This window comes from Sphingomonas hankyongi (assembly GCF_023516575.1).
GTDB classification, from domain to species: Bacteria; Pseudomonadota; Alphaproteobacteria; order Sphingomonadales; family Sphingomonadaceae; genus Sphingomicrobium; species Sphingomicrobium hankyongi.
Map to the genome: position 1 here is coordinate 56,925 of NZ_JAMGBE010000001.1, position 109,443 is coordinate 166,367.

120 protein-coding genes and 1 pseudogene (2 of these 121 running past the window's edge) are annotated in these 109,443 nt (G+C 63.6%); 57 read left to right on the top strand and 64 right to left on the bottom strand.

Annotated features, from left to right (window positions below; translation table 11 throughout):
- Positions 1-861, top strand: the 3' portion of a protein-coding gene (gene hemW / locus LZ538_RS00270) for a radical SAM family heme chaperone HemW (RefSeq protein WP_249830000.1). The gene continues 363 nt to the left of window position 1, outside the view; only the last 861 of its 1,224 coding nucleotides appear in the window; the start codon falls outside the window, past its left edge; the stop codon is at positions 859-861.
- On the opposite strand, the gene LZ538_RS00275 is transcribed toward hemW, so the two are convergent.
- Positions 779-1,204, bottom strand: coding sequence for a hypothetical protein (locus LZ538_RS00275; protein ID WP_249830001.1), 426 nt, complete (start codon positions 1,202-1,204; stop codon positions 779-781). The two genes, hemW and LZ538_RS00275, sit on opposite strands and share 83 nt — an antisense overlap.
- A 38-nt stretch (positions 1,205-1,242) precedes the next feature.
- Here LZ538_RS00275 and rsmI point away from each other — a divergent pair, with 38 nt between their 5' ends.
- The 4 genes from rsmI to LZ538_RS00295 are packed head-to-tail and all read left to right on the top strand — an operon-like array spanning position 1,243 to position 4,033.
- The gene (gene rsmI / locus LZ538_RS00280) at positions 1,243-2,082 is read left to right on the top strand and encodes a 16S rRNA (cytidine(1402)-2'-O)-methyltransferase (protein WP_249830002.1); all 840 of its coding nucleotides are present in this window, start codon (positions 1,243-1,245) and stop codon (positions 2,080-2,082) included.
- Complete coding sequence (locus tag LZ538_RS00285; protein WP_249830003.1) at positions 2,079-2,429, top strand: YraN family protein; 351 nt, start codon at positions 2,079-2,081, stop codon at positions 2,427-2,429. Before rsmI ends, LZ538_RS00285 begins: the two co-directional genes overlap by 4 nt.
- Positions 2,430-2,462: 33 nt before the next feature.
- Positions 2,463-3,422 (top strand): glutathione synthase, encoded by a 960-nt coding sequence (gene gshB / locus LZ538_RS00290; protein WP_249830004.1) that lies wholly within the window; start codon positions 2,463-2,465, stop codon positions 3,420-3,422.
- 5 nt (positions 3,423-3,427) lie between these two features.
- Positions 3,428-4,033, top strand: coding sequence for a DedA family protein (locus tag LZ538_RS00295; RefSeq protein WP_249830005.1), 606 nt, complete (start codon positions 3,428-3,430; stop codon positions 4,031-4,033).
- 172 nt (positions 4,034-4,205) lie between these two features.
- Here the strand turns inward: LZ538_RS00295 and LZ538_RS00300 are convergent, their stop codons facing one another.
- The 4 genes from LZ538_RS00300 to fsa form a co-directional block, all read right to left on the bottom strand.
- Positions 4,206-5,135, bottom strand: a complete 930-nt coding sequence (locus LZ538_RS00300; protein ID WP_249830006.1) for a tyrosine recombinase XerC — start codon at positions 5,133-5,135, stop codon at positions 4,206-4,208.
- Entirely contained in the window at positions 5,111-5,647 is a 537-nt protein-coding gene (locus tag LZ538_RS00305; protein WP_249830007.1) for a DUF484 domain-containing protein, read from the bottom strand. The genes LZ538_RS00300 and LZ538_RS00305 overlap by 25 nt, the downstream gene beginning before the upstream one ends.
- A 150-nt stretch (positions 5,648-5,797) precedes the next feature.
- Positions 5,798-5,956, bottom strand: a complete 159-nt coding sequence (locus LZ538_RS00310; protein ID WP_249830008.1) for a Flp family type IVb pilin — start codon at positions 5,954-5,956, stop codon at positions 5,798-5,800.
- A gap of 135 nt (positions 5,957-6,091) precedes the next feature.
- Positions 6,092-6,745, bottom strand: coding sequence for a fructose-6-phosphate aldolase (gene fsa / locus LZ538_RS00315; RefSeq protein ID WP_249830009.1), 654 nt, complete (start codon positions 6,743-6,745; stop codon positions 6,092-6,094).
- A 73-nt stretch (positions 6,746-6,818) separates the two neighbouring features.
- Here fsa and LZ538_RS00320 point away from each other — a divergent pair, with 73 nt between their 5' ends.
- Complete coding sequence (locus tag LZ538_RS00320) at positions 6,819-7,580, top strand: enoyl-CoA hydratase (RefSeq protein WP_249830010.1); 762 nt, start codon at positions 6,819-6,821, stop codon at positions 7,578-7,580.
- Here LZ538_RS00320 and LZ538_RS00325 read toward each other — a convergent pair.
- From LZ538_RS00325 to LZ538_RS00335, 3 genes are read right to left on the bottom strand one after another with little or no spacing between them, the layout of a single operon-like run.
- Entirely contained in the window at positions 7,577-7,975 is a 399-nt protein-coding gene (locus tag LZ538_RS00325; RefSeq protein ID WP_249830011.1) for a TadE/TadG family type IV pilus assembly protein, read from the bottom strand. The two genes, LZ538_RS00320 and LZ538_RS00325, sit on opposite strands and share 4 nt — an antisense overlap.
- The gene (locus LZ538_RS00330) at positions 7,972-8,454 is read right to left on the bottom strand and encodes a TadE/TadG family type IV pilus assembly protein (protein WP_249830012.1); all 483 of its coding nucleotides are present in this window, start codon (positions 8,452-8,454) and stop codon (positions 7,972-7,974) included. Before LZ538_RS00330 ends, LZ538_RS00325 begins: the two co-directional genes overlap by 4 nt.
- Positions 8,451-9,767 carry a pilus assembly protein TadG-related protein gene (locus tag LZ538_RS00335; RefSeq protein WP_249830013.1) on the bottom strand — a complete coding sequence of 439 codons (1,317 nt, stop codon included), beginning with the start codon at positions 9,765-9,767 and terminating at the stop codon, positions 8,451-8,453. The genes LZ538_RS00330 and LZ538_RS00335 overlap by 4 nt, the downstream gene beginning before the upstream one ends.
- Positions 9,768-9,952: 185 nt before the next feature.
- On the opposite strand from LZ538_RS00335, the gene LZ538_RS00340 reads away from it, so the two are divergent.
- The 6 genes from LZ538_RS00340 (at position 9,953) to LZ538_RS00365 (ending at position 15,906) form a co-directional block, all read left to right on the top strand.
- Complete coding sequence (locus tag LZ538_RS00340; protein WP_249830014.1) at positions 9,953-11,173, top strand: toxic anion resistance protein; 1,221 nt, start codon at positions 9,953-9,955, stop codon at positions 11,171-11,173.
- Positions 11,170-11,901: a hypothetical protein gene (locus LZ538_RS00345; RefSeq protein WP_249830015.1), complete on the top strand. Its 732-nt coding sequence runs from the start codon at positions 11,170-11,172 to the stop codon at positions 11,899-11,901. The genes LZ538_RS00340 and LZ538_RS00345 overlap by 4 nt, the downstream gene beginning before the upstream one ends.
- 83 nt (positions 11,902-11,984) lie before the next feature.
- Positions 11,985-13,904: a PDZ domain-containing protein gene (locus tag LZ538_RS00350; protein WP_249830016.1), complete on the top strand. Its 1,920-nt coding sequence runs from the start codon at positions 11,985-11,987 to the stop codon at positions 13,902-13,904.
- 86 nt (positions 13,905-13,990) lie between these two features.
- Complete coding sequence (locus LZ538_RS00355; RefSeq protein ID WP_249830017.1) at positions 13,991-14,509, top strand: hypothetical protein; 519 nt, start codon at positions 13,991-13,993, stop codon at positions 14,507-14,509.
- A gap of 2 nt (positions 14,510-14,511) precedes the next feature.
- Positions 14,512-15,216 (top strand): COG3904 family protein, encoded by a 705-nt coding sequence (locus LZ538_RS00360; RefSeq protein ID WP_249830018.1) that lies wholly within the window; start codon positions 14,512-14,514, stop codon positions 15,214-15,216.
- A 9-nt stretch (positions 15,217-15,225) separates the two neighbouring features.
- Complete coding sequence (locus tag LZ538_RS00365) at positions 15,226-15,906, top strand: hypothetical protein (RefSeq protein ID WP_249830019.1); 681 nt, start codon at positions 15,226-15,228, stop codon at positions 15,904-15,906.
- Here LZ538_RS00365 and LZ538_RS00370 read toward each other — a convergent pair whose 3' ends face one another.
- Genes LZ538_RS00370 through pgi form a run of 5 tightly spaced genes read right to left on the bottom strand, consistent with a single transcriptional unit; the run spans position 15,907 to position 22,352 of the window.
- A complete protein-coding gene (locus LZ538_RS00370; protein WP_249830020.1) occupies positions 15,907-17,103 on the bottom strand; it encodes a CaiB/BaiF CoA transferase family protein in 1,197 nt (398 codons plus the stop codon).
- Complete coding sequence (locus LZ538_RS00375) at positions 17,100-18,683, bottom strand: phytoene desaturase family protein (protein ID WP_249830021.1); 1,584 nt, start codon at positions 18,681-18,683, stop codon at positions 17,100-17,102. Before LZ538_RS00375 ends, LZ538_RS00370 begins: the two co-directional genes overlap by 4 nt.
- Positions 18,684-18,699: 16 nt before the next feature.
- On the bottom strand, positions 18,700-20,040 hold the full coding sequence (gene gorA / locus LZ538_RS00380; protein WP_249830022.1) for a glutathione-disulfide reductase: 1,341 nt from the start codon (positions 20,038-20,040) through the stop codon (positions 18,700-18,702).
- A complete protein-coding gene (locus LZ538_RS00385) occupies positions 20,041-20,868 on the bottom strand; it encodes an aspartyl protease family protein (RefSeq protein WP_249830023.1) in 828 nt (275 codons plus the stop codon).
- Complete coding sequence (gene pgi, locus LZ538_RS00390) at positions 20,865-22,352, bottom strand: glucose-6-phosphate isomerase (protein ID WP_249830024.1); 1,488 nt, start codon at positions 22,350-22,352, stop codon at positions 20,865-20,867. The genes LZ538_RS00385 and pgi overlap by 4 nt, the downstream gene beginning before the upstream one ends.
- 79 nt (positions 22,353-22,431) lie before the next feature.
- On the opposite strand from pgi, the gene lepB reads away from it, so the two are divergent.
- The 3 genes from lepB to era are packed head-to-tail and all read left to right on the top strand — an operon-like array spanning position 22,432 to position 24,835.
- Positions 22,432-23,283 carry a signal peptidase I gene (gene lepB / locus LZ538_RS00395; RefSeq protein ID WP_249830025.1) on the top strand — a complete coding sequence of 284 codons (852 nt, stop codon included), beginning with the start codon at positions 22,432-22,434 and terminating at the stop codon, positions 23,281-23,283.
- On the top strand, positions 23,280-23,945 hold the full coding sequence (gene rnc / locus LZ538_RS00400) for a ribonuclease III (RefSeq protein ID WP_249830026.1): 666 nt from the start codon (positions 23,280-23,282) through the stop codon (positions 23,943-23,945). Before lepB ends, rnc begins: the two co-directional genes overlap by 4 nt.
- Complete coding sequence (gene era / locus LZ538_RS00405; protein ID WP_249830027.1) at positions 23,942-24,835, top strand: GTPase Era; 894 nt, start codon at positions 23,942-23,944, stop codon at positions 24,833-24,835. Before rnc ends, era begins: the two co-directional genes overlap by 4 nt.
- Here the strand turns inward: era and cobB are convergent.
- Positions 24,802-25,548, bottom strand: coding sequence for a Sir2 family NAD+-dependent deacetylase (cobB, locus tag LZ538_RS00410; RefSeq protein ID WP_430741932.1), 747 nt, complete (start codon positions 25,546-25,548; stop codon positions 24,802-24,804). The two genes, era and cobB, sit on opposite strands and share 34 nt — an antisense overlap.
- Positions 25,549-25,627: 79 nt before the next feature.
- Here cobB and LZ538_RS00415 point away from each other — a divergent pair, with 79 nt between their 5' ends.
- From LZ538_RS00415 to nth, 5 genes are all read left to right on the top strand, one after another.
- Entirely contained in the window at positions 25,628-26,635 is a 1,008-nt protein-coding gene (locus LZ538_RS00415; RefSeq protein WP_249830028.1) for a sensor histidine kinase, read from the top strand.
- Positions 26,636-26,711: 76 nt separating this feature from the next.
- Complete coding sequence (locus LZ538_RS00420) at positions 26,712-27,224, top strand: YybH family protein (protein WP_249830029.1); 513 nt, start codon at positions 26,712-26,714, stop codon at positions 27,222-27,224.
- Between the two features lie 24 nt (positions 27,225-27,248).
- The gene (locus LZ538_RS00425; RefSeq protein WP_249830030.1) at positions 27,249-27,995 is read left to right on the top strand and encodes a DUF72 domain-containing protein; all 747 of its coding nucleotides are present in this window, start codon (positions 27,249-27,251) and stop codon (positions 27,993-27,995) included.
- Between the two features lie 9 nt (positions 27,996-28,004).
- Positions 28,005-28,658 (top strand): 4-hydroxy-tetrahydrodipicolinate reductase, encoded by a 654-nt coding sequence (locus tag LZ538_RS00430; protein ID WP_249830031.1) that lies wholly within the window; start codon positions 28,005-28,007, stop codon positions 28,656-28,658.
- Positions 28,655-29,422 carry an endonuclease III gene (gene nth, locus LZ538_RS00435; RefSeq protein ID WP_249830032.1) on the top strand — a complete coding sequence of 256 codons (768 nt, stop codon included), beginning with the start codon at positions 28,655-28,657 and terminating at the stop codon, positions 29,420-29,422. Before LZ538_RS00430 ends, nth begins: the two co-directional genes overlap by 4 nt.
- Here the strand turns inward: nth and alr are convergent.
- From alr to LZ538_RS00450, 3 genes and pseudogenes are all read right to left on the bottom strand, one after another.
- A pseudogene (gene alr / locus LZ538_RS00440) lies at positions 29,307-30,329 on the bottom strand (alanine racemase); the annotation flags it as partial. The gene nth and the pseudogene alr overlap by 116 nt on opposite strands.
- A 31-nt stretch (positions 30,330-30,360) precedes the next feature.
- The gene (locus tag LZ538_RS00445) at positions 30,361-31,074 is read right to left on the bottom strand and encodes a haloacid dehalogenase type II (protein WP_249830033.1); all 714 of its coding nucleotides are present in this window, start codon (positions 31,072-31,074) and stop codon (positions 30,361-30,363) included.
- Between the two features lie 70 nt (positions 31,075-31,144).
- Complete coding sequence (locus LZ538_RS00450; RefSeq protein ID WP_249830034.1) at positions 31,145-31,486, bottom strand: UrcA family protein; 342 nt, start codon at positions 31,484-31,486, stop codon at positions 31,145-31,147.
- A gap of 133 nt (positions 31,487-31,619) precedes the next feature.
- Here LZ538_RS00450 and LZ538_RS00455 point away from each other — a divergent pair, with 133 nt between their 5' ends.
- Positions 31,620-32,534 (top strand): LysR family transcriptional regulator, encoded by a 915-nt coding sequence (locus tag LZ538_RS00455; RefSeq protein WP_249830035.1) that lies wholly within the window; start codon positions 31,620-31,622, stop codon positions 32,532-32,534.
- On the opposite strand, the gene LZ538_RS00460 is transcribed toward LZ538_RS00455, so the two are convergent.
- Positions 32,535-33,299, bottom strand: a complete 765-nt coding sequence (locus LZ538_RS00460) for a competence/damage-inducible protein A (protein WP_249830036.1) — start codon at positions 33,297-33,299, stop codon at positions 32,535-32,537.
- A gap of 50 nt (positions 33,300-33,349) precedes the next feature.
- Between LZ538_RS00460 and map the strand changes: the two genes are divergently transcribed.
- Together map and LZ538_RS00470 are read left to right on the top strand one after the other, a co-directional pair.
- On the top strand, positions 33,350-34,177 hold the full coding sequence (gene map / locus LZ538_RS00465) for a type I methionyl aminopeptidase (protein WP_249830037.1): 828 nt from the start codon (positions 33,350-33,352) through the stop codon (positions 34,175-34,177).
- 70 nt (positions 34,178-34,247) lie between these two features.
- On the top strand, positions 34,248-34,637 hold the full coding sequence (locus LZ538_RS00470; RefSeq protein ID WP_249830038.1) for an acyl-CoA thioesterase: 390 nt from the start codon (positions 34,248-34,250) through the stop codon (positions 34,635-34,637).
- On the opposite strand, the gene LZ538_RS00475 is transcribed toward LZ538_RS00470, so the two are convergent.
- Positions 34,629-35,282, bottom strand: a complete 654-nt coding sequence (locus tag LZ538_RS00475; RefSeq protein ID WP_249830039.1) for an alpha/beta hydrolase family protein — start codon at positions 35,280-35,282, stop codon at positions 34,629-34,631. The two genes, LZ538_RS00470 and LZ538_RS00475, sit on opposite strands and share 9 nt — an antisense overlap.
- A gap of 468 nt (positions 35,283-35,750) precedes the next feature.
- On the opposite strand from LZ538_RS00475, the gene LZ538_RS00480 reads away from it, so the two are divergent.
- A complete protein-coding gene (locus LZ538_RS00480; RefSeq protein WP_249830040.1) occupies positions 35,751-36,074 on the top strand; it encodes a hypothetical protein in 324 nt (107 codons plus the stop codon).
- An 86-nt stretch (positions 36,075-36,160) separates the two neighbouring features.
- Here the strand turns inward: LZ538_RS00480 and LZ538_RS00485 are convergent, their stop codons facing one another.
- A complete protein-coding gene (locus tag LZ538_RS00485; RefSeq protein ID WP_249830041.1) occupies positions 36,161-36,328 on the bottom strand; it encodes a hypothetical protein in 168 nt (55 codons plus the stop codon).
- A 136-nt stretch (positions 36,329-36,464) separates the two neighbouring features.
- Here LZ538_RS00485 and LZ538_RS00490 point away from each other — a divergent pair, with 136 nt between their 5' ends.
- A complete protein-coding gene (locus LZ538_RS00490; protein WP_249830042.1) occupies positions 36,465-37,220 on the top strand; it encodes a hypothetical protein in 756 nt (251 codons plus the stop codon).
- Positions 37,221-37,347: 127 nt separating this feature from the next.
- On the opposite strand, the gene LZ538_RS00495 is transcribed toward LZ538_RS00490, so the two are convergent.
- Together LZ538_RS00495 and LZ538_RS00500 are read right to left on the bottom strand one after the other, a co-directional pair.
- Positions 37,348-38,046, bottom strand: coding sequence for a GH25 family lysozyme (locus tag LZ538_RS00495; protein ID WP_249830043.1), 699 nt, complete (start codon positions 38,044-38,046; stop codon positions 37,348-37,350).
- Positions 38,043-38,279 carry a hypothetical protein gene (locus tag LZ538_RS00500; protein ID WP_249830044.1) on the bottom strand — a complete coding sequence of 79 codons (237 nt, stop codon included), beginning with the start codon at positions 38,277-38,279 and terminating at the stop codon, positions 38,043-38,045. The genes LZ538_RS00495 and LZ538_RS00500 overlap by 4 nt, the downstream gene beginning before the upstream one ends.
- 247 nt (positions 38,280-38,526) lie before the next feature.
- Between LZ538_RS00500 and LZ538_RS00505 the strand changes: the two genes are divergently transcribed.
- Positions 38,527-40,290: a TIR domain-containing protein gene (locus LZ538_RS00505; protein WP_249830045.1), complete on the top strand. Its 1,764-nt coding sequence runs from the start codon at positions 38,527-38,529 to the stop codon at positions 40,288-40,290.
- Between the two features lie 54 nt (positions 40,291-40,344).
- Here the strand turns inward: LZ538_RS00505 and LZ538_RS00510 are convergent, their stop codons facing one another.
- Positions 40,345-41,097: a phosphocholine cytidylyltransferase family protein gene (locus tag LZ538_RS00510; protein WP_249830046.1), complete on the bottom strand. Its 753-nt coding sequence runs from the start codon at positions 41,095-41,097 to the stop codon at positions 40,345-40,347.
- Between the two features lie 74 nt (positions 41,098-41,171).
- Here LZ538_RS00510 and LZ538_RS00515 point away from each other — a divergent pair, with 74 nt between their 5' ends.
- From LZ538_RS00515 to LZ538_RS00530, 4 genes are read left to right on the top strand one after another with little or no spacing between them, the layout of a single operon-like run.
- Positions 41,172-41,510 carry a P-II family nitrogen regulator gene (locus LZ538_RS00515; RefSeq protein ID WP_249830047.1) on the top strand — a complete coding sequence of 113 codons (339 nt, stop codon included), beginning with the start codon at positions 41,172-41,174 and terminating at the stop codon, positions 41,508-41,510.
- 5 nt (positions 41,511-41,515) lie between these two features.
- Entirely contained in the window at positions 41,516-41,725 is a 210-nt protein-coding gene (locus LZ538_RS00520) for a helix-turn-helix domain-containing protein (RefSeq protein WP_249830048.1), read from the top strand.
- Between the two features lie 7 nt (positions 41,726-41,732).
- Positions 41,733-42,575 (top strand): oxygen-dependent coproporphyrinogen oxidase, encoded by an 843-nt coding sequence (hemF, locus tag LZ538_RS00525; RefSeq protein ID WP_249830049.1) that lies wholly within the window; start codon positions 41,733-41,735, stop codon positions 42,573-42,575.
- Positions 42,572-43,183 carry a GNAT family N-acetyltransferase gene (locus LZ538_RS00530; protein WP_249830050.1) on the top strand — a complete coding sequence of 204 codons (612 nt, stop codon included), beginning with the start codon at positions 42,572-42,574 and terminating at the stop codon, positions 43,181-43,183. The genes hemF and LZ538_RS00530 overlap by 4 nt, the downstream gene beginning before the upstream one ends.
- Here the strand turns inward: LZ538_RS00530 and LZ538_RS00535 are convergent.
- A complete protein-coding gene (locus tag LZ538_RS00535; RefSeq protein WP_249830051.1) occupies positions 43,129-43,953 on the bottom strand; it encodes a DUF7847 domain-containing protein in 825 nt (274 codons plus the stop codon). The two genes, LZ538_RS00530 and LZ538_RS00535, sit on opposite strands and share 55 nt — an antisense overlap.
- A 96-nt stretch (positions 43,954-44,049) precedes the next feature.
- Between LZ538_RS00535 and lipB the strand changes: the two genes are divergently transcribed.
- The 3 genes from lipB (at position 44,050) to LZ538_RS00550 (ending at position 45,515) form a co-directional block, all read left to right on the top strand.
- The gene (lipB, locus tag LZ538_RS00540; protein WP_249830052.1) at positions 44,050-44,715 is read left to right on the top strand and encodes a lipoyl(octanoyl) transferase LipB; all 666 of its coding nucleotides are present in this window, start codon (positions 44,050-44,052) and stop codon (positions 44,713-44,715) included.
- A gap of 84 nt (positions 44,716-44,799) precedes the next feature.
- Positions 44,800-45,057 (top strand): hypothetical protein, encoded by a 258-nt coding sequence (locus LZ538_RS00545; protein WP_249830053.1) that lies wholly within the window; start codon positions 44,800-44,802, stop codon positions 45,055-45,057.
- A gap of 98 nt (positions 45,058-45,155) precedes the next feature.
- A complete protein-coding gene (locus tag LZ538_RS00550; protein WP_249830054.1) occupies positions 45,156-45,515 on the top strand; it encodes a hypothetical protein in 360 nt (119 codons plus the stop codon).
- On the opposite strand, the gene queE is transcribed toward LZ538_RS00550, so the two are convergent.
- The 11 genes from queE to LZ538_RS00605 all read right to left on the bottom strand — a co-directional run bounded on the left by queE (position 45,516) and on the right by LZ538_RS00605 (position 53,135).
- Positions 45,516-46,148 carry a 7-carboxy-7-deazaguanine synthase gene (gene queE / locus LZ538_RS00555; protein WP_249830055.1) on the bottom strand — a complete coding sequence of 211 codons (633 nt, stop codon included), beginning with the start codon at positions 46,146-46,148 and terminating at the stop codon, positions 45,516-45,518. It lies immediately after the preceding gene.
- Positions 46,145-46,813, bottom strand: a complete 669-nt coding sequence (gene queC / locus LZ538_RS00560; RefSeq protein ID WP_347402728.1) for a 7-cyano-7-deazaguanine synthase QueC — start codon at positions 46,811-46,813, stop codon at positions 46,145-46,147. Before queC ends, queE begins: the two co-directional genes overlap by 4 nt.
- Positions 46,810-47,160, bottom strand: a complete 351-nt coding sequence (locus tag LZ538_RS00565; RefSeq protein WP_249830056.1) for a DUF3147 family protein — start codon at positions 47,158-47,160, stop codon at positions 46,810-46,812. The genes queC and LZ538_RS00565 overlap by 4 nt, the downstream gene beginning before the upstream one ends.
- 151 nt (positions 47,161-47,311) lie before the next feature.
- Positions 47,312-47,731, bottom strand: coding sequence for a DUF3617 domain-containing protein (locus LZ538_RS00570; RefSeq protein ID WP_249830057.1), 420 nt, complete (start codon positions 47,729-47,731; stop codon positions 47,312-47,314).
- A gap of 51 nt (positions 47,732-47,782) precedes the next feature.
- Positions 47,783-48,685 carry an Hsp33 family molecular chaperone HslO gene (gene hslO, locus LZ538_RS00575; RefSeq protein WP_249830058.1) on the bottom strand — a complete coding sequence of 301 codons (903 nt, stop codon included), beginning with the start codon at positions 48,683-48,685 and terminating at the stop codon, positions 47,783-47,785.
- Positions 48,686-48,728: 43 nt separating this feature from the next.
- Entirely contained in the window at positions 48,729-49,919 is a 1,191-nt protein-coding gene (locus LZ538_RS00580; protein WP_249830059.1) for an aspartate aminotransferase family protein, read from the bottom strand.
- 132 nt (positions 49,920-50,051) lie between these two features.
- The gene (locus LZ538_RS00585; RefSeq protein WP_249830060.1) at positions 50,052-50,441 is read right to left on the bottom strand and encodes a hypothetical protein; all 390 of its coding nucleotides are present in this window, start codon (positions 50,439-50,441) and stop codon (positions 50,052-50,054) included.
- 162 nt (positions 50,442-50,603) lie between these two features.
- A complete protein-coding gene (locus tag LZ538_RS00590) occupies positions 50,604-51,143 on the bottom strand; it encodes a hypothetical protein (RefSeq protein ID WP_249830061.1) in 540 nt (179 codons plus the stop codon).
- A gap of 119 nt (positions 51,144-51,262) precedes the next feature.
- On the bottom strand, positions 51,263-51,745 hold the full coding sequence (locus tag LZ538_RS00595) for a hypothetical protein (protein ID WP_249830062.1): 483 nt from the start codon (positions 51,743-51,745) through the stop codon (positions 51,263-51,265).
- 93 nt (positions 51,746-51,838) lie between these two features.
- On the bottom strand, positions 51,839-52,180 hold the full coding sequence (locus tag LZ538_RS00600; protein ID WP_249830063.1) for a UrcA family protein: 342 nt from the start codon (positions 52,178-52,180) through the stop codon (positions 51,839-51,841).
- A 151-nt stretch (positions 52,181-52,331) separates the two neighbouring features.
- Positions 52,332-53,135 carry an ABC transporter permease gene (locus LZ538_RS00605; protein WP_249830808.1) on the bottom strand — a complete coding sequence of 268 codons (804 nt, stop codon included), beginning with the start codon at positions 53,133-53,135 and terminating at the stop codon, positions 52,332-52,334.
- 88 nt (positions 53,136-53,223) lie between these two features.
- On the opposite strand from LZ538_RS00605, the gene LZ538_RS00610 reads away from it, so the two are divergent.
- Entirely contained in the window at positions 53,224-53,856 is a 633-nt protein-coding gene (locus LZ538_RS00610; RefSeq protein ID WP_249830064.1) for a GcrA family cell cycle regulator, read from the top strand.
- Between the two features lie 127 nt (positions 53,857-53,983).
- Here LZ538_RS00610 and LZ538_RS00615 read toward each other — a convergent pair whose 3' ends face one another.
- Entirely contained in the window at positions 53,984-56,680 is a 2,697-nt protein-coding gene (locus LZ538_RS00615; RefSeq protein WP_249830065.1) for an alpha/beta fold hydrolase, read from the bottom strand.
- Between the two features lie 305 nt (positions 56,681-56,985).
- On the opposite strand from LZ538_RS00615, the gene LZ538_RS00620 reads away from it, so the two are divergent.
- From LZ538_RS00620 to LZ538_RS00635, 4 genes are all read left to right on the top strand, one after another.
- Entirely contained in the window at positions 56,986-57,891 is a 906-nt protein-coding gene (locus LZ538_RS00620; protein WP_249830066.1) for a diiron oxygenase, read from the top strand.
- A gap of 28 nt (positions 57,892-57,919) precedes the next feature.
- Positions 57,920-58,483, top strand: a complete 564-nt coding sequence (locus LZ538_RS00625) for an OsmC family protein (protein WP_249830067.1) — start codon at positions 57,920-57,922, stop codon at positions 58,481-58,483.
- A 72-nt stretch (positions 58,484-58,555) separates the two neighbouring features.
- On the top strand, positions 58,556-59,389 hold the full coding sequence (locus LZ538_RS00630; protein WP_249830068.1) for a class I SAM-dependent methyltransferase: 834 nt from the start codon (positions 58,556-58,558) through the stop codon (positions 59,387-59,389).
- Positions 59,390-59,427: 38 nt separating this feature from the next.
- Positions 59,428-59,619: a hypothetical protein gene (locus tag LZ538_RS00635; protein ID WP_249830069.1), complete on the top strand. Its 192-nt coding sequence runs from the start codon at positions 59,428-59,430 to the stop codon at positions 59,617-59,619.
- An 83-nt stretch (positions 59,620-59,702) separates the two neighbouring features.
- Here LZ538_RS00635 and LZ538_RS00640 read toward each other — a convergent pair whose 3' ends face one another.
- Positions 59,703-60,173, bottom strand: coding sequence for an Hsp20 family protein (locus LZ538_RS00640; protein ID WP_249830070.1), 471 nt, complete (start codon positions 60,171-60,173; stop codon positions 59,703-59,705).
- A 191-nt stretch (positions 60,174-60,364) separates the two neighbouring features.
- On the opposite strand from LZ538_RS00640, the gene parE reads away from it, so the two are divergent.
- From parE to LZ538_RS00655, 3 genes are all read left to right on the top strand, one after another.
- Positions 60,365-62,359: a DNA topoisomerase IV subunit B gene (parE, locus tag LZ538_RS00645; RefSeq protein WP_249830071.1), complete on the top strand. Its 1,995-nt coding sequence runs from the start codon at positions 60,365-60,367 to the stop codon at positions 62,357-62,359.
- 107 nt (positions 62,360-62,466) lie between these two features.
- Positions 62,467-64,191, top strand: a complete 1,725-nt coding sequence (locus tag LZ538_RS00650) for a sensor histidine kinase (protein ID WP_249830072.1) — start codon at positions 62,467-62,469, stop codon at positions 64,189-64,191.
- Between the two features lie 675 nt (positions 64,192-64,866).
- The gene (locus LZ538_RS00655; RefSeq protein WP_249830073.1) at positions 64,867-65,781 is read left to right on the top strand and encodes a hypothetical protein; all 915 of its coding nucleotides are present in this window, start codon (positions 64,867-64,869) and stop codon (positions 65,779-65,781) included.
- Here LZ538_RS00655 and LZ538_RS00660 read toward each other — a convergent pair.
- Both LZ538_RS00660 and LZ538_RS00665 read right to left on the bottom strand, forming a co-directional pair.
- A complete protein-coding gene (locus tag LZ538_RS00660; RefSeq protein ID WP_249830074.1) occupies positions 65,692-66,252 on the bottom strand; it encodes a hypothetical protein in 561 nt (186 codons plus the stop codon). The genes LZ538_RS00655 and LZ538_RS00660 overlap by 90 nt on opposite strands.
- Positions 66,249-66,443, bottom strand: coding sequence for a DUF378 domain-containing protein (locus LZ538_RS00665; RefSeq protein WP_249830075.1), 195 nt, complete (start codon positions 66,441-66,443; stop codon positions 66,249-66,251). Before LZ538_RS00665 ends, LZ538_RS00660 begins: the two co-directional genes overlap by 4 nt.
- Positions 66,444-66,626: 183 nt before the next feature.
- Here LZ538_RS00665 and LZ538_RS00670 point away from each other — a divergent pair, with 183 nt between their 5' ends.
- The gene (locus LZ538_RS00670) at positions 66,627-68,375 is read left to right on the top strand and encodes a TIR domain-containing protein (RefSeq protein WP_249830076.1); all 1,749 of its coding nucleotides are present in this window, start codon (positions 66,627-66,629) and stop codon (positions 68,373-68,375) included.
- 15 nt (positions 68,376-68,390) lie between these two features.
- Here LZ538_RS00670 and LZ538_RS00675 read toward each other — a convergent pair whose 3' ends face one another.
- The 3 genes from LZ538_RS00675 to LZ538_RS00685 all read right to left on the bottom strand — a co-directional run bounded on the left by LZ538_RS00675 (position 68,391) and on the right by LZ538_RS00685 (position 70,729).
- Positions 68,391-68,630 carry a hypothetical protein gene (locus LZ538_RS00675; RefSeq protein WP_249830077.1) on the bottom strand — a complete coding sequence of 80 codons (240 nt, stop codon included), beginning with the start codon at positions 68,628-68,630 and terminating at the stop codon, positions 68,391-68,393.
- Positions 68,631-68,675: 45 nt separating this feature from the next.
- A complete protein-coding gene (locus LZ538_RS00680) occupies positions 68,676-69,650 on the bottom strand; it encodes a L,D-transpeptidase family protein (RefSeq protein ID WP_249830078.1) in 975 nt (324 codons plus the stop codon).
- Positions 69,651-69,718: 68 nt separating this feature from the next.
- Complete coding sequence (locus LZ538_RS00685) at positions 69,719-70,729, bottom strand: ion channel (protein WP_249830079.1); 1,011 nt, start codon at positions 70,727-70,729, stop codon at positions 69,719-69,721.
- A 56-nt stretch (positions 70,730-70,785) separates the two neighbouring features.
- Between LZ538_RS00685 and LZ538_RS00690 the strand changes: the two genes are divergently transcribed.
- Positions 70,786-72,078 (top strand): MFS transporter, encoded by a 1,293-nt coding sequence (locus LZ538_RS00690; RefSeq protein ID WP_249830080.1) that lies wholly within the window; start codon positions 70,786-70,788, stop codon positions 72,076-72,078.
- Here the strand turns inward: LZ538_RS00690 and LZ538_RS00695 are convergent.
- Together LZ538_RS00695 and LZ538_RS00700 are read right to left on the bottom strand one after the other, a co-directional pair.
- The gene (locus LZ538_RS00695; protein WP_249830081.1) at positions 72,044-73,318 is read right to left on the bottom strand and encodes a sugar transferase; all 1,275 of its coding nucleotides are present in this window, start codon (positions 73,316-73,318) and stop codon (positions 72,044-72,046) included. The genes LZ538_RS00690 and LZ538_RS00695 overlap by 35 nt on opposite strands.
- 90 nt (positions 73,319-73,408) lie before the next feature.
- The gene (locus LZ538_RS00700) at positions 73,409-74,725 is read right to left on the bottom strand and encodes a UDP-glucose dehydrogenase family protein (RefSeq protein ID WP_249830082.1); all 1,317 of its coding nucleotides are present in this window, start codon (positions 74,723-74,725) and stop codon (positions 73,409-73,411) included.
- A 121-nt stretch (positions 74,726-74,846) separates the two neighbouring features.
- Here LZ538_RS00700 and rimO point away from each other — a divergent pair, with 121 nt between their 5' ends.
- The gene (gene rimO, locus LZ538_RS00705; RefSeq protein WP_249830083.1) at positions 74,847-76,265 is read left to right on the top strand and encodes a 30S ribosomal protein S12 methylthiotransferase RimO; all 1,419 of its coding nucleotides are present in this window, start codon (positions 74,847-74,849) and stop codon (positions 76,263-76,265) included.
- Here the strand turns inward: rimO and LZ538_RS00710 are convergent.
- Positions 76,262-76,615, bottom strand: coding sequence for a hypothetical protein (locus LZ538_RS00710; protein ID WP_249830084.1), 354 nt, complete (start codon positions 76,613-76,615; stop codon positions 76,262-76,264). The two genes, rimO and LZ538_RS00710, sit on opposite strands and share 4 nt — an antisense overlap.
- Before the next feature lie 479 nt (positions 76,616-77,094).
- Here LZ538_RS00710 and LZ538_RS00715 point away from each other — a divergent pair, with 479 nt between their 5' ends.
- Positions 77,095-77,667: a CHRD domain-containing protein gene (locus LZ538_RS00715; RefSeq protein ID WP_249830085.1), complete on the top strand. Its 573-nt coding sequence runs from the start codon at positions 77,095-77,097 to the stop codon at positions 77,665-77,667.
- Positions 77,668-77,683: 16 nt separating this feature from the next.
- Here LZ538_RS00715 and LZ538_RS00720 read toward each other — a convergent pair whose 3' ends face one another.
- The 4 genes from LZ538_RS00720 to LZ538_RS00735 form a co-directional block, all read right to left on the bottom strand.
- Positions 77,684-78,607 carry a cytochrome c1 gene (locus LZ538_RS00720; RefSeq protein WP_249830086.1) on the bottom strand — a complete coding sequence of 308 codons (924 nt, stop codon included), beginning with the start codon at positions 78,605-78,607 and terminating at the stop codon, positions 77,684-77,686.
- A 16-nt stretch (positions 78,608-78,623) separates the two neighbouring features.
- Positions 78,624-79,940 carry a cytochrome b gene (locus tag LZ538_RS00725; RefSeq protein ID WP_249830087.1) on the bottom strand — a complete coding sequence of 439 codons (1,317 nt, stop codon included), beginning with the start codon at positions 79,938-79,940 and terminating at the stop codon, positions 78,624-78,626.
- Complete coding sequence (petA, locus tag LZ538_RS00730) at positions 79,937-80,524, bottom strand: ubiquinol-cytochrome c reductase iron-sulfur subunit (protein WP_249830088.1); 588 nt, start codon at positions 80,522-80,524, stop codon at positions 79,937-79,939. Before petA ends, LZ538_RS00725 begins: the two co-directional genes overlap by 4 nt.
- 167 nt (positions 80,525-80,691) lie before the next feature.
- Positions 80,692-81,261: a hypothetical protein gene (locus LZ538_RS00735; protein WP_249830089.1), complete on the bottom strand. Its 570-nt coding sequence runs from the start codon at positions 81,259-81,261 to the stop codon at positions 80,692-80,694.
- Between the two features lie 146 nt (positions 81,262-81,407).
- Between LZ538_RS00735 and LZ538_RS00740 the strand changes: the two genes are divergently transcribed.
- Positions 81,408-81,671, top strand: coding sequence for a hypothetical protein (locus LZ538_RS00740; RefSeq protein WP_249830090.1), 264 nt, complete (start codon positions 81,408-81,410; stop codon positions 81,669-81,671).
- Positions 81,672-81,677: 6 nt separating this feature from the next.
- Here LZ538_RS00740 and LZ538_RS00745 read toward each other — a convergent pair whose 3' ends face one another.
- Positions 81,678-82,568 carry a TSUP family transporter gene (locus tag LZ538_RS00745; RefSeq protein ID WP_249830091.1) on the bottom strand — a complete coding sequence of 297 codons (891 nt, stop codon included), beginning with the start codon at positions 82,566-82,568 and terminating at the stop codon, positions 81,678-81,680.
- Between the two features lie 219 nt (positions 82,569-82,787).
- Between LZ538_RS00745 and glnA the strand changes: the two genes are divergently transcribed.
- Together glnA and LZ538_RS00755 are read left to right on the top strand one after the other, a co-directional pair.
- Positions 82,788-84,200, top strand: coding sequence for a type I glutamate--ammonia ligase (glnA, locus tag LZ538_RS00750; protein ID WP_249830092.1), 1,413 nt, complete (start codon positions 82,788-82,790; stop codon positions 84,198-84,200).
- Positions 84,201-84,288: 88 nt separating this feature from the next.
- Positions 84,289-85,191 (top strand): PilZ domain-containing protein, encoded by a 903-nt coding sequence (locus LZ538_RS00755; protein WP_249830093.1) that lies wholly within the window; start codon positions 84,289-84,291, stop codon positions 85,189-85,191.
- Here the strand turns inward: LZ538_RS00755 and LZ538_RS00760 are convergent.
- From LZ538_RS00760 to LZ538_RS00785, 6 genes are all read right to left on the bottom strand, one after another.
- Entirely contained in the window at positions 85,188-86,579 is a 1,392-nt protein-coding gene (locus tag LZ538_RS00760) for a hypothetical protein (protein WP_249830094.1), read from the bottom strand. The genes LZ538_RS00755 and LZ538_RS00760 overlap by 4 nt on opposite strands.
- Positions 86,579-87,868, bottom strand: coding sequence for an MFS transporter (locus LZ538_RS00765; protein WP_249830095.1), 1,290 nt, complete (start codon positions 87,866-87,868; stop codon positions 86,579-86,581). The genes LZ538_RS00760 and LZ538_RS00765 overlap by 1 nt, the downstream gene beginning before the upstream one ends.
- The gene (locus LZ538_RS00770) at positions 87,861-89,282 is read right to left on the bottom strand and encodes an amino acid permease (protein ID WP_430741933.1); all 1,422 of its coding nucleotides are present in this window, start codon (positions 89,280-89,282) and stop codon (positions 87,861-87,863) included. Before LZ538_RS00770 ends, LZ538_RS00765 begins: the two co-directional genes overlap by 8 nt.
- Before the next feature lie 43 nt (positions 89,283-89,325).
- Positions 89,326-93,492: a translocation/assembly module TamB domain-containing protein gene (locus tag LZ538_RS00775; protein ID WP_249830096.1), complete on the bottom strand. Its 4,167-nt coding sequence runs from the start codon at positions 93,490-93,492 to the stop codon at positions 89,326-89,328.
- A gap of 2 nt (positions 93,493-93,494) precedes the next feature.
- Positions 93,495-95,462 carry an autotransporter assembly complex protein TamA gene (locus LZ538_RS00780; protein ID WP_249830097.1) on the bottom strand — a complete coding sequence of 656 codons (1,968 nt, stop codon included), beginning with the start codon at positions 95,460-95,462 and terminating at the stop codon, positions 93,495-93,497.
- A gap of 139 nt (positions 95,463-95,601) precedes the next feature.
- The gene (locus LZ538_RS00785; protein WP_249830098.1) at positions 95,602-95,811 is read right to left on the bottom strand and encodes a hypothetical protein; all 210 of its coding nucleotides are present in this window, start codon (positions 95,809-95,811) and stop codon (positions 95,602-95,604) included.
- On the opposite strand from LZ538_RS00785, the gene LZ538_RS00790 reads away from it, so the two are divergent.
- Positions 95,795-96,094: a hypothetical protein gene (locus tag LZ538_RS00790; protein WP_249830099.1), complete on the top strand. Its 300-nt coding sequence runs from the start codon at positions 95,795-95,797 to the stop codon at positions 96,092-96,094. The two genes, LZ538_RS00785 and LZ538_RS00790, sit on opposite strands and share 17 nt — an antisense overlap.
- Here LZ538_RS00790 and LZ538_RS00795 read toward each other — a convergent pair.
- The 4 genes from LZ538_RS00795 to LZ538_RS00805 form a co-directional block, all read right to left on the bottom strand.
- Positions 96,091-96,741, bottom strand: coding sequence for a S24 family peptidase (locus LZ538_RS00795; RefSeq protein ID WP_249830100.1), 651 nt, complete (start codon positions 96,739-96,741; stop codon positions 96,091-96,093). The two genes, LZ538_RS00790 and LZ538_RS00795, sit on opposite strands and share 4 nt — an antisense overlap.
- A gap of 1,082 nt (positions 96,742-97,823) precedes the next feature.
- Positions 97,824-98,249 (bottom strand): type II toxin-antitoxin system HicB family antitoxin, encoded by a 426-nt coding sequence (locus LZ538_RS00800; RefSeq protein WP_249830101.1) that lies wholly within the window; start codon positions 98,247-98,249, stop codon positions 97,824-97,826.
- Complete coding sequence (locus LZ538_RS13395; protein ID WP_430741934.1) at positions 98,246-98,500, bottom strand: type II toxin-antitoxin system HicA family toxin; 255 nt, start codon at positions 98,498-98,500, stop codon at positions 98,246-98,248. Before LZ538_RS13395 ends, LZ538_RS00800 begins: the two co-directional genes overlap by 4 nt.
- A 55-nt stretch (positions 98,501-98,555) precedes the next feature.
- Positions 98,556-99,437 carry an IS1595 family transposase gene (locus LZ538_RS00805; RefSeq protein WP_249830102.1) on the bottom strand — a complete coding sequence of 294 codons (882 nt, stop codon included), beginning with the start codon at positions 99,435-99,437 and terminating at the stop codon, positions 98,556-98,558.
- A gap of 198 nt (positions 99,438-99,635) precedes the next feature.
- Between LZ538_RS00805 and LZ538_RS00815 the strand changes: the two genes are divergently transcribed.
- Positions 99,636-99,962: a hypothetical protein gene (locus LZ538_RS00815; protein WP_249830104.1), complete on the top strand. Its 327-nt coding sequence runs from the start codon at positions 99,636-99,638 to the stop codon at positions 99,960-99,962.
- Here the strand turns inward: LZ538_RS00815 and LZ538_RS00820 are convergent, their stop codons facing one another.
- Together LZ538_RS00820 and LZ538_RS00825 are read right to left on the bottom strand one after the other, a co-directional pair.
- Positions 99,963-100,484: a hypothetical protein gene (locus tag LZ538_RS00820; RefSeq protein WP_249830105.1), complete on the bottom strand. Its 522-nt coding sequence runs from the start codon at positions 100,482-100,484 to the stop codon at positions 99,963-99,965.
- A gap of 51 nt (positions 100,485-100,535) precedes the next feature.
- On the bottom strand, positions 100,536-101,096 hold the full coding sequence (locus LZ538_RS00825; protein ID WP_249830106.1) for a DJ-1/PfpI/YhbO family deglycase/protease: 561 nt from the start codon (positions 101,094-101,096) through the stop codon (positions 100,536-100,538).
- Between the two features lie 83 nt (positions 101,097-101,179).
- Between LZ538_RS00825 and LZ538_RS00830 the strand changes: the two genes are divergently transcribed.
- Genes LZ538_RS00830 through LZ538_RS00860 form a run of 7 tightly spaced genes read left to right on the top strand, consistent with a single transcriptional unit; the run spans position 101,180 to position 107,243 of the window.
- A complete protein-coding gene (locus LZ538_RS00830; RefSeq protein WP_249830107.1) occupies positions 101,180-102,202 on the top strand; it encodes a DNA topoisomerase IB in 1,023 nt (340 codons plus the stop codon).
- A gap of 34 nt (positions 102,203-102,236) precedes the next feature.
- Positions 102,237-103,298 (top strand): mechanosensitive ion channel family protein, encoded by a 1,062-nt coding sequence (locus tag LZ538_RS00835; RefSeq protein ID WP_249830108.1) that lies wholly within the window; start codon positions 102,237-102,239, stop codon positions 103,296-103,298.
- A gap of 34 nt (positions 103,299-103,332) precedes the next feature.
- Complete coding sequence (locus LZ538_RS00840) at positions 103,333-103,788, top strand: MaoC family dehydratase (protein ID WP_249830109.1); 456 nt, start codon at positions 103,333-103,335, stop codon at positions 103,786-103,788.
- 10 nt (positions 103,789-103,798) lie between these two features.
- Positions 103,799-104,977, top strand: a complete 1,179-nt coding sequence (locus tag LZ538_RS00845; RefSeq protein ID WP_249830110.1) for an acetyl-CoA C-acyltransferase — start codon at positions 103,799-103,801, stop codon at positions 104,975-104,977.
- A 3-nt stretch (positions 104,978-104,980) separates the two neighbouring features.
- Positions 104,981-105,580, top strand: coding sequence for a DUF4126 domain-containing protein (locus LZ538_RS00850; RefSeq protein ID WP_249830111.1), 600 nt, complete (start codon positions 104,981-104,983; stop codon positions 105,578-105,580).
- Between the two features lie 23 nt (positions 105,581-105,603).
- A complete protein-coding gene (locus LZ538_RS00855; RefSeq protein WP_249830112.1) occupies positions 105,604-105,852 on the top strand; it encodes a hypothetical protein in 249 nt (82 codons plus the stop codon).
- On the top strand, positions 105,849-107,243 hold the full coding sequence (locus LZ538_RS00860; protein WP_249830113.1) for a DHA2 family efflux MFS transporter permease subunit: 1,395 nt from the start codon (positions 105,849-105,851) through the stop codon (positions 107,241-107,243). The genes LZ538_RS00855 and LZ538_RS00860 overlap by 4 nt, the downstream gene beginning before the upstream one ends.
- Here LZ538_RS00860 and LZ538_RS00865 read toward each other — a convergent pair.
- Both LZ538_RS00865 and LZ538_RS00870 read right to left on the bottom strand, forming a co-directional pair.
- A complete protein-coding gene (locus LZ538_RS00865) occupies positions 107,240-109,084 on the bottom strand; it encodes a DUF885 domain-containing protein (protein WP_249830114.1) in 1,845 nt (614 codons plus the stop codon). The two genes, LZ538_RS00860 and LZ538_RS00865, sit on opposite strands and share 4 nt — an antisense overlap.
- Before the next feature lie 76 nt (positions 109,085-109,160).
- Positions 109,161-109,443: the 3' end of a polyhydroxyalkanoate depolymerase gene (locus LZ538_RS00870; protein WP_249830115.1), read on the bottom strand. 947 nt of this gene lie beyond the right edge of the window; 283 of the gene's 1,230 nt are visible here — the last part of the coding sequence; its start codon lies beyond the right edge, outside the window — the gene reads right to left on this strand; it ends in the stop codon at positions 109,161-109,163.

The window sequence follows — 109,443 nt, forward strand, 5'->3', positions numbered from 1 at the left end:
GGGCTTCAGAGCTTCGATGATAAAGCCCTGGCGTTCCTCGGCCGCGCGCATTCTGCAAAGGAAGGCTGGAGGGCGCTCGAAACGGCGCAAGAGAACTTCCGCCGAGTGAGCTTTGACCTCATCTACGCGCTGCCGGAAGAGACGGAGGACTGCTGGGCAGCAACGCTCGCCCAAGCGCTCTCGCTCGGCACTACGCATTTGTCGCTGTACCAGCTGACGATCGAGCCCGGCACGCGTTTCGCGTCGATGGTGGCGAAGCGCGCCTTTAAACCCCTGGATCCCGATTTGGCCGCTGGCTTGTACGAATTGACCGGCGCCATGACGTCTGCGGCCGGGCTTCCCGCCTACGAGATCAGCAATCATTCGCGGCCCGGCCACGAGAGCCGCCACAACCTCTCCTACTGGCGCTACAACGATTATGCCGGCGTCGGCCCGGGCGCGCACGGTCGCCGGCTCGGCATGCGCACGACGCGCCACCGCAAGCCCGAAAACTTCCTCTCGGCCGTCCGCCGCAACGGCAACGGCATTGTCGAAGAGGCACGCCTCACGCCTACTGAGGCCGCCGATGAAGCGCTGGTCATGGGATTGCGCCTGTCTGAAGGGATCGACCTCGACAAGATTGCCCAACGCTTTGAATTAAGATCGATCGTGGACTGGCGTCGCGTCGACCGGCTCGTCGCTTCAGGTCACCTGTCGCGCGATGGTGGACGCGTCGCGGTGACCGCGGCGGGCCGCCTTTTACTCGACACTATTTTGGCCGAAATCGCCGACCCCGAGCCTATTGCTTTGGCGGCTGAGGCGCCGATGCCTGCGTCGCGGGCGGAGGCGGTATCGCTGCTGACTTCGGCGTATTCATGCTAGCCATGAATTGATACTTGTCCACGGACGTCGCGACATAATCGTCCACGGTCATTTCCGCGTCGTCGCCGGCAGCCTTGCGTGCCATTCCATTCTTCATGCGAAACGCGACGACGGCGGTCTTGAGCGAGCTCATCTGCGCGCTGCAGGCATTGCGCGCATAGGCTTCATAAGCGTCGCCGGCGACTTTCTCGGTGTTCGCCTTGGTGGCAGCTTCCCTAAGGCACGAACGAAACGCGTCCGTGGGCGCATTGATCGACGCCTGAAGCCCGGCCAAGATAATCGCCGAGGCACTTAACAATGCAATCATCGCACCTCTCCCCAGGCACACGATGAACATCGACACGATGACTCTTTTTCGATTGGATTGGAAGCGTTTAATCCATGGCTGACGAGGGAAGGCTTGACCCCGGACTCTATATCGTCGCGACCCCGATCGGGAATCTCGGCGACCTCAGCCATCGCGCGGTGGAGACTTTGAAATGCGCGGATCATGTCCTCGCCGAGGATACGCGCGTCACAGGCAAGCTCCTCAAGCACATCGGCGCGAGGACGCCGATGCTCCGCTACGACGATCATTCCAGCGAGGCGGAGCGGGATCGCATCGTCGACCGGCTCGCTACAAGCGCCGTCGCGCTGGTCAGCGATGCGGGCACGCCGCTCATCTCGGATCCCGGCTACAAGCTCGTGCGGGCGGCTCGCGCCGCCGGTCACCAGGTGACGACTATCCCCGGGCCGAGCGCGGCCATCGCCGCGCTGACACTCGCCGGACTGCCGACAGACCGCTTCCTTTTCGCCGGATTCCTCCCGGCAAAGGCCAAGGCGCGGAAGGACTCAATCGCGGAACTGGCGGCCGTTCGCGCAACCTTGGTCTTCTACGAAAGCGGCCCCCGCCTCGACGATACTCTGAGCGCCCTCGCCGAAGGACTCGGCTCTCGCGACGCGGCGGTCGCTCGTGAAATCACCAAGCTGCACGAGGAATGCGTAACCGGCACGTTGAATCAGCTGGCGGATCGCTATGCGTCAGCAACCCCGAAAGGTGAGATCGTGATCGTCGTCGGTCCGGGCGAAGAGGCGCAGGACGCAAGCGACGAGGACGTGGACAGGGCGATCGACGAGGCTTTGACTCGCCTGTCCGCCTCCCGAGCGGCCGCGGAGGTTGCCGAACGGCTCGGCATCCCGCGCAAGCGCGCCTACGCCCGTGCACTCGAACGGTCGAAATGAACCGAGAAGCTGCCGAGCGGCGCGGGCGAGGAGCCGAAACGCTCGCCTGCTGGTATTTGCGACTAAAGGGCTGGCGAATCCTTGCGCGTCGCGCTCGCGTGGCCGGCGGCGAAGTGGACATCGTTGCTCGGCGGGGGCGCACCTTGGCTTTCGTCGAAGTCAAGGCGAGAGCGACCGAAGATGCTGCCGCCTTTGCGCTCGACGAATGGCGGTTGCGGCGGGTTGCCGTCGCCGCAGAGCGGCTCGCGCCCCGTTATCTGCGTGCCGGGGACGATCTTAGGATCGATGCTCTCTTTGTTGTCCCCAAGCGCTGGCCCAGGCATCTTCCGAACGTCTGGCAAGGGTGACAAAGCCAGGCTGACCTCTTACCCGCTGGCGCCATGTCGCTTCGCGTTGCAGTGCAGATGGACCCGCTGGAGAATATCAACATCTCCGGCGATTCCACTTTTGCCATCATGCTCGGTGCGCAAGCGCGTGGACATAAGCTCTACCATTATCTCGCCGAGGACCTGACCTATCAGGAGGGTCGGCTTTATGCCGGCGCCCACGAAGTCACCGTTCAGCCCGTGGCGGGCGATCACTTCCGGCTCGCCGATTTCGCGATCCTCGATCTCGGCAAGGACGTGGACGTGGTGCTGATGCGGCAGGACCCGCCTTTCGACCTCGGCTACATCACCGCGACCCACCTGCTCGAGCGCATCCAACGGGAGACCTTGGTCGTCAACGATCCTGCCGGGGTCCGCGATGCTCCTGAGAAAGTCTGGGTCCTCGATTTCGCCAAATTCATGCCGCCCACAATGGTGACGCGCTCGCTCGGCGCGGCACGGCATTTCCTGGCCGAACAAGGCGAGATCGTCGTGAAGCCACTTCACGGCAACGCGGGCAAGGCAGTCTTCAAGGTCGGTCGTGACGGCACCAACCTCTCGGCGCTCATGGAGCTGTTCAACGCCAGTTACCGTGAGCCCCATGTGCTGCAGACTTTTCTTCCCGAGGTCACGGAAGGGGACAAAAGGATCGTCCTTGTCGACGGCGAGTTCACCGGAGCAATCAACCGCCGCCCGGCTGCTGGCGACATACGGTCCAACCTTGCCGCCGGCGGAACCGCCGAAGCGAGCGACCTGACGGACAGAGAGCGCGAGATTTGCGCCGAGCTCGGCCCCGAGTTGAAACGCCGAGGCCTGCTGTTCGTCGGTATCGATGTGATCGGCGGCCGCTGGCTCACTGAGATCAACGTCACGTCGCCCACCGGCATCGTCGCCATCGACAAGTTCAATGGGACGGACACTCCGGGCCTGATCTGGGATGCCATCGATCGGAAGCTGGCCGAGCGAAAGAGCTGAGCGCGATGGGAGACTGGATCATTCGCCTGATCGACCAATCGGGCTACCTCGGGGTTGGCTTCCTGATGTTCCTGGAAACGGTGTTTCCGCCAATTCCCTCGGAGCTGATCATGCCGCTCGGAGGCGTCGCGGCCGCACAAGGCCGTATGAGCCTGACGCTGGCGATCGCGGCCGGAACAGCCGGGGCGATGCTCGGCAATATCGTCTGGTATCTGGCTGCCCGTGCGCTGGGGCACGATCGCCTGCGGCCGATCATTCGCCGTTACGGCAAATGGCTGACGCTCAACTGGAAAGAGGTCGAAAGGGCCCACGACTGGTTCGAACGACACGGCATCGCGTTCGTGCTCCTTGGGCGCCTTATTCCGACTGTTCGATCCCTCGTATCGATCCCCGCCGGCCTGCTCGACATGCGCTTCCGTAATTTCGTGATCGCTTCGACGATCGGCACCGGTCTGTGGACCACCTTCCTTGCGGTGGCTGGCTACAAGCTCCGCGAGAATTTCGCCGACATCGACCAGGTGCTTTCGCCGATCTCGAACGGAGTCATCGTCGTGTTGGTCGTTGCTTATGGGTGGCGCCTGCTAACGCACAAGGTCGAGCCCGACGCTTGAAACGATCCGTAGCGGATCGAACTTCGCTGGTTTTCTGCGCAAGTATTTCATCCGAAATGGCTTTTTAGGAACCCGTTTACGCCTGCCCACGCAATCCGAGTGTGCCGCGGCTCGTTGTTTACCCCACTATCGGCGCGCCGCGGCGAACATCCTCAAGGCAAGCGCCCCTTGCTCAAGCGCGGGGATGGGCGTGGCGATAGACGTCGAGGAGGCGCGCCGCGTCCACCGCCGTATAGATTTGCGTGGAGGACAAGCTGGCGTGACCCAGCAGCTCCTGCAGCGCCCGTAAGTCGGCGCCCCTCGCAAGCAGGTGGGTCGCAAAGCTGTGGCGAAGCGCATGGGGGGTGAGGCTGTCAGGCAGGCCGAGCCGTTTCCGCGCAGCGGCGACCGCGCGCCGCACCAGGTCCGGGTTCAGCGGCCCTCCGCGCGCACCGACGAAGAGCGGATGGTCACCGCTCAGGGGATATGGGCATTGCCGGACATAGACGTCGATCGCCTCGCGGATCGCTGGAATGACCGGAACGACGCGGGTCTTCGATCTCTTTCCTGTGACTCGCAGCGTCGAGCCGATCGGCAAAATGCGCGCCGTCAGCGACAGCGCTTCCGCCACGCGAAGGCCGGCGCCGTAGAGCAGCAGCAGGATCGCAAGGTCGCGCGCGCCAATCCAGGGAGCGCTCGCGGCCTGGGCAGCATCCTCGGCCAGGCCCATCGCATCGTCGGGCGATGCCGGCCTCGGCAGCGTGCGCGGACGCTTGGGCGATCGCATGCGAGGCACCTGCGCCACGCGTCCGTGTTGCTCTGCCGCGTATCGCAGGAAGGCGCGCACGGCTGAAAGCTCGCGAGCGGCCGACGACGGACCGAGGCCTTCCCCGCGACGCTGAGCGAGATAGGCTCTGAGATCTGCGGAGCTCACCGATCCGAAAGCGGGCGCGTCGATCATCTCGCCGCGATACGCTCCCAGGAAAGCGATGAGCCGATGGGCCGTGGCGACATAAGCGCGCACCGTATGCGGAGAGCGGCGACGGTCGTGACGAAGGTGGCTATCCCAGCGGGCCGCGAGCTCGCTGGCGGGATGGGCTAGTTCGCGGGCTCGATCAGACACCGGCGGATCATAGCCGCAAGGCTGCGTCCGAGGAACATCAGCAATTCCGAGCCATGCCGCGCGTCGAGCTGCAGCTCTGCGCGCTGCCCCAACACCAGCAGCCCGCATGGCAAAGGGGGTTCGCATTCGATTCGGATCAATGCCTCGGCGCGAATCAATTCGCGGGCCGGTCCGAAGAGAGGATGGCCGTTCTCGACGCTCCGCATCTCGACTGCGCTGACATTCTCGCTCAGTCGACGGAGGATGATGGGATCGACCATCTGAACTCCGGACCCATCGGCCCTGAAGCCCTTCCCTCCGACGATCAGCGACAGCGCGACTGCGTCGATGCCGAGGATCAGCGGCCATTCCTGCGTGACGACATGGAACAGGCGCTCGATGCCCTCGGCATCCATCGCTGCCAGCGCGGCTTCATGGATTGATGCGACTGCGCCCGAATGTCCGCGCGCGAAAGCGATCAAATCCTGGTTCGCTTCCTCCGCCGCGCCAAGACGCGCACGAAGGCTCGCCACCGCACGTTCCTCGAAGGGGATCACCTGCGCCATCGCCTGAAGGATACGCCGAGACCGGTTAATTTCCTATCCAACGCTCGGCGTGCGCCCAAAACGAAAGCGGCGGCGCCTTTCGACACCGCCGCCCGTGAAGCTTTAAGCTTAGAAAGCTTAGAGCTTGTTCGACACGTTGTTGAAGGTCGTGCCCAGCTTCGTGCCGATGTTCTGCATGGCAGCGATAGCGGCAACGGCGATCAGGGCGGCAATCAGGCCGTACTCGATCGCGGTGGCACCCTTCGAATTTTTAATCAGCTTGATGAACTTGCTCATGGTCTTGCTCCTCGGTTCCACTCGGGGCCGAAGCCCCTACCTGCGTCCACTCGTGCAGGTCGGAGCCACCCTACGGGGCAAGCCGTTAGGAAAACGTTACGCCGGAGCGTTACCCAAAGGTTAAGCGCTTTTTTCTTAAAGGATTTTCTGGCCGGTTGCTTCCCAGTCCTTGAGGAAGCTCGCGATCCCGGCATCGGTCAGCGGATGCTTGAACAATTGGTGGATGATCTTGGGCGGCGCCGTCATCACGTCCGCGCCGATCTTTGCAGCTTCCACCACATGCATCGGGTGCCGCACGCTCGCGACCAGGATCTGCGTCGGGAAGTCGTAATTGTCGTAAATGAGGCGGATATCGGCGATCAGCGCCATGCCGTCGAAGCCGACATCGTCATGGCGGCCTACGAACGGCGAGATGAAGGTCGCTCCGGCCTTCGCGGCGAGCAGCGCCTGCGCGGCCGAGAAGCACAAAGTCACATTGACCATCGTCCCGTCGCCCGTCAGCGCCTTGCAGGCCTTGAGCCCGGCAGGCGTCAGTGGGACCTTGATGGCGATGTTGCCGGCGATCTTCCGAAGCACCTCGGCTTCGCGCATCATCCCGTCATAGTCGAGCGCGACGACCTCGGCGGACACCGGCCCGCTTACGACCCCGGCTATCTCCTTCACAACTTCCAGGAAGTTGCGTCCCGATTTGTGGACCAGCGAGGGGTTGGTGGTCACCCCGTCGAGCAGCCCTTCGGCGGCAAGCTCCCTGATCTCGCTAATCTCGGCGGTGTCGGCAAAGAACTTCATGGGCGACCTTTGGCAGTGGCGTTACCGCTGGCATAGCGGGGCGTGCGCAAGCCGTCACTCGATTCGGGAGGGCATGATGGACGAACATGTGCGGGTCGAACGCAGCGAAGGCGTCCTGGCGATCACGCTCAATCGTCCCGACCGGCGCAATGCCATTACCATCGCGATGTATGCGGCGCTCGCCGATGCGATCGAGAGCGCCGCGGATGCGGCGGACGTTCGGCTGATCACGATCCGCGGCGAGGGCCAGGACTTTGCCGCCGGGAACGATCTCGCCGATTTCCTCCAGGCAGCGCCGCGCCTCGACGAGGAAATCCCCGTGTGGCGCTTCCTTCGCGCGCTAGCGAGTTGCAAGGTCCCGATCGTGGCCGCGGTTCACGGCAATTGCGTCGGGATCGGCACGACCATGCTCCTTCACTGCGATCTCGTGATCGCGGAGGACAATGCGCGCTTCTCGCTGCCGTTCGTCGACCTCGGTTTGGTGCCGGAAGCGGCCAGCTCACTCCTGCTGCCGCGGCTCGCGGGCCATCGCCAGGCCAGCCGCTTGCTCCTGCTATGCGAACCCTTTGGTGCCGAAGAGGCTCTGCAGCTCGGTGTCGTCAGTCACGTTGTCGACGCGGGCGCGGGCCAGGGCGCCCTCGCCAGGATCGTGAGCATATTGCTCGCCAAGCCGGTCGAAGCGCTGCGGATCACGCGGCGCCTGCTTCGTCAGGGAACCGGCGATGAAATTCTCGAGAGAATGAAGCTTGAAAGCAGCCTGTTCGCCGAGCGCCTCGGTTCGGACGAAGTGAAGCAGGCGATCAGCGCCTTCTTCGCGGCTCGCGCGAAAGCCTAGGTGTTCTGGTAGATGTAGACGCGCTTCGAACGCGTCAGGTTCACCGTCGGACCGTTGAAGAACAGGAAGTTCATCGGCATCGAGAAGGTCACGCTCATGTCCTTGTACGTGCCGTCGGCGGCATCGGTAACCGTTGGCGCGCTGAATGTGCCCACGCCGACGCCGAACTTCTTGTCGTTGATCCGCGTCTTGATCTGGTCGTTGGTCGGCGCCGGGAAGATCGTCGCGTAGCGCGCGCCTTCACCCAAAGCATGCTGCATGCCGGCGCTTGCCTGGAACGCGATGCCGATCTGGAAGATGCCCCACAGGAACAGCGCGAGGATCGGCACTGCGATCGCCATTTCGATGGCGGCGGCGCCGCGCTCATCGTGGCGGATATTGAAGAGCCGCGTCATTGCACCCGGATCCCTGCCTTGCCGACGAGATCGAAGGTTCCGTCCGATTTGGAACCGAGAAACTTCGTCTTGAACATCGGAGCGTAATTCTTGGTGATCGAGACGTCGACGTAGCGAGAATATTGCTGGCCCGACGGACAGACCTTCTCGAAGTCCGTCGTCATGTTCGCCTGGGTCGTGTACTGGGACACGCCATTGCACTCGAGCCAATATTTGACCGTTACCGCGCTTGTCGCGACCCCCGCCGCCGTCGCCGCCTCGGTCTGAAGCGTCTGGTATAGGTCGACTTCCTTTTTGCCCTGCATCGCCTTCTCGATCGAGCGCTGAGCGGCCTGCTCCAGCTGGAGCTTGGCGGAATATCCGCGGCTGATGTCGACCATGCCTACGACCAGGGTCGCGAGGAACGGCGCGACGAGCGCCATCTCGATCACGGATGCGCCACGCTCGTCGCGGCGAAGCTGGGCGAGCCGCAGCATCATGCCACCAGCCTCACGTGACGGCCGAGGATGGTCTTGTCGCCATAGCCGCCCGAGCAGCTGTTATTGACGCTGCCGTTGCCCGAGAAGGTCACGTTGCGGGCGACGAACTGCGCGCACTGGAAATTCAGGCCAGCGGTGCCGTTGATCTCCATCTGGCGCGTCGGGAAGTAGAAGGCGCCGGTCATCAGGGAGTCGGAATTGCCGTTGATCTTGTTGACCGCGCTCGAGCTCGAGGATGCGCGACGGTCCTGGTAGAACAGGATACGGTCGAAGTCGCCCGAGTTGGACGCGCTCATGTCCATCTCCGCGCCGCCGTTGATCGTCACGTTCCCGATCGTCACCGGCGTTCCGGCGGTGCTGTTGGTCAGGACGATCGTGCAGTGATTGCATGTGATGTGCGACTGCGCGCCTGCTGAGAAATCGCCGCCATCGATGATGTAGATGGAGTTGGACCCCAAGGTAACATTGCCGTTGAGGTTCATGTCGCTGAAGCAAACGGTCTTGTTGGAGTCGAGAGCGCTGCGGTCGAGCGAGGCGTTCGCGTTCACCGAGAGCTTGTTGCTGTTCCCCTGACAGGCCGTGAAAGGCGGGACATTCACGTTCTTGAACGGGTCTTCTTCCTTCACAGTGAAGGGAAGCAGCTCCGCGCCGTTCCAGTTGTCGCTTTCCTTGATGTCGCCGACCGCAGCAATCGGGGTCGCGTCAACGTCTGACGAACCCGTCGCGATCGCCGCCGTGAGCGAGACTGAGTTGGTGATCATGCCGCAGCCGAGATTGATGTCGCCGTTACCCGTCGCGGTGATCCCGGTGGCGGCGGTGTCCTCAAGGCTGACGACGCAATAGACTCCGGTCGGGATCGTCGCGGCAGTCGCCGTCGCGGTGATGACCGGCGCAGTGGCCAGGAATACCGACGAGAAGCCCAAGGTCTTCTGGATCTTCAGCGTCACCTTGACGGCGCCGCTATAAGCCGACGTGTTCGCCGGATATTCGATCTGCGGATAACCGGTCAGCAGGTTGATCCCGACATGGTTGTTCTTGCCGAGATCCGTGTTGACCGCGGTGGAGATGTTGCCCGTGTCACCGTTATTGTAGATGCGGTCGTAGACGCCGGCGAGCGCAGCGGAGTCCGCACCGCGCTGCAGCTGGCGCTTCCAGAGGGTCCATTGGATGGTGTCGCTCGCAAGTCCCGCCGATCCGATGACCAGCGGGAGGGCCGCACCGGCGATGACCAGCGCGTTTCCGCGCTTGTCCCGCATGAGCTTCCTGAAGAAGGAGATCATCTCGCCCCCGTGAAAATACGCATCGGGCAGCATCTAACCGGATCAGGGTGAGCGAAGCGTTCAGACATGTGGTAAACGCTTGTTCACCACGATTTGCACTCGGCCTTGAACGATAGTGTATTGTTCTTATAATACAGCGTGAAGCCTCTTGCACGGCGTGGTTTGGCCGTTCACCGTCAACCCGAGCCGCCCTAGTGCAGGCGATGAAAGGAATGACGATGGCCACCGAACCGGCTGCAGGGACCGAAACGAAGACTGCCACGAAGCTCAACCTGGACCCGCCCGAAGCGTTGCAGGCGGTCGCTCCCACCGAAGCCGCCGGCCTCGTGCCGCTCAAGACCGACGAGACCTCGGAGCTCGATCGCCGCGTCTCCCAATTCGTCGACGAGCTCGCCGCGCTGGACTCCAACAGCCCGGAGTTCGGCAAGAAGGTCGATCAGCTGACCGCGATGGGGCGCAAGGAGATCGCTGAGGCTGCCGGCGCTTCGAACCGCTTCCTCGACCGCCCGGTCAAGGCCATCGACAGCGACACCGGGATCGGCGCCGACCTCACCGAGCTGCGCCGGACGGTCGAAGACCTCGACCCTAAGGAGAACAGCAAGTCGTTCAGCGGCCGCAAGCTGCTGGGGATCATCCCCTTCGGCCGCTCCATCAACAACTACTTCGACAAATATCGCAGCGCGCAGACGCACATCTCCGCGATCCTCGCCCGCCTCGGCAACGGCAAGGACGAGCTGCTGATGGACAATGCCGCCATCGACACCGAGCGCGCGGGTCTCTGGAAGACGATGCACAAGCTCGAGCAGATGATCCACATCTCGCGTACGCTCGATCAGCAGCTCGAGGACAAGGCGAACGAGCTAGACGCGACCGAGCCCGCCAAGGCCAAGGCGATCCGCGAGACGGCGCTTTTCTACACGCGCCAGCGGACTACGGACCTGCTGACCCAGATGGCGGTCACCGTGCAGGGCTATCTCGCGCTCGACCTCGTCAAGAAGAACAATGTCGAGCTGGTGAAGGGCGTCGATCGCGCGTCAACGACAACGGTTTCGGCACTACGCACCGCGGTCACCGTCGCGCAGGCAATGACCAACCAGAAATTGGTTCTGGAGCAGATCGGGGCGCTCAACACGACGACTGCGAACATGATCGACACGACCGGTGAGATGCTGCGCACGCAGACCGGCGCGATCCATGAGCAGGCTGCTTCGTCGACCATTCCCGTCGAGACGCTTCAGCGCGCGTTCCAGAACATCTACGACACCATGGATCAGATCGATAAGTTCAAGCTTACGGCGCTCGAGAACATGAAGCAGACCGTCACGACGCTGAGCTCGGAGGTCGAGAAGTCGAAGGGCTATATCGCGCGCGCCGAGGGCGTGAACCAGGCCAGGCTTGAAGGGGCGGCGTCGCCGCTGACGCCGATCGACGCGAAATGACGGAGATGACCGAGAAGGTCGAGCGGGCGGTGGCCCGCTTCGATCGGATCACACGGCAGATCGACGAGCGCGAAGGCCCCGCGCGAGACGCCGCGCGCCGCGAAAGACAGCGGCTGAACGCCGATCTCGTCACGCGCGTGAAGCGCGTAGGCGTCGCTGTCGTCGTGGTGAGCATCGCCACCATCCTGTTCGGGCTCATCATGCCGATCGGCATGTTCGGCTTCCTCGCCGCCGTTTGCCTTGCGATCGGGATTGCCTCGGTGCTGGCGGTAACCCCGGCCAGACCGGTGAGTGCCGCACCGCCTGCGGCGGACCTGCCGAACGGAGCCATGGTCCAGCGCTTCGATTCCTATCTCTACAAGAGCCGTCGGGCCCTTCCCGCCCCCGCCCAGGCAGAGATCGACGCTATCAGCAGCGGTCTTGCCTCGCTTCAGCAGACGCTGGAACGCGTGCCCACGCTCGATCCGCAGGCGCAGGACGCGCGACGGCTGATGTCCAACCATCTGCCGGACCTCATCGACCGCTACATGCGCGTTCCGCCCGCGTTCCGGACCGAAGAGGACGGTGAAGGCAAGACCGTGGACGAGCGGCTGGTCGAAGGGCTGTCAGCCGGGCGGAAAGCGCTCAACGACATCTCGCAGAATCTCGCGCGCGCGGACGTGGCGGCCCTGGAAACGCAAGGCCGTTTCATCCAGTCGCGCTACAACGACCAGACGATCGACGGCTGAATCGGCCCGTCGAGATCGTCCATTGCGCCGTGCGCCGCTCGGCATCATGATGGCGACAGGGGCAAAAGCCGGAGCGGATTGCGATGCAGCTTGCCATCGCCAGTGATGAGCGAGAGCCGAAACGTCGGCTTCGGCTGCCGCCGGCCATCCCGCCGTTCAACACGCCTGCTTATCGCGTCTTCTCAGCGGTTTGGCTGCTCGTCTTTCTGCTCGCGCTGATCGGACCGGCCGTCGGGCTCTACTTCCGCTACACCACTCCGGAGAATAATTCGCAGCTGCTCCTGGGCAGCCGCGCGGGCTTTGCCGTTTCGCCGAGCGATGCCAGTCGGGTCCGGTTCACCGTCGGTCCAGTTGCTCGACAGGCGGGCGTGCAGGCTGGCGACCAGATCGTCGCTGTCTACGGCCTGCCCCTCCCGAAGCAGATGCCGGTGACCGAGCAGGCGCTCACGGAGCATGCCGAGGATCCCGCCTACATCGCCATGGGCAATGTGCTGTTCGGGACCGACAGCTCCGACGTCCCACTCACGGTGCGCGACCGCGACGGCAAGGTCAGGGACATCACTGTGACGACCGGGGAGCAGCATATCGATGCTGCGTCGCAGTCGCTCGGAGTAAGCCCGAAGCTGCTCAAGTTCATCGACCTCCTGCACGTGGTCTTCTACCCGTTCCTGCTCTGGGCAGCCTGGATGCTGCACCGGCGCAACTCCCGCGATGCGGTCAGCTCGATCCTTTCTCTTGCGGTTCTGCTCACCATCGCCGCGGAGCAGCCTTCGTCGACGTTCCTCGCCAGCATGGGCGTCCCGCGAGCGCTGAACGTGGCCTTGTTCGATCTCGGCAACATCTGCCTTCTGGCCGGCATTCTGCTTTTCCCGCACGGGCGGCTCTCAGACCGGCGACTTCTACTGCTCGGCGCGCTGCCGGTGCTGATGTTCCTGAAGGGCCAGCTCTACCAGTCCGTGTTCATCGGCTTCATGATCGTCGCGGTCCTGCTCCTGCTCCGAACGATGCGACAGACGGCCTCGAGCGAGTTGAGGCAACAGATACGCTGGGCGCTGTTCGGCTTCACGGGCTATGCCATCCTGCGCGGCATCTCGATCCTGGCCGACTTGCTGAAGTGGTCCACCGAGAGCTTCGGCACGCAGTTCCTTGTCGAGATTGTCGCCGCCTTGTCGTTCGCGGCGGGCGTGCTCATTCTTCAGCTGGGCCTGCTCATCGCCTTGCTGCGTTACCGGCTCTACGACGCCGAAGTCGTCATCAGTCGTTCGGCGAACTTCGCGCTGATCACTTTCCTCATCGGCGGCATCTTCGCCGGCGCCAACGAAGCCGTGAAGGTTTTCGTCCAGGGCCTTTACGGAAACACGGCGAGCCAGACGCCCGGAATTTTCGCGGCCGCGGTGGCGACAGTCGCGGTCACGCCGCTCTACGAGAAGATCCAGGCGTGGTCTGAGAAGAAGTTCCAGCGCAATCTCTACCTGCTGCGCGACGACCTGCCGGAATGCGTGCGCGATCTGCGCGAAACCGCAACGACGTCGGAGCTCATCGAGGAGGTGCTCTCCAGGATCGAGCGCGGCGTTCGCGCCGTTCGATCGGCGGCGATCGTGAACGGCAACCTCATGAATACCCGCGGAGCGACCGCGGACGAGGTCGATCACTGGCGATCGCGGCTCGAAGGCTCCTCCTCCGCCGAGGATATCTGCGACGCCTCCGACAAGATGTTTCCGGTGCGCCTTCCCCTTGTCCCCAGTTCCGACAATGAAGCGCCCATCGGGCATATCCTGGTCGGGCCCCGGCCCGACGGCACCATCCCCAGCAAGGACGAGCAGAAGGCACTTGCGTCCGTCTCGGAATCGATCGCGCGCGCGATCCGCAACGTGATGAAACGCGAGACCCGCGAGCGCGAGATAACCGACATGATCTCGGACAACGCGCGGCGGATCAATGCGCTTGAGGCGCTGCTTCAGGGCCGCTCCAGCGAACCGAAGCGAGGGCCGCGCACCGCCTGAAATCATTCGGCGATTAGTCGCACGTTCATTGACCCCATTCTAATCGAAGCATAATTTGTCGCTCAAACCGACAGGGGGTCAGAATCATGTTGCGTGCCTTGGTCATTGCCGGGCTGCTGGCGGTCGCGCCCGTAGCTATCCTCAACGCGGGCTATGCCCACGCCCAGGGACCGCAGCCGCAGAAATGCGAAGACAATGCCCAGAAGAAGGCCAAGCGCTCGATGTTCGGGAGCATTCTCGGCAGCGTCGGCGGCAGCGTATTGGGCTCGATGGGCGGAAATGTCGGCACCGTGGCCTCATTGGCGATGCCCGCTGCGTCCTATTTGGGCGACGAGCTCCTGAAGATGCTCGACTGCAAGGAGCAGCAGCAGGCGGCAAAGGCTACCGACGACGCGATCCGCGGCGGCGTTGGAACTGAGGTCAGCTGGAAGAGCGAAACGCGCGCGAACGTCTCGGGTAAGTCGAAGGTCACGGGTCAGGAGCAGCTTGCCGACGGCGGAAGCTGCGTGACGGTCACCGACGTCGTGATCGTCGACGGTGAGGAAACGACAGTGCCCAAGAAGATGTGCCGCGCACGCGGCGCGAGCGGCTACGCCAAGGTCTGAGCATGCGCCGTCGCCAGCTTGGCCTTACGCTTGCAGCCTGCCTCGTCGTGTCGACCGCGGCCACTGCGGCGGACATGGACCCGATCAATCCGTCCTGTCCCAAGCAGCTCAACTGGTCGACCTATCCGCGCATGAAGTTCACGCTGGACGCCTCAAGCGGACAGCGCATCCTGAAGGCCGAAGGTGCAATCGACGAAGACATGCCGCTGCGCCTCGACGAGGCGCTGAAGACCAACCAGCCCGTGGACGAGATTTGGCTCCGCTCGCCAGGAGGCGACGCGCGGGCCGGCAATGCCGCAGGCAAGCTGATCCGCACCGCCGGGATTCCCACACGCATCCCGGGCGGATGGGCGTGCTTTTCGGCCTGCAACTTCATCTTCATGGGCGGCCCCGTCCGGTTCGTCGACCCGACAGGATTGTTCGTGGTCCACATGTTCACCCATCTCGGCGACAAGGAAGCCGTGCGGTCGGAGCTCGACAAGGGGCACGACAATGCGATCGGCCTGATCGGGGATGTGGAACAGGACTCGGCTTTGCTCGCCAGTGAGGATAATGACTTCCTCATTCGGATGGGCGTGTCCCGCAAGCTGCTGACCGAGGTGATGTATCAGCAGAAGGCTGTCGCCGAGGGCGGCGAGGACAAGTCCACGAGGCGCTGCCTGACGGCGGCCGAGACGGTGAAATACAATGTCGCGAATGCACAGTAAGGAGTATCAATGATGCGCGCGAAGCTATTGCTGTGGGGCGTAGCAACGGCTGTAGCCCTGAGTTCGACTGCCGCTTTGGCCAGCGTCGTGGTCGTCCGTTCACTTGGTCCGTCGGCGAAGGCCTATCCGCCAGGCAAGACTCTTCCAGAAAGTGCCAGCATTTCCCTCAAGGGTGGCGACGTCGTCACCTTGCTCGGGCCGAGCAGCGCCCAGACGCTCCGCGGACCCGGCAATTTTGAGGCGAAGCAGGTTGCCCTCGCATCCGCCGCCGGCAAGCGGGGCCGTTTCGGCGCGCTGCGCACTGCGGAAGTCGCGCATAATCCCAGCATCTGGGATCTCGACGTGACTCAAAGCGGAAAGATGTGCGTCAACAAGGCCGGCAAGCTTACTCTTTGGCGTCCGGATGCCGAGACTGCGGCGACGGTGAAGATCCGTTCTTCCGATGGGAAGACGCAGGATCTCGCATGGGCGGCGGGCAAGGCATCGGCGGTTTGGCCGGCGTCGCTGCCTCTGGCGAATTCGGCGGAGTATCAGATCGAGTGGCCCTCGACCGGCGAGAAGAGCAGCGTCACCTTCGTGACGGTTGCTTCGGCTCCGAGCGACCTGGTCGGCGCGGCGCAAGTGCTGATCGAGAATGGCTGCCAGAACCAGCTCGACCTGCTCGTCGAAAGCGCGAGCAAGAGCCAGTAATCAGCCGATTATCGCCAACGACTTGAGCCGTTCGCGTTCGGACGGCTCCAGTCCCAGCCGGGCAATTATCTCGTCAGTATGCTCGCCCAGGCCGGGCGGCGGCAGCTCCGAATCCGCTCGCGCGCCATCCAGCCTAACCGGCGATCCTACCAACGGCACTCCGGCAATCGTCCGCACCATGGCGCGATGCTGCGCCTGCACGTCCGTCAGTGCCTGGCTGATGCGATTGATGGGGCCGGCCGGGATTCCTGCTGCTTCCAACTGCTCGAGCCATTGCGCGGCGGGCCTGGTCCGGATGACCTCGGCGACCATGCCGACGATCTCTTCGCGATTGGCGACGCGGGCGGCATTCGATGCGAAGCGCCCATCGCTGACCCATTCGGAATGTCCGCAGATTTCGGCGAGCCGGGCGAACTGGCGGTCGTTGCCTACCGCGATGATGATCGGCTGATCGGCGGCCTCGAACGGCTGGTAAGGCACGATGTTTGGGTGGCTATTCCCCTGGCGCGGTGGGTCACTTCCGGAGACCAGGGCATTGGACGCCTGGTTCGCGAGCATTGCGAGCTGGGTGTCGAACAGGGCCATGTCGATATGGGCCCCTTTGCCGGTCTTCTCGCGCTGGAGGAGTGCGGCGAGAACCGCAACGCAGGTATAGAGGCCGGTGAACAGGTCCACCACGGCGACGCCCACCCGCATCGGCGCTCCTCCCGGCTCGCCATCCGGCAGGCCGGTGATGCTCATGAGGCCGCCCATGCCCTGGATGATATAATCGTACCCGGCTCGCGCGGCGTAAGGCCCGTCCTGCCCGAAGCCGGTAATCGACGCATAGACGAGGCGCGGATTTGCGTTCCGAAGCGTCTCGGCGTCGAGCCCGAACTTCTTCAAGCCGCCGACCCGGAAATTCTCGACCACCACATCGGCGCCAGCAGCGAGCTTCCGAACCAAACCCGCGCCTTCTTCCTGGCCAAAGTCGATCGCGGCGGACTTCTTGCCCCGGTTCGCGCTCAGGAAATAAGCCGCGACGCGCTCGTCGCCCTCACCGTGCCACGGCGGCCCCCAGCGGCGCGTGTCGTCGCCCGCGCCGGGCCGCTCGACCTTGATGACTTCAGCGCCGAGATCGGCGAGCAACTGCGTGCACCATGGCCCCGCAAGGACCCGGCTGAGGTCCAGGACTTTTATGCCGTCGAGCGGCTTCAATGGCGCCGCTTCCAGAACCGCCGGTCCTGCAGCACGGCGCGCGCCGCATTATGGCCTGGCGCGCCGGTTACGCCACCGCCGGGGTGCGCACCGGACCCGCATAGATAGAGGCCCTTCAGCGGCATCCGGTAGTCCGCGGCGCCGACCATCGGGCGGCCGCTGAACAGCTGGTCGAGGCTCATCTTCCCATGGAAAATATCGCCGCCGATCAGTCCGAAGCGCCGCTCGAGGTCCAGCGGCGAGTGGATTTGCCGTCCGATCACCGACTTCGCGAAGCCCGGCGCGTGGCTGTCCACGGTCGCGACGATCGCGTCGGCCGCTTTTTCACGTTCGTCGTCCCAACTGCGGCCCGGTCCGAGGTCGTAGCGGAAGTGTTGGCAGAATAGCGACGCGACATGCTTGCCCTTCGGGGCGAGCGTCGGGTCCATCGTCGAGGAGATGACCATCTCGACCACCGGCTGCTTGGACCAGCCGCCGGTCAGAGCATCCACATAGGCGGCGTGCATGTATTCCATGCTGGGAGCCATGATCACGCCGGCGGTGAGGTGGTTGCCTTTCTTCGGAAGGACCTTGAACTTCGGCGTCTCGCTCAGCGCCACATTCATCCGGAATGTAGCGCTTTCGCATTTCCAGCCGTGCATGCGCGCGGCGACATCCGGCTCGACCGATCCGGCAGGCACGAGGCGGTCGAACAGCAGCTTCGGGTTCACGCCAGCAACGACGCTCTTCGCGCGCCAGGCCTTGCCGCCCGCGACCACGCCGCTCGCACGGCCGTCGCTCACGATGATTTCTTCGACCGGACTGCTGAGCAGGATGTCGACCCCCGCTTCTCTGCACGCCCGAGCCATCGCCTGGGTGATCGACCCCATTCCGCCGATCGCATGGCCCCATGCACCGGGAACGCCGGCGGCCTCGCCGAACAGGTGGTGGAGCAGGACGTAAGCGGTGCCCGCGCTGTGCGGCGATGCGAAATTGCCGACGATGCCGTCGAAGGCGAACAGCGCCTTCACGATGTCGGTCTCGAAATATCGGTCGAGCACCTCCGACGCGCTGCGAAGGGCGAAGTCATGGACGATCCGCGTTTCGCCCAGGGACAGGCCCGCCATGTCGCGGCCCAGCGTCACGATCTTGGGAAGCGCGCTGACTTTCGCTCCCGCATTGGGTGGGGCGCGCAGCAGCCATTTCTTGAGGAGGCGCACGACCGCATCGAGATCGCTGAGGTAGCGGTCATATCCCTCGGCATCGCGCTTCGAATGACGCGCGATCTCCTTGCGCGTGAGCCCGCCGCGGCCGGCAAGCAGGTAATCGCCGTCGTCCGGAAGGAAATTGTCGGTCTTGCGCAGCACGACCTTCAGCCCGTGCCGCTCCAGCTGCATGTCGCGGATCACCTTCGGGTTGAGAAGGCTCACCGTGTAGCTCGCCGCCGAATTGCGGAAGCCCGGAAGGAACTCGTCCGTCACCGCCGCACCGCCCACGACGTCCGCCGCCTCAAGGACGGCGACCTTCAGGCCCTTCCGGGCGAGATAATAAGCGCAAGTGAGGCCGTTGTGGCCGGCCCCGATTATGATCGCGTCGTGCAAAAATCCCCCAATCGGCTCATCGCATCAGGACCAGCTCTTCAGCCATGGTCGGGTGCAAAGCCACCGTTGCGTCAAAGTCTTCCTTCTTCAGGCGCGCCTTCACGGCAATCGCCGCAGCCTGAAGGATTTCGGGCGCGTCCGGCCCGATCATGTGCAGGCCGACGATCCGGTCCGTCTCGCCGTCGACCACGAGCTTGTAAAGCGAACGCTCGTTGCGTCCCGCAAGCACGTTCTTCATTGCCCGGAAGTCCGAAGTGTAGGTGCGGACGGATCCGAGCCGATTGCGTGCCTCGCCTTCCGTCATGCCGACCCCGGCCAGCGGCGGGTGGCTGAACACGGCGCTCGGAATGCAATTGTAATCGACGCGGGTCGGCTTGTTGCCGAAGAACGTATCGGCAAATGCCTGCGCCTCGCGGATCGCGACGGGCGTCAGCTGGATCCTGTCGGTCACGTCGCCGACGGCGAAGATCGACGGGTTCGACGTGCGATTGTCCTCGTCGACCTTGATCTGGCCCTTCTCGCCGAATTCGACGTCCGCCGCATCGCAGCCCAGGCCTTCGACGTTGGGCTGCCGCCCGATCGCGAACAAGGCCTGGTCCGCTTCGAGATCGTCGCACCCCTTGAGGCGGAGCTTGAGCGATCCATCGTCACGCCTCTCTATGGATTTGCCTATGACGTTGAACTCGTAATGGATGCCCTTGCGGATCGAGATTTGCAGCAGCCGGTCGACGATCTGCTGGTCGTAATGGCGGAGCAAAGTGTCGCTTCGATTGATCAGCGTCACCTGCGATCCGAACTGATGGAAGATGCCGGCGAACTCGTTGGCGATATAGCCGCCGCCGGCGATCACGATCCGGTCGGGCAGCTTCTCGAGATGGAAGACCTCGTTGGAGGTGATCGCATGCTCGATGCCCGGCAAGTCCGGCATCTGCGGGCGGGCGCCGGTGGCGATCAGGATCTTGTCGGCCGTGACGGTCTTGCCCGACCCCAGGTGAAGCGAGCTGGGCCCGGTCAGCTCGGCGCGCTCCTTGAAGATCGTGACCTCATGGTTGGTCAACGTCTCCGTATAAGCGCCTTCCAGACGCGAAACTTCCGCCAGCACATTGTCGCGGAGCACGGCCCAGTCGAAGCGCTTTTCCGGGACGTCCCAGCCGAACATCGCCGCATCGTCGAGATCTTCCGCAAAATGCGCGCCGTAGACGAGCAGCTTCTTGGGGACGCAGCCGCGAATCACGCAGGTCCCGCCGATCTTGTGTTCCTCGGCAATGCCGACGCGCGCTCCGTGCGCAGCCGCAACGCGTGCCGCGCGCACTCCGCCGCTTCCCGCGCCGATCACGAATAGGTCGAAGTCAGCCATTCAATTCGCCTCGCCGCGGGGTTCGAGCCACACGGCTCGCTCCTTGAAGTCGGCCGTGATCAGGAAATTCTTGAGGATCGACGTGCCGATGTTGAGCTCGTTAGCGTTCGGCTGAGCATCGACCGCTGCTTTGACATCGCGGAAAGTCGCGCCTGCCACGTCCAGGCGCTCGAGCACGACCATGTCGCGGTCGATCTCGCCGCCGATACCGCCGCCAGTCTTTCGTCCGACGACCTTGAGCCCAAGGCGCTCGACCATCGCCTGTGACACCATGACGTCGCTGCCGTTTCCAAGATCGAACTCCGCCTGGGCAGCCTTTCCATTCACCGTAACTGGAACGGACTCGATGCCGGCATGCTCCGTGAGCTGCAGCTGCTTGCCTGGTGGAACGGCCTTACGATCGGCATGATCGATCGTGCCTCCGGCCAAATCGATGCGGAGCCGGGCAGCATCGAACAACTCTCGACCGACGATCGCCTGGGTGGGCCGTTTAATGAGGCGCGACGACAGATCGCCAAGGTCGAGGACGACCACGGCTTCAGGGTGCAGGGTCACCCCAAGCGCCTCGATCTCGACATCCGGGACGATGCGCGCGGAAGCCTCTCCACCGGATCCCTTCATGATCGTTGCCCGACCTTCGGGCAGGCCGCCGCGCTTGGCGAGCGCCGGATCGACGATGGTCGCCTCCGCTCCGCTATCGAGCAGGGCTTCCGTCTGCACGCCGGCGACTTTTGCCGGAATGAAGAGCCGGCCGTTGTAGACCGTCAGCGGATCGGCAACTGCCGCGGCGGGCGTTGCAAGCAGGGCAAAAGCGGCCAACAGCCTCACAGTCCCGCCCTTTCAAGCAGTGCGCGCGTCGACGGGTCTAGGATCGCTTCCACACTGCCTTCCCCAAGGCTGCGGGCAATCTCCTTGCCGAGCTCCACCCCGAACTGGTCGAACGGGTTGATCCCCAACAATACGGCATTCGCGAACGTCCGGTGCTCGTAGAAGGCGATCAGGGCGCCGAGCGCGCGAGCATCCAGGCGATCGAGGAGGATCGTCGCGCTTGGCCGGTTGCCCGGATAGCGGCGCTGGGGATCGTCGCTGTCGCGGCCCGCCATCAGCGCGGCACCTTGCGCGAACGCATTGAGCAGCAGCTGAAGATGATGGTCGGAATCCTGTCGGTCGTCGCCCTCGCTGACCGCGATGAACTCAACCGGCGTCACGATCGTGCCCTGATGCAGCAGCTGGAACACCGCGTGTTGCGCGTCCGTGCCCGTGCCGCCCCAGGTTACCGGCGCGGTCGGCAGGTCGATCGGCTCCCCGTCGGCCTGCACGGACTTGCCGTTCGATTCCATCTCCAGTTGCTGGAGATAGGACGGAAGCAGCCGAAGCCGCTCATCGTAGGGGAAAATGGCGCGCGTCTGGCAGCCGACCTGCTCCACGTAGAAGCGATCCGCGAAAGCGGCGATCAGCGGCGCATTCGCTGATTCTTCGGTGAAGCGGAAGTGGCGGTCCATCTCGGCCGCGCCCTCGAGCAATTCCTCGAACGCGTCCCAGCCGAGCGCGAGCGCAGCGGAGATGCTGACCGAGCTCCACAGGGAATAGCGGCCGCCGACGCCTTCGCCGAATTGAAGGACGCGCGTCTCGTCGACGCCGGTCTCGACCGCCGCTTCGGGATCGGCGGTGACGGCGATGACACGGCCGTCGGGGTCGGCGACCTCGCCCTCGCGAAGCCATTGCAGCGCCGCCTCGAGATTCGCCAGCGTCTCGGCGGTCCGGAATGTCTTGGATACGGCAACGATCAAGGTTGTCGCGGGGTCGAGGTCGCTCACGGCCTCGTCGAACGCCGCCCCATCGATGTTCGACAGGAATCGCACCTGGACGCGCGTCTGGCTTCGCCCAAGCGCGTCGACCAGCAGGGCGGGCCCGAGCACGGAGCCGCCGATGCCGATATGGAGTACGCCCGTTACGTCCTTAAACGCTCCGCCCTCGATCGCATCGACGAGCGCACGCATCCGCTGCCGCCTCGCGGTCGCGAGATCGACATCCGCCGGCGCACCATTGCCTCGCTCTGCGACGTGCGTCGCCGCCCTGCCCTCGCTCGGATTGATTATCCCGCCGGAGAACAGCTCCTCGCGCTTCTCGTCGAACTTCCGCGCTTCAAGACGCTTCACGCATTGCTGGATCAGCCCGGAATCGAGGTGGGTTTTCGACCAGTCGAAGTAGAGGCCGCCCACGTCGAGGCTCAGGCGGGACAGCCGGTCAGGCTCGGACGAGAAGAGCTCGTCGAGCCGCTTGAGCTTTCCGGTCTGGTTTCCGCCCGCCATTGACGCAGCCACATAATGGCGGGGCCGGTAATTGCCACCCCGGCTTGACCTCGCACGGCCGCGCGGACAAGCGCCGACGATGCGATCTTTGTTCGCCCGCCGCGACGCTTCCGAAGCCCCGCGCCAAAAGACAGAGCCGGAAGGATTCTGGTCGACCGTTCGATTCTTCCTTAGCCTCGCCCTGCTGGCCTGGATCCTGCGAAGCCTGATCATCGCCCCGTTCAGCATTCCATCGGGATCGATGCTGCCGACGCTTCGGATCGGCGACTATCTACTCGTCGCCAAATGGCCCTACGGCTATGCGCAGGTCAGTTTTCCCTGGGGCTTCCCTCCGATCCATGGCCGCGTTCTCGGCGGCCTGCCTACCCGCGGCGATGTGGTCGTCTTCCGCCACCCGACAGAGGATGCGGACCTGATCAAGCGGGTGATCGGCCTCCCGGGCGACACGATCGAAGTCCACGGCGGCGCAGTGCTGCTTAACGGCCGGCCGCTCGTCCGCGAGGCTCTGCCCGCATTTCGAATGCCGATTAGCCCGAACAGCCCCTGCAAGACCATATCCGCTCCGGCAGTCTCGCAGACCGCGGGAACTGCTTACTGCCTCTATCCCGCGTTTCGGGAACAACTCCCCGACGGTATTACCTACACGACGCTGGACCAGGTCTCCGACGGTCAGGCGGACGATTTCCCCGCGACGCGCGTGCCTTCCGGTCACGTGTTCCTGATGGGCGACAATCGTGACGACAGCCTCGACAGCCGCTTCGCGCCCGCTCAAGGCGGAGTAGGAATGCTTCCCGTCGACAAGCTGATCGGCCGGGCATTGGTCACCTTCTGGTCGACCGACGGGAGCGCATCCTACTTCAAGCCCTGGACGTGGTTCACCGCGCTGCGTGCAGAGCGGATCGGCAACACTTATTCGGAGCAGCGCCGGTGAGCGCCGACATCCGCGCCTTCATTTCGAAGACTTTCGATTATTCGCCGCGCGACCTCGGTCTCTTCGAACTCGCCTTCACACATTCGAGTGTCGGCACCGACAGTTACGAGCGGCTGGAATTCCTCGGCGACCGCGTCCTCGGGGTCGTCATCGCCAACGCGCTTTACCTGCGTTACCCCAATGAGCCCGAAGGCAATCTGTCGAAGCGATACAACGCGTTGGTCGACCGCGAGACATGTGCCGAGAATGGCCGCGAGATCGGCCTTCCGCCGTTCATTCGCCTAGGCAGACAAGCGCGGGAGGATGGCGCGAAGGACAGCGACAACGTCATCGGCGACGTGATCGAGGCACTGATCGGCGCACTCTTCCTCGATGGCGGGCTGGACGTAGCGGAGCGCTTCATCCTGAAGACGTGGGCGGCCGATCTCGCAACGCAGCGTCGTGCGCCGCAGCATCCGAAATCGGCATTGCAGGAACTTGCCGCTGCCAAGGGCTGCAAGCCTCCCCAGTACGATCTGGTGTCACGAACCGGCGCGCATCACGCGCCGCTGTTCCGCGTCCGGGTCAGCGTGAAGTCGCTCGGCGAGGCGGAAGCCGAAGGGTCGTCGAAGCAGGAAGCGGAAACCTCTGCCGCGGCGACCCTGTTGTCGCAATTGCAATGAGTGAGCAGGACACCCGCGCCGGGTTCGTCGCCGTGATCGGGGCGCCAAATGCCGGCAAGTCGACGTTGGTCAATGCGCTGGTCGGGCAAAAGGTCGCAATCGTCAGCCCGAAGGCGCAAACCACGCGTGCGCGGCTGATGGGCATTGCGCTCGCCGGCAGCGTCCAGATCCTGCTTGTCGATACGCCCGGAATTTTCCAGCCAAAGCGGCGGCTTGACCGGGCGATGGTCGCGGCCGCCTGGACCGGGGCGCAGGACGCTGACCTCATCCTCCTCGTGATCGACGCCTCCGAGAGAGTCCGGGATGAAATTCTCGAAGGACTGGAGAAACGAGAGCATCCCCTGTTTCTCGTGCTCAACAAAGTCGACCTGGTGAAGAAGGAGAAGCTGCTCTCGCTTTCCGCCGAGCTGACCCAGCGCCTCGATCCCGACAAGGTCTTCATGATCAGCGCGACGCAGGGCGACGGGGTGCCCGACCTCAAGGACGCGCTCGCGGCGACGATGCCCGAGGGACCCTGGCTCTATCCTGAAGACGAAGTCTCGGACGCCACCGATCGCATGATCGCCGCCGAGCTCACCCGCGAGCAGCTCGTCAACCAGCTGCATCAGGAACTCCCCTATGAAACCGCGATCGAAACCGAGACCTGGGAGGATAGGCCTGACGGATCGACCGTCATCCGCCAGCAGATCCTCGTCGAGAGAGACAGTCAGAAGGCGATCGTCATCGGCAAGGGCGGGCGCCGGCTCAAGGCCCTTGGCGCAGCGGCACGCGAAGAGATTGCGCAGCACCTCGGCCGCCCCGTTCACCTGTTCCTCCATGTGAAGGTCAATCCTCGCTGGGACGAGGACCGCGGCCTTTATCGCGAGATCGGGCTCGACTGGGCGGACTGAAGCAATTCCTCCACCCAGGTAGGCACGACATCGCTCGCGGGACCGATGCGTACCTCGTCGAAGAAGATGCTTCCCTGGCTCGGCTCCAGGTTCATTTCGACCGTCATCGCTCCGCAATAGCGAGCGGTCTGGACGAAACCGGCGGCGGGATAGACCGCGCCCGACGTTCCGATCGATGCGAACAGGTCGCACTCGCGCAATGCGTCTTCGATCCGCTCCATTTCGTAAGGCATCTCGCCGAACCAGACGATATCCGGCCGTAAGCCTCCAGCTGTGCCGCAGGCGCGGCATTCGGCGTCGAGGCCCATCGCTCCGGTCCAGGCGAAGCGCTCGTCGCAACGCAAGCACCACGCTTTCTTGTTCTCGCCGTGCATGTGGATCAGCCGCTTCGAGCCTGCCCTTTCGTGCAGGTCGTCGACATTCTGAGTGACGACGAGCAGCTCGCCCGGCCATTCGGCGTCGAGCCGCGCAAGCGCCAGATGCGCGGCATTGGGCTTCACTTCCTCCAGCTTGGCACGGCGGGCGTTGTAGAATTGATGAACCAGGCCCGGATCGCGAGCGAATGCTTCAGGAGTCGCGACATCCTCGACCCGATGCCCTTCCCACAGACCGTCGTCGCCGCGGAAGGTTGCAAGTCCGCTTTCGGCGGAAATGCCGGCGCCTGTCAGCACAACGATCCGAGTGACTTCCTGATTCACCTTACGTTTATCCACAGACCGCTTGCGCGACTCGCGTGTAAATGATTGTTTTGCAAGCGGACCGAGTTGAGTTCTTTAAGGGGGGGCCGAGTCAGTGAGGAAGATCCTCCGCTCGCGTTTGCCGGAGCGGCTTGCGCACAGGGCGCCGCCTATTGTCGTTGAAGTGACGATCGGCCTGCTCGCGGCGCTGGCAATGCTGACGCTAAGAGCGTCCCTGTACGGCTTGGCGGGCGATCGCGCGCCTTACGCTCTGAACTTCCTCGCGGTCGTGGCTGCGGCTGTGCTGGCGGGCTGGCGCAGCGGTCTGATCGCGCTCGTGGCAGGCCAGCTCCTCGTCTGGTATATGATCGTCACTCCGCAGTTCAGCTGGACGGTCGCCGGCGCGGACAGAATTGGCGGCATGGTCATCTCGACCGCCTCTCAGGCGCTCATTCTCCTCGTCATCGGTCTCTACCAACGCGAGGTCGACAAGGGGACCGCCGAGCGCGAGCAGCGCCTGGCGCTCCTCGATGAAGCATTGCGGGAAATCGATCACCGTACCCGCAACAATTACCAGACCGTCCTCGCGATGATCGACCTTCAGGCGCGCAGGGCGCCCGACGCTACTGTCGCAGATGCCCTGCGCCAGGTCAGCGAGCGCATCCAGGCCATCGCCAATGCCTCACAGCAGCTTGCAGTCCGCAGCGCCGACCTGATGGCAATCCGTCTGGACGACCACCTATGCGGCCTGGTCAAGCAGATCGAACGGGGCCTGGGTCGGTCCGGCATCGAGATCGACTGTGAGGTCGATGAGGCTACCGCGAGCGTCGAGAAAGCGACGTCCATCTCGATCATCGTCAATGAGCTTGTCACCAACGCGATCAAGCACGCATTCAATGGCGAGGGCTCCGGCCGCGTGCTGGTCGCCGGCCGCACGGGGAACTCGTTCGAGTTGATCGTGACGGACGACGGGCGAGGAATGAAGGCTACGCGCAAGGACGATCACGACGGACTTGGCACCAAGCTGATCGAAAGCTTCGCCCGCCAGCTGGGCGCCAAGCATCAAGTCACCTCGACTGACCAAGGCACTACGCACCGGCTGGTCATTCCCAGCCTGCACTAAAGCTTGTGCGACTCGCCGGCCCATGATTGTTACGCGGGCGGACCGTTCCCGGCCCCGACGAGGATGGGGGATTGCCATGAAAACTGCATTCACTTTGACCCTGGCGGCTGCGGCACTCGCCCTTGCCGGTTGTGATCATCACGCGAAAGGCGAGCACCACGGCGCCGACACGGCCAAGATTGCCGACGAGATCAAGGCCAAGGAGGCGCAGTGGGAAAAAGATTATGGCGCCAAGGACGTGAATGCGCTGGCGGGGCAATATTCCGGCGATGCGGCGATGGCCGGTCCCGGCGATCCGCTGGCGACATCGGACGCCGAACGGCGCCGGCTGCTCGGTGGTCTAACCAGCGATCCAAACTTCGCGCTTGAATTCTCTTCCGATCGGATCCTCGTCGCAAAGTCCGGCGACTTGGCGTCCAGCCGCGGGCACTACAGTCTCACCATGACCGACAAGGCCACCAACAAGCCGGTCAGCAGCACCGGCTCATACCTGACCGTCTACCGCAAGGAGGACGACGGCAGCTGGAAAGCGGTCGATGACTTAATCACGCCGGGCCCGGCGGCAGCGACGCCTGCTGCGGCACAGTAAGCCACTTCAGCCGTTGGTGCCGAGGTGAGCGACGGGCAAATCCGGATCGGCATCGGCGGCTGGACCTACCCGCCATGGCGCGCTGTCTTCTATCCTGAAAAATTCCCGCAGGAGCGCGAGCTCGAATATGCATCGAGCCAGCTCGGAGCGATCGAGATCAACGCGACCTTTTACGGCCGCCAGAAGCCGAAAAGTTGGGAAACTTGGGAGAAGACGGTCCCCGACGGCTTCCAGTTTGCGATCAAGGGCTCGCGCTTTTGCGTGATGCGGTCGCGCTTGTGCGAGGGCGCGGAAGGCATCGGCAATTTCTTCGCCCAGGGCTTCGCTGCATTGGGACCGAAGCTCGGGCCGATCCTCTGGCAGTTCGCGGGACGACGGAAGTTCGACGCTGACGACATCGCGGGCTTCATCGATCTGCTTCCCGAAAAGCTCGACGGCATCCGGCTCCGTCACGCCATCGAGCCGCGCAGCGAAAGCTTTCGCGATGAGAAGTTCTTCGACCTCTGCCGCGCGCGAAACATTGCGATCGTGTTCGAGGATTCCGACGAATATCCGTGCATCGAAGCCGACACCGCGGACTTTGCCTACGCTCGCCTTCAGCGGATGCGGGAAGAGGTCGCCACGGGCTATGAAGATTCGACCCTCGACGGTTTCGCCGAGCGTGCTCGCAACTGGGTCGGTGAGGGCCGCGACGCTTATATCTTCATGATCAACGGCGCGAAGGTCCGCGCTCCTGCGGCTGCGCTGGCGCTCCAGGAACGGCTTCGCTAACCAGCAGCCATGCGCACTGCCGACCAGCCGATACGCATCAGCTTGTTCGCGCCCAGCGGGCGGATGGGCCAGGCCATCGCATCCGCCGCATCGGACGATCCCGGCTTCGTCATCGACCAGGATCACGCCGATGTCCTCATCGATTTCTCCGCTCCGGCAGCGCTGGAGGCGAGCCTGGATCGCGCGGTCTCGGCCGGGATTCCGGTCCTCATCGGGACCACGGGGCTCGATAGCACCGCCGACGATCGGATTGCGCAAGCCGCGAAGCAGGTCGCGGTGCTCCGCGCCGCGAACACGTCGCTCGGCGTCGCCCTCCTTGCCGAGCTTGTCGAGCGGGCGGCGAAAGCGCTCGGGCCAGACTGGGATGCTCAGATTTTCGAGATTCATCACCGCAACAAGGTAGACGCGCCATCGGGCACGGCCTTGATGCTGGGCAAGGCAGCGGAAGGCGCCGGCCACTCGGTCGGTTATGCCTCGCTTCGTGGCGGAACGGTCGCCGGCGATCACGACGTGCTGTTCCTGGGCCCGGAAGAGCGCGTCATCCTGTCTCATCGGGCCGAAAGCCGGATGATCTTCGCCCGCGGCGCCCTCGCCGGAGCGCGCTTCCTCGTCGGAAAGCCGGCCGGGCTCTATTCGATGCGGGATGTCGTCGGCAGCCTGTGAAACGCGACCAGGTTTTCGAATTCTTCCGCCGGCTCGCCGAGGCGAACCCCTCGCCGACGACCGAGCTCGAATCCGCCAATCCCTATCAATTGCTCGTTGCGGTCGTGCTCTCAGCCCAGGCCACCGACGCCAGCGTCAACATCGCCACCCGGCCTCTTTTCGAACGCATTAAGACGCCCCGCCAAATGGTTGATCTAGGCGAGGAAAGTCTGCGCGACGCGATCAAGACCATCGGGCTGTTCAATACCAAGGCGAAGAACGTGATCGCCCTCAGCCAGGTGCTGATCGACCAATATGGCGGCGAGATACCTCGCACTCGGGAGCAACTGCAGGCCCTCCCCGGCGTCGGACGGAAGACAGCCAATGTCGTTCTCAATACGGCCTTCGGCGAGGAAACCTTCGCGGTCGACACGCACGTCTTCCGTGTCGGCAATCGCACCGGTCTCGCGCCCGGAAAGAATGTCGATGAAGTCGAGGCCAGGCTCGAAAGGATCGTTCCCCAGCCCTTCCGCCGGGACGCGCATCACTGGCTCATCCTGCACGGCCGCTACACCTGCAAAGCCAGGCTGCCCGAATGCTGGCGCTGTCCTGTGATCGATCTTTGCCGCTATCAGCCCAAGACGCCGCCGCCCGAAGAGCGGACTAAACCCACCGCCGCGCGAACCGGGACCCGAGGGTCGTCAGCAGCTCATATTGCGAAAGACCGGACTGGTGCGCCGCGTCCGGCAAGGCGTAGTCGAGCTCGACCCAGTCGCCTTCCTTGAGGTCGGGTGCGGCGTCGCAGCCGACGGCGATCAGGTCCATCGAGACGCGGCCGATCACCGGCAGCGTGATCTCGCCGGCAAATGCCATTCCGCGCGACGAGAAGCCGCGTAAATAGCCGTCCGCGTAACCGATGTTCAGGATTGCGGCCTGCGTATCCTCATCGGCGGTGAAGGTTGCCCCATAGCCGCAGCTTTCGCCGGCATGGATAGTGCGGCGCTGGACGATCTGCGCTTCGATTCGAGCCACCTGGCCGATCTGGCCCTCCGCCTCGGCGCGAGGAACTCCTCCGTAGATCGACAGCCCGGGCCGGACGAGGTCGAAGCTGTAATCGCGCCCCAGGCAAATGCCGGCCGAGTTGGCAAGCGCGTAGCGCTTGGCGGATATTGCCCCCACGACAGCACGAAAGCGCTCGAGCTGCATCACATTAAGCGGGCAATTCTCGTCGCCGCACGCGAGATGGCTGTGGAGCGTATCGATTGAAAGGCCGGCCAGCAGCTCGCTCTGTTCAGGGCGCAGGCCGAGCCGATTGATTCCGGTGTCGATCATCACATCGCACGCGCGATCGGGCGCGATCTCTTTCCACCTCGCCACCTGGTCGGGACTGTTGAGCACGGGGCGAGCCTGCGAGTTCAGCGCCGCCTGGACGTCGTCGGGACCGGGACCGTGCAGCACGACGACGCTGGAATCTTCCGGGACGTCGCCCAGCGCCGTGGCTTCGGCATAGGTCGAGACGAAGAAGGTCCGGCATCCCGCGTCATAAAGCGCATCGAGCGCGTCGCGCGCGCCGAGACCATAGCCGTTCGCTTTGACCGCGGCCCCGGCTGGCACTCCTGCCCGCTCCTGCAGCCAGCGCCAGTTCGACTGGAGTGCGGAGGCGTCGATGGTCAGGCGCAACGGTTGATGCATGCAGCGGCCCTAGCTGTTTCGCGTGCGAAGACTAGTCCTGCTCTGCGCGGTGGGCGGCGGCCAATTCGCCCATCGATGTGAAACGGAAGTCGAAATGCGGCCTCGGGTCCGGCAGCACAGTTGCGCCGGAGCCCGGCTTATCATGCCTCCGGTCTATCCACGCCGACGCGATCCCCATCAGGTTCGCGGGCACATGATCGTGGAACAGGCTTTGTGCGACGTGGAGCAGGCGGCCCTTTTCGATCCCCGTGTCCCGCAACCTGTCCAGCATATATTCGAAGTTGCGCAGCGAAGGCTTGTAGGAGCCGATATCCTCAGCCGTGAAGATATGGTCGAACTCTACGCCGAGCCGCTCATTGCTCCTCGCGAAGCTTCGCCGGTCGACGTTCGACAGTATGATCAGTCTGAAATGCTGCTTGAGGTAGCGGAGCGCTTCCTGAGTATCGGGGAAGGCCGGCCAGTCACCGACGGACGCACCGAACTCCCTCGCTTCATCGGGCAATGCCGACACCCCGAGGCGAGATGCCAGTCGCTCGTAAACCCGCTCCAGGAGCTCCGAATAGCGCAGGCCCGGATGTTCCTCCTCGGTCTCGTGCTCGACCGGGCCGTAGATCTGGAGAATGTCCTCAGGCGAGACTTCACCGCGTTCGGCAAGCGGCGCGAGGGCCCGGGTCAGGCCCGTCTCCCAGTCGATGAGGGTTCCGTAACAGTCGAAGCTCAAAGCCTCGAATTGGGAAAGTCTCATGTGAAGTATCCCGCGCGTCTCGGCAGGGGAGCCGCCTAAAGACGCGCGGGAATTGGGGCAAGCGGGACGGTCAGCGTGCGATGGCCACGCGGATGCTGTCGTTTCCATCCTTCGACGCCAGTATCGCATCGCGCTGCTCGTGAGCGCGAGCGAGGACGTCATCGCGGCAGGCGCGGACTGCATTCTTCCCGTGAAGGTCGACGTCGGAGGCGGTTCCGCAAACCTCTCGCGCCGCCTGTACGAGCCTGAGTTCGAGCGCGCGCTGGCCGGCGGCATCGTTTAGGTTGAGGTCCGCGGTCCGGACGATGCTGACGTTCGTCTCGGGGGTCGCTGGCTCGGAAAAGGCGGGGGCAGCCTTGATGGCGGCTGCGGTGATCAGCGCCGAGGCGATCACGATATTGATGGCTTTCACGTCGCGTCTCCTGTTCGAGTGCGACCCTCCATTTAGTCTCCTTTCGAAACTTACGTGAGCAACGATGTCGTGATATGATTCTGCAAAATTGCAGAACACGCTCAGCGCCTGAAAGGCGCTAGGATGCTGGCCGATGCTCGATTGGAACGACCTCCGCTACTTCCTCGCGGTCGCGAATGGCGGCAGCACGCTCGCTGCCGGCAGGTCGATGCGCGTCAGCCAGACAACAGTCGCCCGCAGGATTGCCGCGCTCGAGGCGGCCCTTGGGATCCAGCTCTTCGAGAAGAGGCAGGCCGGCTATGCGCTCACGCCCGTCGGCCAGGAGCTGCTCGCTCAGGCTCGCGATGTAGAGGTCGTCATTTCGAAGTTCGCTAACGCAGCCGAATCCCAGTCGCGGGACTCCAGCGGCGTCGTTCGCATCACGTCGGAAGAGATTTACGCGCTTTCGCTGCTTAGCCCGCTCCTCCGCGAGCTCCACGAGACGCATCCCGAGATCATTATCGAGCTGGATACGGCGAGCACGTTACGCGACCTTGGCGCCGGCGAAGCGGACATCGCGCTACGCAGCAGCTCGATGAAGCAGCCGGCAGGCCTGGTCGGCAGGCGGCTCTGCGTTGACGATTGGACGCTCTATTGCAGCCGGGACTATGCCGCGCGCCACGGTCGCCCCACCAGCGTCAGGGACCTTCGGCATCACGCGATCGTCGGCGGCGGCGGCGAAAAGCTCTGGCATCACTATCAGGCCTGGCTGCAAAGCCTGAAGCTTGAAGATCGCGTGGCGATGCATCACGCGACCTCATGGGGCCTGCTGTCGGCGATCCGCTCGGGCTTTGGCGTGTCGGTCCTGCCCTGCGTCGTCGGCGACGCCGACCCGGAGCTGATCCGCTGCATCCCGCCCAAGGAGGATCACGGCCGCGTCCTCTGGCTCCTGACCCATGAGCGGGTCCGGAACACGCCGCGTGTCCGCACGGTCATCGATTTCCTTTACGAGCGCCTGAGCCGCCACGTGCGCCAGCTCGAAGCGGATCGGGCAGCGGCAGCGGCCTGATCAGAGTCCGCCCGCGACCGGTTCGAAGCCGGCTTCCCGCAACCGGTCGGCAAGATCCTCGCTTGTGCTTCGCGCCAAGTCGCCGTCTTCCGAACGGATCACGAAATTGGCACCGTATCGCCCGTCCCTGAAGAACGGGTAGCTTCCGATCGCCACGCCCGGATGCGCGGCCTCGGTCTCGCGCAGCAAGTCGGCGACGTCGCTTTCAGGAGCCCGCGCGCCCACGGTGACGGATACGATCGGCTTTCCCCCTTCCAGCTTGCCGCTCAGCGCCTCAAGCATGCTCGCCGCGATGTAAGGCACGCCGGCCATGATGTAGACGTTCTCGATCTTGACGCCCGGCGCACCCGACGTCGGGTTCGGGATCAGCTCGGCGCCTTCCGGCACCCGTGCCATTCTCAGTCGCGCCTCGGTGAGGCCTCCCGGGCGGTCGCGATAATAATCCTCCAATATGGCCCTCGCCTCCGGATGCACGATGACCGGCACGCCGAATGCAGCGGCGATCGCATCGACCGTGATATCGTCGTGGGTCGGACCGATCCCCCCTGTCGTGAAGAGATAGTCGTAGGCCGCGCGAAGCTCGTTGACGGCGACCCCGATCCGCGCGGGCTCGTCGGGAACGATCCGCACCTCGGCCAGCCTTATGCCTTGCTCGTTGAGCCAGGTCGCGACCTGCGCGACATTCTTGTCCTGCGTGCGGCCTGACAGGATCTCGTCGCCGATCACCGCGAGTGCTGCGGTCCACTGCCTCGATCGATCGGTCAACGGCTCGGCTCCTATTCGACTTCCGGGGCCCCCGTGCCTATTTAAGAGCCATGACTCAATATATCACCGTTGCCGCCGACGACCGCGTCGAAGCCCGCAACGGCACCATCAAGCTGCACGGCCCCGAAGGATTCGAAGGCATGCGCCGCGCGGGCCGCCTCGCCGCCGAAGTCCTCGACGCCCTTGTCCCTCACGTCGTTCCCGGCGTCTCGACGCAGGCGCTCGACGATATCGCACGCAGCCACATGCTGGATGCCGGCGCCGTTCCTGCGACGCTCGGCTATCGCGGTTATACCAAGAGCTGCTGCATCTCGATCAACCACGTCGTCTGCCACGGCATTCCAAGCGACAAGACGCTCAAGGACGGCGACATCGTCAATATCGACGTCACGCCGATCCTCGACGGCTGGCATGGCGACACGAGCCGCATGTATCTCGTCGGCGACGTTCCGCTGAAGGCGCGGAAGCTCGTCGACATCACTTACGAATGCCTGATGCTGGGTATCGATCAGGCGAAGCCGGGCAACCGCCTGGGCGACATCGGCCATGCGATCCAGCGCCATGCCGAGGGGCAGCGCTACAGCGTCGTCCGCGATTTCTGCGGCCACGGCCTCGGCCGGCTGTTCCACGACAGCCCCGAAGTGATCCACGCCGGCCGCCCGGGGACCGGGCCGGAGCTTAGGCCCGGCATGTTCTTCACCATCGAGCCAATGATCAACATCGGTCGCCCCGACGTGAAGGTGCTCGACGACGGCTGGACCGCGGTCACACGCGACCGCTCTCTCTCGGCCCAGTTCGAGCATTCCATCGGCATCGCCGAAGACGGCTGCGAGATTTTTACGAAGAGCCCTGCCGGATTGGATCACCCGCCTTATTGATGCGTTGAGCCTTATTGACACGGCTGTAAGCTAATGACAGCTTGAGCCGCGTGAATTGAGGCTCTCGGGAATGTTCCGCCACACGATCGCGATACAGCCTGCTGACATCGACCACATGGGGCACGTGAACAACAGCGTGTACCTGAAGTGGGTGCAGGACGCGGTGGTTGATTACTGGAACAGCGTGGCGCCGGCGGATGCGGTGGCGAGCCACCTCTGGGTCGCGCTCAAGCACGAGATCTCCTACCTCAAGCCAACATTCCTCCAGGACGCGGTCGTCGCCGAAGTCATCGCGGAAAAGGTCGAGGGCGCCCGCGCTTATTTCACGACGATCGTGCGGCGCGGCCAGGATGTGCTGAGCGAGGTCAAGAGTACGTGGTGCTGCCTCGATGCCGCGAGCCTCCGGCCGGTTCGCCTTGCCCGCGACATCGTCGGCAGGTTCCTGCCGCCCTCAGCTTAAGCGCCGCATCCACTCCGCAAGCGCGTCGAGCGCTTCGGCCTCCGCTTCGGCCGGAGTCCGACCGCTCTTGGCCGCGACCCTGAAGGAATGGTCGCCCTCGGCAACCAGGTGAAGCGTCGCTCGGTCACCGAGTTTCGCCACGACCGGTTCGAGCAGGTGCCGCTCCGCCAGCGCATCGCGCGTCCCAGACACGAACAGCATCGGCACCTGGACCTGCCGCAGATGCTCGGCGCGCTCGATTCCCGGCTTGCCTGCCGGGTGCAGCGGGAAGCCAAGGAACGCCAGCCCGATTACCCCAGGAAGCGGCTCGACCGCCTGTGCCTGCGACGTCATTCGCCCGCCAAACGACCGTCCGCCGGCGAAGAGGGGCAAATCCGGCGCGAGCCGGGCCGCTTCCGTCGCGGCCGCACGAACGGCGGCATGAGCAATGCGTGGCGGGTCCGGCCGCCTGGAGCCCTTTTCCATGTAGGGAAACTGATAGCGAAGGGTCGCAATGCCCCGTTCGGCCAGCCCCTGCGCGTTGGATTCCATCGCTCTGTGCGTCATCCCCGCACCGGCCCCGTGGGCGAAGAGATAGAGAGCCTTGGCTTCAGCCGGCCTGATCAGCAGTGCCGAAACGTTCTCGTCGCCAACGGCGATCTTCAACGGACTTTCATCCACGGCGCGGACGTATCAGCTGCAACGTCAGCTTTCGACCCAAACCGGACGCGAGGTCTGTCGACCCATTGCAGACACTTGGATGCTGTGTGACCTTGATGAAGCATGGATCCTATTCTCGAGTGGCTACGAAAGGCGCTAGCCGATCCAAAACTGACGGCGCTTAGACGTCTTCTTAGCCGCCGCGATCTGTCGACCGAGGTTCGCACCTCGGTGAAAGCCTATATCGAGGCAGACGAGCAACTAGAGGGGAAGCTGAGGAGAGCCGGCCGGAGTCCAGACCGTCTCCTGTCAATGCGACGCGCGGCATTACACGGGGAGCCGCGTGGGCCACTTTTTTCGGCTAGCTTCCTCGACTACGTCGATGGGAAGGACCCCCCGATCCGGTTTGAGCGTGGCGACCCCTTGATAGGCGGAAAACAGTCTCGAGCCATCGACCGGATGACGGGCGAGTATATGACGACACGTTCAATTCACTGGCAGAATCCCACGCGTGATTACGTACTATTTTGTGCCGACGGAACGGAGCAATCCGTTTCCACCGTCGAGCAGGAAGTCGTCGACGTCCAAGGCGACGGCAAAGTTGGCCTGTACAAGGTCCGAGTCCTTCACATCATGGAGGTAGCGATCGATGGCTCCCGCTCCGAGGTCGCTGAGCTACCCGACAGCTATGCGGAACGCTTGGCGGATTTTATTGCCGCGCTCCTTCTCGATCATGCTCCCGCGCGCCATTCTGCTGAGATCACCTTCGATCTCGGTGGAGAGGTCCGATCATGGTGAGACTTGTGCCCCGTGTCCGCTTTCCACCCAAAGCTGCCGTGACAGCTTCCGACCCATTCCTGACGCTAGCGGTCCGCCTTAACGGGTTACTTTCTGCCCTTCACCAGCCACACGACCGCGAGCAAGAACGCCGCCGTGAGGACACCGGAAATTAGTCGCCTCTCAACGTCGATGCCGCCTGTCACGCCGGGCGTGCTTGGAAGGACGAAGAATAGGAGAGCAGCAAGGAGAAACCCGGCGCTGATGACGACCATTCGTGCGTTCATCGCGGATTGTTAGCTGTCTCTGCACCTCATGCAAATGTCGGCCTGCGAAGCGTCAACTTTCCACCCATTGCGGACATTCGCCAACATGCGATGATACCTCGAAACAGGTTGCCGGGTGGGATCAATGATCTTCAAACGCGCCGTAGCCAAACTTCGCGCCCAGGATTGGACGGCGATCACCATCGAATTAGTGATCGTCACGCTCGGCGTGCTCATCGCGCTCGCCGCGCAGCAATGGGCCAACGGTCGGGCACAAAAAAGCCAGATGAGCGTCACCATGAAGGCGGTACGCGACGAAATGGTGCACCATTACGTCTACGCCATTGAATATCGGGTCGTTTATCCCTGCGTCGAGGCGCAGCTGAAGCTTCTCCGCGACCGCGTGCTCGCCAGCGGCGCGACGTTGACCCCCGCGCCGCTCTATCGCGACGAAAATTTCCACTATGTCGTCATGCAGCCGAGCAAGAATTATTCGGCCGACGCGTGGCGGGCGGCCATCAGTGACGGCACTGTCCAGCGCCTTGAGCCATCACTGCGCGCGCAATTGACGGGTCACTACGGCCAACTTCCCGAAATCGAGCAAGCCAACGCCGCAAACAACGAATCTGATGAGGCGCTCATCGCGCTTACTCATCGTCTGCCGCTCGACCCATCGGTCCGTTATTCCATCATTCGGGAAATCGAGCAGGTTCGAGCCCGAACAGAATATCTCGACTACATGAACGGCGATATCGTCGACAATGTCCGACGGGCCGGGAGACCCCCATCGGCCGGCGAGACTCGCGCCGTCGTCGAGCACTTTGGGACCTATAAGTTCTGCAAGGCGCACGGCCTCCCGATGCTTCCCTTCAAAGACGCGATGGTGGCCGTGCCCAATTGATGGGATCCTAACGTCCGCCTTCCACCCATTGCGGACTTTCCAGCCTTAGGTTCGCTTTCGACCCGTAGCGGACGTTGGCGGCGTGCGGCATTGCCCTGGCATCGTGAGATCGAGTGATAATCCCAGTTCACAATAACGCGTGCTTTCGTGCGACATTCCAATCCACGCGGCCGCGCACGCCCTTCAGCCTGCGGGTGGTCGACGCCTGCCAGATCGTCCACTGACGCGCACCGAAGCGAGGCTTGGACCGGATGCTGCGAAGCCAGAGCGGGCGCTTGAAGGTTGCGCTGACCCGGTAGCGTTTGTCGAAGTGAGGGGTGAGATAGAGAACGGCATGCCGGCCGTAGCGCGCCTCCACGATCTGCAGGAAATCACCGAGCTCCCTGTGAAATTTCGCCCGGGAAGGCCGGCGCTTGCAGTTGCCGGGGAATTCGAGGTCCACGGCAGGCGGCAGCGCTCCCGCATCGACCGGCACGTGCCGCACGAAATGGGCCGCCTGATCGCGCCCGCTTCGGCAGAGCGTAAAGAAATGGTACGCGCCTCGGTGGATACCTGCCGCGTCGGCTTCCCGCCAATTGATCGAGAAGCGCCGGTCGGCGTGGTCCGCGCCCTCAGTTGCCTTGATATAGGCGAAGTCCACACCCTGGCGCGGCAGCCTCTCCCAGGCAATCCGCCCCTGATGGTGCGAGACGTCGATACCCTGGAAGGGATAACGTTTTTCCGAAGGATGCCACCGGCTGGAGGCCCGCGGCGAAGCCTCGGCGATCGCAATGGGAATCATCGCCGCTGACATGATCACGAGCCAGCGGAACGCAGCGGGATTCATTGGCCCTTGAGCCGCCTGCCGACGTCTTCCATCGCCAGCGAGGTGGCCTCGGCGCGCTTTAGGGCAGTGCGCACGACGTCCTCTCCGATGCCCTCGCGACGCCAGCTGTCCAGGAAGGCCTCAAGCTGGAAGTAGAAGCTGTCGGCCAGCTTCCGGATTTCACCAGTGGGGATCGAACATTCCAGATCACTCTTTGGCGGCCTGAAGGACCTCGCACGCAACCCGAGTGCCATTGCCCAGCTGCTCCTCTTGAGCATTCGTACTTGCGGGTAGGCTGCTACTTGCGGGACCCAACACACATCAGGACAAATCCGGTCTCCGCCCAACACGCCTTACGTGGGCAACCGTTCGTCGAACCGCCGTGAAACCGCGAACGCAATGGGCGACGTCCACTTTCGACCCATCGGCGATGTTAATGTCCCGCTTGATGATATTAATTTAACGGAGCAATGTGCCGCACAATCTCGTCGAGGGAGGTCGATGGCACGCGTCTTTCTCAGCTACGCGCGTGACGATGTAGAGCTCGCCAAGCAATTGGCGGAGCTTATCGGCCAATGCGGTCACAGCGTCTGGTGGGACCGCGAAATTCAGGGCGGCTCCCACTTTTCCGATGAAATCGACAAGGCATTGCAAGATGCCGATGCAGTGCTGGTCCTCTGGACCGAGACATCGGTGAAATCCTCCTGGGTGCAGGACGAGGCCGCGGAGGGCCGGGACTCCGGACGGCTGGTGCCCGTCGTATTGAACGGCGTTCGGCCGCCCCTCGGGTTTCGTCAGTTCCAATCGATCGATCTGGGGAACTGGACCGGTCGAGGGGAGCCGCATCAGTTTGAATTACTGCTTAGGGCGCTGGAAAAGACGGACGACGGCAAGGCCGCGTCGGCAAGGCATACCCAACCGGAGCAATCCCAGAAGGTCGTCCATTCCATCTGCGTTCTCCCCTTCGCAAACATGAGCGGCGAGGCTGAGCAGGAATATTTCAGCGACGGAATCAGCGAGGACATCATCACCGACCTTTCGAATGTGTCGGCGCTGTCGGTCATCGCGAGGAACACGTCGTTCACGTTCAAAGGCGTGTCGCTGGACGTGAAGGAAGTCGCGGAGAAGCTCGGCGTGTCGCACGTGCTCGAAGGCAGCGTCCGCAAAGCCGGAAACCGGGTTCGTATCACCGCTCAGTTGATTGACGGCCTCAAGGGCGATCATGTGTGGGCCGCGAGGTACGATCGTGATCTGACCGATATATTCGCGATCCAGGACGAAATCTCGAATGCAATCGTCGATGCGCTAAAGGTCAAGCTTCTTCCGGAAGAAAAGAAGGCCATCGAGAGCCGCGGCACTTCGAGCGTCGAAGCCTACAACGTCTATCTCATGGCGCGGCAGCAATGGATCAGCGGAACGTTCGGCGATCCGCGACGCGAAGAAGCGATCGTCAAACTATGTCGTCAGGCGACCACCCTCGACCCGAATTACGCGCAGGCCTGGGCGCTGATGGCCCTTGCTCAGCTGGACCTCAAATTCGTTCATGGACAGGAACAAAACGCCCTGCCCGCCGCGGAACGCGCGCTGGAGATCAATCCAAACCTTGCGGAAGCCCACTGCATCAAGGCGCGCTATCTCGAGGAAGAAGGCCATGCCGATGAGGCAGAGCAGCAGATGCGCACCGCGCTGAGGCTCGATCCAGACTGTTGGGAGGCGAACCGCGAGGTTGCTCGAATGCTGTTCCGGCACGGCCGCATCCAGGATGCGATCCCCTACTTCGAAAAAGCGGCGTCGCTGATGGATACCGACTGGTCCAATCCGATGATGCTCATCACATGTTACGATTCGCAAGGCGATGAGAAGCAGATGCGGCTGGCGGCGCAAAAGGCGGCCGAGCGAGCCGAACGCGCCTTGGCGAAAGACCCCACCAACGGGACCGCAATGGCCGTCGGCGCATATTCCTTCGCGATGTCCGGCGACAGGGAGCGCGCGCGTGAATGGATGCATCGGGCGCTGTTGCTCGATCCCGAGAACCTCAACATGCGGTACAACCTCGCATGCACGATCATCCGGCAGATCGGCGACCTCGACGAGGCGGTAACGGTGATGGAGCCGTTTTTCGAACGCCTGAACAGCACGACGCTGATGCGGCATCTGGAAGTCGATCCCGATCTCGATCCCATCCGCGACGATCCGCGTTTCAAGGCTCAGCTGGCGTCCGCAAAGAAAAGGTTGGGAATGCACGCGACAGCCGAGCGCTCTTAGCTTTTTTGACAGATTGGCCCGCCCCCGAAGCTCTCCGCTTCGGGAAACAGGCTTCTAGGCCGCCGCTGGCTTCGCTTCCGCGTCCCAACGCGAGGTCAGCTCACGCGCGGCTTCGACGTCGGGCGGGAAGTCGACCTCGCCCCATTCCTCGCCGTTGATGTCGAGCGTCCACACTTCGCTGCTCTGCGCCAGGTGGTGGATGACCCGCAGGTACCAGATCGTGGTGCTCTCAGGGGTGCGGATCGCGCGCTCGATCGCTTCGCGGAAGCGCTCGGCGCCGCCCGCTCGGAACGCCAGCAAGCCGATCGACTCCGCGTTGACCCCTTCGCTCAGCCGCTTGCCGATGGCTTTCAGAAGGCCGCCATCCTCGACGACCTTCATGTCGTCGTCGTCATAGCCTTCCGCCTTGCGGTCTATGGTGACGCAGATGCCAGGCCGGTCGTTTTCCACGACCCGGCGCATCAGCGCGTTGGAAACCAAGGTGTCCCCGTTCCAGACAAGGGTGTCGCCGCTAAGCTCCTCGCGGGCCATGTAGAGCGACCCGGTATTGTCCGCGACCTTGTAGAAGGGATTGTAGATGGTCCGGGTGCGCGGACCGCCGCTGCGTTGTGCCAGCGCGGCTTCGATCTGGTCGTCGCGAAAGCCGGTCACGACCACCGCTTCGTCGACTCCATTCGCTGCGAGCGTGTCGAGCTGCCGGTCGAGCAGGCTGCGTCCGGTGAAATCGATCAGGCACTTGGGCCGGTCGTCGACCAGGTGGCCAAGCCGCGAGCCCTGACCTGCGGAGAGGATGATTGCCTTTTTCACCTGCGCGGCCCTGCCTTCCAAATACGGCGGCGATTGGGCATTAGCGTTTCGATCGTCGAATAGGGGCCGCCCACGTGAAAAAGATCGAAGCGATCATCAAGCCGTTCAAGCTCGACGACGTCAAAGACGCGTTGCACGAAGTCGGCGTTTCCGGCCTGACGGTCAGCGAGGTGAAGGGTTTCGGCCGCCAGAAAGGGCACACCGAGCTCTATCGCGGCGCCGAATATGTGATCGACTTCCTTCCCAAGGTGAAAGTGGAGGTCGTGGTCGAGGACAGCCTCGCCGAGAATGTCATCGAAGCGATCGAAAATGCCGCGCGCACAGGTCGCATCGGCGACGGCAAGATCTTCGTGATCGACGTGGAGCAGGCGATTCGAATCCGTACCGGCGACAGGGGGCCCGACGCGATCTAGCCACGATGATGGACGAACGCCTCGCTTCCATGTCCCCTGATGAGCTGCGCGGAGCCATGCGCAGCCTAGGCTATCGCACGCAAAACGACCTCGCGCAGGCGATCGGCGTCTCGCGATCGGCGGTGAGCCTTTGGCTCGAAGGCAAGGTCGGCGTTCCCCGTCCCATCGCGATGCTCCTGAGGATGCTGGTGGCGGCGCAGCGCCGCGCCTACTGACCCGCCCATGCTAGAGCTCGACGACCAGCAACAGGCCGCCCGCGACTGGTTCGAATCGCTGCGCGACAGGATCTGCGCTTCGTTCGAGGAGATCGAGCGCGAAGCGGGCTCCGACGCCGCATTCGCTTACACCCCGTGGGAGCGCACCGATCACAGCGGCGACCCGGGCGGCGGAGGCGTCCGCGGCCTGATGGCCGGCAAGGTGTTCGAGAAGGTAGGCGTCAACGTCTCCACCGTCGGCGGCCAATTCTCACCGGAGTTCGCGAAAAGCATCCCCGGGGCGGACGACGACCCGCAATTTTTCGCGACCGGCATCAGCCTCGTCGCGCACATGGCCAACCCGCACGTGCCCGCGGTCCACATGAACACGCGCTTCCTCACTACGACAAAGCGGTGGTTCGGCGGTGGCGCGGACCTAAACCCCGCCATCCCCTCTGCGGAGGATACCGAGGCCTTCCACGCGCGCTTCCGCGCTGCGTGCGCTGCCCACGACCCGACCTTCTATCCGCGCTTCTCAAAGTGGGCTGAGGAATATTTCTGGCTCCCGCACCGCAGTGTCTCGCGCGGCGTCGGCGGCATCTTCTACGATTATCTCGAGGATCATTTCGACGCGCATTTCGCTTTCACGAAAGACGTCGGGGAGGCCTTTCTCGACATCGTGCCGAAGATCGTCCGCAAGCGGATGGATACGCCCTTCACCGACGAGGACATGGAGCGGCTGCTGGAGTTCCGCGGCCGCTACGTCGAGTTCAACCTGCTTTACGACCGCGGCACCCTGTTCGGCCTCAAGACCGGTGGTAATGTCGACGCGATCCTGATGAGCCTGCCGCCGCTGGCGAAGTGGAAGTGAGCTACCAGGACCTGCCCGACGGTGAGCTGGCGGCGGTTGTCACCTTCCTCGAGATGAGCGAACGCCCGGATATCGCCTCTCCGCGCGGGACCCTGCAGCTGCGCCGCGTTGGCCATGCCTCACCCGACCAATATCGCGCCTTGTTCCGCAAGGTCGGCTCGCCCTGGCTGTGGTTCTCGCGGCTGATGATGGACGACGAGAAGCTGGAAGCGATCGTCGGCGATCCCGCCGTCGAGCTTTACGAAGTCGCCGCGGTCGAAGCGGTCGTCGGGATGCTGGAGCTCGATTTTCGCGAGGCGGGCCAGTGCGAGCTGGCGTTCATCGGCCTCATCCCGCAGCTCGCCGGCCAGGGACATGGCAAGTGGCTGCTGTCCGAAGCTTTGTGGCTCGCCTGGCGCGAGGAGGTGAAGCGCGTCCATGTCCACACCTGCTCGCTCGACCACCCGGCGGCGCTGCCGGCTTACCGCCGTGCCGGATTCCGTGCCTACAAGCGAGCGATAGAGCGCTTCCCGGACCCGCGCGTCCTCGGCATTCTTCCCGCCGACTGCGCGCCTCAGATCCCGCTCTTGGGCACGCTCACTTCGACGTCGGCCCGCCCCGCGAGCTGAGTGTACATCCGCGCCAGCATGACCGCGAGCATGGTGGTGACGGCCGCCTGCACCAGGGCCTGAACCAGCGAGACCACCAGCGCGCTGACGCTCATCGGTTCGATCGGCCCGATGACGAGCCCGACGATGATGCCGACGGCAGCGCCAATGGCGATTACGACTACCACGGCTGCGAGGAAGAACAGCAGGACGAACCCCAGCAGCTGCCAGCCATGCCCCCTCGTCAGCTCCCAGCTGCGTTGGATGATGGCGATCGGGCCGATGCGCTCGGCGCTCGCTGCCGGCGACGACATCAGCATTCGGACGCCGACGAAGCACAGCAGGAAGAAATAGAGCAAAGCGATGAAGAGGAAGGTCGGCGAGCGCATCAGCTCCGCTTCATTGTCGACCTGCACGCCAGCCGCGATGACGACGAGGACGAACGGGACGGCGGCAAGAAGCAGCCCGCATCCGATGATGATCGCCGACAGCAGGTAGATTGGCATCCTCCGCAAGCCGTGCGAGACCGCATCTCCCACCGTGGTTGCGGGCCCGAGCGCCATCCGGATCAGCGCAAGCTGGCCGGCGAGCGCCACGAGCGAGGCCGCGAGAACGGCCATATCGACCCACAGCGGCGTCGAGTTGTCGGTGACTCCCTTTGGGTTGATGAGGCCCGTGATCGTCGCCGGCAGCGCCACGAGCGCCAGCGCCAGGGCCGCGAACAGGCGATTGTCGCGCGCGACGATGATCCTTGTCTCATCCCACGCCTTTGAAACCGACAATTCCGCCATTGCTTCCCCCAATCCTCAGCTCCGGCTTATGCTGATCCAGCCAGCGCCGCGCAATCGTCCTTGCCGACCGCTCGTTCGAAGACCATCTGCCTCCCCATGTCCGCTTCTGCCGACGATATAGAATGGCGGGTCAGCGAAGAGCCCGTGCCCTATGAGGCCGCGCTCGACCTGATGCAGCGCCGCGCCGCGGCAGTTCGCGAGGGGACGGAGCGGGAGCTCGTGTGGCTGCTTGAGCACCCGCCCCTGTTCACCGCGGGGACGAGCGCGGACGCCGCCGAGCTGTTCAATCCGCAGGGATTTCCCGTCTACGAGGCTGGCCGCGGCGGACGTTACACCTATCATGGGCCAGGGCAGCGGGTCGGATACACCGTCCTCGACCTCGAAAAGCGCGGAAAGGACATCCGCTGCTTCGTCCATGCGCTCGAACAATGGATGATCGACGCCCTGGCCGATGTCGGGGTGAGCGCCCACCGCGCCCCTGGCCGCATCGGCATCTGGGTCGGCGACGGCGCGGACGAGGCAAAGATCGGCGCCCTTGGCGTCCGCGTGAAGCGCTGGGTGACGCTTCACGGCTTTGCGATCAACGTGTCCCCCGACCTGTCGCATTTCGGGGGCATCGTGCCGTGCGGAATCTCGGAATATGGCGTCACCAGCCTCGCCGCGCTTGGGAAACAAATCGGCTTCGAGAGGGTTGATTGCGCCTTGAAGCGTACTTTCTTGCAGTTTCTCAACGGTTTGGAGGCTGCGTGCAAAGTCTCTTGATGCAAGCGAGCGCTTCAGACTATTGTCCGCGCGATTTGCGAAGCGGGTCGACCGTTGCAGATCGCAATAAATAGGGAGTCTTGAATGCGTGCTCTTATCCTGGTCGCTGGTGCGGCCCTGGCGGTTGCGGCTTGCAGCAGCAACGAAAGCGCCAACAACACCATGAACGTCGATGAGAACCTCACGACGACTGACATGAACGCGACGGACATGAACGCCATGGACATGAACGCGACTGACGCGAACATGACCATGGACGCTGCGAACAGCGCTGCCGACGCGAACAACGCTGCCGACGCCGCGAACGCCGCTGCCGACGCCGCGACGAACAACGCGATGTAATTTGCAATGCCTCCGGCGTGCCGGAGGCGTTGGCGTTTCAAGAGGCTGCCGGTATCTGCCGGCAGCCTCTTTTTTTACGCCCGATTCTGGAGCTTCGAATGCGCGCCCTCATCCTTCTTGCAGTCGCAGCCTTTTCGCTGAGCGCCTGCGGCAACAACGACCAGGCCGACAATACGGTCAACATCGACGAGGATCTCACCGCCGAGAACATCGTCGCCAATGACGTGACCGCCATCGATGCGGTTACCGCCGATTCCGCGAACATGGCTGCCGACGTCGACATCGATTTCACGAACGAGCTGGCGAGCGAGGCAGGAGCAAGCGCTAACGGCGCGTCGCCGGCGGCAAAGCCGAAAGCGGCGCCCCAGCGCCCGAAGCCCGCGTCAGCCTCGACCTCGCCGGCTCCGGCAAAGGAGCCCGCGACGACCGCCGCGCCGGCCACCAACTCGACCGAATAGCTAAGGCAGCCCGACCACCTTGTGCGCCTGGAGCGACAGGCGCCACCGCGGCCGGTCCATCACCAGCCGGATGGCGGCATCCACCGATCGCTCTCGCGTCGCGCAATCCATCGGCTGCACGAGGAAATGGCGGAAATCCCATCGTTCCAGTGCCGCTGGATCGATGTCTTCCTGCGGCCACACCAGCTTGAGCTCGTCTCCGCTTCGCTGAACGACCTCCGTCCCCGCCTTCGGGCTGATGCACAGCCAGTCGATTCCGGGCGTCGCGGCAAGCGTGCCGTTGCTTTCGACGGCGATACGGAAACCGCGGTCATGCAGAGCCTCAACGAGCGCCCGGTCCAGCTGAAGCATCGGCTCGCCGCCGGTGATCACGACGAGGCGACCGTCGGCCCCCTGTCCCCATAAAGCCTCGACATGCGCCGACAGTCCCTCGGCGGAGTTGAACTTGCCGCCGCCCTCGCCGTCGGTGCCCACGAAGTCTGTGTCGCAGAAGCGGCATTGCGCCGTTTCCCGATCCTCTTCCCTGCCGGACCAGAGGTTGCAGCCCGCAAAACGGAGGAACACGGCGCGGCTGCCCGACTGCATGCCCTCGCCCTGCAGCGTCAGGAAGCATTCCTTGACCGCGTAGGTCATGCGTAACGGGTCGGGTCGGCCACCCCCGCCTCCGCAAAGCCTTTGGCGCGAAGACGGCACGCCTCGCACTGCCCGCAAGCAAGGCCGCCGGGAAGCGGGTCGTAACAGCTGTGGCTGAGAGCCGCGTCGAGGCCCAGGCGCTGCGCCTCGCCGGCAATGTCGGCCTTGGTCATATGCAGCAGCGGCGCATGGATCCTGAACGGGTCGCCTTCCACGCCCGCTTTCGTGGCGAGAGCCGCTAGCTCCTCGAACTTCTCGACGAACTTAGGCCGACAGTCCGGATATCCGGAATAATCGAGCGCATTCACGCCGATGTAGATGTCGCGCGCTCCGCTGGCCTCCCCGAGCCCAAGCGCAAGGCTGAGGAAGATGGTATTGCGCGCCGGCACATAGGTGACCGGAATGCCCTCGCCGACGCCTTCCTTAGGCACCTCGATATCGCTCGTGAGGGCGGAACCGCCGAACGCTCGGAGATCCAGCGGCAGCACGATGTGGCGATCGGCGAGCTGGCGGGCGATCACAGCGGCGGCGTCCAGCTCCACGCGATGGCGCTGGCCATAATCTATCGTAAGCGCGGTCACCGCGAATCCCGCCTCACGCGCCAGCGCGGCGCACACCATGGAGTCCAGCCCGCCCGACAGCAGGACGATGGCTCTTCGGCTCACAGCTTCAGGCCCAGCCTCGGGGCTGCCCAGAACATCACGGCATAAAGCGCCAGCGTGCCGGCCACGACGATCGCCATGCTCAGCCAGAAACCGACGCCTGACCGGATCAGCTGCGGCAGCACTACGAACAACGGTATCGAGGGCAGGAAGAACCAGAAGGTGCCGACCGAGAGCTCGGCGACCCGCTCCGCATCGTGCGTGTCGCGGAACAGCCAGATCATTGCCAGGAGCGAAGTCAGGGGCACGGATGCGACCAAACCGCCCCAGCCGGGATAGCGGCGAGCGATTTCTGAGACCGCAGCGACGATCATGCCGGAAATCGCTGCCTTGATGACGAGGTAGAGCATCGCGGGGCCTCTACGGCGTCATGCTCGACAAAAGAAGGGCCGCTCATCCGGAGAGGAGCGGCCCAGTGATCGGACGTCGCCGCCCGATTGGGAGGAAAGCGTACCAAATCCGGCACGAGTCCGTCTTAGTCTGTTTTGGTTAAACGAGGGCTTAATGGACGCTTGCAGGCGTCTTCACGGCACATTCGCCCATTCGGCGCGCCTGCAGCACATAATTGAACGGCAAGCCGTCGGAGATCCCTTGGGTTTCAACGCGAAGGTTGCGCGGCGTGATGACGGTCAGCTTGCTCTGGCCGAACCCGCCGCCTTTGCACTCGTAATTCATTGTGACGGTATTGCCGCTCGAAGCGAGGACCTTGCGCGTGCAATTGTTGCGCCGATGCTCGAACTGGCCGAGCAAAGTCACGTCCCCGATGCACTCGCGAGCGGGAGCTTTGGCCCCCGGCAAGCCGGCGATCTCGTAAAGCCCGGGACTCGTCTGGGCGAGCGCGTTGGGCGGTTGCGCGACAGCCAGCGTCCACGCACCCAGCGTGGCCGCACCGATAATCGACAGGGTGAACCTCTTACGCATGCGAATCAGGCTAGCACGATTCCGTTAACTGTTGGATAGCCCACGTTAATTTTACGAAAGCTCGTGCGGCTGGATGGCGAAGCTGGATGAGCAGAACTCGCAATCCACGCGGATCAAGCCGTCTTCACCGACCATCGCTTGCCGCTCTTCGGCAGGAAAACGCGCCAGCACGGAACGGACATAGTCCGGATCGCACCGGCAGCCCTTGCTGAGCGCAAGCGCCGCGAGGGTCCGCACCTCATCCTCTTCGTGGAAAAGTCTCCAGATGAGGTCGTCCAGCGCGAGCGACGGGTCCGTCAGTTCCTCCGGCTTCACCGATCCCGCGAGAATCGCGATATGCGGCCAGTCCGGATGGTCGAGGCGCGTGTGCAGCCGGTCCCGTCCTTCCTCGCCTTCAGGCAGGTGCTGGAACAGCAATCCGCCTGCAGACCAGTGGCCGTCCTTCTTCTCGGCGGCCAGCCGAACGATGCTGGGGATCTGCTCGGACTGCATGAAGAAGCTTTGCGCGGCGTGCGCCAGGCTATCTCCTTCGAGCGGCACGATGCCCTGGTAGCGCTCATTCATCACCGGATGATCGAACGTAATCGCGAGATAGCCTTTGCCGAACAAGGCGAAGAGCGACGGGTTGGGACCTGCCTCGGCCAGCCGCTCGGGATCGTGGCGGATGTACCCACGCAGCTCGCCTGAATGATAATCGCAGACCAGCAGGTCGACGATTCCGGCCTCCGTCTGCGCCTGGACCGTGATTTGACCCTCGCTCTCCTTGAGCAAGGAGCCGAGCAGGGCGGTAAGCACGAGCGCTTCGGCCATCAGCCGTTCGATGACGGGTGGGTAGCGATGATTGGCAAGAACCGCGTCGATAACCGGCCCAAGGCGCGCGATTCGGCCGCGCGCGTTGCGCGACGGTATCGCGACGCCGAGCGCGACGTCGGTATTCAGCTGGGTTTCGGGCATGGGTCCTAAATAGGGCCCTCCGACCGGCTTTCCAACCGACCGGTTAAGCCGCCGCGGCAGGCACCTCATATTCCGCGGCAGCCGCCGAAAGCATGTCCACGAATTCGCGGATATGCTCTTCCTCGATGGTGAGCGGGGGGAGCACCCGCATGACGTTGTCGCCGGCGCTGACCGCGAGGAGGCCCTTCGTCCTCAGATAGGTGACGAACGCACGGCTGTCGGTCTTCATCCTGACGCCGAGCATCAGCCCGACGCCGCGAACGCTCTCGAAGAGATGATCGTGGTTCGGGATCATCTGCTCGAGCGCGGCGCGGAGGCGCTCGCCCTTCTGGCGAACTTCGGCCAGGAATTCGTCGTTGGCGACCACGTCGAACACCGCTTGGCCGGCGGCCATCGCGAGCGGATTGCCGCCATAGGTGGACCCGTGGGTTCCGATCACCATGCCCGCCGCGGCCTTCTCGCTCGCCAGGCACGCACCCATCGGGAAGCCGCCGCCGATACCCTTGGCCGACGCCATGATGTCCGGCACCACGCCGTAATGCTCATAGGCGTAAAGCGCGCCGGTACGGGCGACGCCGCACTGGACCTCGTCGAAGACGAGCATCAGGTCGTGCTCGTCGCAGGCCGCGCGGAGCCCCGCCAGGAATTCATGCGTCGCCGGGCGGATGCCGCCCTCGCCCTGGATCGGCTCAAGCAGGAAACCGGCGGTATTCTCGTCGATCGCGGCGAGCGCGGCGTCGAGATCGTTGAAATCGACGACCGTGAATCCCGTCAGCAGCGGCGCGAAGCCGTCGCGCAGCTTCGCCTGGTCCGTGGCGCTGATGGTCGCCATCGTGCGGCCGTGGAACGCGTTCGAGAAGGTGATCAGATTGTGCTTGTGCGCGTTGCCCTTCGCGAAATGGTAGCGGCGCGCGGTCTTGATCGCGCACTCGACCGCTTCCGCGCCCGAATTGGTGAAGAACACCGTGTCGGCGAACGTCAGGTCGCACAGCCGCTGCGCGAAGGCCTCCCCCTGGGGCGAGCCGTAGAGGTTGGATACGTGCATCAGGGTCGCGGCCTGATCCTGGATCGCCTTGGTCAGGTGCGGGTGACCGTGCCCAAGCAGGTTGACGGCGATGCCCGCCGCGAAATCCAGGTACCGCTCGCCTTCCTCGCCATAGAGATAGACGCCTTCGCCCCTGACCGGACGAACCGGTGAACGTGGGTAGACGGGCATGAGCGGCGTAATGGCCATGGATGGCGGCTCCTGGAGCTATGAATGGGAGCGGCCCCCGGCCGCTTCCGCGCCTATAGCCGGACGGGAAAAAAAGAAAAAGCGCCCCGGGATCGACTCCCGGAGCGCTCTCTCAAGCCGCATTGCTACCGGCTATCGGCGCGGGCGACCGTTCCAGTCACGCGCCTCGCGCGAAATGCGGACTTCGAGCCGGTGGACGCGATTCTCCACATTGCGCGCTTCGCGGTTGGTGATCCCGTGCCGCGACGCATTGTAGATACGCCGCTCGACGGTCCGCGCCTCGGTGTCCAGCGACCGTGCCTCGGCGAAGGACAGGATGCGGCGGACGTGCAGGTTATGGATGTCCGCACGCAGCCTCTGGACCCGGTTGGTCATCGAACGGGCAAAGTTGAACCCATTGAAACCATAGCCGAAATTGTACGGCTGGTAGTTATAAACGGGCGGCGCCCACTGAGCTGCCGCCGGGACCGCAAGACTAAGCGCCGAACCGGCCGCAACAAGGGGAATAAGAAACTTGCGCATTACGCTACTCCTACTTCAGTTGTTGGAACGAACACTGCCACCACCCGAATGTTCCGACCCTGAATGCAGTCGTTAGCTGGCGTTCAAGCTTAAGCGCTGAAGTGAAAGAAAAGCGCCCCGGATTGCTCCGGAGCGCCCTTCCATGACGACTAAAGGGGACGCTTAGTCGTCGCGATCGCCCCAGCGGCCATTGCCGCCATCATGATTGCGGCCCTGATCGTCTTCCCAGCGATCGTTGCGGCCATCGCGGTCACGGTCCGCATAATAGCGATTGTAGTCGCCGTTGGCGGTGTAGCCGTTGTACCCGTTGAAGCCGTAATCGTTGCGCCAACCGCGGCCCATTGCGACGCGGACGTTGCGTTCCAGGTTGAACACGCGGCGCTCCATGTCGTTGGACTCCCACGGGCTGAGACCGCGTCCCGACGCATAGCGGAGACGGCGCTCGACCGAACGGGCTTCCTCGCGCAGGTTGCGGGCGGTCCGCTCGCGAATCACGTTGCGGCGATCCAGCCGGTCGATGTTGCGCTCCACGCGATTGATGCGGTCCTGGAGCGCGCGGATATGCCCGTACTGGTTGTAGCCCTGATAATAGCCCTGGCCGTAACCGTAAGGCTGCTGGACAGGAAAATACTGGGCGGCGGCCGGCGACCCGATCGCGAGAGCCGATCCGGCAGCTGCGAGAGAAATCAGAACCTTACGCATAAACGTCGCTCCTCTGTTGAGCAGTTGATGCGCAAGGTGTCGCCGATTCGCCTTGATGGGAGGCTGAACGCCTCCGTTATCAATCGTTCAACATCCTTAACGAGATTGGCTCGAGCGCCTCACAGGCCTCCGCCGCGATCGAACGGATCGTGCCACCGATCGACGGGCGGCGCGGTGTAGCGATCGAAATGCCTGTAGTCGGAATCGCGGCCGCCCCTGTAGGGCTGGTTGTCGATGTGACGATCTTCTCCAACGCTGTAGGCGTGGCGGCCCCAGCGCGCGTCCTCCATCCCATAGCCGACCCGCCGTTCGAGCTGCGCGAGCGCGGTTTCGATGTCGCTTGCATCGCGCCTGCTCATTCCATGGAGGCGCCGCTCCAGCGTTCGCGCAGTCCCGTGCAGCTCCTGCGCGTCCGCGGCGCTAAGGATCTGCCGGTCGCGAAGCATGTCGATCCTGATGTCGATGCTCGCAACCCGAGCGCGCAGCATGCTGGCGGTGTCGCGCTGAAAGTCGGTTTGATTAGTCGGCGGTGCGGGCCGCTGCGCCGCGGCAGGCGTGACTGCCGCCGCCAGGACGGCGATCGGAACGATCAGCTTGTGCACCTGCCCTTAGTAGGCCCACGCCATTGAAGCAGGGCTGAACGACGAAACAGCGGAGGAAGGCGTCGCCACCTTCCCCCGCTGCCGGACGCAAGATCACTTCGCGCGGACGAGTATGTTCGCGGTGGCGAGCTCGCGGCCCGCACGCTGCGCCTCGGTGACACGTTCGGCCTGGTCCAGGCCATCGGTGACCGCTGCGTTGAAGCAAGCCTGCTCGAGCCGCTTGACGGCCAGCGGCTTCACGCCGCTCTCGATGCACAAGTTGAACGCCGCATGGCGGATCCGCGCCTCGAGCGCCTGGCTTCCCGCGGAAGACAGGAGGTCGAGATCTGCGTAAGCGATACGCTCGAACGGCGGCGACACGACGACGACGTCCTGCGCCGCCACTGGACTGCTGGCCAGCAGGAGGCCGGCCACGATCATGATTTCTTTGGTCACGTTTCAACTCCTTGAGGGGGGATGAGTGCGACCAAGGCCTTGGTGGAACACGCCACGAACCGGTGCCGTTCTAATGGCGAAACGAGTTTGCCGCGGCCAATCAAAGCCCAGCCGATTTCGATAAGCCCCGTTTATGGAGCTGTTGCGGGGCTTATGCCTTGATCTTCCAGCCGCTCCGGAGGAGCGCGTAGCAGGCGATCCAGAGGGCGATGTTGATCGCCAGCAGCGCCAGCCCTCCCACCAGCAATGGCGAATCGCTGATGCCCAGGAAGCCTGCGCGGAAGCCTGAGATCACGTAGAAAAATGGGTTCGCGTGGCTCACCGCCTGGAAGGTCGGCGACAGCTGGTGCACCGAGTAGAAAGTGCCGCTCAGCAGCGAGAGGGGCGTCACCACGAAATTCGTGACCGCCGCCGCATGGTCGAATTTCTCGGCCCACAGCGAGGTCAGCAGCCCAAGGAAGGCAAGCATCAGCGATCCCATAAGGCCGAAATAGAAGACGAGCTCCGGCCGCCGCACGGCGACCGACACTCCCGGCCACAGCAGCATCGCCAGCCAGACCGCCACGCCGACGAGGAACGCGCGGGTTACCGCCGCGCCGACCAGTCCGGCGATCAGCTCCCCAGTCGACAAGGGCGGCATCAGATAGTCGACGATATTGCCCTGGATCTTGCCGACGAGCAGCGAGAAGCTGGAGTTCGCGAACGCGTTCTGGACCATCGCCATCACGATCAGGCCCGGCGCGAGGAAGTCGGCGAAATGGACGCCCATGATGGTGCGCCCGCTCCGGCCCAGCGCGACCGTGAAAATGACCAGATAAAGCAAGGTCGTGATCGCCGGCGCCCACACCGTCTGCATCTGCACCTTGAAGAACCGGCGCACCTCCTTGATATAGAGGGTCTTGAGGCCTCCCCGATTGACGCCCTTCAGCACCGGCTCGCCCGGCGCGTGGCGCATCCAATTGTGGGGCTGGTCGTTCACAGCCGAGCGCCTATCGGTCGCGGACCGTGGCTGCAAGCTCGGCACTGGTGGAGCTGAATTTTAGATGTCTTGGACTGAAGAGCGTATCGAACGCCTGAAGAAGATGTGGGCCGACGGCGCGACCGCCAGCCAGATCGCCGATGAGCTCGGCGGAGTGAGCCGCAACGCCGTCATCGGCAAGGCGCATCGTCTCGGGCTCGAGCAGCGCCCGTCCCCGGTCAAGCCGGGCGAAGAGAAAGAGAAGAAGGCCGCGCCCGCCCCGGCAGCGGCGGCAAAGCCCGCTCCTCGCGCCGAAGCCCCGTCGCCGCGTCCGCAGGCGGCTGCACCGCACGCCCCGTCCCCCCAGCGCCTGAACCCCGATATGCAATATCGCTCGATCGGCCCCGGCGGCTTCATTCGCCAGGGTCCCGGCGAGCAGCAGGCGCCGATCCCTCCTGCTCCGCCGCGCCGGCTGGTGCCAGCGAAGCCAAGCCCCGAGGTTGCCGACAAGACCAGCCTGCTCGATCTCAACGACCGCATCTGCAAGTGGCCGATCGGCCACCCGGGCGAGCCCGACTTTCACTTTTGCGGCCAGGCCGCCAACCCGGGCTTCCCTTATTGTGTCGAGCATTGCGGCGTCGCCTATCAGGCGCAGCTCCCGCGCCGCGATCGTCGTCCGCCGCCCCCGCTGCCGTTCGGCGGCCCGCGCGTCCGCTAGAGCGCTCGAGCGTAGCGACGCCAGCACAAGGTGCTGGCGGAGTAGCGCGAAGAGAGCGTGATAGCCGGCCGACGACCGGCGCAGCCGTGTCGATCGACGTCACGGGATTCACTCCCGTGACGGACAATCAGTCCGAAAGGAACGCGCGAAATTCGCGCGTGAAGACCTGCCACGCCGGCTCGTCGCCGAGAAGGATGTGATTGGCGCTGTCGAGCTCGACGAAACGCGCGCCCGCGATCTTGTCGGCGACATCCTTGCCGGCAGTGAGTGGCGCATTCCCGTCCAGATTGGAGTGACAGACGAGGGTCTGCGCGTGCACGTTCGCCAGCTCGTTGCGCACGTCCATCGTCGAAGCGACCTCGATGATCCGCTCCATGCTCGGGACGGGACCAAGCGTGTGGAACAGCTCGTTATGCCAGTCGATGACATCCTGGCCGGCCGAGGGAAAGTAGAGCGTGATGAACATCTCGCCCAGCAGGCTGCGGCGGAAGCTCGGCTGCCGGCGGTTCATCTCCAGTAGCGACTCCCGCCACGCGATCTCTTCAGGGTCTCCGCGCACCCGCCAGCCCGCCGCGAAGCTGTTCACAAGCACGAGCTTTCGTACCCGCTCGGGATGGCGCGCCGCATAGGCGATCGCGATGGGCGCGGCGTGGCACATGCCGAGCAGGTCGCATTGCTCGATCTCGGCGGCGTCCATCGCCGTCTCGAGGTCGCTGACCAGGCATTCGAAGTCGAACTGCTTCGGCTCCCACTCGGACAATCCGAACCCGCGCATGTCGGAACGCATCATGCGGTTCGCTCGCGTGCCTTCGTGCAGCCAGTGGCGGTAGACCGGGCTCGTCCAGTCATGATCGAGATGCGTCATCCACGTCTGCGCCTTGACCAGCGGAAACCCTTCTCCGCTCATCGCAAACGCAATGCTCGTCCCGTCCGCCCCGCGGCAGCGCTTGATCTCGTCGGTCGCAAGGCCGCGCACCGCGGGAGCAGCGATTGGCGCCGTGTCGCCCACGTCGCGGTTGAGGAAGCCGCGCGTGAGCTCGACGAAAGTCTGCCACGCCGGTTCGGTCTCCAGCATGATGTGATTCCGGCTCTCGAGCGGCACGAATTGCGCACCCGGGATGTTGGCCGCCAGCTCCTCGCCCTGGGCAAAGGGCACCGCCTGGTCCTCGCGCGAATGGAAGATCAGCGTCGGAGTTCGCACCAGTGGCAGCAGCTCGCGCACGTCGATCGCTCCCAGCGTCCGCTGCAGCCTGATCGCATTCTCCGGTGACGCCGAGAGCCGCTGCATCTCGTTGAACCATCCCATCTGCTTGGGCGTGGCCTCCGGGATGTAATGGTTGGTGAAGAGCTGGCGATAGGCCGGGTTGTCGGCGCCCCAGCCGATCTCCGTCAGGGTGATCATCGCTTCGCGCCGCGCAAGTTCGGCGGGGTCCGCGCGTACGGCCCAGCCCGCGGCATAGCCATTGCAGATGATCAGCTTACGCACCCTCTCGGGGTGCCGGATCGCATATGCGATGGCGACGGCGGCGCCCTGGCTGATCGCAAGCAGGTCGAAGCGCTCGAGCTCCGCGCAATCCGCTACCGATTCCAAGTCGGCAACAAAGGCTTCGAGGCTGAGGTCCGGCGCGTCCCAGTCGGACAGGCCGTTGCCGCGTTCATCGTAACGCACGAGCGCGCGCCCGCGCGTGAACTCGTCGATCCAGTGCCGCCAGAGCGGGCTCTCCCAGTCATATTGGATGTGGTTGAGCCAGTTCGCGGTCTTCACGAGCGGGGCGCCGCTGCCGATGACGGAATAAGCGAGCCGAGTCCCGTCGGCTGCCTTGCAATATTTGATCTCCTGCGGCGGAAGCTCGCGGCGCTCCATTCTTCGCACGCGAGCGCGTTCCTCGGCCTCGGTGCGGCGCCGCCAGGTCGCGGGCGGCTCGCCAAACTCGCGCTTGAATGCGCGATTGAACGCGGCCTCGCTGTTGAAGCCGACCGAATAAGCGATGTTCGCCGTGTTCTGCTTGCCGTCGCGAAGCATGTTCGCGGCCATGCGCATCCGCCAGTGCGCGCAATATCGCATCGGCGGCTCGCCGATCAGCTCGGCGAAGCGCTCGCCCAATACGGACCGGGAGACGCCCGCGTCGCGCGCAAGTCCCTCGACGTCGAGCTCCTCGGCGTAGCGGGAATGGATGATCGAAAGCGCCTTCGCGACGGCCGGGTCCTGCAGCCCGGCCAGCCAGCCCTTCCCGCCGTGGGGAAGCTGGTCAACATATTCGCGGACCGCTTCGGCAATGAAGAGCTCCGACAGACGTGCGATCATTTCCGGCGATGCCTGGCGCTCGGCGACGAAGCGCATCGACGTTTCCAGCCAGTCTTCGCGATTCGCTTTGATGTCGAGCGTCAGCAGGGGCGGCAGCGCATCGAGGATGGGATGCGAGCTGCTCTTCGCAGTCCCGAGGAAGCCACACCAGACCTGGGTGACCTCCGGTCCATTGCCCGATGCGACTCGATGCACGCCGTCCGAAGTGATCCAGGTGACATCGCTCGCATCGACCGGCTTCAGTCCCGTGCGCTTCGACAGGACGTGGGGCTCATTGTGCGGGAGGATCGCGATTTCGCCGGCCGAAACCGTCGCGGGCGGCAAGCCGTCGACCTCGACCACCATCTCTCCGGATCGGACATAATGATAGGCGATGAGCGTGTCCGGCACGGGGAAGAAGGGCGCGCAATGATCGGGCGTGAACTGCGCGCGGACGCAGAACTCGCCGCCGAACTCGCCATCGATCACGACGCCACCAGTGAGGCGCAGCGAGCTTAGGATTTCATCGAGGACGTCCATGGGAGGCGCGCTCCGGCGTTTCGATCAATTTATCCGGCAGCGCAATCATTTTGGCGAATCGCGCCATTATGTAGAGACACTCCCGCAACTGCAGCGATGAACCGTAACTCCTGAACGCTGTGTTCGGGAGGGCGGAAGAACTCGCGCAGAAAACTAAGGGGTACAGACAAATGAACAGCAATGAAAACGCTCTCCGTTCGGGAAGCGCCGCGATCATTTTGTTTACGGCGCTGTCGAGTGTGTCCGCAATTGCGACCGCTCTTCTTCCCTTCGTCATCCATCCTTGATCGAAAGGCACCGTCCCCATGTATCATGACTTCAACTACGAGAACGCGCTTGCGTCATCGCTTCGCGCGCAATGGCAGCTCGACGACGTTCTGGCGGCCAACCAGGATCTCGACTTCTCGCGCAACTTCATGCCCGAGAGTCTTGCCCGCACGGCCGCGCTGACGTCGCTTAGCGCCGATGAGCAGCGCACGCTGAACCAGATCAGCGCGCACCAGTATCTGAGCATTTTCGGCATCGTCGAGGAGTTCATTCTCCCCTTCCTGTTCGATCATGCGCGGCCCGCGTTGCGGGGTGACGACTGGCGCGTCCGGGCGCTCCTCAATTTCGCCAGCGAGGAAGCGAAGCACATTCACCTGTTCAAGCGCTATCACTCGGCGTTCCTTCGCGGCTTCCTCGTCCATTGCGAGGTGATCGGCCCGTCGGAGGCCATTGGCGCCAAGATCCTGAGCCACGACCCGCTCGCGGTCGGGCTGGTGATCCTGATGATCGAGTGGATGACCCAGCAGCATTACCTGGGCTCGATCCGCGACGACGGCGACATCGACCCGCTCTTCAAGAGCCTGATGCGCCATCACTGGATGGAAGAAGCGCAGCACGCGAAGCTCGACACGCTGATCGTCGACGCTCTGGCCGAGGGCCGCAGCGAAGAAGAGATCGATCGCGTGATGGACGAGTTCTTCGAGATCGGCGCGTTCCTCGACGAAGGCCTGAAGAGCCAGGCCGGCTTCAACCTCGACGCGCTCGAGACCATGATCGGTCGGAAGCTCGAGAACCGTGACGAGATCCTTGCGCAGCAGCACCAGGCTGCCCGCTGGACCTACGTCGGCTCAGGAATGGTCCACGAGCGCTTCAAGGCGACGCTCGAAGCGATCTCGCCGCGCGCTGCTGAACGCATCGCGGAAGCGGCCCCAATTTTCGCCTGAACATCTATTCCAGTCTGGAGAATTGAACATGCTTGATACTGTGAAGAATGCCCGCGTGAACGGGCTGGACCTGGTCGCCCTCGGCGAGACTGTCGAGGCGATCCAGGCCGACGCCAGCAAGGCGCTGGTCACCTTCGATGTCACGACCAAGTGGAGCGGGCAGACCCGCAGCGAGACGACGGTCGACGGCTACACTCTGGGCGGCGAGCGCATCGAGCGTAGCCACAAGATCGTCGCCGACGAGCCGTTCGAGCTCCTGGGCAGCGACGGTGCGCCGAACCCGCAGGAGCTGCTCATGGCGGCATTCAACGCCTGCATCATGGTCGGCTATGTCGCCGGTGCGTCGCTCAAGGGCATCAATCTCGAATCCGTCGAGATCAAGACGAATGGCCAGCTCGACCTGCGCGGCTTCCTCGGCCTCAGCGACGCCGTCGCTCCTGGCTATGAAGCCATCGATTATCAGGTCCGCATCAAGGGCGATGGCTCCCGCGAGGAGTTCGAGGAAATCCACCAGACGGTGATGAAGACCTCGCCCAACTACTTCAACATCAGCCGGCCGATCCGCGTCAACGGATCGATGCAGCTCGGCTGACCCCCTAGGGCGCCGCGCTCTCCTCCCCTCCGAGCGCGGCGCCCGTCCCTTTCGACACCAGGAGTTTCATTCGTGGCAGATCTCGGCACCCCGGCAGTGAATCCAAACAAGGCATTGTGGGAAAAGGGCGACTTCACCCGCATCGCCGCGACCATGCGGCAGAGCGGCGAAGACCTCGTCGAAAGCCTGGCAATCGGTCCTCGGACGAAGGTCCTCGACCTCGGCTGCGGCGACGGCACGACCGCGCTTCCCGCCGCCGAGCGCGGCGCCGTGGTCCTCGGCATCGACATCGCCGAGAACCTTGTCGCGGCGGGCAATGCGCGGGCGGCGGCAGCCGGCCTCGATAACCTCCGCTTCCAGCAGGGCGACGCCAGCCGCCTCACGGGTATCGCGGATTCGAGCTTCGACCTTGTGGTCAGCATCTTCGGCGCGATGTTCGCGCCAAAGCCGTGCGATGTCGCGCGGGAGATGGTGCGCGTGACCAAGCCCGGAGGACGCATCGTGATGGGAAACTGGATCCCGGGCGATCCGACCCTGGTCGCGCAGATCCTCAAGATCAGCTCGGCCTACACGCCTCCGCCGCCCGAAGGCTTCGTCAGCCCGATGACCTGGGGCGACGACTTCCACGTGCTCGAGCGCTTCGGCGCGGCCGGCATTTCGCCGGAGAATGTCGACTTCAACCGCAAGACCTGGGTCTTCCGCCAGGACGGCCCGCCTGAAAACCTGCTGGAAACCTTCCGTCTTTATTACGGACCCACAATGAACGCTTACGAGGCAGCGGCGAGGGACAATCGCGAAGATCAGCTTCACCAGGAGCTGCTTGATCTCTTCGTCGCACAAAATCGCGGGGCCGGTCGCACCGAGATTCCAGCAACTTACCTCCAGGTCGATATCGCCAAGCGATAGCCGACCGTCAACACCCAGCTCCCCAAGGAACCCTCTCCATGAAACACGAAAAGATCGACGATAAGTCCCGCGTCTGGATCGTGATGCGCGGACCCGACGGCAGCCTCCAGGAAGAGATCGACGTCGATCTCGTCGCCTCGCTGCAGGCCGGTCAGTCCTATGACGAGATCGCGGACGCCCTGGTCATTGCCGCGGGCACTGCCGAGATCGCCGAAACCCGCGCCTGGTAAGCTCCCCAGCCAAAAGCGCGCAAAAGAAAGGCTCCGGAGGCGATGACCTCCGGAGCCTTTTCATTTGTGTCGCAAGCCCGAACTTACTTGGCGTGCTCGGCGTTCGCCTCGATGGTCTGGCGCGCGCTGCCGCCGATGTCGATCTTGCGCGGCTTCATCGCCTCGGGGATCTCGCGCACGAGCTCGATCGCGAGCAGCCCGTCCTTGAGGTCGGCGCCACGGACCTGGATGTGGTCGGCAAGCGCGAACCTGCGCTCGAACGAGCGGTTGGCGATCCCGCGATAGATATAGTCGGAGCCAGTCTCGTCCGACTCCTCGTTCTTGCGGCCGGATACGACCAGCTGGTTCTGCTGGCTCGTGATGTCGATCTCGTCAGGCTTGAACCCGGCGACCGCCAGCTCGATGCGATACTCGTTCTCGCCCGCCTTGATCAGGTCGAAAGGCGGGTAATTTTCCTGGGTCTGGCCGAGCGAGCTGTTCTCCAGCATGTCGAACAGCCGGTCGAAGCCGACGGTGGAGCGCCGGTAGGGCGCGAAGTCGAATGCACTACGCATGATATGTCCTCCATTTGAGCGACTAGGCGAAGCGGACATGCGCGTGTGGAGCATGCGCGCTCCGTCGCCAGGCCCATCATGGCGCCTGGCAGACACTGATTTGGAATTGCGGTTTCCAGTTTCAAGAGCTGTGGAAAACGGATCGCCGCGCGCTTGGCACGGCTTGAATCCGCGCCCTATATCGCAAGCAAATGTCCGACCTGTTCTCGTCTTCGGCCTCCTCGACGCCCGACAGCTACGACGCCTCCTCGATCGAGGTGCTCGAAGGTCTCGAGCCGGTCCGCCGCCGCCCGGGCATGTACATCGGCGGCACCGACGACCGCGCGCTCCATCACCTCGCCGCGGAGGTCATCGACAATGCGATGGACGAGGCGGTCGCCGGCCACGCCAACCGGATCGAGGTCACGCTTGAGACCGGCAACCGGCTGACGGTCACGGACAACGGGCGCGGCATCCCCGTCGATCCGCACCCCAAATATCCCGGCAAGTCCGCGCTCGAGGTCATCATGACCACCCTCCACTCGGGCGGGAAGTTCGAGGGCAAGGCCTATTCCACCTCCGGCGGGCTGCACGGCGTCGGAGTCAGCGTGGTCAACGCGCTTTCGACCGACACGATCGTCGAGGTCGCCCGCGACAAGACCCTCTACCGCCAGAGCTTCGCGCGCGGGAACGCGACCTCGAAGCTGGAGACCGTGGGCGCCGCGCCCAACCGCCGCGGCACGACCGTCGCCTTCACGCCCGACCCGGAGATCTTCGGCGCGGACGCCAAATTCTCGCCCGAGCGCCTCTACAAGCTCGCCCGCTCCAAGGCCTATCTCTTCGCCGGGGTCGAGATCCGCTGGCGCTGCGATCCCTCGCTCGTCTCGGCTGACGTCCCCGAGACCGCCGTATTCCAGTTCCCCGGCGGCCTTGCCGACCATCTCGCCGAGCAGCTCGGCGAGCGCCCCGCCGTCACCAACCAGCCCTTCACCGGCCGCCAGCCCTTCCCCGCCGACCCTTCGGGAGAGCCGCAGGGCAGCGCCGAATGGGCGGTCGCCTGGCCGCTCTATTCCGACGGCTCCGAAAGCTATTATTGCAACACCATCCCGACGCCCGACGGCGGAACGCATGAAGCGGGCCTTCGCGCCGCTCTCACCAAGGGCATCCGCGCCTTTGGCGAGCTGATCGGCAACAAGAAGGCGAAGGACATCACCGCCGACGACGTCTTCAACGGTGTCGAGCTGATGCTCAGCGTGTTCATCCGCAACCCGCATTTCCAGAGCCAGACCAAGGACCGGCTCACCAGCCTCGAGGCCGCGCGCTTCGTCGAGGCCGCTGTCCGCGACCATTTCGACCATTATCTCGCCGACAATATGGACCGCGGCCGCGCTTTGCTCGGCTCGATCGTCGAGCGCATGGAGGAGCGCCTGCGCCGCCGCGCCGAGCGTGAGGTTCAGCGCAAGACCGCGACCTCCGCGCGCAAGCTGCGCCTCCCCGGCAAGCTTACCGACTGCTCATCGGACGACCCCGACGGCACCGAATTGTTCATCGTCGAGGGCGACAGCGCGGGCGGCTCCGCCAAGCAGGCGCGCGACCGCAAGACGCAGGCGATCCTTCCGATCCGCGGCAAGATCCTCAACGTCGCCTCCGCTTCGGCCGACAAGATCCGCGCCAACCAGGAAATCGCCGATCTCAACCTCGCGCTCGGCTGCGGCACGCGCGACAAATGGAACGAGGAGGCTTTGCGCTACGAGCGCATCGTCATCATGACGGACGCCGACGTCGACGGCGCGCACATCGCGACCCTGCTGATGACCTTCTTCTTCCAGGAAATGCCGGAGCTGGTGCGCCGGGGTCACCTCTTCCTCGCCCAGCCGCCGCTCTATCGCCTCACCGCCGGGGCCAAGACCCTGTACGCCCGTGACGACGCCCACCGCGCCGAGCTCGAAGCGCGCGAGTTCAAGGGCAAGAAGGTTGAGGTCAGCCGCTTCAAGGGCCTCGGCGAGATGAACCCGTCGCAGCTCAAGGAAACGACGATGGACCCGGCGACGCGCTCGATGCTGCGCGTCACCCTCCCCGCCGCCTACGAAGACCGCCAGCCGGTCAAGGACCTCGTCGAGCGGCTGATGGGCCGCGATCCCGCGCCGCGGTTCGAGTTCATCCAGAGCCGCGCCTCAGCGCTCGAGGACGACGAAATCGACGCCTGACGCGTCGTCCCTGCCTCCAGTGGCAGCCTCCACTAGGCTTGCACCGAGAAACGCGGTAGCCTCTTCAGTCTCTGTCATCGAACGTCTCGACATTTAGGGGGAACGTCGTGGCGCAAGACCAACTCGGATTGTTCGATACCGCGCCGAGCCGGACAGAGATTCGGATCGCCTTCGCGATCGGCGGACTGATCGGCCTCATCCTCCTCGTCGTGATGCCGTTTCAAAATATCCACGTGGGCGCGATTCCCGGACTGATCCCGGCGCTCGATGCCGGGATGCTCGTTTGCGATTTGATCACTGCGGCCATCCTGTACGCGCAAGCCACGGTTTACCGGTCGCGCGCCCTGGTCGTGCTGGCTTCCGGCTATGTCCTGGCGGGGCTGCTGCTCATTCCTTGGGCGCTGACCTTCCCGGGGGCGTTTTCCCCTAACGGCCTGCTTGGAGCCAAGATCAATACGACAGGCTGGATTGCGGCATTCTGGCGATTGTCGGTGCCGATTGCCATCTTCCTGTACGCCTGGCTCAAGCGCGCGGATGAGGCCAGCCGGCCGGGGCTGGAGCGGTTTCCGACCAATATTCTCGCGGGCGTGCTGACGTCGATCGCGCTCGCGATATTCGTGACATTGCTGGCGACGCTCGGGCACGACCTGTTGCCCCCGTTCTTTACAGATAAAAGCCACGTCATCCGGTCGACATTGGTGACCTTGAACCTGGTGGTGATTGGATGGACGACAGCCGCGGCGGTCATGCTCGTCCGCCAGGAAAAGTCGGTCCTTGACCTGTGGCTGCTGGTCTCGCTGGCCGCATGGCTGGCACAGTCGCTGCTAAACATGCTGCTGCATTCGCGCTTCAGCCTCGGCGCTTACGTATTCCTTGGCCTGGTCCTGGTTTCCAACCTCAGCGTCATGCTGGCGCTCATCACCGAATCCAATCGGCTCTATGCGCGGCTGGCTGTTTCGACCGCGGCGCGGCGGCGTGAGCGGGAGGCCCGCTTGATGTCGATGGATGCCGTCACGGCGGCGATCTCCCACGAGGTGGGGCAGCCGTTGACCGCAGTCAGCCTCAATGCGGCTGCGGGCCTGAATTGGCTCACTCAGCCGCGGCCCGATGTGAAAAAGGCGATTGCCGCTTTGCGTGCCGTCGGCGATGCCGGCAGTCGCACGTTCGACATCATCAGGAGCATTAGGGCGACTTTCGCCAAGGAACCCGGCCGAGCGACGGAATTCTGCCTGAACGACCTGGTGCTCGAAACCACTTCGCTTTTTGAAAGGGAGATGGCGGCGAGCAAGATATCGCTGAAACTTTCCCTGGCGGATGGGCTGCCGCCGATAAAGGCCGACCGGGTTCAGATACAGCGCGTTCTCGTGAACCTGTTGAACAATGCGGTGGAATCGCTTCGTGCCTTGCCTGACCGCTCTCACAGCCTTGCGATCAGCTCAGCCGTTGCGAACGGGCGAGACGTGCTGATCGAAGTCAACGACAACGGCACCGGTATCGCGGACCACGACATGGAGCATATTTTCGATCCCTTCTTCACGACCAAGGCGACCGGAACGGGGCTGGGCCTTCCGCTTTGCCGCACCATTGCCGAGGAGCATGGGGGTCAGCTCTGGGCCTCGTCGGGCAACCCGGAAGGGGCGACTTTTCACCTTAAGCTGCCGCGCAGCGGCGCTTCCGAGGGCATGGATGAGGCGGACGTCCTGCTCACAAGCCTCGAAGGCTCGCTAAAATTGTTCCGGCAATCCAAGCCGGACGGCCTCACCGAAGCGATTACCGAGCTGCAGCATATCGTGGACGAGGTCCGTCATTCGATGAGGAGACCGAAATCCTGACTGTACGATAGTGTCCGCAATGGGTGGAAGGCGGACGTTTCGAGGCCAACAACAATTCAGGTTATGGCGCGCGTCGTTGTTGCACTTAGGGCATGCGCATGTGGCATGATGAACCGAAGGCCCGTGAAGCATTCCGGCAAGGCGCGATAAAGGCCTTTGAGTCCTGTGTCGTCCATATGGACGCGCGACAGAAGCAGGCCATTGCTCAATGGCTCGCCGACCTGGAAGTTTGGAATGAAGGCGAGCCGCCTGCAGCCCCGGTCGATTGGTGAACCTGATGATAGCGTTGGGTGGAAATCGGACTCTCGACTCGAAGCCCGTCAGGGGCCGTATTGCTCGATACTGCGGCTAACCATCTGATCAATTGCCGCCTCATCCGCTGCGGCGTCGGCTTTTTTCACTCGAGCTTCCCGAACTTGTCGATGCTCCCTCTCTTCAGGAGTTTCCCGTCTTCGAGGCCTTTGCATTGCTGTATCCATGCCCTTGAAACGTATCGCCGCCACAATAGTCGCATTGGCTCGCTTCAATGTCGCTATGGGTCGAAAGCGGACATAATCCACTTTCCTACAGCCGCTGTCCTATGTTCCAATGTGGTTCATGGAAAACGATCAGCACGAACCACAAGCACCATCAACGCTTCCCACGATCCGTCACGACGGCTGGACTGGCGAAAAGATGGCGGCATTCTGCGAAACCCTCGCCGAGACCGCCGTCGTCGCCGAAGCCTGCGACGCAGCCGGCATGAGCATTTCCGGCGCTTATGCCGCGCGGCGCCGCAACCCGGCCTTCGCTGCCGCATGGGCGGCGGCGCTGGCTATCGCGCGGGAGCGGCTCGCAGACACCCTCCTCGCGCGCTCCATCGAGGGAAACATCGAGCAAATCTGGCGCGACGGCGAGCTGGTCGGGGAGCGGCACGTACTCGACAATCGCCTCGGTCTCGCCATCCTCCGCCGCCTCGACCGCCTCGCCGAAACCGGCTTGACCGTCAGCACGCGCGGCGAGCGCAGTCTGTTCCCCGGCGAGGGCCGGGTTCCAGGACAGCGTGAGACATTTGATTGGGAGCTCGCGATTGGCGCGCTGCGCGTCGGCGACGACGAAGGCGTCGCACATGCCCTGGGCCTGTTCGAAGGGTCGAAAGGTCACAAAGTGGAGGAAGTGGAAGACCCCCCTGTTTCACTCATTCAAGGTGACAGGGAGGAGGCAGGCCTCGACCTTTCCGACCGATGCTGGCGGGACGAGGAAAGCCTCGACGAGCCGGTGTGGATGACCGACTTCCCGCCCCCGCCCGGCTTCGCCGGCTATGAGATCGGGAATCCCGCCGATACCCGCTACCACCGCGAGTGCACGCCCGAGGAAGCCGCGATCCTCGACGCCAGTGAAGCTGCTGCCGCCGCCGAAGCGCGCGCCGAGGAGGAGCAATTGCGCGATGCCTGGTTCGACATGCTTCGCGCCGAGTGCAGCGAGGCCGACGCTGGTGCGTCGCCTGAGCACGAAAGCAAGCTAGCGGACTTTCTTGAGCCTGACCTGGTTGCGGAATTGCCAGGGGGCGGAGGGGCTTCCGACGGGGCGGACTTCCTTGACGGACAATAAATGGTCGCCCGTCCTGGTCTCCGTTACCTTGATGTCCGCGGGCTTGTCGTCGTCCGTGCCGGTCCGTCGATAGGTGACGACCCAGTTCGCGGGGGAGGAATAGCTGGTGACTTCGGCGGCTTCGCTGAGCAGTTCGGGCTCCCGTCCCGCCCGCATCACCGCCGTGGCGAGCTTGCCGTCCTTGGTCCATTGCAGAAGGCTGACGATCCATACCGGCGCCTTGCGTGCGCCTTCGTCGTAGACGGATCGGCGGACTTGCGTGGCGCCGTCCGGGACCGCTTCGATCACCGTCTTCACCGGCAGCTCGAAAAGCTCGTTCGACTGGTAGTCGCGATAGCCGAGCGCGCCTTCCCATTCGCCCGCAAGCTGCGACTGAAGACTGCTCGCTGATGGCGCCGGCTGCGGCGCGGCGGAGACGGGCGCGATCGCGAGCAAAGCCGCTCCGATCGCCCCCGTGCCCCCGAGCATCATTGCCGGCCCTGGACCAGCGGGACGATCTGCCACAGCGCGGAAAGCCCGACGAGCGAGTAGACGATCCGGGACAGCGTCGACATCTCGCCAAAGATTGCGGCGACCAGGTCGAAGCCGGCGAGGCCGACCAGGCCCCAGTTGATCCCGCCGACGATGAGGAGGACCAGGGTTACGATATTCAGTGCGCGCATGACTGCAGCTTCAGCGGTTCGTGCGCCGGAATGTCGGCTCGCGGTCACGTTCGACCAATACGGCCTTTGGCCCGCCCGAAGCGCCAAGATCGATCGTATGCAAAGACCGCTGCTGGGCGAGCGGATGAGTCCGGCTTGAAGATAACGGAGGTTAAGCGCAAGAAGCGCCCCAAAGGAGGGGCCGTGGCCAAGGTCTTCCTGAGCTATGCGCGTGAGGACGTCGACGCCGCCAAACCTTTGGCGGAGTGCGTCGGTCGCGCGGGCCATGAGGTTTGGTGGGACCGCCAGATCCAGGGCGGTTCCCGATTTGCCTCTGAAATAGACCGCGAGCTCAAGGATGCGGAGGCCGTTGTGGTCCTTTGGACCAGGGCCGCCCTCGAATCCGCATGGGTGCAGGACGAGGCGGCCGAGGGCAGGGATACCGGCAGGCTGGTTCCCGTAACCCTTGACGGAAGCCGGCCGCCGCTGGGATTTCGCCAATTTCACACGGTCGATCTCACCAGGTGGAATGGTGGCGGGGAGCCGGAGAACCTGGCGGATCTTCTCAGCGCGATCGCCAAGACGACTGGGGAGTCTCTCCCCAAGGATCGGCCGGGCGCCCAGCCGCAGGAGGTCGCGCGCGGCGCATCCATTTGCGTGCTGCCCTTTGTGAATATGAGCGGCGACCCTGAGCAGGAATATTTCAGCGACGGGATCACCGAGGACATCATCACCGACCTGTCGCAGGTATCTGCGCTTTTCGTCGTGGCGCGGAACACCGCCTTTACGTTCAAGGGCCGCGTGATGGACGTGAAGGAGGTCGGGCACGCTCTGGACGTGACGCATGTGCTGGAGGGCAGCGTCCGCAAAGCGGGTGACCGGGTAAGGATCACGGCGCAGCTGATCGATTCTGCGACCGGCGGTCACGTTTGGGCCGATCGCTACGATCGCGACCTCACCGACATCTTTGCCATTCAGGACGAGATTTCCAAAGCTATCGTATCGTCCCTGCGCCTGAAGCTGCTCCCTTCCGAAAAGAAGGCGATAGAGGCTCGCGGCACCTCGAGTGTGGAGGCCTACAACCTCTATTTGATGGCGCGCCAGCAGTGGACCGAGGGCAGCCTGGGGGACGTTCGGCGGCAGGAAGCGATCATTCGCATGTGCAAGCAGGCGCTGACGTTCGATCCGGATTATGCGCAGGCATGGGCACTGATGGCGCTCGCTCAATCCCAGTTACGCTTCTGGCACGGCATGACCGTCGATCCGGAACCCGCAGCCGAGCGCGCCCTTGCGATAAACCCCAATCTTGCGGAGGCGCATTGCGTCAAGGCGCATCTGTTCGAAGAGCAGGGGAAGAAAGCCGAAGCGACAGGCGAGATAGAGACCGCTGTTCGCCTCGACCCGGACTCGTGGGAAGTGAATCGCGAGGCAGCGCGGCTGCTCTTTCGACAGGGGCGGATCCGCGATTCCATCCCTTATTTCGAAAAGGCCGCATCGCTGATGGAATCCGATTGGCACAACGCTGGAATGCTGATCACCTGCTATCGGGAGTCCGGCGACCAGGACCAGATGCGGCGCGCGGCCCAAAGGACGGTCGAACGCACGGAGAAAGCCATTGCCGCGGACCCGTCGAACTCGACGGTCCTTGCTGCCGGAGTGACTGCTCTCGCGGCAATCGGCGAGGACGATAGGGCCAAGGACTGGATCGATCGTGCACTTTTGCTCGACCCCGACAACAACATCATGCGGTACAATCTGGCATGCGCGCTAACGACCGATCTTGATGATGTTGATCGCGCCATTGAAGTGCTGGAGCCCTATTTCCGAACGACACTCGGGGTCACGCATATCCGCCATGCGGAGATCGATCCGGATCTTGACCGGCTGAGAGACGATCCCCGGTTCAAGAAGATGCTCGCCGAAGCGCGCGAACGGCTTCACATGAGTGCCTAGGGAGCTGGTTCGGGATCAATCGGCAGGCATGTAGAGTTGCTCGAAGATGTCGGGCTTGCAGGGATAATTCTCGCCGGCGACGCCGGTGATGATCCAGTCCCCGGGCGTAACTTTCAGGCGGCCTTCGGGGGTGTCGATATAGCCGCTGGCGTCTGCCGCTCCGTCCGCGAGGACTGCCGGATGGTCGCCGGGCTTGAACCACTGAACGGCCTCGATGACCACTGGCTTCTTCACATATCGAGCCATTGCCGACATCGTGCGCCGTTCGTCCGACGTCCGCAATGGGTTCGGCAGGTGGGTCTATTTGGCGGTTTCGTCGGCGAGGACCGTCGTCGATTCTCCTGCGCTTCCGGCCTTCAGGGACTCCGGGGTGACGATGACCACGCTCCCCGGACGGACCGCGGCGGCCAGGGCGGCGCGGAATGCGTCTGGCGCATCGAAGCGCTTCAGCTCTTCGGGCCCGACATCCATCGTCCCGCCCGCGCCGGAGAAGCGGAGCTTGAGCCAGTGCTTGCCGCTATCGTCCCACGACTTCAGCACGTAGGCGGTTCCACCCTGAAGGTCGCCGTTGACGCGGACGGGGGCCGAGCCGATCTCCTTGCCGTCCTGGATCACCACCGCCTTCTGGTCGGCGGCGCTGACGACCACCGAAAGCGGGTCGTAGGAGGCCGTCGCAGGCGGATTCCACTGGTAGGAGGCCTTGCTGAAGGATGCCTGCGGGCCGGCCGGATTGGCCGCCAGCGGCTCGCCCGAATCCTGCGGCCGGATCGGGATGTGCGCGATGACGACCGTCATCCCCAGCTCCGTCTGGCCGAACAGCAATTTGGAGAATTGCAGCGGCAGGCGAATGCAGCCGTGCGATGCCGGGTAGCCGGGCAGCTTGCCGGCATGCAGCGCGATCCCCTTCCAGGTCAGCCGCTGCATGTTGGGCATTGGCGCGTTGTTATAGGTCTTCGAATAATGCTCCTCCCTTTTCTGGAGGATCGAGAAGACGCCGGTCGGAGTCTCGTGGCCCGGGGCGCCGCTAGAGATGGTCGAGGCCGCGATCGGCACTCCGTTGCGGAACATGACCAGCCGCTGCGTCTCGAGATTGACGATCACCAGCGCGGGGCCTTCGCCGGTCAGCTCCGGAGCCCAGACGAATTGGCCGGGCTTCAGCGTCTGCGCAACGTCGAGGATTGCACGATCGCCGCGCTTGACCGCCTGGGCGGCGGCGCTGGTGGGGACAAGGGCGATTGCAAGGGCGGCAAGCGCCGCGATCGGAGATTGATTCATCCGCAGACTATCATTCGGCCGAATCGCAAATCTCATCGGGTGATTTCCCGATGCGGGATGCAACTGGCTTACCGGATGAGGACCGCCCCCGGCCGGCCGAGATGGTCCGCCAGTCCTTTTACGCAGCTTTCATGCTCCGCCCGGAGCCGAGCTACGCTGGCCACGTCCGGATCCTGCAGATCATATCCCGCGGTGCGCAGCCGGACGGCGACCTGCTCGATCGCCGCGGTCACATCCTCCGGCGGATCGCGCTCCACGCCAAGCAGGGCCGCGAGTTCTTCGGACATACGCAGGGCGTCCTCCCGCAACAGGACCGCCGGACCGCGCAGATCCGGCTCGTCGAGCATCCGCTCGGCGATCAGCGCGAGATCGAGCAGCGCGCCCAGCGCCGCTGGCCAGCCGGCGCCGGTGCCCATCGACTGGAAATATATCAGCGACGGATGGGACGAATGGCTCTGGCGCACGGTCGCGCACCAGTTTCGTCCTTCCTTCAGTACTTCGGGAAGCTCGCCGCGATTGCCGATTGCCGCGAACTTCTCGAGCAGCGTCAGCGCCGACGGCGGATCCCCCGCGGACGTGTTGAGCTTGATGATCCCGATGTCGCGCTGGGAGACGCTGCTCTGAACCATCAGCAAATAGGTCACCGCCATGGTCATCACCGCCAGCCCGCAGAAGCCCGCGGCGAGCACGACCCAGCGGCCCGGTCCGGTCGCGTTGGTTTCGCTGAGCCCGACCGTGACGAGTGAGCTGCCGACCAGGTAGAAGCCGTCCCAGAAGCTCCTGAGCGGCGGATGGAAGGAGGATGGAAGGGCGTAGCTGATCATCGCGAAGCCGATGCACAGCAGGAACATCCAGATGACGAAGCAGCCGACGAGGATGGTGGGCGCGAACACGGCGCTAAGGCCCCGGCGGCGGCCCCGAACGGCTTTCCAGAGCGGCAGGAGCCCGCGTGCGAGCCTTCGCGCGACACGCAGCGAAGTGCGGCTTCCGCCCGGAACGACGACGGTGTCGAACACATCCGCCAGCGTTAGCGCGACGATCAGGATTCCTCCCGCCAGCAGGATGATTTCAACAGCCATGGAGTAGCGAAACTCGCCAGGGGTGCGCTTCGCTCCGCCGCTTAGTACAAAGCAGGATGGCCGAGCCGCACCGTCCAGTGTCCCACGCGTCGCTCGCGGTGGCGGCATTCTCGACCATCGTCGAATGGTACGACTTCACGCTCTACCTTTATTTCGCCACGGTGCTGTCGAGAGTGTTCTTCGGTGGCGGTGCGCAGTCCCTGCTCGTCACCCTCGGCGGATTTGCGATCGCCTATCTGATGCGGCCGCTGGGCGCCGTCGTGTTCGGCCATATCGGGGACCGGATCGGGCGGCGCCACATGCTGCTGCGATCGGTGGCGATGATGACCGCGGCGATGCTCGCGACGGCATTGCTGCCTACGCGCGCCGAGATCGGAGCTGCTGCCGGCGGGTTGCTGATCTTCCTGCGCTGCGTGATGGGTTTCTCGGTCGGTGGTGAATATACCGGCGTGGTCGCCTACCTGCTCGAGGGAGCGCCGGAGAGCCGGCGCGGCCTGATCGCTTCCTCGGCGTCGGCGGCCAGCGAGATAGGTGCGCTTCTCGCCGTTGGCGTGTCCGCCCTGACCGTCGCTTCGATGAGCGAGGACAGCCTGCAGAGCTGGGGATGGCGCATCCCCTTCTTCGTCGGCGCCATACTTGCCGGCAGCGTGTGGGTCGCCCGCTCGACGATGCAGGAATCGCCCGAATTCGAACGCCAGCAGTCGCACGGAACGGTTCCGGACGTCCCATTGCGCCATGCGCTTGCCACCCAGCGAGGAGCGATCGCCCGCTCCTTCGCCATCTCCGCGCTCGGTTCGATCACTTATTATGTCGGGATCACCTACGTGCCGGCCTTCCTGACATCGGCAGGTTCGTTCTCCGAGGGCAGCGCCTTGTGGCTTTCTACAATTGCCGCTGTCGCGGTCATCCTCGTCACGCCGTTCACCGGCGCCTTGTCCGATCACATCGGCCGACGACCGGTGCTCATCATCCTCTCGTTGCTCAGCGCGGCGCTGCCGGCCGCGATGTTCTCGCTGATGGCGAGCGGAGGTCCGGGAGCGGCGCTGGTCGGCGCGCTGGTTCTCGCCTGCGTGGCGGGCTCCTTCAGCGCTGTCGGCGCGGTTGCGACGGCCGAGCAGTTCGCTGGCGAAGGGCGGGTGACCGGCCTCGCGCTCGGTGCGACCATGGCGACCGCCGTCTTCGGCGGGTTCACTCCCTGGCTTGCTCAGCTGCTGATCGAAAGGACAGGATGGGCGATGGCGCCCGGCGCGATGATTGCCTTGGTCGCAGTGGCGGTCCTGCCAATTTTCGTGATGATGCGGGAGACGGCGCCGATCAGCGCGCGCCCCACCCGGTCAGCATCGTCTTGATCGTGCGCAGCAGGATCAGAAGATCCAGCCAGGGCGAGAAATATTTGATGTAGTAGAAGTCGTACTGCAGCTTGCGGTGAACCTGGTCCACCTCGGCCACATGTCCCTGGTTCACCTGCGCCCAGCCGGAAATCCCTGGCTTCACGACGTGGCGGTAGCGGTAGAAGGGAATCTCGCTCGTGTACCAGATCGATAGGACCTCCGCCTCGGGCCGGGGTCCGATCCAGCTCATCTGCCATTTCAGGATGTTGAAGATCTGCGGCAGCTCGTCGAGGCGAGTGTTGCGCAGGAAGCGGCCTGCGCGGGTGACACGGTCGTCGTCGTCCTGCGTGATCGCGGCGTGACGCTCGTCGCCAATCTCGACCGGCAGCATCGTCCTGAACTTGTATACGGTGAAATTCTTGCCGGTGTGACCGACACGCTTCTGGCGGAACAGTGCCGGGCCCCGGCTCTCAAGTCGGATGGCGACGGCGATAAGCGCCATCACCGGCAGCGCGACCGGCAGCAACAGCAAGGCGAGGATAAAATCACCGAAGCTCTTGAGGTAGAAATAGCCGCGCGCCGGCAAGAGCGATCCGAAGCTGTTCTCCGACAATTGCTCCAGCTCCACCCGTCCAGTCAGCGATTCCGACAATTGCTTGACCTGGTAGACGATGCGCCCGGCGAGCGCCGCGTCGGCGAGGAAAGCCTCCCATTCGTCGGGCAGGTCAGCGCTGAAATCCGCGACAATCGCGGAGCAATTGCGTGCGTCATGGAGGCGCGGGCGGGCGAGGACCTTCCAGTCGACGGAATCGATGGCCTGAAGAGCCTGGACCTTTCCGAATGGAACTACCGCGATGCGTCGGCGAACGCGCCGGTCCGCGTAAACGTAGAGCGCATACAGCCAGACAACGTGAAGCACGAACCCGAGCGCCAGCCCAACGCGGTCGTAGGGAAAGCGCGCCATCGTGAACCAGACCAGAGTCAGACCGTGCCCGCTGAGCGCCGATGGGAAGATCACATAAGCGCGGCGAATGCCCGGATAGGTCTCGATGCTAAGGCGCATCCAGAAAGCGATGACGATAGCGGCGGCATTGGCGACCAGCGTATTGACGGTCGATGCCTCGGACAGCTCGCCCGGCAGCGGTCCACGAAGGACCCAGGGCAGCAACGCGCCTATGATCAAGGCGCTCGCGAACTGGAAACGCTTCCGGGTGAAGATGGAAGCCTCGCGAACCGCGGGCAGCCGGTCGTGCTTCATCTATGAATCCTCGCGCATACGCAGCCGACCTTCCGGACCACTATACGCGGATCGATCCTTTCGGATGCAAAAAGAACCGATGTGGAGGGATCAGGCCGCGACAGTACGCCCGCGACCCACGCCGAAATATGTCAGGCCAGCTTCCTCCGCCTCTTGGCGATCGTAGACGTTGCGCAAGTCGACGAGCACCTTGCCGCCCATCGATGATGCGATCTTGTCGAGATCGAGCGCCCGGAACTCGTCCCATTCCGTCACGATCACCAGCGCATCGGCGCCACTGGCAGCGGCATAGGCATCATGGGCGAATTCGATATTGTTGAAGACCTTCTCCGCCTGTTCCCTAGCGACCGGATCGAAGGCGCTGACTTTAGCGCCGCGTTCGACGAGCGAATTGATGAGCGGAATGGACGGAGCATCTCGCATGTCGTCCGTGTTGGGCTTGAAGGCGAGGCCGAGGACGCCGATCCTTTTGCCCTGCACCGAACTGCCGATTGCCCTTTCGACGCGATCGACCATCGCCGCTTTCCGGTCGTCGTTGACGCCGACAGTGGTGCGCACGATGCGCTGGTCGACGCCGAACTTCTCCGCGGTCTGAAGCAACGCGAGCGTATCCTTGGGGAAGCAGCTTCCGCCGTAGCCAGGCCCGGCGTGGAGAAATTTCGGCCCGATCCGGTTATCGAGACCGATGCCGCGCGCAACGTCCTGGACGTCGGCGTCCACGGCCTCACAGAGGTCGGCAATTTCGTTGATGAAGCTGATCTTGACCGCGAGGAAAGCGTTCGCGGCATATTTCGTAAGCTCGGCGGTGCGCCTCCCAGTGAACAGGATCGGCGCGCGGTTGAGGAACAACGGCCGATAGATCTCACGCAGGATTTCGCGCGCATGCTCGTCCTCAGCGCCGACCACGATCCTGTCCGGATGCTTGAAGTCGGCGATCGCCGCACCTTCCCGAAGGAACTCCGGATTCGAAGCGACAGAGACTCCGGTCACGCCCTCTTCCTTGAGGATCCGCTCGATCTCGTCGCCCGTCCCGACCGGCACCGTCGATTTGGTAACGACGACGGTCCCCGGCTTGATGACTTTCGCAAGCTCCCGCACCGCATCGAAGACGAAGGTGAGATCGGCATGGCCGTCGCCGCGGCGCGCCGGGGTTCCGACGGCGATGAAGACCGCCTGCGCATTCGCTACACCGCTCGGCAAATCCGTCGTGAACGTCAGCCGACCGTGCTCCGAGTTCGCCTTCACCAGAGCTTCGAGACCAGGCTCCCAGATCGGCATCCTGCCGGCCTGAAGTCCTTCGATCTTGCCGGCGTCCATGTCGACGCAGCAGACCTGGTGACCGAAATCGGCAAAGCAGGCACCGGAAACGAGCCCGACATAGCCGGTACCGATCATTGCGATGCGCATGCCTACTCCGTGAAAGCGATGGGGAAGGCGCCCCTTAGCCGCTGCGCCGCACTATGAACAAGGCGTTCAGCGCAAGGCCTCGATTCCGCCGCAAAATATCTATATTGGCGCGGCCCTTCCGATGAACGTCACAACACTTCCCAAGCCCCCGCGCGTCGGGCTGGTCTCACTCGGCTGTCCCAAGGCACTGGTCGACAGCGAGCGTATCATGACCAAGCTGCGCGCCGATGGATACGACATGTCGCCCGATTATGCGGGCGCGGACGTGGTACTGGTCAACACCTGCGGCTTCCTCGACAGCGCGAAGGAAGAGAGCCTGGAGGCCATTGGCGAAGCGATCGCGGAGAATGGGCGGGTCGTCGTCACCGGCTGCATGGGCAAGGAAGCCGAGGTCATTCGCGAGCGTTTCCCGGATGTGCTCGCCGTCACCGGGCCGCAGCAATATGAGGAAGTCGTCGCGGCGGTGCATGAAGCCGCGCCGCCTGTCCCGTCCCCGTTCATCGACCTTGTCCCGGAAGCGGGCCTCAAGCTTACGCCGCGACACTACAGCTATCTGAAGATTTCGGAGGGCTGCAATCACCGCTGCGCCTTCTGCATCATCCCGTCGATCCGCGGCGACCTCAGCAGCCGGCGTCCCGACGCCATCCTGCGCGAGGCCGAAAAGCTCGTCGCCGCGGGTACCAAGGAGCTGCTGGTCATCAGCCAGGATACCAGCGCCTACGGCCTCGACCTCAAGCACGCCGTTTACCCGCTCAAGGACGGCAGCGAAGTCCGCGCCCACATGACCGACCTTGCGGCAAAACTCGGCGGACTGCGCACGCCCGAAGGCGAGACGCCCTGGATCCGCCTGCACTACGTCTATCCCTATCCCCACGTCGACCGCGTCATCCCGCTGATGGCCGAAGGCAAAGTCCTCCCTTACCTGGACATCCCCTTCCAGCACGCCAGCCCGAAGGTGCTGAAGGCCATGAAGCGCCCTGCGAACGAAGCCAAGGTGCTTGAGCGTCTCCACGCCTGGCGCGCGCTGGTCCCCGACATTGCCATCCGCTCCAGCTTCGTCGTCGGCTTCCCCGGCGAGACCGAGGCGGACTTTCAATATCTTCTCGACTGGCTTCAGGAAGCGCAGCTCGATCGCGTCGGCGCGTTCAAGTTCGAGCCCGTCCAGGGCGCGGCCGCCAACGACCTGCCGAATCCCGTTTCCGACGAGGAAAAATACGACCGGTACGAGCGCATCATGGAGCTCTCCGCGCGCATCAGCGCCGAGAAGCTCGCCGCCAAGGTCGGCTCGACCATCGATGTTCTAATCGACCGGGTGGACGATCAGCCTTCGGACGAGCGTGGGCCCGATCTCGCCCATCTCGACGCCCCGCACCCGGCGCATCATCACGGCGTCGGCGCCACCGGCCGTTCCAAAGCGGATGCTCCCGAGATTGATGGCGAGGTACATCTTCGCGATGCCGGCGGACTCCAGCCCGGCGACTTCGTCCGCGTCCGCATCGAGGATTCCGACGAGCACGACCTGTACGGAGTCCCGCTCTAGCCAAAGGGATTCTTCGGCCTTCTGACGCAAGGCTTCCACACGATGTGATTGCGTTTATCGTCGGCGGCGTCATCGACGATCCACTTGTCGACTTCCGTTTTGTCGTCCCAGCCCATCGCCTTCATCCCTTCAGCGAGCGGCGACACGCCGAAGGCCGAGAACGAGAAACGGCTGCGATCAATGTCGTAAAGCGCCTGGATTAGCTCGACACGGGTCTCGGGCGTCAGCCGCATCGGGAATGCCAAGGCAGAGAGCTTCGTCGCCGCACGATCCTCGAGTTCCTGGTTGTCGCGGACCACCTGTATCAGGTCGTAGATCCCAACCAGCTGCTCGAATTTCTGGCGATCCATCGGCGCGAGTGCGCCGGTCGCCAGCGCGCTATTCCATGCCGACGTCGAGAAAGTGTCGCGCGGCCTTTGATAGACGCTCGGAAAGACCGTGGGCGCGGAGTAACGCCCCGGTCCAGGCTTAAGGAAGACGAGCGCATTGTCGTCGAGACCCGGCCAATATCCCGATCGCCGGTCAACGCCGCCTTGAGCAGGTTGGCCCGATCAAGATGGCATTGGCTGATCGCGTCGCGCCAGATGAGGCTTGTCAGCGCAGAGCGGACCTCATCATGAATAGCGTCCTCGGCAGCTTGCATGTCCGAGACTGCACGGCGCCGTTCGACCAATTCCTGCAGCCACAGCGCAATCAGCACGCCCGCAACGACGACGACCAATTCCATCGACCAGTGACTGACGCTGCGCTTCTGGTCGGCACTCAACCGCCGCAACAATGCCATAACTTGTCCCCTCCGCCAGCCTAACATGCCGCGCCGGCTCGGGCCATGCCGCAGCTGAACAAGCACAACTCGGCGAAACGCTCGGCCAAGTTACCGAACCGCCCGGAACCTAATCGCAGCAGCGAGGGTTCGCGACTGGAGCGCGGGATGGAGATGCCCGTGCGACTTCCGAAGATCAGCATTCTGGCCATCGCCTCCATCACATTGATGGCGACCGCCAACACCGACACGATCCCTGTTGCGAAAGAAAGCTACACCGTTCCCCTATCCGGTGCCGCAGAGGCGACCCTCGATCATCCTGAAGGGGGTGCGGGCGACCTCGATGGCGCGGGTTCGGTGCGTCTCGCCATCGACGAGTCGAAGCAACAGATCTGCTACAAGTTCAAGCTGTCTGGGCTCGCGACGCCACTGATGGCGCACATTCACCGCGGCCATCCGCACCAGATCGGACCGACGGTCGTGACACTGTTCACCGGAATGGACGAAGACCTCTCCCGGTGCGTGTTGTGGACCAACAAGCAGCTCGCGGCGATCGTCGCCGATCCATCCGATTATTACGTGAACGTTTATACGACCGAATATCCGGACGGCGCCCTTCGCGGGCAGCTAGCCGCATAAGCTTCCGACGTCGTTCCTAGCCGGCGACGCCCTGCTTCGCCTTGGCGCTCCGGCTCTTCGCCTGGTTCTTCGGCTCCAGCGGACCGGTGACGCGAACCTTGCGCTTCGCCTCGTACCAGATTTGCCGATACGCAAGGTAGCCGAGGATTGACGCGATCAGCAGGAAGACGACGACAGCAAGTCCTGCCGCATGCCGGCTCTCGAGCTTTGGCTCGGCGGTCCACACCAGGAAGGCCGCGACGTCCGTCGCCATCTGGTCCACTGTGCCCTTAGTCCCATCGGCGAACGTCACCTGGCCTTCAGCGGTCAGCGGCGGCGGCATCGCGATATTCAGGTTCGCGAACCACGGATTGTAGTGCAGCCCCGGAGGCGTCTTGGCGTCCGGATGCTCCTTGAGCAGCTCCGGCGACTGATTACGATAACCGGTCAGCAAAGCGTGGACATAAGAGGCGCCGCCCTCGCGCGACTTGGTGATCAGCGAGAGGTCAGGCGGAAGCGCGTTGTTGTTCGCCGCGCGCGCCGCGATTTCGTTGGCATAAGGCGACGGGAAGCGATCCGACGGAACCGCCTTGCGCGACGAAGCTTCACCCGTCTCCGGGTTGATGCTCGGAACCTGCACCTGCCACTGGTCGGCGATCGCCTTGATCTCCGGCTCCTCGTAGCCGAGCGCATGCAGATCGCGGAACGACACCAGGCTCAGGCTGTGGCAGGCCGAGCAGACTTCCTTGTAGACCTGGAAGCCGCGCTGCAGCTGCGCCTTGTCGAACTTGCCGAAGGGACCGTCGCTGGAAAGGCGCAGGTGCTGCGGATGCTGGTGCAAGGCCTCGGCGGCCAGCTCCTCGGGCGGATTGCTGAAGTAATTCGACACGCCGACGACGAGCGAGATCAGCAGAACGCCGGCGAAGACCAGCCCGACCAGGAAACCGATAACTCGGACCATCTTTGCTTTCGCCCCCTTACTCGGCCGCAGCCGTGGCAACTGAACCGTGCCGCGGTTTCTGCCCTGCCGGCGCGGCTTCCGCCTTCTCGCCATGCAGGACGCTATCGGTGATCGACGCCGGCAGCGGCAGCGGCGTTTCGAACCTCGAGACCAGCGGCAGGATCACGAGGAAATGAAGGAAATAATAGGCAGCGGCGATCTGACCGATCGCGACGCGGGCCGGGCTGATCGGCGCGCCGCCGATGTACCCCAGGATGACGACGTCAGCGACGAGCAGCCAGAAGAAGCGCTTGAACACCGGGCGATAGCTGCCCGAACGAACCGGCGACTTGTCGAGCCAGGGCAGGAAGAAGAGCAGCAGGATCGACAGGAACATCGCCAGCACGCCCCACAGCTTCGCGGGGAAGATGAAGTCGACGGTGAAGGAGCGCAGGATCGCGTAGAACGGCCAGAAATACCATTCGGGCACGATGTGCGCCGGCGTCGCCAGCGGATTGGCCGGAATGTAATTGTCCGGGTGGCCCAGATAGTTGGGCGCGTAATAGGTCACGATCGCGTACAGGCCGAGGAAGGCGGCGGCGAACCAGCCGTCCTTCGCCGTATAGAACGGATGGAACGGCAGGGTGTCGCGCTCATCCTTCACGTCGACGCCGGTGGGGTTGCCCGATCCCGGGATATGCAGGGCCCAGATGTGCAGGACCACCACGGCGGCAATCACGAACGGCAGCAGATAGTGCAGCGAGAAGAAGCGGCTGAGCGCAGCCTGGTCCGGCGCGTAACCGCCCAGCAGCCAGACGCGGATCGGCTCCCCGACCAGCGGGAATGCGGAGAAGAAGCCGGTGATCACCTGAGCGCCCCAGTAGCTCATCTGTCCCCAGGGCAGCACGTAGCCCATGAATGCCGTCGCCATCATCAGCAGGTAGATGACGAGGCCGAGCATCCACACCAGCTCTCGCGGCGCCTTGTAGGAGCCGTAAAAGAGACCGCGGAAGATATGGATATAGGTGACGATGAAGAAGAAGCTCGCCCCGTTCATGTGCGCATAGCGGATCAACCACCCGGCGTTGACGTCGCGCATGATGTGCTCGACCGAGGTGAAGGCATGGTCGGCGCTGGCGAAATACCACATCGCCAGCACGATGCCGGTGACGATCTGGATGGTCAGGAAGATCCCGGCGAGGACGCCGAAATTCCACCAATAATTGAGGTTGCGGGGCACCGGATAGCCGCCGCCGATCGCACCGTAGACGAGGCGCGGGAGCGGCAGGCGCTCATCCATCCAGCGCATGAAGGGATGCTTGGGTTCGTACGCCTTGGCCCAGGAGAAGCTCATTTACCCTTACCCCCGCCGATCTGAACCGTAGTCGGTGAAATGAAGCTGTATTCCGGCACCTGCAGGTTCAGCGGAGCCGGCCCGCTGCGGATGCGAGCCGCAGTGTCGTAAGCCGACCCGTGGCACGGGCAGAAATAACCGCCGTACGGCCCGCGGTTCTCGCCCTCGCCGGCGCCCAGCGGCACGCAGCCGAGGTGGGTGCAGACGCCGAGCGTGATCAGCCAGTTCGCCTTGCCGGGCTTGGTCCTGTCGGCGAGCGACTGCGGATCGCGAAGCTCCGACAGCGGTACTGCGTTCGCCGCCTTGATTTCCGCCGGCGTCAGGTTGCGGATGAACACCGGCTGCTTGCGCCAGCTGGTCTTGATCGCCTGGCCGGGCTGGATCTTCGAAATGTCGACTTCGGTGGTGGCCAAGGCCAGCACGTCGGCCGGCGGCGCCATTTGCACCAGCAGCGGAGCGACCGCCGCGACTGCACCGACGCCAGCGAAGCTGACTGCGGCAACGTTCAGGAAGTCGCGACGGCGGACTCCCCCTTCAGTGGCTGTGTCTTGTGAACCTGCAGCGGACTGTGCCTCAGTGGCCATGCTCACCCTTCAGACCGATTAGCTCCGAGTGCCTGGACAGGCACTTGCGCGACGCCGCGCCGGGTCATCCTGGATCGGACGGCCCGGAGCGATTGGCGGGCCTGATAGCGAGGGGAACCTAGGCTGCCAAGGGGCGGAATGTGCCCGCCGCGCGACGATCTGCCCGGCTAGTCTTTCGCGACGCAAAGAACGTCCGCGAGGAAGCTCCGGCCGGCGACGGCCTGCACGTCCTCGTGGGCAGCCGACCGCCAGCCATGGGACCGGCAGAAGGCATCGGCGCGCGAGCCTGCGTCGCCTCCTCCGGCCGGCATCTCAATGCGATTTCCGCCCTCGCTGGGAGCGACGAAATATTCGCTCGCGAAGCCGCGCAGCACCTGCGGGGCGACCGAAGCGACGGGCACGCCTGCCGCGACCGCCGCTGCGGTTGCCGCGGCCAGCACCGCCTGCCCGGCCGGCCTCACCGACCTTATGGTCATTGCCGTCGTGGGGTCCGACGCGCTGACGCGCCGGCAGCCGGAAAATTTATTTCCGGTGCACAGGTCCCACTCCTGGCCGGCAGGCACCTGAACGCTGCGGACAGTGAACACTTCCATATATTGCGACGGGCCATCCAGGCTCCGGCTGACGCCCTTGAAATGGCCTTTGCTGTAAAGGACCAGCTCCCCCGATTCCTGCGCGCCGGCAGGTGCAGAAAGGGCGACCGCAACAAGAGCCGCACCGATGATCAACTTGCGCATTCCATTCCCCCTAAGGCCCGTCGCCGGCAGATTGTCTCCCGCAGCGGGACTAAGCAAGTGCGGCGAGCCGCCCTACCCTCACGCCCGCCCGAACTTCACCGTCCGGCGAGAGCGGATATCCTTGGCGCTTTGCGGGAGTGCGAGTGATGAACTGGTTCATCGGGCGGGCGGAGGCCCTGTCGAATCCGGAGGCAGCGCGGCACAAGGCGCTCGAGCGCCTGCGCGACCTCGCCCAGCTGGACGATCCTGAGAGCCTCGTAGTGCCGATCCTCCTCGATGCCATCCTCATGGCGGAATCCTATCGGGGGGCGCGGCACCAGATCAGCTTCCTCCCAGAGCTAACGCGAAGCGTGGACGCGTTGCTGCGCGAACTGACGATCGTCGACAAGACCAAGGAGTGGTCGGAGTAATCGCGGTCAGATCGCGGCGGCAGCGTCGGGTGTCACCCGTTCGGAACGGCGTCCCGAAGAAGCCGCGCGAAGCATGACCGCGGCGGCATAAACGACGACGATGAAGACGAGCCATCGAAGCATTTCGAGGGGCATGGTCACAACGATGTAGGCCGCGACGAATACGGCGGGGATCCCTCCCAGCGTCAGGCCAACAACGACGCGCAGATCCAGGTTGCCGGTGTTGATGTGCCGAATTCCCGCCCCCGATCCCATCAGCGCCGCAGCGCCGGCCATGATCGGGAAGCACAGCCTCGGGTCCATGCCCATCAGGCTGAGGACGACGAGCGTCGGCGCATAATTGCCGACGCCATAGTTCAAGAGGACGCCGAAGCCGAAGTTCGCGACGATCGCCAGGATCGTGAGGGATATCGGCAATGACGATGCCGTTCCTCCGCCGGGGAAAAGATGGAGGTTCGTCATCCCATATGCGGTTGCGGCCAGCAGGAGGCCGATCGCCACGACGAGCTGAACGATCCATACGCGGGTCCTGTGGACGAGGGGCGCCCCCAGCAGACCGCCCATCAGACACGCGAGCACGCAGCCGACGAGAAGGACCGGATCGACCTTCACCCCGAGCCGGATCAGGAAAATGACCGATTCGACGACCGCTGAGATGGTCAGTCCGACCAGGATCGTCGGGGGGATCAGACGGTCCGGAACGATGCGCCGAAATTTCAGCCATGCGGTCGTCGGGGCGAAGGACCCGATCCCGAGCGTATCGAAAAAGGACACTATCGCGCCGAGCACGGTGGTTTCGGCAGTGGGCATCGCTCGATGAGTCACTGCGGCCCGGACCAGGACGGCCGTGAAAAGCAGGCCTGTGAGGATCACAGGCACAAGCAGCGCGATCAGCATCGTGTTTCTCCCGCCCTATTAGCGGGATGCTAACCGATCGATGGCGGCAAACAACCGTAGCCGCGCCGAGTGAAATATTCGCTCCCCTCCTGACTTCCGGCCGTGGCTCGGGAATCTGATCTCCCAAGCTCGAATCACACCGCGCTTCGCCCGGCCGCCGCCGGGCCTGTCGCATTTGGTCGGGCGAACGACACAAACGAGTTCAAGAACGAGGGCAACATGGCTTCCGACGCAGGCAAGATCCTTTCACGCATCAAGGACGAGGAGATCGACTGGGTCGACCTCCGCTTCACCGACCCCAAGGGCAAGTGGCAGCACCTGACCATGGCTTCCGGACTGATCGACGAGGATCAGCTGACCGACGGTTTCATGTTCGACGGAAGCTCCATTGCCGGCTGGAAGGCCATCAACGAGTCCGACATGATCCTGAAGCCGGATCTCGACGCCGCTTATGTCGATCCGTTCAGCGCGACACCGATGATGGTCCTGTTCTGCAACGTCGTCGAGCCGTCGACCGGCGAGCTTTACGGACGCGACCCGCGCTCGACCGCGACGCGGGCCGAAGCTTATCTCAAGCAGACCGGCGTCGGCGACACCGTGTTCGTCGGTCCCGAAGCCGAGTTCTTCATGTTCGACGACGTTCGGTTCGAGGACGGCTACAGCGCCTCGTCGTTCCGCATCGACGACATCGAGCTGCCGACGAACACGATGCGCGAATATGAAGGCGGCAACCTCGCCCACCGCCCGCGCGCCAAGGGCGGTTATTTCCCCGTGGCCCCCGTCGACAGCGCGATGGACATCCGCGGCGAGATGGTCACGACAATGATCGAGATGGGCCTGCCGATGGACAAGCACCATCACGAGGTCGCCGCCGCCCAGCATGAGCTGGGGCTAACCTATGGCGGCCTGGTTGAAACCGCCGACCGCATGCAGATCTACAAATATGTCGTCCACATGGTGGCGCATGCCTACGGCAAGACGGCAACCTTCATGCCCAAGCCCATCGCCAAGGATAATGGCAGCGGCATGCACACCCACATGTCGATCTGGAAGGGCGGCAAGCCGCTCTTCGCCGGGAACGGCTATGCAGGCCTCAGCGAGACGGCACTCTTCTTCATCGGCGGCGTGATCAAGCATGCGCGAGCCCTCAACGCTTTCACCAATCCGACGACCAACAGCTACAAGCGCCTGGTCCCGGGCTTCGAGGCGCCCGTGCTGCTGGCTTATTCGAGCCGCAATCGGTCGGCCTCATGCCGTATCCCATACGGCGCAGGCGAGAAGGCCAAGCGCGTCGAGTTTCGCTTCCCGGATGCACTCGCCAATCCCTATCTCGCTTATTCCGCGCTCCTGATGGCCGGCCTCGACGGTATCCAGAACCGCATTCATCCTGGCGATCCGATGGACAAGAACCTGTACGACCTGCCGCCGCAGGAGCTGGTCAACGTCCCGACCGTCTGCGGATCGCTGCGCGAAGCGCTGGTGAGCCTGATGAACGACCGCGCCTTCCTCACGCGCGGAGACGTGTTCAGCGACGACCAGATTGACAGCTACATCGAGCTCAAGTGGGAAGAGGTCATGCGGTGGGAGACGACCCCCAGCCCCGTCGAGTTCGACATGTATTATTCGGCCTAGGGTCAGCAGCTAGCGCAGTCGGCCGTGCACCATTCCGTAACCCTGTCGTGCGCATAATGCCCACGCGTGGGTTGCGGAGTGGGGGTAGATGAACATCCGGGCGAAAGTCTTCGGTGGGAAAGCCGAGAAGCCAGAAGCGGTCCTGGCTGCAAAGAAGCCGAAGGGCGCGCAGACCGATCTGCTGCATAGCGTCGCTGTAAGGCGAGAGGAAACGCGCCGCGGGAATACGCGCGTCGCCGATCGCCATCGCCTGGCGGACGAGCAGGCCAGCGTGATCCATGGCGAACAGAGCTTCCTCGTCGAACTTGTAAACGTGTCCGGAGGCGGCGCGATGATCAGCGCGTCGTTCGAGCCCATGCTGTGGGACCGGGTCGACCTTCACCTTGGAGACGGCGGGGTAATCGAAGCCGTGGTTCGTTGGCTCAAGGGCGATCGCATCGGCCTCGAGTTCGCGCATGAAACCCGGATCGAATGCTCCCCTGACGAACAAGCCGCGATTCTTCGGGACACCATCACGCGCAGCTTTCCCAATCTCGAATTCGAAGCGCCAGACGCCCGTCCGCAACAGGAGGCGGATGTGGGCGAAGAAGGGCGCCGCGAGCGCAGGCATCCGCTCATCTGGACTGCCCAGCTCCATCACGATTACCAGACGGCGCAGGTACGGCTGCGCAACATCTCGGCGACGGGCGCGCTGATCGAGTGCGACGCTCCCCCTCGCGTCGGCGCGGAACCCTTACTGGACTTCGGTGAAGCCGGCACCGTGTTCGCGACCGTGAGCTGGGTGGTCGGGGATCAGGCCGGCCTGCGGTTTCACTCGCCGTTCGATTTGTCGCTGCTCGCGCGTTCGCGGCCCGACGTTGCGCCCGTCCGGTGGGATCGTCCCGACTATCTCGGCTCCTCGCCGGCAGCGGACTCTCCCTGGGCCGAGGAATGGGGCCGCATGTCGCTCAGCGAGCTTCGCGACGAGCTGGAAGGCTTCATGAAGCGCTAGTCGCGCGCGTAGACCACGCCGACCTTATCTTCGTGAACCTTCCGCCATCCGGCTGATCGGTCGAGCAACGCCACCAGCTTCACGTACCGGTGCGGCAGGATGGCCCAGCGAATGTTCCACCTTTGCACCGCCTGCGCGAGCGCTGCTGCATCGCCATCGGTGATGCGCTTGTATCCGACGACCAGTTCGTCGCCGTACATGTCGCCGCGGCCGTCCACATAAGGGCGGATGCCGGACAGGATGAGCGGACCGCCCATCGCATAACCGTTGAGCACCGGCTCAGACCGCAATTGCATCGGCACGGCCGCGATGAGTTGCCAAGGGTTCGCTTCATTGCTCGGCAGCGTGATCGGCAGGACCGCTCGAACGACCACGAGTGCTGCGGCGGCAGCTGTCACGAACCAAGGGATGGCTGGAGCTGTCCGCTCATGTGGCCGGGCAAGGCCCGTCGGCAGCAGCATCGCCGAGACGATCGCGAGGACGGCCTGATGGCGCGTCTGAAGCATCGCCAAGACCAGCAGGAAGCCGAGCAAGGCCCAACGGACGGGATGCAGGCGCGGGCGATGGAGCCAGATGAGAAGCAGCGCCGCGGTGACCGCGAGGAAAAAGAAGGGCGTGACTTTCGGGCTGGACGGCTTCCACTCGTCGATAAGCGGAAGCATCTCCAGATTGGCGATGCGCAGCGGATGAAGCACTCCTTCGAGGCCATTGGCGTTCACGAAGATCGCAGCCAGGCACGCGGCCCCGAAGAGGCCCCAGCTTCGAAGCGCCGCGCCGCGATCCGGTGAAGCGACTAGCGCTTCGAGGCCGAATGCGGCCGCGATGACCAGTCCGATCACGAAACTGCCGTGCAGATTCGCCCAGACGACCATCAGCAAGGCGGCGGCGAGCGGCGGCGCGCGCTGCCGGTCCCGGGCGCGGAGCATCAGCCAGGTCCAGAAGGCGATGAGCGCCCAGGCGAGCAGATGCGGCCGTGCGAGCATCATCGGGATGAGGACAATGTCCATCAGGACGATGAGTCCCAATATGCGCCATGGCCCGACGAACCTCGCGGCGTTGACGTAGACCGTCGCGTGCAGCGCGATCAGCGCCGCAGTGGCAAGCGCGGCAATCCCGGCATAACCGGCAAGCCGGTGCGCTCCCGCCATGAGCACTTCGGCAAGCCATTCGATCGGAACCCATGGCCGTCCAGCCCAAGTGAACGAGAAAGGGTCCGTGTGCGGGATAGCGCGATGGTCGAGGATCCACTGGCCCGTTGCGATGTGCCAGCTGACGTCGCCATCGTTGAAGATCGTGCCGGAGCTGCCGAGCGCCGCAGGGATCAGCAGCACGCCCAGAAGCAGAGGAAGCGATTGGCGGAGATCCGTCGAACCCGCTGCCTTCGCCATCAATCTTCCTCGATGAGGCTGGCCGTCTTGGTTTCCGGCAGCATCAGGAAGCCGACCGCGGCCATTCCGATGATTGCGGTCAGATACCAGTAGAAGCCGCTCTCAATCCCACCCTGCTTGAACCACAATGCGACATATTCGGCGGTGCCTCCGAACAAGGTGTTGCCGACCGCATAGGGTAAGGCGACACCGAGCGTCCGGATGTGCGCGGGAAAGAGCTCGGCTTTGATGAGGCCGCTGATCGACGTGTAAGCGCCGAGCAATAGCAACGGGACGAGAACCAGCGCGAGCGCGGCCATGGGAGTCGGAGCGCGGCTGATCGCCGTGAACACCGGTACCGACACCAGCATCCCACCGAAGCCGAAGACGTAAAGCATCGGCTTGCGGCCCCATCGATCCGCGGCCATTCCCCACCAGGGCTGAATCAGCATGAATATGATCAGCGCGATGGTCATGATCTCGGTCGCGACCGAGCGTGAGAAGCCGCTCGTATTGACGAGGAACTTCTGCATGTAGGTCGTGTAGGCGTAGAAGGCGGCCGAGCCGCCGCCGCTGATCGCCGCGACAATAAGGAATTCGCGAGGGTGCTGCCTCCATAGCGAACCCGCCGTCGATCGCTGCCGATCCGCGGACTGGTTCGTGAAGGATTGTGTTTCGGCGAGCCGCGTGCGGAGGACATAGACCGCCAGTGCGAGCACGGCACCGACGCCGAAAGCCACGCGCCAGCCCCATTCCTGAAGCTGCGTTTCCGACATCGTCGCCTGAAGCAGCACAACGACCGCAAGCGCCAGCAGCTGCCCCCCGATCAGGGTGATATATTGAAAGCTGGCCCAGAACGCGCGCCTGTTCCGCAAGGCCATTTCCGACAGATAGGTCGCGCTAGCGCCATATTCTCCGCCGACCGACAGGCCCTGCAGCATACGGGCGATGACCAGCACTGCCGGTGCGATTGCGCCCGAGCTGGCATAAGTCGGCGCGGCCGCGATCATCAGGGAGCCGCCAGCCATCAGCGCCACGGACAATGCGAGGCCCGATTTGCGGCCGTGGCGATCCGAATAGATACCCATCAGCCACGCGCCGATCGGTCGCATCAGGAAGCCTACCGCGAAAATAGCGGCTGCGCTGAGCAGCTGGGCAGTGGCGTCCTCCTTCGGAAAGAAGACGGGTGCGAAGTAAATGGTCAGGACGGAATAAGCGTACCAGTCGTACCACTCGACGAGGTTGCCCGCCGAGCCGCCGACTATGCTCTTGAGCCGCGATCGGCGCAGCCCTCCGCCAGCGTCAGGCACCGGCCGCGGTCGCCCTCGATCGCGCGGCCGCGCCGTGACCATAAATGAAGTAGAGCACGATCCCGATGGCCTGCGCGGTCACGAAGAAAAGCTGGGTGCGGTTGGGAAGGCTTATGAAGAGGTAGAGACAGCCCAATATCCCGACCGTGCCGACCAGCCAGGGCAATGGCGTGCGGAACCGTCGCTCCCTGCCCGGTTCGCGGACGCGCATGACCAGCATTGCCGCGCAGACAGCAACAAAAGCCGCCAGGGTGCCCGCATTCGCGAGCGCTGCGATCGAGGTCAGGGGAATCAACCCTGCGAAGACCGAGGTCACGATCGCCGTGAAGATGGTGATGCGCACCGGCGTGCCCCGGCCCGACACACGCGCGAGGCGGCTCGGAAGGAGGCCATCCCTGGCTACCGTGAAGAAGATGCGGCTCTGTCCGTAGAAGAAAGCCAGGATGACGGTCGGCAGCGCGATAACCGCCGAAGCACCAAGCACGCGCGCGGCCCATGGCTGTCCGATCTCCCTGAGGATCAGGGCCAGGGGCTCTGGGCTGTCGGCGAAACCCGTGTAAGCGACGGCGCCGATCGCTGCCGCCGCGACCACCATGTAGATGACAACACAGACGAGCATGGAGCCGACGATACCGATCGCGAGATCCCGGCTCGGGTTTTTCGCTTCCTCGGCGGCAGTGGCGATCGCGTCGAACCCATAGAAAGCGAAGAAGATGATCGCAGCGGCGGCCATGACCCCGACTTCGCTTCCCGAGGGTCCGCTGCGCGGGAAGCCATACGGCATGAACGGCTCGAAATGCGCCGCGTTGAAGACCGGCAAGGCGACGGCGATGAAGAGCGCAAGCGCGAGCATCTTGATCACGACGAGAATGGCATTGAGCGTGGCGCTCTCACGCGTGCCGGCGATCAGGAGGCCGGCGACCACGACGATGATGAAGATCGCCGGAACGTTGACGATCCCGCCGAGCTCCGGCCCCTTCACCAGTGCGTCCGGCAAGCCCATGCCGACCGAGTTGAGGAACCCGGCCGCATAGCCGGACCAGCCGACCGCGACTGCGCTCACCACCAGAGTATATTCGAGGATCAGGGCGACGCCGACCATCCACGCCAGCAGCTCCCCAAACACCACATAGGAATAAGTGTAGGCCGAGCCCGAAGCGGGAATCATGGTTGCGACTTCCGCATAAGCGAGCGCGGCGCAGGCGCAGATCAAACCGGCTATCGCGAAGGAAAGGATCACGGCGGGGCCCGCCTTCCCGGCGCCGACGCCGATGAGGGTCAAGATGCCAGTCCCGACGATCGCGCCGACGCCTAGCGCTACGAGATGCGGCCAGGAGAGCGATTGCTTGAGCCTATGCTCCTCCGGCATGTCCTCACGCGCGACGACCGGCTTACGGAAATTCCAATTCTTCATTCGCTCCCCCTTGGCGCTACGCTCGCAATGACGGAGGCGTCCGTCAATAATCCTTGCTGACGCGAACGCTCGCGCTCGTCCGACCGATCGTGGAAACGGTGGACAGCAGCGAAAGCCAGCGCGTCATCTGATATTCAACGCGTGTCGCGGAATAGCCCTGCCCGTCCGTGATCACCTCGGCGAACAATTTCCGAGTGATATATTTGCCCGCCGCGATCGACGTCTTTTGCCCAGTCGCTACGTCAGCCGGCACGATCCGAAGCCTGTCGAGACCGACGGCTCTGCGCAGCGCGTTGATCGGATCGAGGCTGCCCGATCCGGACTGCAGCGCAGCGACCGCAGACGCCAATTGCAGGGCTTCCGGCGCAGACAGGTTCGTGATCGAAGTGCCGAAGAGGATGCGCGAAAGCAATTCGTCCTGCGGCAGGGCTGGCGTGCTTGCGAAGGTGATTTCAGGCTTCTGGCCTGTGCCCTGGACGAGAACCCGCGCATCCAGCCCCTGCACCTGCGCCTCGGCCCGGATATCGAGCTGCGGATCGGGCGGGCTTTCGCCGCGGAACCGGATGATGCCATGGTCGAGACGGAAATTGCGTCCGGCAAAATCGTAATCGCCTCGAACGAGGTCTGCGCGACCAGTAAACCGAGGCGCATCGGCAAGACCTCCGACCTGAAGGTCGGTCGTCCACCGGCTGGTGATGCCCAAGCCCTCTACACGCAGGTCATTACCGGCCAGCTTGATGTCGAGCCGCCAGGGCTGAAGTTGCTCGGGTTCGATGATGTCTTCGGGCGCAACGCCGCTCTCACGAACGTTGAGCTTCGGTACACCCGACGATGCCGTCGCGCGACCCAGCCTGAACAGGCCGCGATCGAGCTTGAGGTTGCCGGAAATCGTCCCGGTCTGCCCGTTGGACCGAATTTGAACTGGGCCCGTCACACGCGCCGCGACGTCGTCGCGATTGAGAAGAAGCGCCTGCGTTGCATTGAACGAAAGGTCGAGCGCGGTTCGTCCGCCGGCGAAGGTGGCTGTGCCGGTGCCGGTGACCGAGCCGCCGCCGGATGTCCGCCCCGACATCTGTGAAAAGATCAGCTGCGGGCCGGAGAAGCGCGCCTGGGTCGCCAGCTGGTCGATCACCATGCCCGTGACGGCGCTTTCAAGTCGCGCGTTTTGCGTCCGCAGCGAACCGCGAATGACCGGCGCAGTCAGACGTCCGCCAATATCCGCGCCGACCGACAGCGGGCCCGACAGATCGAAGATCTCGGTACCGGAAAGCCTCCACAAAGTATCGGCCGGCCCGTTGTAGCGAAGCTGGGCAAAGAGCGGCGCGCCCATCAGCTCAGCAAGCAGCGGCCCGCTTCCCATTGGAGCAAAGCGCGCCTGCGCTCGGCCAACGACTGCGCCGTCGCTTGCGGCGACCGCGCGGAGCGCGGCCTGATTACCGTTCACCACGGCGGCAATGCCCATGTCGATCGGCTTGGAAGCGAGGACGAGGCCGGCCCTGCTGAGACCGCGGACCTTCAGGTCGAGGCGGCCGTTGCGATTGCCCTTCCACGCATAATCCACGCGCCCGCTGGCCGATCCGCGCAGGTCGAGGTTGGGCCAGCCGATATCGAGGATTTCGAGCGGCATGGCCTGCACCTGTGCGTGCACCTCGGGCCGCGATCCGCTGCGGCCGGACACAATCGCCGTTCCACCGGCGAAAGTCAGGCCGGTCGGAGCAAGCGCCCAGCCGTCTCCGCTGCGGGTTAGCACGGCCGCTTGCCGCAGTTGCAGCGGTTCAGTGCCGATACGGCCGCCGCCGGTCAGTCGGATCGTATCGGGGGAGACGTCGGCAAGCGTCGAAAAGGAGAATGCTGCCCCACGCCGGCCGGCGAATGCAGCCCGCACCTGGCCGGCCCCGTTGACCAGCTTGGCGTTGGCCGTGAGCCGCGCGAGGCTCAGACCTCCGGCCTCGATCCCGCGAGCGTCGACCGAGCCGTCGATCGTAGTGCGCTCATCGGCAACGATGATCGTGCCATCAGCACGACCGGCGCGAACCGCGAAATCCGGAAAGGTCGCGCCATTCGCCACAAGGTGCGCTTCGATGCGCTGGGCGCCGGCCGTGGGCGAAAAATCCAGCGTTCCGCCAAGGGATCCCCCGGCCAGGGTCAGGCGACCGGTGAAGCCTCCGGGATCCGACCTCAGGTCACCGCTTGCGTGCGCCCCGCCTGCATCCAGCGAGGCGATCGAGATTACGGTCTGGCCACCCTTCGGAAGAAGGATGCGGCCGTTGCTCGTGAACGGCCCGAGCTTGGAATCGCCGTTGGCGCGATAGTCGAAACCCGCCGCTGTCGGCATGAGGAGCAGGTGCATTGCACGGATGCCGAGGGCTTCATTGGGACGTTCAAGCAATAGCTCGACGCGCGGCCGCTCAATGTGGCCGTCCAATGTCATCGTTAGCGGACCATAGTTCGATTGCCGCCCGCTCGCGACGATATGGAAGGTGCCGTCGCGAAACCGCTGACCACTGCCGCTAAGGCGCAGAGCCGGGGAATAAAGCTGCAGGTTAGAGAAATGCACGACGCCGTCATTGCCGCGCTCGAGGTTCGTTTCGAGCCGCGGCAATCCACCCGTCATCTCACGAAAGAAGCTGTTGTCCAGCCGGCGGACCCAGGCCTTTCCCGTGCCGACGACGCGGGAGCCCTTCCCGCCAGGACCCGGCACGACCTTGAGGTCAGTGACGACGTCGACGATCCCGAGACCGGGGATGAAGTATCGGCTCATCGCTCCGGAGAGCAGGACCTCGAAGCGGCCGTTCACCAGGTCGATAAGAAGCGACAATTTTCCGCTGATCTTCGCGGAGGTCAGGCGAAGGTTTTCCCCACGGACAAGCTTCGGCGTGATCGTGAGCCAGCCGTCGAGGCGCGGATTAGCGAGGATTGCCCCGCCGATGTCGCCGATGCCGGTAATCGCCCGCGCCTGCAGCCGCAGGGGAACGCGCATCGGCCACGGCGCGAACCGCCCCCGGCCTTCCGCGCGGACATCGACGAAGCCCGTATTGTCGAACTTCACGTCGGGTGAGGTCAGCCGATAGGAGTAGGTCGCGGTCGCAAACGGCCCATCCAGCGTCCAGACCATCCGCACGTTGCGGCCGGTCATGTTCGGGAACAACGAGGATGGCTTCAGCAGATCGAGGCCGAGCCGCATGTGCCGATATTCGTTACCAGCCAGATCGATAGCGCCCCTCGCGACGGCCCGAAGGGAAGGCGAACTGAGCGCGAGCTGGCCGTCGAGGTTGCGGTTGGCCAAAGTCGCGTCGCCCCGCACATTGACGACCGGCGTCGCAAGCCTGGCGAGCTTACCCCTCAGGAATTGCGCAGGCGCTATTTTCCCCTGGAGCCGGTAGCGGCCCGAGTCGACGCCAAGAGCTAGTCGGGCCGTCGGACGACCAGACAGGTTTAGCGAGGCGATTCCGCGCCAGCGCGACCAGTCGCCATTCCCGCCAATGCTCAGGTCGATCGCTCGGCGGGTCCCAAACAACGCGGGCACGACACCGTTCGCCGGGGAAATCACTCTTGCTCCAATGTCGAATTTGCCGCGATCCGGTTCCGAATCCAGCCGCAGCGCGATCCGATCGCCGCCGTTGTTGAGCGCTGCGTTTAGTTCGACCAGTGCGCGGCCGGAGCGCACATCCGCCTTGCCCCACAAGCGGCCGCTGCGTGCCTGGCCGCTCACACCCGGGCCAATATCGAGCCGATTAACGCGCAGATCCCCAATGTGGATGTCGAAGCCGGGCAGGATCGGGCCGCGCCGACCGGTCGGCTTGAGCTTGGGCAAACGCACCAGCGTCATATGGTCCGCGGTAACGCTGTCGACGTGCAGCGAGTTGTAGAGCCAGGCTCCCGGCGCCCAGTCGAGCTTGATGTTCGGGGAGGTCAAGAACACGCCCCGCGAATCCGAAACCGTTACCCCCTTCAGCTGGGACTTGCCGAAGATCGACCCTTCTATGCGCCCGATCCGGATTTTTAGGCCAGACGCAGTCTCCAATCTGCTGATGCGGTCGACGATGAAGCGGTGCCCCGGCGCCGTGTCCAGCAAGACGAGCCCGATGGCGAGCAGGAGCAAGAGCGCAATGAAAAGCGCAAGCAGCTCGTTCAAGAGGCGGCGCGGCCAGTCAGAGCGAATGCGCCGGGGCGGAGGCGCGCTGTCGCTCGGAAGTACCGCTTCGCTCACGCCTAGAACGCCTGACCCAGGGAAACGGTGACGGCGACCGGGCCGTCGCCGCTTTCTCGGTTGAGCGGCATGCCAACATCTATCCTGATCGGGCCGAAGCTCGAGTAATAGCGCACGCCGATTCCCGCCCCGAACCGCCAATCGGAAAAGCTGGGAGTCGTGTCGGTCGACAGCGAACCGCCATCAAAGAACGGCACGATGCCGAAATTCCCGCCGAATTGACTCAGGCGGATGCGGGCTTCGATCGCGAATTCCGCGAGGCCGCGCCCGCCGACAGGATCTCCGTCAATGTCACGGGGCCCGAGGCGCTGGTATCCATAGCCGCGGACCGACCCGCCGCCACCTGCATAGAAGCGTCGCGAAGGGGCAATGTCGAACGCTCCCGCCCCGAAGATCGTCCCCAGCCGAACCCGGCCGGCAGCGACGACGCGGTCGGACACCGGGTGATAGGCGCTCGCGTCGAACTGGCCGCGAACGTAGGTAAAAGCGCCACCGTGCGCGGAGATTTCCGGGCTGACCCGCGCGCTCAGTCGAAACCCTTTCGTCGGATCGAGCAGGCTGTCGCTGCCGTCATAGCCGATCGTCGCCGGAACCGCCGCGATCAGGAATTTCTTGGTGTCCTTGAGGCCAGACGTATCGAATACACCCCGCTCGTCAGTCGCCAGAAGCTCGGCGCCACCGCTCCACGTCCATTTCTTCTGCCAGATGAAGTTGCTCTGCCGCTCGATATTACCGGCGAGAAGTATGGTCTTCGCCTCGTAGGCATCGAACTTACGATGCGAGGCCGAAGCCTGCAGATTGAGGACCTGATCGCGCTTCATGAAGTTATTGCGGCGGAACTGTGCTCCGAGAAGCTGCTCATTAGTGCCGGCGATTCCCCTAAGGGTCAGCGCGCCCTCGGGATTGAAGAAATTGCGATCCTGCCAGCTTCCCTCGATCCGTGCGCCCTCGCCGGTGCCATATCCAAGCTCACCGGCTATGGTGTGCGAGGGCGCGGGCTCCAGGTGCACCTCGAGATCGACCGTGCGCCCGCCGTCGACCGGCACAACCTGGACGTCGGCGGTCGATACCAAACCGGTCGCAATCAATGCCCGACGCAAGTCGTCCACCTTCGAACGCTTGAAGGGGTCGCCGGAATCGAAGCGCGCGATGGTTGCGATATGGCGCGGACTGAACGGAGGCTCGCCGCTGACACGTATCGCGCCGAAGCGCGCCGGCTCGCCCGGCGTGACGGTCAAAGTGAGGGTCGCGAGATGAGTTTCGTGATTGATTTCGATGTCGGGTTCGCCGAGCTTGGCGCTCGCAAAGCCCTCTTCGCCCAAAGCCGTCCGCAAGGCCAGCTGGGCTGCGATCACGTCTTCTGCGATGACCGGATCACCGTCCTTGACGGCGAAGACATCCCGCAGCTTCCCTGCTTCCTCGCCGGTCGCTTCGAGCCCGGACAATGTCACGGTCGCGAAGCGATATTGCTGGCCAGGCTCCGTCTCCAGGATCACTCGAAGCGCATTGCCCTGCCGCTCGATCCGCGGCTCGACCATGGCATCATAATAACCCTGGCTGCGCAGCAACTCGGCCAGCAGCTCCGCATCCGCGCGCGATCGACGATCGATCTGCGCGGCGTTGGCGGTCTTGTCGCGCTCCTGCTCCAGCGTCGATTGCTTGCGGAAAGCTTCGAGGAAGCCTTCCGCATCGCCGGCTGCTTCGAGCCCCGTGACGATGACGCTGTATCGCTGTTCGCCGGTCGCGGTGTTCGTGGACACATCCGCAGTTCCGGGCGGAGTTTCAACCGGAGTTGCGGGCGTCGCGTCCGGCGGCGTTGGAGCCTCGGGCTCTTTCGCATTGAGGTCCGGCCAATCGACACCGATGTCCGGCATGGGATCGAGCGGAGCCGACGGATCCAGCTCAGCCGGGTCGGCGGACTGCGCTACGACTTGTGGTGCCGCGAGGCCGCAGACCGCCACCGCGCACATTAGCCGCGTGGCTACCCGCACTGATCCCCACCCGACCATCGTCAGTGAGACTTAGCCAGCGCCCCTGAATGGCGCCAGTATGAATGCTGTTCGAGACTGGCGGAGGCCGCTGTTTAAATGTCCTTGAATTCAGGACCTTTTAGTGGACCGCCCCGAGGATCTCGTCGCTATTCAAAACAGCGATGACGCGTTCAATCTGCCGCCAGTGGCAAAAGCGCACCACATTGCCTTCGCTGCGGCTTCGCTCCGCGAGCGCCGCAGCTTCATACATCGCGCCTTCGCCGAACCGATCGATCAGATCCGACGCGTCGGCCAGCGCATTGCGTCCATGGATGAAGAGAGCGTTCATTCTGCGAGCATATCGCGGTGCGATTGCAGACTGGCGCATGAAGATCGTCAATCGCTCGTTGACCATCTTTGCGGTGGAGGCGGCGCTTGGGCTCTGGCATGGGCCTCGCATGAGAGCGAGCGTGACCAGGGCCGGCGGGTGCTTCCTGACCATCTTCATCCTGACCGGCTTCGTCGTGGGCCTGGCCATCGGCAATCCCATGAAGGGCATACTTGGGGGGACCGCAGTCGGCGCGGTCCTCGCGCTCCTCGTCTGGCTGCTCGATAGCCGGTCGAAGGCCTAGACGACTTTACGCGACGCCCAGATCACCCTGCCGATGCAGTGGATTTCATCGATCCCGCAATCGGGCCAGTCGGGATAAGCCGGATTGTCGGACTGAACAGTCACGCGACGGCCCATCGGATGCATCGCAACCCGCTTCACGACGAGCGCGTCATCTATGCGTAGGACGTAAATGCCGTCCCGCAGCCGATCGACAGCGTCACCAAGGTCGACCAGGATTTCATCTCCGGCATTGAGCGTGGGCGACATCGAATCGCCTTCTACGCGGACGATCGACAAGCTCGCAGCGGGCGTGCTCGTCAGGCCCTTGAGCCATCGCTCATCGAAAGCAAAATACGGCTTGCCCAGTTCCTGGGTCACGATTGCGCCCGGTCCCGCCGAGACCGCGACAGGGTGGCGGCTCACACTGAGCAAGCCCTGAGAAATCGTCGGGTCGTCCGGTGGACCGCCAAGAAGTGACTCAGAAACCGAGAAGTATCGCGCGAGCTTGCGCCGCTCTTCCTCCTTGAGGCGCTTGGGTACGCCGCGACGAACGAACTGCTGGATGTAAGCCGCATTCCGGCCGAGCATTCGCGACAAACCCGCGAAGTCCTCCCCCCGCTCTGTACAAAGACGCTCAAGAAACTCGCGTGGGTCGGAGGAAGACATGGTTACTCCCTAATTATAGGAAAGTGCCTAGACAAGTAGGAATTGCGTTGGGAGGTAAGCCGGGCCGAGTCGTAAGGACTATAAGGATTGGCCTGTGAAGTTGCTTAGAGAAGTGGAGAAGTTTCCCCTATCGGCCCTCCGATAGAGGATAGGTAAGTGCCTAGCCTCAGATTTCTGCGCTTTTCTAGGACTCCACAACGGGGTTCAAGAAAGGCAGGATGTATCCGATGCGAGTTCGAGCAGCTACTGCAATTGGGTCTGGTGCAAGCCTCGTTGCGAGTATTGGCGTGCCGATAGCATTCCCGCATGTAGATCCGTGGATCGGTAAAACGCTCTTACTATTCGCGGTGGCGCTTGGCGCATTGGCGCTGGGCTTATACTGGCCTCATCGTAAAGGCGGCGGAGACACGGAACAGGCGGTCAGTACCCAGGGCCCCCATTCTCCGGGTTTTGGAACAGTGCATGGCGATGTGAACATCACGCACGGGGCCCCCGTAGCGGAACAGCAGCCGCGAAAGCCCGCCTACGGCGGTTGGAACGAAGACAACTTGGCGGCCCTTGAGCGGATATCGAGAGGAATTAGCAACCCGCGCGGGTTGGCGACGTTCAAAGCCGATAAAAGGTGTCCCGAAACTCCTGCTTGGCGATCGCTCAACGAAGTCGCCAAAAGAATAGGCGATACGGAGGAAGGTTTACCTAGGGCGCGACGGCAGTTGCGGCAGGCCGCCGTTGAGGGGCGTGTGCAGATTTGGGGTCAGCAGGACATTCCGCCGCAGCACTTGCAGGACGACCGACGCAAACAAATCTGGACACCAATTGAGCCAGAGTGGCAACATCACGAGATCAATATTCTCGCCACGCGGCCTGAAGATGACGACAAATGGCATACTGAGGATGAGGAGTTGCCGGGTCGGCGAGGCAATCGATACTGGTCGCTTAGGGTAGATGGTGACGATATAAGCAGACGCTTCCCGAGGCCGCCGACACCGAAACCACATTTTGAGGGGCCGGGAGGATGGATGCGATGACCTGGCAGAACCGCTTTGATCGACTCTTGAAGGCTATGGTGCAGGGTGAGCCGCCTAGGCCGAAGTCGCGTGATGCATCCTCATCTCAAGAGGACAATCCGCTTCATCCTCAAGATCGCGAAGTGAACAAGCAATAGCTTTGAGAAGCCGATCGGCTGCGATCTCAAGAGCCTCTTCGCCAAACTCATTCAAGCTCATTCCAGCGAGGTCGGCGGCCTTTGCGGCTTTCGCATGAGTGCTTTCTGGTACGCGCAAATATACATTGCCAGAGTAGGATCTCTCTGGCGTTTTCCCGATCTTGGCGCAGGTAGAAAGATAGTCATCAACGGCTTCGTAGAACGCCTCAACGAGACCCTGAACATTGTCGGAATGAAAGCCGACATTGTCATCAATCCCGGCAATGCGACCGACAAAAATCCCATCGTCGGCGTCAAACTCCACGCGCGCCTGATATCCTTTGTGAGTAATTACGTTTTTCATGGCTCCAACCCCAATCGAGTGAGGTACGCACGCGCGTCTTCGACTTGGTATTTCTTGGCCTCTTTATCTGGGTGCGGCCTATGAAACGTGGCGATCATGTCGTCCTTCGCAAAGCGAACGCGAGCGCCGTTTCCTTCTATCACTTCGCAACCCAATGCCACGAACAGTCCTTCAATGTCGTCCCATGCGATCGTGGCGGACGTTGGCTTCCGAAAAATCGCAGCAAGGACACGTCTTTGCTTCCTGTTCATGTAAGCACTTAATGCTTGCACAACTCTTAACGCAAGCAAAAGGTGCTAGCAAGCTTTACCGAGTAAATGAGTACAGAAGCCGGTCGAGCATCAGGTGCGGGACGTGGCGCATGTTCCAGCGATACTCAAACTCGCCCAGGTACTTGGCAAGGTGCTTGCCAGAAACGTGGATGTGCGTTCCGTTGATGCCGCGTTTCAGCATCGCCCAGAAGCCCTCAAGAGTGTTCACTGTGCAGCCAGTGGGGCCGACATACTCGAACACCTTGTGGTTCACGCGCTCGTGTTTGTAGCCGCACTCGCCAAGGTTCTGGAACGAAGCGTGCTGGTCGGTGTGAACGGTCGTTCCCGGCAGCACGAAGTCCTGAATGAACGGGCGCAAGTGATGCTCGCGGCGGGTCGGAACCACGCGGGTAATCAGTTCGCCGCCCTTCTCTAGGATGCCAAGCACAATCGACTTGTTCTGAAGCTGCGGGCCTTGGCCCTTGCCGCGAACGACGCCGCCCACGAGCGTTTCGTCAATCTCGACCGTCTCGCCAGCGCCGCCCAGCGGATCGTCGCTATCCAGCGATGCCATGTACTTCCTGATCTGGTCGCACATCCGCCACGCGGTCTTGTAGGTAACGCCAATCTCGCGCTCGACACGCTTCGCGGCCACGCCGTTCCGCGTCGTGGTGAACAGGAACATGACATAGAACCAGTCGCGGAGGCTGGTCCGGGTCCGATCAAAGGGCGTTCCGGCAGTCGGGTACACCTGATGAGCGCACCACTGGCACTGGTACGAACGGCGCTTGGCAATGCGCGAGTACTTCGCCGGACGCTTGCACTTGGGGCAATGGAAGTCGGTCCCGTAGCGAACCTGAAACAGGTGATCCAAGCAGCTTTCTTCGGTCGGAAAGCGGTCCTGAAACTGGCGAAGCGTGGTTCCCTTGTGTGCCATAATAGGCAGTTTGTACCACGAATGTTTACATGTCGCAAGGGGATATATTCCGAAGTTTCTGCGCCGGAGTGAAGTTGCTCCAACCCGTTTTGGACGCGACGCGGTGGGAGACCCACGCTTCGTTTTCGACCTTCGTAACGGCCGCGATCCGCGACCCCAGACCGTCGAGAGGGTACGCGCCTATCTGGAGGCCTTCCAATGATGCGCGTGGCGATGTCGCAGGCCGCATCGGGTCTGCTGAGGGCGCTGGTTGCCAGATCGGGTGCGGAACGAAATAGGATTTTGCTTACGGAATGGACGTCGGTGGACTGGCAGTCGCTCACATTCATCGGAGAGCGCCACGAAGGCCGATTTCGCATCGATGGGGTGGATGCGAACGAGATCGTGGAGCGAATGATGACCGGAATCGATGACGCAGAATTTCAGATTGCCGGCCATGTGGTGGCGGACATAGCAATCGTGGAGGAGCGATCTGAACCGGAGGGGCGGATTCTGCTCGTGGAAGCGCTGACAATCGCTGAATGACTATTTGAGCGAGCGGCGGAGTTCGGCAAGCGCGTCGTATAACGCCTGTGAAGCGTCGTAGAGTGCTTCCGAAGTATCCGGGGGTGCGGATTGACTGGCGCGGTCGAGGTGGCGGTCGATCCGATTCTGAAGCTCGCCGGGACTTGGCATGCTGGACGGATCGAACAGCCTGACGACCCGCGAGTCTGGTCCAAGCTCCGCGAGGATGTCATCGAGCAAGAGCACTACATCGTCCGACCCCGCGTGTCCCGGCCGCAGCCTGTCCTCTTCCGTCAGGAGGAGTTCCTCGACCTCACATGCCTCGAAAGCCGTCGGCGCGAAATGTGGGAGGCGGAAGGTCGCGGGCTTCGGCTGGACGGCGCGCAGCGCTGCATAACCGGTCAAGCCGGCTGCCGCACCAGCAGCCGCGGCGACATAGGCCGGTCCTAGAAGTGTCGCGGCAAAGCCTCCCGCCAAGGCAAGCGCCGAGGCGGCAAGGGAATCGACCCCGAGTTCGACTCGTTCGGCGTGGGCCCAGCTCATGGCCGGGCAAATAACGCGAAATCCTTGCCAGCCGGTTAGGCCGACATCTCGCTACGCAGGCTCTCGAACCGCGGGGGCGACCTCGATCAGGCCAATCAATGCGTCCGTAAAAGCCTCGACATCCTGCGGATTGCGGCTCGTCACGATGTTGCCGTCCGTCACGGCCGCCTCATCAAGCACGATCGCTCCAGCGTTCTTGAGGTCGGTCCGAATCGAAGGCCAGCTCGTTGCCTGCCTCCCACGCAACAAATCGGCCTCAACGAGGAGCCAAGGCCCATGGCAGATCGCTGCAATTGGTTTTCCAAGGCGCGCAAAATCGCCGATCAGGCTGACCACATCCTTGTTCATCCGCAGCTGATCGGGATTGCGAACCCCGCCAGGGAGAATAAGCGCGTCGAAGTCCTCGGCTTGCGCCTCGTCCACTGTCATGTCCGGGCGGATGGTCTTGCCAGGGTCGTCGTGGACAGTCGCCTGGATCGGATCTCGTTTGAGAGAGGCGAGCTGAACATCCGCGCCTCGCTCCGACAGGATCTGGCGCGGTCCGAAGAGCTCCCACTCTTCGAAGCCGTCCGTCGCAACGATCAAAACACGCGCCTTCGAAAGCTGGGGCATGACAATCCTCCTCGCACAACAGGAACTCGCCCCCCGCCTGCTCGCTTATGCCTGCCAATGACTGAAGTGAAGCAGAAGTCGGCATGCTGAGGCATAGCAGCGATACGGAGCCGGGAATCAGCCGGAAGCGCATGGGTCGCTACTGGGCCTATTTCGATTCCGAAGGCGGTAGGATCACCGACCGCGACGAGATCGATCGGCTCAATGCGATCGGCTTGCCGCCAGCCTATGAGCAAGCCTGGTTTTGCGCCGATCCCAACGGACATCTGCAGGCGACTGGCATCGACGCGCGCGGGCGCAAGCAATATCGCTACCACGAGGATTTCCGCGCAAAGCGTGAGAGCGCGAAATATGAGGGGCTGCTGGAGTTTGGAAAGGCCCTTCCAAAGCTCCGGCGACGGGTCGAACGGGACTTGAAGCGACGGAAGCTGGAGCGCGACACAGTCTTGGCGGCGATCGTACGCCTGCTCGACACCGAGCATATGCGGATCGGCAACGAACAATATGCCAAGGAGAACAAAAGCTTCGGAGTGACGACGTTGCGCGGTCGCCATTTACGCCGAAAGGGCAGCAAGATGTTGATGCGCTTTACCGGCAAGCACGGCATCGTCCACGAGGCAAACATCACCGACACCAATTTGAAGCGGATCGTCAAACGCTGCCAGGAGCTCCCAGGCCAGATGCTGTTCCAATATGTGAATGGTAGCGGTGAGCCGCAGGCCGTCACGTCTGGCGACGTCAACGATTATATCCGTGGTGCTACTGGCGCGGAATTCACGGCCAAGCATTTCCGGACGTGGGGCGCGAGCGTCATTGCCTTCGACCAGCTGCTCAAAAAGGCGGACGCCGCGCGCATTTCGGTCAAGACAGTCGTCGAGCCTGTTGCCGAAGCGCTCGGCAACACCGTGGCGATGAGCCGGAAGGCTTACGTCCACCCTGCCTTGATCGAGGCGATCAAGGATGAACCGCGCGACCCCCTGAATGGCATGAACCGCCCACGCGGGAGGAAATGGCTTTCATCGGAGGAAGTCGGCTTGCTGCAGTTCCTTGCCCGCGGCGGAAAGCGCGCTCGGAGGCGGAAGAGCGAGCAAAAGACCGTTGCTTGATTTCGCAGGCCCGCTCCGGCCATTGAAAGGGGCGATGGATCAAAGGATCGACTGGCCTTCCCGCACAGCTTCCTGGGTGAACCAGAACGGCGAAGCACTGATGATCGGCCTTGGCGTCGCCGTCGGGCTGGTGGTGGTCATGCTGATCCTCCGCAGCATCGGCGAACGAGTCAGGGCGGCGGACCCGGACTGCACCACTTGGCGGTCGGTGATCGGACATGTCCTCGCCAAGACCAGCGTCATCTTCATGGTGATTGCGGCGCTCGACACCGTCGCCAGTTATGTCGAGCCACCGCGGCTAATCGCCCGGACGCTCGACATCGCCTTCATCATTGCCTTCGCGCTGCAAGGCGCCGTCTGGGCGCGGGAATTGATCCTCGGACTGATCGGCCGGCGCGTCGCCGAAGATGAAGGCCGCGGCACGCTGGGCAACGCGATGGGCGTGATCCGCGTCCTCGTCAGCGTCGCTCTCTTTGCCGTGGCGATCATCCTTATCCTCGACAATCTCGGCGTGAACGTCACGGCGCTAATCGCGGGCCTTGGGATTGGCGGCATCGCCATAGGCCTCGCCGCGCAGGGCATTTTCTCGGATCTCTTCGCTGCGCTGGCGATCCTGTTCGACAAGCCATTCAAGAAGGGCGACACGATCCGATACGACCAGAGCACGGGGACGGTCGAACGGATCGGATTGAAGACGACGCGCCTGCGCTCGCTCACCGGCGAGCAATTGGTCATGGGCAATACGAAGCTGCTCGAGCGGGAAATCCACAACCTTGCTGCAGCCAAGGCGCGAAGGATGACCGTCTATTTCGCGGTAGACGGGCGCGCCGCCGCGCAGACGCTCGACGCCGTCGCAGCCGCGGCGGACGAAGCCGTCGCTTCGCAGAAAGGATGCAAGCTGGTTCGCTGCGTGCTGGTGGGCGTCGGCGGCGGGGGGCTCGCACACGAGTTGGTCTATGACGATTCCGCGCTCGACAACGATCGGATCGCACGTAATCGCGCCGCGATCCTCCGCGCGCTGATCGAGCGCATGGAAGCTCAACAGCTGCAGCTAGTCCAGGCCTCCGGCATTTCACCGCCCCTAGCGCCTTTCTGATTGCGTCTTATTCACACGCTTGCAAATAAGCCGCATGCCTATCGCCAGCATCGACGAGATACGCGCCCGCATTGGCGATGAAATCGGGGTATCGAGCTGGCTGACCGTCGACCAGCCACGGATCGACGCGTTCGCCGACGCCACCGAAGATCACCAGTTCATCCATGTCGACCCGCAGGCGGCGGCAATGGTGGGCCTTGGCGGCACGATCGCGCATGGCTTCCTCTCGCTTTCCCTGCTGTCCCGGATGGCCGCCGACGCGATGCTGTTACCCGATGGGATGAAGATGGCCGTCAATTATGGCTTCGATCGGGTCCGGTTCATCGCCCCCGTCAGGTCCGGCCAGCGGGTGCGCGGACGCTTCATCCTTGACTCGGCCGAGGAGAAAGCGCCCGGACAATTGCTGTTAAGTCATACGGTGACGGTGGAGATCGAGGGCGAAGACAAGCCTGCGCTCATCGCCAGCTGGCTAGGTTTGATATTCATTTGAGGAGTTTCGAATGCGCGACGCCGTGATCGTTTCCACCGCGCGGACCCCAATTGGGCGGGCTTACAAGGGCGGGTTCAATGCAACTCCTGGACCGACCCTGGGCAGCTTCTCGCTCAAGCCCGCGATCGAGCGGGCCGGAATCGATCCGGGCGAGATCGACGACGTCGTATGGGGCGCGGTGCTCACGCAAGGCACCCAATTCGGCAACATCGGACGGCAGGTCGCGCTCCGCGCCGGCTGCCCTGTCACGGTGTCGGGCATGACGATCGACAGGCAATGTTCTTCGGGGCTGATGGCAATCGCCACCGCCGCCAAGCAGATCATCACCGACAAGATGGATGTCGTCGCGGCCGGCGGGCAGGATAGCATCTCGCTCGTCCAGACACCTGAAATGCGGATCGCGCCCGATCCGTCGCTGATCGCGATGCACAAGCACATCTACATGCCGATGCTTCAGACCGCGGAGACTGTCGCCCAGCGCTACGGGATCAACCGTGAGCGGCAGGACGAATATGCGCTCAAGAGCCAGCAGCGCACCGCCGCTGCGCAGGCCGCCGGCCGCTTTGACGACGAGATCGTGCCCGTGACCACGACGATGATGGTCAAGGACAAGGAGACGGGCGAAGTATCGCAAAGGGAAGTCACGATTTCCAAGGACGAGGGAAATCGCGCCGATACGACGTTGGAGGGCCTGGCCGGCCTCAATCCCGTGCTCGGCCCCGACACGTCCATCACCGCAGGAAATGCCAGCCAGCTCTCCGACGGAAGCTCCGCGTCGATCCTGATGGAGGCGAAGGAAGCCGAGCGCCGCGGAATCGCTCCGATGGGGCGCTATATCGGAATGGCGGTCGCCGGCACGGAGCCGGACGAGATGGGCATCGGCCCGATAGATGCCGTGAACAAGCTGCTGAAGCGCTTTGACTTCAAGGTCGACGACATTGGCCTGTGGGAATTGAACGAGGCCTTCGCGGTGCAGGTTCTCTACAGCGCCGAAAAATTGGGAATTCCCGAAGATCGCATGAACGTCGACGGCGGGTCGATCTCGATCGGCCATCCCTATGGAATGAGCGGAGCCAGAATGACCGGCCACGCCTTGATCGAAGGCAAGCGCCGTGGCGTCAAATATGTCGTCGTGACCATGTGCGTCGGTGGCGGCATGGGTGCGGCGGGGCTGTTCGAGGTCCTGTAGGCAGTGGGCGCGGTCGAGCTGATCGCGCTTGCCTCGACAGTCAGCCTTCTAGCTGGCTGGCGGCTCTATTTCGTCACCTTCATCGTCGGGATTGCGATGAAGCTGGGGTGGATCGGCCTGCCGGAGCAGCTTCACGCGCTCGACGTGCTGGCGAACGACTGGATTATCGGGATCGCCGCGGTCGGCGCACTGGCCGAGTTCTTCGCCGACAAGATCGCCTGGGTCGACAGCGCTTGGGACGCGATCCACAGCGTCGTACGCCCGATCGGCGGCGCGTTGCTCAGCATGGCGATCGTCGACGGCGGCGATCCGGCGTGGCAGGTCGGCAGCTTCCTGCTGGGCGGAGGCGCTGCATTTCTCGCCCACGCCGGCAAGGCGGGTGCCCGCGCACTGGTCAATGCGAGCCCCGAGCCGTTCTCCAACATTGTCGTCTCGACCGGAGAGGATGTGATGACCGGCGGACTACTTGCCCTCGCGATCGCCAACCCGGTCGCGGCGCTGTTGATCGCGATCATCCTCGTGCTTTTGTCGATCTGGCTCGTGATCGAAGCAAGGCGGATCCTACGCCGGATCATTGAACCCAAACGGCAGCGAACGGGTTGAGTGCGCTAAAGAGGAGGATGCCGATGCCCGTTTCCGAACAGCCGCTGGTCGAGCGCGTCGCGCGCGTCCTCGCTGGGGCCGCGCACAGCAGCAATGCTGAAGGAAGCGACCCGTCCGCCGGCGAAAAGATCGATCTCGTGTGGAAGGAACATGTGAACCAGGCGCTGGCGGTGCTGCACACGATGCGGGAACCCGATGAGCGCATGGCCAAGGTCGGCGACCCGGAGACCTGGTCGCGAATGGTCGAAGAAGCGATTGAAAGCGCCGAGTGAGCGCACGGGCCGCTGAGCGCCCGCGTACCCAGGGACATCCCACTTGGACGCTCGTAACCTGCGTCCTCGCGTCCAGCCTCTCCTTCGTCGAGGGATCGGTCCTGAGCGTGGCCTTGCCTGCGATCCGCGAAAGCTACGGCGCGGGGGCCCAGCAAGTGCAGTGGGTGGTCAACGCCTATTTGCTGCCGCTGTCGGCATTGTTGCTGCTTGGCGGCGCTCTTGGCGACCACTTCGGACGGCGACTTCTGCTCGTCATTGGGACAAGCATCTTCGCTGCGACCTCCCTGATCTGCGCCTTGGCTCCAAGCCTCTCGGTCCTGCTCGCCGCGCGGGCCGCGCAGGGCATCGGCGCCGCGCTCCTGCTGCCCAACAGCCTGGCGCTGTTGAATACCGCGTTCCAGGGCGAGAGACGCGGCCGCGCGGTCGGGATTTGGGCGGCGGCGGGCGCGGCGGCGGCGGCGGTCGCCCCACTCCTCGGCGGCTGGCTTGTCGACAATGTCGGTTGGCCGGCGATCTTCTACATCAACCTTCCACTTGCAGCCGGGGCAATCCTGCTTGCCCTCTGGTTCGTTGCTGAAAGCCGTGAAAGCGGCGCAGGACGGACCGACTACGCGGGCGCGCTTCTCGCAACAGCCGGCCTCGGCGGACTGACCTATGCGCTCACGCTGTGGTCGGCGACCGGCCGGTTTGGACCTCAGGCGCAAATCGTCACCGCGCTGGGAGTAGCGCTGAGCGCCGGATTCCTCCTGATCGAGCATCGCAGGGGAAGACGAGCGATGATGCCGCTCGAGCTGTTTGGGGGCCGCTGCTTCTCGGGCCTCAATCTGCTCACCTTCCTGCTCTACGGAGCCTTCTCCGCTGCGATGCTGCTCATTCCCTACGTGCTGATCACGTCCGGCGGCTATTCCCCCGTCCAGGCCGGCCTGGCGATGCTTCCCTTGCCGATCCTGATGACGTCAGCCTCTCCGTTCATGGGCGGTCTCGCGATGCGGATCGGGCCGCGCATTCCGCTCACCATTGGTCCGCTCGTGGTGGCTGCGGGCATGTGCCTCGGGCCGCTCATCACGTCCGATAGCAGCTACTGGGCCGGTACCTTCCCCGCGATACTGTTAATGGCACTCGGAATGACGATTGCCGTGGCGCCCTTGACCTCGTCTGTTTTGGGATCAGTGGAGGAGCAGCATGTCGCCATGGCCTCCGGCTTCAACAGTGCGGTCGCACGGACTGGAGGGTTGATCGCTACCGCACTTCTCGGGGCAGTGCTGGCGAGCGAGGGCGAGCGACTGTTCGCCGGCTTTCACGTGGCGATGTTCGTATCTGCGGCGGTCGCAGCGGCGGCGAGCATCGTCGCGCTCACGATGCTCGGCGGCGTCAGGATGAAGAAGATCTAGCCCTTCGCCTTCGCAATGAAACCGTCGATGACTGTCTCGAGCAACGTCATCGGAACGCTGCCCCCGAGCACGACGGCGTCGTCGAAGCGGCGCAGGTCGTATTTCGCGCCGAGCGCCGCCTGGGCCTTGTCGCGCAATCGCACGATCTCGAGCTGGCCGACCTTATACCCGCAAGCCTGGCCCGGCATCGCGCAATAACGATCCACTTCCGCCTGAACCGACGATCGCGGGTCTCCGTTGGTATTTACGAACCAGTCTGTCGCCTGGTCGCGGGTCCATTGCATTGCGTGAAGTCCCGTGTCGACGACGAGGCGGCAAGCGCGGAAGCCCATCGATTGCAGGTAGCCGAGCTGCCCCAAAGGATCGTCGGCATAGACGCCGAGCTCATCGGCAAGCTGCTCGGCATAGAGCGCCCAGCCTTCGCTATAGGCGTTGAAGGCAAGCATGGACCGGATCAGCGGCATGCGATTGGCATAGTCGCCCTGCCAGACGTGGCCGGGAATGCCCTCGTGATAACAGAGCGTCGGAAGCGAGAATTTCGGCCACTCTGAGGTGTCGCGCAGGTTGATATAATATTGGCCGGGCACCTTGCCGTCGATCGAGCCGGCCGCCGCGTACCCGCCCGGAGCGCCCGCCTCTATCGCGGGCGGCACCCGCTTGATGATCAAGCGTCCCGGAACCATCGTCGCGAAAGCCCGAGGCAGGCGCGTTCTAACGTCGGCGATGCGGCCATTGAGATAGGCCAGCAACTGCTCGCGGCCTGCAGCCGTATTGGGATAAAGCTGCGCCGGATCCTTCCCAAGCGCGGCCATGCGCTCCCCAACCGTGCCGCCGGTCAGCCCCTGCTTCTGCATGATGCCTTCCATCCGCGCCTGGATCGTTTTGACCTGATCAAGGCCGAGCTGATGGATTTCCTGCGGCGAACGGGTCGTGGTGGTCCCGGCCTTGAGCGCCCAGCGGTAGTAGGCTTCGCCGTTCTTGAAATGCCAGACGCCCGCATCGGACTTCGCGACTGCGCGATGCTGTTTCAATTCTTCGACCTGCCGCTGCAGCGCCGGGATCACGCCAGTCGCCATTGACTGCTTCACGCGCTCGGCAAGTTTGTCGTCCGACAGCCGGGCCTCGCCCATCTTCTTGCGGAACGTGGCCAAAACGGCTGACTTTTCCGGATCTTCCGATGCGCCGCCGCTGATGATCGCTATGGTCTTGTCGAGATTGAAATTGGGGGCGACCACACCAACACCGCGGTCATGCTTCAGCCGCTCGGTCTCGCCGTCGACGTTTCGCGCATAGGCGTCGACCCTGTCCGCAAAGGCCGCGGCATCTTCCGCGTTCGCGATCGTATGCCGGCTCTCCAGGAAGTCGGGCAAATCGACGTAGCTGCTGCCCAACTGGTTGACGACATAAGGCGTGTTGCGAAAGCCGTTGTTCGGATCGAGGACGAGTGGGTCGCCGAAGCCGAATGCATAGCCTTCCTGGGCCAGCTCGTGAGCCTGGAGCGCCACCGCCCCGTTCAGCTTGTCTGGCACCGACAGGTCGGCGAGGTCCATCGATTTGAGGGTCGCGAGCCGCTTTCCGATGCCTTCGCGCCGGGCCGCGAAACCGGCCGGCGTCTGGTCCTGCCATTGATGGGCCAGCGGCGCGAGCTTGTCCTTCGCGATGCCGAGGATCGTTGCATTTTGTGGATATTCGGCAAGGATCTGCTCAGCGATCCCCTGCAGTTGCGCCGCGAGATCGGCATTGCCATGCTGAGCACCGGATCCGCCGGAAACCTTGCACCCGGCGAGCAGTCCAGCCGCGGCCGCCGTGCCAAGGAATTCGCGCCTGCAAATGGAATCCATCGCTCACCCTCCTGGTTGGAGAGGGCGCTATAGCGGCCTGCGAACGGGCTAACAGCAGATTTCGGTGGACGACGCCTCAGGCGTTGGCGGCGATGAAGTCCTCGACGACAGGCGCGATCCTTTCGCGCCATTTACGGCCGTTGAAGATACCGTAATGGCCGACGTCTTTCGCCAGCAGGTACTTCTTCTTCGAGGCAGCGAGGTTCGGCGTGATGTCGAGCGCAGCCTTGGTCTGGCCGATGCCGGAAATGTCGTCGCGCTCGCCCTCGATGGCAAGCAGGGCAGTGTCGCGGATGGCGCCGGGATCGACCTTCCGTCCGCGATGCTTCATCCGCCCCTTTGGCAGCAGGTGCCGCTGG

Excerpts from the sequence above, each read along its gene's own strand:
- rsmI (WP_249830002.1), top strand. The coding sequence starts at position 1,243 with ATGGCTGACGAGGGAAGGCTTGACCCCGGACTCTATATCGTCGCGACC.
- LZ538_RS00285 (WP_249830003.1), top strand. The coding sequence starts at position 2,079 with ATGAACCGAGAAGCTGCCGAGCGGCGCGGGCGAGGAGCCGAAACGCTC.
- gshB (WP_249830004.1), top strand. The coding sequence starts at position 2,463 with ATGTCGCTTCGCGTTGCAGTGCAGATGGACCCGCTGGAGAATATCAAC.
- LZ538_RS00295 (WP_249830005.1), top strand. The coding sequence starts at position 3,428 with ATGGGAGACTGGATCATTCGCCTGATCGACCAATCGGGCTACCTCGGG.
- LZ538_RS00310 (WP_249830008.1), bottom strand. The coding sequence starts at position 5,956 with ATGAGCAAGTTCATCAAGCTGATTAAAAATTCGAAGGGTGCCACCGCG.
- fsa (WP_249830009.1), bottom strand. The coding sequence starts at position 6,745 with ATGAAGTTCTTTGCCGACACCGCCGAGATTAGCGAGATCAGGGAGCTT.
- LZ538_RS00320 (WP_249830010.1), top strand. The coding sequence starts at position 6,819 with ATGATGGACGAACATGTGCGGGTCGAACGCAGCGAAGGCGTCCTGGCG.
- LZ538_RS00325 (WP_249830011.1), bottom strand. The coding sequence starts at position 7,975 with ATGACGCGGCTCTTCAATATCCGCCACGATGAGCGCGGCGCCGCCGCC.
- LZ538_RS00330 (WP_249830012.1), bottom strand. The coding sequence starts at position 8,454 with ATGATGCTGCGGCTCGCCCAGCTTCGCCGCGACGAGCGTGGCGCATCC.
- LZ538_RS00335 (WP_249830013.1), bottom strand. The coding sequence starts at position 9,767 with ATGCTGCCCGATGCGTATTTTCACGGGGGCGAGATGATCTCCTTCTTC.
- LZ538_RS00340 (WP_249830014.1), top strand. The coding sequence starts at position 9,953 with ATGGCCACCGAACCGGCTGCAGGGACCGAAACGAAGACTGCCACGAAG.
- LZ538_RS00345 (WP_249830015.1), top strand. The coding sequence starts at position 11,170 with ATGACGGAGATGACCGAGAAGGTCGAGCGGGCGGTGGCCCGCTTCGAT.
- LZ538_RS00350 (WP_249830016.1), top strand. The coding sequence starts at position 11,985 with ATGCAGCTTGCCATCGCCAGTGATGAGCGAGAGCCGAAACGTCGGCTT.
- LZ538_RS00355 (WP_249830017.1), top strand. The coding sequence starts at position 13,991 with ATGTTGCGTGCCTTGGTCATTGCCGGGCTGCTGGCGGTCGCGCCCGTA.
- LZ538_RS00360 (WP_249830018.1), top strand. The coding sequence starts at position 14,512 with ATGCGCCGTCGCCAGCTTGGCCTTACGCTTGCAGCCTGCCTCGTCGTG.
- LZ538_RS00365 (WP_249830019.1), top strand. The coding sequence starts at position 15,226 with ATGATGCGCGCGAAGCTATTGCTGTGGGGCGTAGCAACGGCTGTAGCC.
- gorA (WP_249830022.1), bottom strand. The coding sequence starts at position 20,040 with ATGGCTGACTTCGACCTATTCGTGATCGGCGCGGGAAGCGGCGGAGTG.
- pgi (WP_249830024.1), bottom strand. The coding sequence starts at position 22,352 with ATGGCGGGCGGAAACCAGACCGGAAAGCTCAAGCGGCTCGACGAGCTC.
- lepB (WP_249830025.1), top strand. The coding sequence starts at position 22,432 with ATGCGATCTTTGTTCGCCCGCCGCGACGCTTCCGAAGCCCCGCGCCAA.
- era (WP_249830027.1), top strand. The coding sequence starts at position 23,942 with ATGAGTGAGCAGGACACCCGCGCCGGGTTCGTCGCCGTGATCGGGGCG.
- LZ538_RS00420 (WP_249830029.1), top strand. The coding sequence starts at position 26,712 with ATGAAAACTGCATTCACTTTGACCCTGGCGGCTGCGGCACTCGCCCTT.
- LZ538_RS00430 (WP_249830031.1), top strand. The coding sequence starts at position 28,005 with ATGCGCACTGCCGACCAGCCGATACGCATCAGCTTGTTCGCGCCCAGC.
- LZ538_RS00445 (WP_249830033.1), bottom strand. The coding sequence starts at position 31,074 with ATGAGACTTTCCCAATTCGAGGCTTTGAGCTTCGACTGTTACGGAACC.
- LZ538_RS00455 (WP_249830035.1), top strand. The coding sequence starts at position 31,620 with ATGCTCGATTGGAACGACCTCCGCTACTTCCTCGCGGTCGCGAATGGC.
- map (WP_249830037.1), top strand. The coding sequence starts at position 33,350 with ATGACTCAATATATCACCGTTGCCGCCGACGACCGCGTCGAAGCCCGC.
- LZ538_RS00470 (WP_249830038.1), top strand. The coding sequence starts at position 34,248 with ATGTTCCGCCACACGATCGCGATACAGCCTGCTGACATCGACCACATG.
- LZ538_RS00480 (WP_249830040.1), top strand. The coding sequence starts at position 35,751 with ATGACGACACGTTCAATTCACTGGCAGAATCCCACGCGTGATTACGTA.
- LZ538_RS00485 (WP_249830041.1), bottom strand. The coding sequence starts at position 36,328 with ATGGTCGTCATCAGCGCCGGGTTTCTCCTTGCTGCTCTCCTATTCTTC.
- LZ538_RS00490 (WP_249830042.1), top strand. The coding sequence starts at position 36,465 with ATGATCTTCAAACGCGCCGTAGCCAAACTTCGCGCCCAGGATTGGACG.
- LZ538_RS00495 (WP_249830043.1), bottom strand. The coding sequence starts at position 38,046 with ATGAATCCCGCTGCGTTCCGCTGGCTCGTGATCATGTCAGCGGCGATG.
- LZ538_RS00500 (WP_249830044.1), bottom strand. The coding sequence starts at position 38,279 with ATGGCACTCGGGTTGCGTGCGAGGTCCTTCAGGCCGCCAAAGAGTGAT.
- LZ538_RS00505 (WP_249830045.1), top strand. The coding sequence starts at position 38,527 with ATGGCACGCGTCTTTCTCAGCTACGCGCGTGACGATGTAGAGCTCGCC.
- LZ538_RS00520 (WP_249830048.1), top strand. The coding sequence starts at position 41,516 with ATGATGGACGAACGCCTCGCTTCCATGTCCCCTGATGAGCTGCGCGGA.
- hemF (WP_249830049.1), top strand. The coding sequence starts at position 41,733 with ATGCTAGAGCTCGACGACCAGCAACAGGCCGCCCGCGACTGGTTCGAA.
- LZ538_RS00535 (WP_249830051.1), bottom strand. The coding sequence starts at position 43,953 with ATGGCGGAATTGTCGGTTTCAAAGGCGTGGGATGAGACAAGGATCATC.
- lipB (WP_249830052.1), top strand. The coding sequence starts at position 44,050 with ATGTCCGCTTCTGCCGACGATATAGAATGGCGGGTCAGCGAAGAGCCC.
- LZ538_RS00545 (WP_249830053.1), top strand. The coding sequence starts at position 44,800 with ATGCGTGCTCTTATCCTGGTCGCTGGTGCGGCCCTGGCGGTTGCGGCT.
- LZ538_RS00550 (WP_249830054.1), top strand. The coding sequence starts at position 45,156 with ATGCGCGCCCTCATCCTTCTTGCAGTCGCAGCCTTTTCGCTGAGCGCC.
- queE (WP_249830055.1), bottom strand. The coding sequence starts at position 46,148 with ATGACCTACGCGGTCAAGGAATGCTTCCTGACGCTGCAGGGCGAGGGC.
- LZ538_RS00565 (WP_249830056.1), bottom strand. The coding sequence starts at position 47,160 with ATGCTCTACCTCGTCATCAAGGCAGCGATTTCCGGCATGATCGTCGCT.
- LZ538_RS00570 (WP_249830057.1), bottom strand. The coding sequence starts at position 47,731 with ATGCGTAAGAGGTTCACCCTGTCGATTATCGGTGCGGCCACGCTGGGT.
- hslO (WP_249830058.1), bottom strand. The coding sequence starts at position 48,685 with ATGCCCGAAACCCAGCTGAATACCGACGTCGCGCTCGGCGTCGCGATA.
- LZ538_RS00580 (WP_249830059.1), bottom strand. The coding sequence starts at position 49,919 with ATGGCCATTACGCCGCTCATGCCCGTCTACCCACGTTCACCGGTTCGT.
- LZ538_RS00585 (WP_249830060.1), bottom strand. The coding sequence starts at position 50,441 with ATGCGCAAGTTTCTTATTCCCCTTGTTGCGGCCGGTTCGGCGCTTAGT.
- LZ538_RS00590 (WP_249830061.1), bottom strand. The coding sequence starts at position 51,143 with ATGCGTAAGGTTCTGATTTCTCTCGCAGCTGCCGGATCGGCTCTCGCG.
- LZ538_RS00605 (WP_249830808.1), bottom strand. The coding sequence starts at position 53,135 with ATGCGCCACGCGCCGGGCGAGCCGGTGCTGAAGGGCGTCAATCGGGGA.
- LZ538_RS00610 (WP_249830064.1), top strand. The coding sequence starts at position 53,224 with ATGTCTTGGACTGAAGAGCGTATCGAACGCCTGAAGAAGATGTGGGCC.
- LZ538_RS00615 (WP_249830065.1), bottom strand. The coding sequence starts at position 56,680 with ATGGACGTCCTCGATGAAATCCTAAGCTCGCTGCGCCTCACTGGTGGC.
- LZ538_RS00620 (WP_249830066.1), top strand. The coding sequence starts at position 56,986 with ATGTATCATGACTTCAACTACGAGAACGCGCTTGCGTCATCGCTTCGC.
- LZ538_RS00625 (WP_249830067.1), top strand. The coding sequence starts at position 57,920 with ATGCTTGATACTGTGAAGAATGCCCGCGTGAACGGGCTGGACCTGGTC.
- LZ538_RS00635 (WP_249830069.1), top strand. The coding sequence starts at position 59,428 with ATGAAACACGAAAAGATCGACGATAAGTCCCGCGTCTGGATCGTGATG.
- LZ538_RS00640 (WP_249830070.1), bottom strand. The coding sequence starts at position 60,173 with ATGCGTAGTGCATTCGACTTCGCGCCCTACCGGCGCTCCACCGTCGGC.
- parE (WP_249830071.1), top strand. The coding sequence starts at position 60,365 with ATGTCCGACCTGTTCTCGTCTTCGGCCTCCTCGACGCCCGACAGCTAC.
- LZ538_RS00655 (WP_249830073.1), top strand. The coding sequence starts at position 64,867 with ATGGCGGCATTCTGCGAAACCCTCGCCGAGACCGCCGTCGTCGCCGAA.
- LZ538_RS00660 (WP_249830074.1), bottom strand. The coding sequence starts at position 66,252 with ATGATGCTCGGGGGCACGGGGGCGATCGGAGCGGCTTTGCTCGCGATC.
- LZ538_RS00665 (WP_249830075.1), bottom strand. The coding sequence starts at position 66,443 with ATGCGCGCACTGAATATCGTAACCCTGGTCCTCCTCATCGTCGGCGGG.
- LZ538_RS00675 (WP_249830077.1), bottom strand. The coding sequence starts at position 68,630 with ATGTCGGCAATGGCTCGATATGTGAAGAAGCCAGTGGTCATCGAGGCC.
- LZ538_RS00680 (WP_249830078.1), bottom strand. The coding sequence starts at position 69,650 with ATGAATCAATCTCCGATCGCGGCGCTTGCCGCCCTTGCAATCGCCCTT.
- LZ538_RS00685 (WP_249830079.1), bottom strand. The coding sequence starts at position 70,729 with ATGGCTGTTGAAATCATCCTGCTGGCGGGAGGAATCCTGATCGTCGCG.
- LZ538_RS00690 (WP_249830080.1), top strand. The coding sequence starts at position 70,786 with ATGGCCGAGCCGCACCGTCCAGTGTCCCACGCGTCGCTCGCGGTGGCG.
- LZ538_RS00695 (WP_249830081.1), bottom strand. The coding sequence starts at position 73,318 with ATGAAGCACGACCGGCTGCCCGCGGTTCGCGAGGCTTCCATCTTCACC.
- LZ538_RS00700 (WP_249830082.1), bottom strand. The coding sequence starts at position 74,725 with ATGCGCATCGCAATGATCGGTACCGGCTATGTCGGGCTCGTTTCCGGT.
- rimO (WP_249830083.1), top strand. The coding sequence starts at position 74,847 with ATGAACGTCACAACACTTCCCAAGCCCCCGCGCGTCGGGCTGGTCTCA.
- LZ538_RS00710 (WP_249830084.1), bottom strand. The coding sequence starts at position 76,615 with ATGGATCGCCAGAAATTCGAGCAGCTGGTTGGGATCTACGACCTGATA.
- LZ538_RS00715 (WP_249830085.1), top strand. The coding sequence starts at position 77,095 with ATGCCGCAGCTGAACAAGCACAACTCGGCGAAACGCTCGGCCAAGTTA.
- LZ538_RS00720 (WP_249830086.1), bottom strand. The coding sequence starts at position 78,607 with ATGGTCCGAGTTATCGGTTTCCTGGTCGGGCTGGTCTTCGCCGGCGTT.
- LZ538_RS00725 (WP_249830087.1), bottom strand. The coding sequence starts at position 79,940 with ATGAGCTTCTCCTGGGCCAAGGCGTACGAACCCAAGCATCCCTTCATG.
- petA (WP_249830088.1), bottom strand. The coding sequence starts at position 80,524 with ATGGCCACTGAGGCACAGTCCGCTGCAGGTTCACAAGACACAGCCACT.
- LZ538_RS00735 (WP_249830089.1), bottom strand. The coding sequence starts at position 81,261 with ATGCGCAAGTTGATCATCGGTGCGGCTCTTGTTGCGGTCGCCCTTTCT.
- LZ538_RS00740 (WP_249830090.1), top strand. The coding sequence starts at position 81,408 with ATGAACTGGTTCATCGGGCGGGCGGAGGCCCTGTCGAATCCGGAGGCA.
- LZ538_RS00745 (WP_249830091.1), bottom strand. The coding sequence starts at position 82,568 with ATGCTGATCGCGCTGCTTGTGCCTGTGATCCTCACAGGCCTGCTTTTC.
- glnA (WP_249830092.1), top strand. The coding sequence starts at position 82,788 with ATGGCTTCCGACGCAGGCAAGATCCTTTCACGCATCAAGGACGAGGAG.
- LZ538_RS00755 (WP_249830093.1), top strand. The coding sequence starts at position 84,289 with ATGAACATCCGGGCGAAAGTCTTCGGTGGGAAAGCCGAGAAGCCAGAA.
- LZ538_RS00760 (WP_249830094.1), bottom strand. The coding sequence starts at position 86,579 with ATGGCGAAGGCAGCGGGTTCGACGGATCTCCGCCAATCGCTTCCTCTG.
- LZ538_RS00770 (WP_430741933.1), bottom strand. The coding sequence starts at position 89,282 with ATGAAGAATTGGAATTTCCGTAAGCCGGTCGTCGCGCGTGAGGACATG.
- LZ538_RS00780 (WP_249830097.1), bottom strand. The coding sequence starts at position 95,462 with ATGTGCGCGGTGGCGGTCTGCGGCCTCGCGGCACCACAAGTCGTAGCG.
- LZ538_RS00790 (WP_249830099.1), top strand. The coding sequence starts at position 95,795 with ATGAAGAGAGCGTTCATTCTGCGAGCATATCGCGGTGCGATTGCAGAC.
- LZ538_RS00785 (WP_249830098.1), bottom strand. The coding sequence starts at position 95,811 with ATGAACGCTCTCTTCATCCATGGACGCAATGCGCTGGCCGACGCGTCG.
- LZ538_RS00795 (WP_249830100.1), bottom strand. The coding sequence starts at position 96,741 with ATGTCTTCCTCCGACCCACGCGAGTTTCTTGAGCGTCTTTGTACAGAG.
- LZ538_RS00800 (WP_249830101.1), bottom strand. The coding sequence starts at position 98,249 with ATGAAAAACGTAATTACTCACAAAGGATATCAGGCGCGCGTGGAGTTT.
- LZ538_RS13395 (WP_430741934.1), bottom strand. The coding sequence starts at position 98,500 with ATGAACAGGAAGCAAAGACGTGTCCTTGCTGCGATTTTTCGGAAGCCA.
- LZ538_RS00805 (WP_249830102.1), bottom strand. The coding sequence starts at position 99,437 with ATGGCACACAAGGGAACCACGCTTCGCCAGTTTCAGGACCGCTTTCCG.
- LZ538_RS00815 (WP_249830104.1), top strand. The coding sequence starts at position 99,636 with ATGATGCGCGTGGCGATGTCGCAGGCCGCATCGGGTCTGCTGAGGGCG.
- LZ538_RS00820 (WP_249830105.1), bottom strand. The coding sequence starts at position 100,484 with ATGAGCTGGGCCCACGCCGAACGAGTCGAACTCGGGGTCGATTCCCTT.
- LZ538_RS00825 (WP_249830106.1), bottom strand. The coding sequence starts at position 101,096 with ATGCCCCAGCTTTCGAAGGCGCGTGTTTTGATCGTTGCGACGGACGGC.
- LZ538_RS00830 (WP_249830107.1), top strand. The coding sequence starts at position 101,180 with ATGCTGAGGCATAGCAGCGATACGGAGCCGGGAATCAGCCGGAAGCGC.
- LZ538_RS00835 (WP_249830108.1), top strand. The coding sequence starts at position 102,237 with ATGGATCAAAGGATCGACTGGCCTTCCCGCACAGCTTCCTGGGTGAAC.
- LZ538_RS00840 (WP_249830109.1), top strand. The coding sequence starts at position 103,333 with ATGCCTATCGCCAGCATCGACGAGATACGCGCCCGCATTGGCGATGAA.
- LZ538_RS00845 (WP_249830110.1), top strand. The coding sequence starts at position 103,799 with ATGCGCGACGCCGTGATCGTTTCCACCGCGCGGACCCCAATTGGGCGG.
- LZ538_RS00855 (WP_249830112.1), top strand. The coding sequence starts at position 105,604 with ATGCCCGTTTCCGAACAGCCGCTGGTCGAGCGCGTCGCGCGCGTCCTC.
- LZ538_RS00865 (WP_249830114.1), bottom strand. The coding sequence starts at position 109,084 with ATGGATTCCATTTGCAGGCGCGAATTCCTTGGCACGGCGGCCGCGGCT.